The sequence below is a fragment of the Rhizobium sp. S96 genome (genome assembly GCF_030382195.1).
In the GTDB taxonomy this organism is placed as follows: domain Bacteria; phylum Pseudomonadota; class Alphaproteobacteria; order Rhizobiales; family Rhizobiaceae; genus Rhizobium.
The window spans coordinates 100,327-210,043 of the sequence record NZ_JAUDRY010000003.1 but is presented as its reverse complement, the minus strand read 5'-3'; the positions used below and the strand labels follow the sequence as shown (position 1 = coordinate 210,043).

Here is a 109,717-nt window from a genome sequence, read left to right as displayed (position 1 = left end):
GTTGGGTTGAAGCATGTTTGCGTTATGCCCCGGCGAAATTCGCCAACGGGAAAAAAGCTGCTGCGCACTCTGATGTCCGAAGCCGACGTTTTCCGAACAGACGCCAGTCAACCCGGCAGCCTTGGCCTGCGCCAATCTCTGGCGAAAGCCATCATGGTTCATGCTTCCATGAGCGGCCTGTTCGCGGCTGTGCTGTAGGGCGAGTGCTTTCACCGTGCGATTCTCGGCGAGGCGCGAAAGTCCGCGGCTTGTCCGATAGGAGTTGATCAGCTTTAGCGTCTCGGGGCCGAAGTCGCCCGACACGGCGGACTGCGCGGTCTCTGCATATCCCGAAATCATGACAGCAAGTGCGGTTGCCAGCAGTACTTTCATCATAGGATTTCCCCAGCGGTCTATGCTCTCTCTCCTACTACAACGAGCGACGATCTCACAGGATCAGGGTTCGCCTTTTCGTCTGCTGGCCGTGCTTTGCAGCCGACCGTTGCGGGGAAACTGCAGTCTCTTGGGGATAAAGGCGCGGGCAACGCGATTTTCGGTGCATCTCAACGGGCGCAAACGCTGCTGGCCGAGTGTCTTAAGTTTGCCTGGGGAGAAAACTGGTGCTGCCGAGTGGGATTGAACCACCGACCTCACCCTTACCAAGGGTTTGCTTGAGTCTGCGTAAGGTATAGGCCAGCCTAACAAATTCAGCATTCAGATTTTGTCCTGCACGGATTTTGCACATAATCGCGTTACGCCGTTCTAGCGGCGTTAGCGGCTTCTGCCTTCGTCATCAGAAGGCGTCGCGACCAGTAAAGTGGGTCGCTCCACCAGTGGAGATCACGCCACGCCTGGGGGACTGGCAGTGTGTTGATCGCGTCAATAAGAGGCTTCTGGGGAACATTGGTGTATCGACGGCTCATGTCGTCCGCAGCATGGCCAAGGATCTGATCTTTGACGTAGGGATGGATGCCGTTCACCACCAATTGCGTCGAGGCAGTGTGACGTCCCGTATATGCCGAGATGTCAGCGATCTCGATCTTCTTCTTTGCCAGGCGGCGACGCGCGCCGTTGATGGCCGTCGATATCTGGCCGCCAAACTCGTCGGACGGGGGGTAAGGCTCACCCTTGTATGACCGAAAGAGGGTGCCGCCGCGTGTCATGAGCGAGGTGAACAGCGGGACAAGGAATTCATGCATAGGCACGCCCCTCGGCTCTCCAGTTTTGGACGCATCAAGACTGATCCATCGTCCGGCGATATCTACCTGATGATCTTCGAGCGTGAATAACTCGATCGGACGCATGCCGGTGTAGAAAAGCACGGTCATGATCTGTGCTGCAGCTGGCGTCATCGCGGCAACGAACGTTGCTGCTCGATCATATGATGTCGGCCGCGTTCCCGCGCGCGGCCGCTTTAGCACGGTCACGTTTGTGCCCTTTGGCTTCCTCGGTCGGCGCCACTGCCGGGGCTCTGCCCACTGATTGACCACCGCGTGGTTCCAGACGGCGATGAATGGCGTGTAGCACTGGCGGTTGCGGGTGTCAGAGTTTGCCGTGGGATAGAGAATACGTCCGGCTGCATCTAGGTCGCTCTGCCCCAGATCCTTCAGAAGCTTGCCCCGGAAGTGAGCCGCGACGCCGGACACCTTTCCGTCCTTTGACACCTTGATCAGGTATTTCTCCGAGCCGCCCGACTCGAGATAGGAGTCGGCAGCTTCGTCGAAGGTAACCAGCGCACGCTTGCCATGGACGCTTTCGTCTAAGAGACGTGCCTCCGCTTTGATGCGGATTTCCTCTGCGATTTTTCGGTCGCTCGTGCCAGTAGATTCGAAAACGCTTTTTCCCCTGACCGTGCCACGGATGTAGAAGTTTTCGGAGCTGGGCCGCTGGATGAGTTTGAGGGGCATCTCATGAAATCCCAAATGGCTAATATATCGCTGTCAGTGAAAAGGAAGTCGCGGCCGGCCATGGTGCATAAACCTTCCGATCTGGCAACCTTGGCGACGGTACGCGTGGTCATCCGGAGGCGAGCTGCGGCCTCCTGAAGCGTATAGATATGGCCCAATGGCCCGATTGCTTCTTGGGTCATCTATCCTCCGTGGGCTGCAGCTGGTTGATCCTGAGCACGAGCATGGCCATGGCCTCCATGCCGGTTCGGTCCTCGGCCTCGGCGCGTCGGTCCATTGCCTCCAAAACGATCGAGGCGGCTTGATGGATGGCGTCGTCAAAACCTTTGCGATAGCGAGCCTTCCGACGCCTGTTCGAGCCTCCGGCGCTCATTCGCTACCCTCCGCTCTCTCGGCAGCAGGTGACGGTTGTTCGCCTTCGAAGCGCCAGTGCTGTCCTTTCTCGCGGATCGTCTGGGCTCGAATGCGAAGAAGGTCCGAGTAGTAGGATGCGACGTCGATGCATACGCGTTCCGATGTCGGAAGGGCGCAGATGCTCATATTGGCCAAGAGGCGAGCGACCGCCATGCGGGTGTTGGGGAAGCGGCTCATTGGCCGCCCTCCCTCGAAACGGGCGGTGGGAGAAGGCGATAAGCTTCGACCACGGCAAGGGCCTGCGCCTTGGCGTCATCCAGAGCGTCATGATGAGTGCCGTTAGGCTGGATCTTGACGCCAGTCAGATCGAACAAAGTCCGAGTGTCGCGATGCTGACGGAACGTCCACGGAATGCGAAGATCGGTCTTTCGATAGGCAGCATCCAATTGCACCAGGTCGAACGATGGGCTGTGCGCCCAGATCCGGGTTGGCTCCGCGTTCTCAATGAAGCATTGCAGGTCTATAAGCGCCATGTTGATATGCTGCCCGGTGGCGAACGTATTCGCCCGTGCCGCATCGCTCTGCTGCAGCCACCATTTGACGGTTGCTGCGTCCATCGTGAGACCCGCACGCTGCGCGCTCTCGATGTCGACGATCACATAAAGTTGGCGGCCGAATTCTCCGTTTGAAGCATCGAATTCAACGGCTCCGATGCTGGCGATCACGCTGCCTGGCGCAGTTCCAAGGGTCTCGATGTCGATCATGACGTCAAGCATCGGCGTTCTCCGTCTTTATGGGCGCTGGGGAAGCAGACGTCTCTAGCAGGCTTGTCGGCCGCGCCGCCGCCGCTACCTTACTCCACGTACTCACCGACTTAGGGGTCCTAAACCGATGAGAGAAAGCCTTGAAAAGACGGCGACCGTGCTCGTCAGCCCAATGCAGGCAAACACACGGCCACCAGCAAATGGCCACGACTTCCAGCTCGAACCGTATTCTGGACTTCGTATCTGCGCACGGTGCGGCAAGCCAAAAACGCACCGGGTCAAGGGCACGCCTTGCGATGGAGCACAGTTGGCTCACAGGCCGCCCGTAGCGGAAAGTGCTGGCCCGTGATATCATTCGAACATGTCCGAAGAAGAATTCTGTCAGCGGTTTACAGAGCGAGTTCGCCTTCGCTGGCGCGCGCGACGCCGACCTTTTGGACACGAGCCTGAAGCTTACGCGGCGGCAGTTGCGCCTGTTTGGTGGCGCGAGGTAAGAGAAGAGTGGCCGCCCGAGAAATGTGCTGATGAGGACTCTTACTTCTGGTGAACTCGCCGCCGCCATCTGAGCGGGCGGAACAAACTGGTCGCCAGACTGTTGAGGTATGGGCTCCTGCCTGTTTGAGCCTAGAGGCCCATCGCCAGCCCTGCGGTGGGCCTTTGATGCATCAGGCCCCAGCACATCGTTAATGAGTAGTACGAACTGACGGCGAACGTCCTCAGATGTTTCCCGATTTGGTCCCGGCATGTTCACCACTGCGGTACACTGAGCGAATATCCCGGACGCCGTGCTAACGACAGTCTGCGTTTGTTCTCGACTGACGTGGATCTGATATGGTCGTTCAGCCCCGTTCCGGAGGAAGGAAGCGCATGGAAAAGAAAAGCCCGCGCGAGTTAGCTGCTCGCGCTCTATGTCGATTGAGTGACCTTCCTGAAGACACCAGGATTGAGGGTGTGCCAGCGTGGCGGTTGTTTCTCCCTCACGTTGATGCAGTGCTTCAGGCTGCTCTAAGCCGCGAGGAATACTATCGACTACGGGAGGAGTAGACGCCACTACATTCTCTGCGGGCGGAGGGGTGGTTAATTCGCCGCAAGGGCGTACAGTGGAGGCCGACACAACTGGACAGAGCGCATGCGACGAAACTTCGTTTGGACGTGCGTACTCATATGTCTGGTCTGCTTCGGTATCGCCGGGGTGATTTATAATGTTGACCGCGACCCGTGCGCGCAAGAACTTCGTGCGCTTCGGACCGCCCAGGCTCAACCCGCGAAGCCAAGGCCGATTTGGTCTGCGATGGCTGAGGTTCTCGCCTGTCGAGCGGGATGATAGGCAGGCAGCCCGGCTGCAATGTTGGGGTGCCGCTCGCGTGTAAGTTTCCCGATCTGATCCCGGCCTGTTCTCTAGGTCGCCACCCTGAGCAGATTTGTCGGACGCTGTGCCAACCGCTGTCCGCTTTTGTCCAAGGGTGTTCTCATCCGCGAAGCTGGCTACACCGAGAGAGGAGGGGTGGAGTGCTTCTCGCTTACTCGGTGCATGGTTCTGGCGCGTGGCAATCGTGCTCATCCCTCAGAGCCCTCCACTGCGGAGAGAGCGGATCGGAGCATGGTCGCGAGGCCGTTCTTTTCGCTGGTGCTGTTGAATTTGGCGATGACAGCCGGCTCCAGATCGATGCCAGCGGTGATGGCGCAGAGAACGGCGCAGTGGATGACATCGCCAAGCTCTTCGGCAAGGTGCTCGACGGTATCGCGCGACCCGCGCCAGCCGTGCCGTTCGCGCTCAAGCTTCTTGATGACGTTCTGCGCCTCGCCGCATTCGCCACCGAGTTCGTTGCCACGGAAAGACAGGTCCGGCTTCTGATCCGGGCACCATTCCTCTTGCCGCTCGATGTGGGCACGCTGCAGTTCGGCGATCGAAAGCCCCATCACAAGCTTTGCGGGCGACATGGGTTCTGCTAAATCAGCGGGTGGCGACCCATAGCTCAGGGGAAGAGCGCCAGTCGTTGTGCTGGAGGCCTCCGGTCGAGACGGAGTGGGTTCGCCACCCATCACAAGTGGGATGGGCGCGGGGGTGCTTGCGCGCAGCCGTTCCGCCTCAAGGGCAGTGGCGATGGCGACGGCAAGGCGTTCCAAGTGCGCGCCGCCGTCTGGGGTATCCATGTCCATAGCGCCGGCGATGTGTTCTAGCGCGATCACTTCGGCTGTCGCTGCAATGTCTTTCGGCAACGTCAGTGACAGGGGAACAGCCGGAGCCGGGAATATGGTGATGTCGCCTGGGTCGCTGGCGTCCATGTGCGCGATGGCCTCCGCTTCCGGATAGCGCCCCGCTTCGTGAAGTGAAGCCGTATAGCCCTGAGCGTTGGGCCGGTAGTAGTACCCGCCCTTGCGGATGACGAAGAGCTTGTCGGTCATGCTACCTTCCTCTCGGCGATCATGTCATTGGCGGCGGCGAAAATGAGCGAGGGAGTGGATAGGTCACGAGAAAGAGCGCCACCGAATGGCAGATCGTCCTCCTCCATTTTGTCCCAATCCGTGAAGTGATCACGGACGATGGTGTCGAGCGCTTCCCAAGCAGTCTCTTCTTCCCACTCCGGTTCGTAGTATCCGGACGTACATCCGACCATCGGGGTCCCCTTGCGCGGATGATGGGGCGGGTTGACCACAACCCATCGTCCTTCCCTCGTAAGGAACTTCATCCCGCGTGCGCATTCGGCGCCGAAGCGGTTGAACGGCTCGTGGCTAGGATGGCACGGGCCGCGCTCCCAATGCTTGCGGTCGGTGATGAGAAGATGGGTGTAGTTGTCCCATGGCCGAGCAGCAAAGATTTCTCGATCCTCGCCTAGTTGCTGCAGCAATGGCATAGCTCGTTTCGAAAGCTTTTTGAGTATTCGAAGGTTCATCGATGGCGAGCCTCCGCGCGCTGGCGAGATTTCCACTTCGCGTACTCGATGAATGGCATGCAGCAGTCTTGTTCAAGCCAGTCCTGATAAGTCTGCTTGGCGCGAGACAGGATCGGCTTTTTTGGCGGTGCGGGGCTGTTCTCGACAACTGCGATCTTTCCGGCGTCGGTCACCCAGAATACGTGATCACCACCACTGAGCGGATGATCTTTCCGGACGCGCATGAAGCCAGCTTCAACCAGCGCAATGCAGTCATCGTGGTCTTTGCTGCCTTCGCCCGTCACAAAGTGGTTGCGGTAAAAAGTCCCTCGGGCGTACTGATCGAGGCCGAGTGTATGCTGCAGAATGTGGAGTTGCTTGCTGTCCATGGTCATCGCCCCTGTGTCAGCGCTTGGAATCGCGCGAGAAAAGCGGCCTTGGCCTGCCATGGCGAAAGACCGACGATGCGCACACCGAGCGGGGGCTCCGGCAAAATCCAATCCTTCGGCTTCGTGCCCATGATCTGAGCGGCTTCGTCGGCGAGGATCGCGTTGTCAGCTCGCTTCACGCTGGCCGGCTCTTCTTTGGGAAGACCAAATCGGATGCGGACCGCAGACATGATGCCCTCTTCCAGATCCTTGTATCCAGCGATGAACCGCTTGGCGGGCCGGACGATATCGGCGATGTAGGCCTCCGAAGCGTCGTGCAGCAGCGCCCATAGGGCGTCATCGGGCGGAACATTCTCGCTAACAAGTACGCTATGCTCGGCTACTGAGTAGAAGCGATCGCAGTGTCCGCCAAACCGGCACATCATTGACAGGGCGTGGGCGATGTCCTCGATGTCGATATCGTCGGCGCGCGGATCGAGTGGCCAGAACTGGCGGCCTGTTACCGTCTGCATCCAGTCGCCGCGACGGCACTGTGCATTCAGCATGGCGGCCAAAGGATCGTCGCCATAGCGATAGGTATCGACCTTGCCGCCGTCGATCTCCTCGCCGCTATCAAGATCGACTGTGGGTGACCCTTCAAGGCATGCCGCATGGCAGATGCCCATCTCGATATCGGTCGCACAGATGTCATCTGGGACAAGCGGCTCGGCGCAGATGGGGCAGGCGTCCGGCGCCGGCAACCGATTAACGGGTGATGGGGCGTCATCATCGATGACGGCGACCTGGCCAGCGCAGAAGGCGCGTAGCAGCTGGCCGCGCGACCACAATGGCTCTCCAGACGCACTAAGTGCATGGATCGGCTGGCGCGACAGGTACAGTTCGGCGACTTCGAGCGTCTTTTCCGCATGGGTCATTGCTAAACCCTCATCGGCATGACGACGCGGATGACATCCTTATCGTCGTCGGAAAGCGTGATGGGAGCATTGGCCTCCGTCATGCCGAAGTGGATCTCTCCCTGGCAGCTCCTGACCATTTCGGCCATGTAGCGACCATTGAAGCCAATCTCTGGCATTCCAGCGGGCCATGCCGCTGATGTGGCTACCTTGGCGCTGCCGGCGTCGGGATTTTTCGTCTCCACATGGAGGCGCCCTTCGACGCCTCGCAACCGCACAGCCGGGCCGCGAGATGGTCCTATCGCGGTTGCCTGGCGGATGGCGGTGAGCATCTCTTCCCGCGCGATATCGAGGCGATGATTTTCGTTGTTGGGAATGACCCGATCGAAATCAGGGAAAGTGCCATCGATAAGCTTGGTCCTGATCGAGACTGACGGCGCTTGGATATCCAGTATGGTCTCGACAACGGTATTGCCCTTGCCGATAGAGAATACCTCGATGTCGGCGCCGTCTAGGAAGGCCATCAGGATGCTGACCGTCTTGCGGGGAAGGATATAGGAGAAGGTCTCTCCGCTCTCGTTGCCATCATAGCGGCAGGATGCGAGGCGATGCCCATCAGTCGCGGTGAAGCGCTTCCCCTGCGGTTTTGCCGACCAGTTGATGCCGTTCAGATAGTAGCGTGTTTCCTCGGTCGAAATGCAGTGAGAGACTTTCCTGAGCATTGCTGCAAAGTGACCATTGGTGAACCGCTCGATGCGCTGCATGCGCTCGCCTAGCAGCTCTGGAAAATCTGCGGCATCCATGGCCGGAACGCTATATGCCGCATCGCCCGCCGTGATTTCGGCGGTTTTTCCCGTCCACTTATGGCTAGTGCTATCGTCGCGATAGCTGAATGATGGCTCGATGCGGAGCGGGACCGTTCCCGCAACCATGGAGACCTTTGCCAGATCTCGCGCTAACACACATATAGCCCACTCACCTGAGCCGTCGATCTCGTCCACCTCGATCGAGGCTTGCAGATCGAGATCGGTCGCGTCGATGGTCAAGCCCTTTGGGCAATAGCTCAACCGCACGGTATTTAGGATCGGAATTGTGTTCCGTGTCTCGACGATTGAGTTTGCAAATCTCAACGCCTTCGCCAAGACCTTTGCTTCGATGGTCACAAAATCGGTCATGAAACTCTCCATTGGTGAAACTCGGTGCGAAGCGAGCGCCATTCGGCTGCGGCTGCCTCGTCGGTGCGGATCTCGTCGCGGTTGCGGATGGCCAGGAGCTGGAGCACGGCGGCGACGGCCTTGTCGTCCGACAGGGGAAACTCGAAACCCTTGCGTTCGTGCAGAAACACCTTGAAGGGCGGCGCGCAGCAATCGAGCGCGAACTGTGCTGCTTCCTGCAGGTGTGCATACTGCTCCTGGCTGACCGGCATCAGTGCACTCCGACAAGCGCGCCGCGCTCCCGCAGGGCGTGGACGTGCATCGAATTGCGGGGCAGGGACATGCAGCGAAGAGAGGTCCCGCCGTTCTCTCCGGCGACCATTTCGCGGATGATCACGATGCGGTCTTTCTCCAGCATGATGCTTTCGCGGACTGCATGCCTGGTGATGCGGCGGGACGGCCCTTCGCTCTTTGCTGGCACCAGGTACGAGAGCTTGTACTTTTCGAGCGCCAACGTGACGGTGTCGCGGTGCACGCCGTAGCGCTCCGCAATCTGGTTCTTGTCCATGCCGGACAAGAGGTGTGCCTTGAGCACTGCGGTTCCGGGGAGCTTGGGGTTCATCAGCCGTTCTCCCGTTCTGCCTGGCGCTCCCGCAGGATCTGGCGCAAAGGTCTGTCGGTGGTGCTGCAGCCGCTCAAGAGCAGGAGGTCGAGCAGGGCGCCTTCGGCGGCCATCACGGCCAGATCAATGCCCTGTTCAAGGCTGCCGTTGCCAAAGGCTGCGTCCAGCGCGTGCTCTTCGGCGTGACGAAGGTGGGCAATCGCGCTGCGCAGCAGTCCCTGCGCGTGGGCGATAGTGAGTTCCGGTTCCGGACGTGATGGAACGACGGTCAGTCGCGGCGGGAGGTGGATAACGGTCATCACATGTCCCTCCACGGCGCGGTGTTCCATGTGTCGTCGATCCGCAGCTTGCGCAGGCGGCGCGTCTCGAAGAATTGGCGCACGCGGCGCGGCAGCTTGCAGAACAGGATTGCGACGGCATAAAAAATGCCAGCGCAGAAGGCCGCACCAAGGCCTAGAATGATCAAGGTCGGCGTGCTCATGGTGTCACCTGCAGGCCGCAGGCCATCGGCAAGGCGATCGCGAGGATGATGAGCAACGCGAACGCGTAAACGCCGTCGTGTTTGATCGGGAGTGGCGTTGTGCGCAGGATAAGGGAACCCGGCTCCGGCAGCTCTTTTGCTGCCGGACTGAATGTCCGAACTGTTTGCATGATGGAGCCCTTTCGCATCCGTTTCGGAGCCCGCTTGTCGCGAGGGGTGGCGCGACAAGCGGAAACCGAAACCGGATCGGATCAGGCTGCGACCGCCATTTCGGCGAGGCGAACCATCTCGGCCACGGCCGGGGCGTTGCGTGCCTGGCTTTCAAGGCTGATGCCGGCGCGAACAAGATCCATGTCCGTCATGGCGCCGCGTTCCTGGTAAAGGCGAAACATTGTGTCGCGGTCCTCACGATCCGCTGCGGTGACCTGCTCGTTGCTCTGCATGTCGTTCTCCATCTGCTCCCGATTTCGCCGCTGCTCGGGAGGAGGAGAGAGCAGCGGCGCGCCATCGCGGCGATCCGGTGCTTGGGAGGAGGAATGAACCGGACAATGCGGAAAATAATGCGGACAAATGACCGCTGTCAACAGACTGTGCGGCTGTTTAACCGCATTCGTTGTGATGTCGTTGAAAAATCGGGACAAAAAATAAGCGGGCGGCGAAGTGATTCGCGGCCCGCTTAGTGGATGCAACCGGTTTGTGGAGCGCTAGACGCCGTAGATTTCGTTGTTTGACAGCACTTTGTGAATCGCTGCGATCGTCGCCTTAGGTATGTCGATCTCGGCGGAAGGATTGTGTTTTCGAATGGTCACGGTGTCGGCGCTTCGTCTGCTCAAGATGCCGATCGTTGCCTCAAAGATGCCCTCCTGAAGCTGGCATTGTATGACGACGGCGTCCCCAAAGCGCGGTGGTTTGTCCGGGTGCACGTATATGAGGTCGCCTGGATTGTATTGCGGCTCCATCGAACTGCCTTCGACGTAGAGCGAATACACGTTTCTTGCTTTCATCAAAGTGATTGGGCGCCTTACATAGTCCACTGGTTCCGCTGACAGCTGGAACGCGCCGCGCAGGTGGGAGCCCGCTGCGGTGCCCATAACCGGAACGTCCTTGATCATTTCCATGGGTAGCGGCATCGTTGCCGATGCGGGGCGTACGTCTGTCGTGACTGCTGGTGGTGGGGTTGTCGTCTCCGAATCGTCAGCCTCGTTCAGGAGCTTTGACATGGGAATGCCCAGGCCATCGGAGATCTTTTTAAGGGTTTGGCCGCGTGGGGACGCGCCTCCGCGCTCGAAAAGCTTGCGGAAATAGCTCCGCTCCATATTGCTTTGGACGGACGCGGCTTCCCACGTAAGCCCCTTCGCAGCTATGATTTCCTTCAGGATTTCTGTCACTGGTTTCTCCATGTGCGGATTATCAGCCGCATAGCAACTATTGGAAAGCGGTTATTTAGTCTTGACAGATGCGGCCATTTGACCGCATTTTGCCGAGCATGATGCTCCGAGAACAAATTGTCGTTGTTGCAGACACCTTCGCCGCCGCCTCAGGCTACGGCCGAAAGCGCATGTCTACGATTGTCTTCAATCGCGGGGCAAAGCTGGATGGCATTGCGAACGGTGGCGATCTGGCAACCGGCACGTTCGAAAGGGCGATGCAATGGTTTTCCGACAATTGGCCTGATGATGTGGCTTGGCCCGATGACGTTTCCCGCCCGGCGCCACACAAGGAGGCCGCATGATGTCTCGTTGTTCCCCGCGCGGCTTTGTCCGCGCTGCCTCGCGCCGGACTGGCGGACCTCTACTGTCCGGCGCGCTTTCTTTTCTGTTTGTGCGGGCATGCGGTCCTCCGTGATCTGCTGACGGACTGACATTCACATTTCGAACCAATTCCCACTACGGGAAAAACCGCACGGAATTCCCGGCGCGGGAAAGGATTTGCCATGTCTTCGGAAGCTTGGTTTCACCGCGTCAAAGCTGCCCAGCGTGACCTCATCAAGATAGTCGGCGGCATCGACCGTGCGGCGGAGATTTCCTCGGTTTCGGCCAGCCACATCGGGCGCATGAACAACGCACGCGATACGGACTTGATGCCTTTGTCGGTCGTCTACGCTCTCGAAAGTGAGTGCGGCCTTCCCGTCGTGACCCAAGCGATGGCGGAACTGAGCGGGCGGCGGCTTTCCGACCCGGACGCAGAGCACAAGGCGAATGTCGACGTGCTGACGTCCTATTCAGAGTTGATGCAGAAGGCGGCTTCGCTGATGGCGGCTGGTGCGACCGCCATGGCGGACGGTGTTGTCACACCTGCGGAGGCTCATTCGATGGATCGTGAGGCCGCCTCGATCGAGCGCGGTATTTCTCGCTTCCGCCAGGCGTTGGCCGTGGTCAAGGCCACCGGTGGCGTCAAGGCTGGTTTGAAGGTGGTCGGCGAATGATGATCACTGATCCCGGTCTCAACTGCTACGGCACCCGCCTTCTGTACCGCGCGCGCCTGCACGCTCGGCAGAATGGTCGAGCCTATCCTCTAGCACTCGACATCGATCGGCGCGGCCTCGACGACACGCTCGCGGGTGGATACCTGGTGCAAGTCAACGACGATCCGCACCTCGTTTCGCTCACTGAGAAGGGCGAAGCCTTTCTCGACAAGCTGATGAGGGCGGAGTGATGGACTTCCCCAAGCTCGGGCCGGCGCAGGCCAGATTGATGCATGCGGCGCTCGATGAGGCCAATGGTTTCAGCGTCGTGACGGGCCCGCAGCGGGAGGTCATCGCGGCACGGGCGCTCAATGGCAAAGGGTTCCTGTCGCGGGACAAGGCCCGGTCGGACCTCTGGTTCGCGACGGAGAAGGCGAAGGCGGCATTCGCAGGCTGGTCGTATGAGCCTCAAGATGATGAGATCCGCGTTACCATTTCGGCAGGCAAGGTCTCCGCCGAAACGACGGTCGCGCAACTGCAGGCGGCGGCGAGCGGCGGATCGGATCTGATCGCCTCGCTGGAGTATTGCCGTGGGCTGCTCGACGATGGCGACTACGCCTCCGCGAAACTGCTGTCCAGCGGCCTTTATGAGCAGGCGAAAGCGGCGGTGACGTACGCGATCAGGGTCAAGGCCTCGCGTGAACTGGTCGAAAAGGCCAGACGAATGCAGGCAGAAGCTCTCAAAATCGAGAGCCTTTGCTACGTGGCCATGGCGGATGCGGTGGATGAGGCGCAAGCAAAGGGGGAGATCTCCAAAGGCGGCCGCCCGAAAACCGTTATCGCCGAAAACAGTTTTACTCTCGACGAGGTCGGAGTCGATCGGCAGCAGCTGCATGTCGCGCGGCAGCTACGAAACGCCGTGCGGGCTGAGCCGGAATTCATCGAACGTGTTGTCGAGGCGCGGCTCGCCGAAGGACTTGAGCCGAACCGGACGGTACTGAAAAAGGAAGCCGGACACGCGATCGGTACGAAATCCGCAACGAAGGAAGAGCGTGGCGATCAGTTGTACGAGACGCCAGCTGAAGCGACGCGAACGCTTCTCGCGCTCGAAAGCTTTTCCGCCACCGTCAAGGAGCCCGCTGTGGGGCGCGGGGCAATCCTCCGCGTCATGGAAAATGCGGGCTATGACGCGGTCATCTCAGACTTGCGCGATCGCGAGGTGTCAACGCGCCACGGCGAGTTGCAACAGGTCGGTGATTTCCTCCTGTCTGAGCCGGGTGACACGGTCGGAATGGATATCGTCACCAACCCGCCTTATGGCGATGTTGCGAATGCCTTTCTGGCGCACGCCTTGAGGGTTCACCGGCCGCGCAAGATGGCGGCGCTGCTGAACCTCAACTTCATGTGCGGCTTTGAAGATCCTGATCGTCTGTTCGTCATGCAGGAGAATCCGCCGAGCCGCGTTTACGTGTTCTCGCGACGCCTGCCGATGATGCACCGAGACGGGTGGGATGGACCAAAGGCGAGCAGCCAGATGAATACCGCCTGGTTTGTTTGGGAGCGGAACGAAGACTGGTCATACGGTCGCGGGAATGGCGCCTTTGAGGTGATCCGGGTCGATTGGCAACACTATCAGTCGGTCGATGTTCTGGCACCGGGTGCTGGCGGACATGTCGGCCCGATGATCTTCGCGGACGGCGGCGACGAGGACTGTGAACGCGTCACGCCGCGCAAGACGCTCGATGAGCGGATCGAAGAGGAGTTCACGCGCGGTATTCTCTGGATGAAGCATCTGGAGCCATTTGACGTGGTGAGGTTCCGGCAGGGCGTGGGGCTGCGGACGAGCGTTGCGGCTGCGCTGATCGATGCTTTTTGCTCTAACGGTTTGATCGAGCCCTCTGGTGATGGCACTTGGCTGCCGTCTGCCAAGGGATTGAACATGATCGCCACGGTTGGCGCCGTCGAAGGTGTCAAGGCGCTGCGGTCTGGGCAGGCACTCGACGAGGTGGCGGCGTGAGCGGGATGCTTCCTATCGTCGAAATCCTCGCGGACGCCCAATCGCACGCGGCGCGGGCGGACTGGCTTTTCGCATGCCCGCAAAACCTCGTTTATCGCGAGCACATGACGATCCGTCGCCTCCTGCAGAAGGCTGGGCTGCTGGCGGGTGTCGGTTATCTCGACGCGCTGCTTGCGAGAGGCGACGCACGACGACTGCCAGACGGCAGGTATCCACAGACAATCGAACTGACCGTCGAGCTGGCGGCGCAAGATCTACGAGCGGCGGTGCGTGCGGGCACCGAGGGGGCGGAATGAAGCCAATGAGGGTTCTGGTCGGCTGCGAAACGTCAGGGCGCGTGCGGCGTGCCTTTGCCGATCGCGGCCATGATGCGTGGTCATGCGACCTGCTTCCTGCCGATGATGGCAGCAACCGCCATATCGTCTGCGATGTTCGCGATCTGCTTGGAGACGGGTGGGACCTGTTGGCGGTCATGCATCCGCCATGCACCCGACTTTGCAACTCGGGTGTACGATGGCTGACAACGCCGCCGCCTGGTCGCACCAAGCAGGAAATGTGGAGTGATCTCGAAGACGGCGCATCGCTGTTCTCCGACTGCTGGAACGCGCCGATCGAGCGCGTGTGCGTCGAGAATCCGATCATGCACAAGTACGCCAAGGAGCTGATACGCGATTATCAACCTCCGGCGCAGACGGTGCAGCCATGGTGGTTCGGAGATCCTGCGTTCAAGGCGACGTCGCTCTATCTTCGCGGCTTGCCGTTGTTGGTGCCGACGAACAAGCTTGTGCCGCCTGCGAAAGGGACGGATGAGCACAAGCGATGGTCAAAGGTCCACCGCGCCTCTCCGGGGCCGGATCGGTGGAAAATGCGCTCTGAGACGTTTCAGGGGATTGCCGATGCCTTCGGCGATCAGTGGGGCGGCTTGGCCTCCGGGCAGGTGGCCGCATGAGCGAGCCACGCCTTTCCATCATTCCGGGGTGGATCGTTACAGACCCGCGCCTGAAAGGCAAGGATCTGCAGGTTCTCTGCATGCTCGGCCGCAATGCCAACACGCGCCACGGCTGGTGCCGGCGCAGCCAAGTGCAGCTTGCAAAGGCACTGGACTGCTCGCGCTCGACCGTCCAAGCGGCCATCAACCGGCTCGTCGATATCGGCGCGCTGGAGCGTCGCGAGGTCGTCAGTTCAAGTGGCCGCGACAGTGCGCATTGGTATCGGGTGATCTACGATTCCAAGGTCGAAAGCTCTGCGTTTGATGCATGGGACGCGGAGGATGAAAAGGAATTTGATCCTACTTCCGACTTCGGTTCCGATGCACCCCCTGCCGGTATACCGGCACCCCCTGCCGATCCAGAGTCGGCACCCCCTGCCGGTTCTGGACCGGCACCTATTAACGCCTCTACCTTAACGCCTCCTGATAAACGAGAAGAGAGAGAGCGCGAGCGCGGATCTGAAAATCAGGAAGAAGATCCTGCGGTGATCGAGCGTGGCTTCAAGCGGTTCTTCCACGGTTGGAAGACGGCGATCAGCGACAGCGAACCGGATGCACGGCGTGTCTGGCTGATGTTGTCGGCTGAGAAGCGGGCGAAGGCCGAAGCGAAGTCTGCGGACTATCAGGCGGCGGCATTGTCGACGGGCAGGAAGCACCTCTGCTCGGCTGCCACGTATCTCAGGGAGGAGCGTTGGGAAAAGCTGCAGGAAACGACTGCAGCAGCGGCTTCGGCCGCGCCGGAAGCCTACTCCGCCTATTCGAGAGCCGGTCGCGGCCTTCTTCTCGCTGAACTGATGAGGCCGGAACGATACCTGCAGCTGACGATCCTGGAAGAGGTGATTGTCCGTGATAAGCCGGAAAAGCGCGATCTGATCTGGCGTGACAAACGAGAAAAGCAGGGATGGCCTGAGGCTGTTCGCCTGATCGAGACGACCGTCCAGCGCCGCAAGTTCAACGTCCCGCAACGCATCGTCGATGCATCCCAAGGTTTCGACAAGGTGAAGGTCGGGGGCGAGGTGTGGGAGGCATGGAAGCGTCTACACCACGCTCGTTGCTGGCCATGGCTGCCCGCTCCTGACGGGTTGGAGTGGATGCAGTTCCCCAGGCTGTCACCTGATATCGAGGATATCGACGAGGCCTGCGAGCATGCGCTGAGCGACTTCAAGAATGCAATCGGTATGGAGCGGGACAATGACGATGCAGCCTAAAATCACCGGAAAGAAGATCAAGTACCGCCCAATGATGGAAGCCGAACTGTCGTTGATCGAGCGCGATCGCGCCTATCAGCGGTCGACGAGGGCAGACCGAATCGCACGAATCGCAGCAGCAAAGCTGCGGGCTGCATCCAAGGAATTGATCGAAAGGAAGCCGAAAATGGCGAAATGGTACTGCCTGAGGGTGGAGAGCGGTCGGGAATACGCTGTGGAAAAGTTCTTGCAGGATGCGAAAGTCGAAGTGTTCATGCCGGTGGAAACAGTCGTTCGGGTTCACAAAGGCAAGGGAATTGAGAGCCTGAGGCCACTATTCCCGTCCTACATCTTGGTGCGTTGCGTTCCGTCTCCAGAGGCATTCCATGGGCTGCGCAGCAGCAAATACGTGGTCGATATCGTCGGCGGATCGGACGGATACCACGTCATCAGAAACGAAGATGTTGAGCTTTTCAAATCACTTAGCGTCTCTGGTGACGTTCCACGCATCGCAACCGATAAGACGATGAAGGACGGTGATGTCGCTCATATAACGTTTGGCCCATTCGCTGGATTCACGTGCGTTGTCGTCGCGGTGAAGTGGTGCCGGCAGGCTCGTGCGAAGGTTGTCATTGATGTCATGGGGAAGGCCTTCGAGATCGAGAGCATGCCACTTGCGTTTCTGAAAAAGTCATGACAGCAATTGTCGCACTGGATGAGCCGGACAAGCTAACCCTCCGATCCCCGATACGCGATATCGGGCAGAGCAGGCGCCAAGCCTCAGGGATATAGCCCCGACCCCAGCCTTGACGGCCTCGCATACGAGGCACCGATTCAAGGCCAGTGCTACAGCTATGAGATTGATACTGAGGCGGCCGAAAGGTCGCCTTTATTGCATCTAGGGATATGGGCAAGCTCACTTCTCTTAAGCCGCGTCTCTCAGCCCTTGGCTCGCGGCTGTCACCGATAGCGCCAGCAACACGGCAGGAAGCCGAAGCGCAACGCCATCGCGATCGAGACCAGTCTCAGGCTTGGCGCCAATGGTACAAGACCGCGAGGTGGCAGAAGCTCCGACAAGCGGCGCTTGTGCGTGATCACTACACCTGCAAGCAGACAGGCGTTCTCTGCATCGGGACATATCCTGCGGACAACAGTCCAGTCGCCGACCACATCAAGCCGCACCACGGCGATGAGCAACTGTTTTGGGACATCAACAACCTGCAGACGGTGAGCAAGGCTTACCACGACAGTCAGAAGCAGAAAGAGGAGCGGGCTCAGGCTCGTTGGTGATTTGATGGCGGAAGTGAAGCTTGATTGTAACGAGTTGACGGAGAACCTTACGATCTCAATTCGCATGCCTCGTGCCTTTGGCATCCGCATGTGGATGGTAGGTCGTCTGATAGCTCTCGCAGGCATGATCAGTGCCGTGAAGATCGAGGCGAAGCTCATCGACGAAGGACGGCCCTGAGCCTCCCAAGGGGGGTGGGTCGAAAGTCTGAAAGGCCTCGATCGCCTAGACCCGCGTCCCTCTCATTTGGAGATTTTTTTCTCGTGCATCAGGAAATCGACCTCTTCGGCAACCCGGTTGTAGACGCCCGAAGAGGGGTCGGTCGACCGTCTCACGAGGTGACTCCGAAAACTCGCAATAGAGTCAAGATGTTAGTAGCTCTCGGATGGGCAAACCCACGGATCGCCAACGCCTTGGCGATCTCGTTGCCCACTTTGCGGAAGAATTATTTTCACGAGCTAAAAGCCCGTGATGCAGCTCGCGACCAGATGGACGCAAGGCGACTTGAGCTGGCGTGGGAACTTGCCGAGGGCGGCAATGTCGGCGCCTTCAAAGAATTCGGTCGACTGTTAGAGCGCAACGATCGGATGGAAGTTGAGCGGGAACTCGGTTCCGCGCCCAAGAAGGACGAAAAGCCGTCTCCATCAGAGCGGCTCGGCAAAAAGCAGCTCGACGAGATCCGCGCGCGGGATGCTGATGCGGATCTAATGGCGGAGCTGGAGCAGGAAGCTTCACAGAATGCACGACACTGAGGAGGATCTGCCTCGCTTCGCTTGCCCCGACTGGTGGGACAAGTTGCTCGCCGGCCAGACGCCAATGGCTGATGTGCCATATGATAAGATCAAAGCCGGAAAGGCGATCGCGTTCTTTAATCGGCTTCGCTTGCCGGATGTGCCCGGCAATCCTCCCCTGGTGGAGGCGTGCGGCGATTGGTTTCGCGACATGTTGGCGGTCTTCCTCGCCAGCGAAGACCCGGAAACGTTGCTCCCAACGGTCTGGGAGCTGCTTTGCATGGTCCCGAAGAAGAACTCGAAGACAACGTATGTTGCCGGTCTGGCACTCACGGCCTTGTACATCATCGAGGCGCCTAATCGCCAAATGCTGCTGGTTGGTCCCAGCCAAAACATTTCCGAGCGCTGTTTTGACCAGGCGCAGGGCATGATCCGCCTCGATCCTAAGCTTGAGACGATCTTCAAGGTTCAGGATCACACGAAGACGATCACTCGCTACAAGACGGGCACGTCTCTGGACGTCAAGACATTCGACACCTCGATCGTCACGGGAGAGATCCCGATCATGACGATTATCGACGAGGTGCACGAGCTCGGAAAAAAGGCCAAGGCTGCGGCGGTGATGCAGCAAATTCGAGGCGGCGGCATCACTAAGCAGCGAGGCCGGCTGTTGATGATAACCACGCAGTCGGACGAGCCGCCGGCAGGCATTTGGCGCACTGAGCTGGATAAAGCTCGCAAGATCCGCGATGGAAAGGGTGGCCGATCGCCGATCATGTTGCCGGTTCTCTATGAGTATCCCGTCGAAAAGCAGCTCGATCAAGAGTTTTGGCGCAACCCGAAAAACTGGGGCTTGATCCTTCCGAACATGGGTCGCTCGATCGACCCTCAGGCACTGATCGACGACTATGAAAACAACGGCAAGGTCTCGAAGGAGGCCGAGCAGATATGGGCCAGTCAGCATCTCAACATCGAAATCGGTGTCGGCCTTGGTGGTGATGGTTGGTCCGGCGCGCTGCATTGGCAGAGCTGCATTGATGCGAAACTGTCCAGCCTCGATGCCTTGCTGAAGCGCTCCGAGGTTTGCACCATCGGCATTGACTGGGGCGGAGCGGATGACTTGGCCGCTCTCTATGTCCTGGGGCGTGAGAAGTACACAAAACGTTGGCTCGGCTGGGGAAGAGCGTGGGCTCGGAAGACGGTTTTCGAGCAGCGCAAGAGCATTGCGCCTCGCCTGCGCGGCTTCGAAGAAGATGGCGATCTCGAAATCGCTCGCTCTGGCGAAGAGCAGGCTACATCTGCGGCGGAAATCTGTCTCCGCGTGTTCGAGAGCGGGCTATTGCCCGAGCAGAATGGGATTGGTCTGGACAGTGCTGGGATCGCATTGCTTCTCGACGCCCTCGAAGCCGTAGGCCTTGAGCAGCCCCTCGTTCAAGCCATTGGGCAGGGTTGGAAACTGCAGACCGCGATCTCGTCGGTTCCTCTGAAATTGGAGGATGGACGTTTCCTCCACGGTGACCAGCCGATGATGGCGTGGTCAGTCGGCAATGCCAAGCAAACGCTTCGCGGCAGCAACTATGTCGTGACGAAGGAAGTGTCGGGCGCGGCGAAGATAGACATGCTTATGGCTCTCTTCAATGCAGCGATGCTGATGTTCCAGAACCCCGAAGCGGTAGGCATCTCCGTCTACGAAGAACGCGGAATAAGGATGGTATGACGTGAAGGTCTGGGATCGGTTCCGCTCAAAGAAGACAGACACTGGCAGCGTTCGTGCTGATGCTGTGGGCGACAGTGTCCAGATTTACTCACTGGATGATCCTCGGCTCGTTGAGTTCCTGCGTTTCGGCTTCGAAAGTCATTCCGGTGTGGCTGTGTCCGTTGATACGGCGATGCGCAATACCTCGCTGTTTCGTGCTTTCAGCTTGATCTCGTATGCTATCGGGATGCTGCCTTTCCAGTTGATCGACAACGATACGAAGGAGAAGGCGGCCGACCATCCCATCTACCGGCTGATGCATCGCGAGCCGAATGGATGGCAAACCGCATTTGACTTTCGCTCTCTCATGCAGCTGCGGGCGCTCGCGAACGGTGATGGCTACGCACGGATCGTTCGCTCCTACAGTGTGCGCCTAGGGCGCCGCGTTGTCAGCCAGCTGATACCTCTCGACCCGACGATGGTCACGCCGGTCCAGAACGGCGACTGGTCCGTCACCTATAGGTATCAACCGAAAAACGGGCTGACCCAACTGCTGTCTAGCCGAGACGTCTTTCATCTTCGCGGCCTCTCTCTTGACGGGCTGCGCGGCATTTCGCTCGTCAAACAGGCGAGAGACGCAATCGGGATAGCGCTTTCGGCTGAACTTGCTGCCGGCCGGCTCTTCAAGAACGGCACCTTCATCGGCGGCGTTTTAAGGCACCCTGGAAAGCTTTCCGACCCGGCTTTCGAGCGTTTGAGAGCCAGTCTGGCCGAGAAAGAGGGCGCCGATAATGCGGGGAAAAACCTTATCCTTGAGGAAGGGATGGGCTTCGAAGTGCCCGGCGGTAACGCTCGTGATGCCCAGCTTACCGAGATCCGAAAACTTCAGGTGGAAGAAATTGCCCGCGTCACTGGTGTGCCGAGACCGCTGCTCATGGTCGACGAAACCAGCTGGGGATCTGGCATTGAGGCCCTCGGTCGTTTCTTCGTCCAGTACGCGCTCGGTCCTTGGTTTACAGCTTGGGAGCAGTCGGTGGAGCGATCTCTCCTCGACGATGATGAGAAGGATCGGTTCTCCGCAAAATACAATGCCGGCGCTCTGCTGCGCGGCTCTATGAAAGACCAGGCAGACTTTTTCTCCAAGGCTCTTGGAGCAGGCGGCGCCCCCGGTTGGATGTCGCAGAACGAAGTGCGCGATCTCGCCGATATGCCGGCCACGGATGGCGGCAATGAAGTCAGTAAGGGCGCAATGAGCGCTCAGGCAAGCACCCCGAAAGGAAATGGCAATGACGTCTGATCGTCGCTCGATCGTTTTCGCGAAGGCCCGTCACGGTGCGCTTCCTCTGCCCGCCAACCGCGACGTCTGCGCCCTGACGAAATCGTCGGTGCTAGACAAGTGGGCGGCCGATGCTTCCGGCATTCGCGCAATCGAGCAGGGTGACAACGTCATCACCATGTTTGACGTTATCGGCGAGGATTACTGGAGTGGTGGCGGGATAACGGCGAAGCGTATCGCCGCACAGCTCCGTGCGATTGGTGATCGGCCCGTCGAGGTGCAGATCAACAGCCCTGGCGGCGACATGTTCGAGGGGATCGCGATCTACAATGTCCTTCGCGAACATCCGCAGGACATCACCGTCAAGGTCATGGGTATGGCGGCCTCCGCTGCCTCGATCATCGCGATGGCTGGCGATCGCGTCGAGATCGGCGCCGCGTCATTCCTGATGATCCATAATTGCTGGGTCATTGCGATCGGAAACCGTCACGACATGGCGGAAACGTCTGATTGGTTGGCACCGTTCGACCAGGCGATGGTTGACCTCTACGCTGCTAAGACCGGCCGCGATGCAAAGGACGTCGCGAAATGGATGGATGCTGAAACATACATGTCGGGATCTCAGGCTATCGAGCGAGGTTTCGCCGATGCGCTGCTCGCGGCAGATACCATGAAGGTCGACGAGGAGGCAAAATCCCGCGACATCGACATCAATGAATTGCGCGCACTTGAGTTGTCGTTGGTATCGGCCGGCAGCTCGCGCTCGGACGCTCGTGCGCGCATCAACAAGATCAAAGGCACGCCCGGCGCTGCCTCTGAAGCCACGCCCGGCGCTGGCGAAGACTGGGCCGGTCTTACCGGTTTGCTTTCCACCCTTAAATCCTGAAACAGAAGGAAGCTTCAAATGAAGCACGTTTCTCCCAGCGCCGCCCTCATTGCTGCGACGGCGCTCTCTACACCTCGCGCTGTCACGGGCCTTGGCATTCGTGCCGACGCAAACGACCCGAAGGCAATGATTTCCGCTCTCCAGACGGCATTCGAGGAATTCAAGAAGGCTCACGATGATAAGCTGAGCGCGAAGGCCGACGTCGTTGTGAGCGAGAAGGTCGACCGCATCGACGCCGCAGTCGGCAACTTCCAGAAGGCAATCGACGACCTCAATGCCAAGGTAGCTGCCGCTAACCTCGGTGGTGCGGTCATCGGCGACCTCCAGGCCGACCCCGAATATGTAAATGCCTTCAAGGCTCACATGCGAAAGGGTGATGTCCAGGCCGCGATGACAAAGGGGACCGACGCCGATGGAGGCTACCTCGCTCCTGTGGAGTGGGATCGCACCATCACCAACAAGTTGAAGGAAATCTCGCCTATCCGCGCCAACGCCCGTGTGATCTCTATCACTGGCGCCGGCTTCAAGAAGCTGTTCAACGACCGGGCAATCGGCTCCGGCTGGGTTGGCGAAACGGCGTCTCGCCCTGCCACCTCAACCCCGCAGATCGGCACCTTGGATTTCGTTCCCGGCGAAATTTACGCCAATCCAGCGATTTCGCAGCAGCTTCTTGACGACGCGGCGATCAACCTCGAACAGTGGCTTGCCGACGAAGTCGATACCGAGTTTGCCCGCCAAGAGGGCATCGCCTTTATCTCCGGCGATGGCGCGAACAAGCCATTCGGCATCCTCACCTATGTGACCGGCGCCGCAAACGCGGCGAAGCATCCGTGGGGCGCAATCCAGGTGGTCAACAGCGGCGCGGCCGCCGCATTCACCTCGGATGGCTTCATTGACCTGTTCTACAGCCTGCCGGCTGCGTATCGGTCGAATGCCAAGCTTTATGCCAACCGCCTGGCTCAGTCGTCCATGCGCAAGCTGAAGGACGGTCAGAACAATTACCTGTGGCAGCCGTCCTATGCCGCTGGCCAGCCGGCCACCCTCGCAGGCGAGACGATCGTCGAGGTTCCCGATATGCCGGGCGTGGCGGCGAACAACATCGCAGCACTCTACGGCGACATGGATGCGACCTACCTCGTTGTCGATCGCGTCGGCATCCGTGTCCTTCGTGATCCCTTCACCAACAAGCCGTTCGTGCATTTCTATACGACCAAGCGCGTTGGCGGCGGCGTCCACAATCCGGAGCCTATGCGCGCCCTTAAAGTCGCAGTGAACCCCTAGTCGACCTGAAGCAATACGGGAGGCGGTTTTCGCCTCCCGCGTTCCAATCATCAACCAGGAGGCATCATCATGGTTACGAAGAAGGCTAAAACGGTCGAGACGATCGATCCTAACGCCCCAACGGGAAGTGTCGCGCCTGCCACGGAGTTTGATCCTTCGGGTGCGCCGATCCAGGCTGTTGCTGACGTCGATCCGTCACATCCGGCTGTTGATGCGGATCCCCGCGCCAACACCACCGAAGAGCAGAACCGGATCGATTTCAATGACCCATCTCTCTCCGGCTCTGAGGCCGCCGCCAAGGCACTCGGCTACAAGCCTGAAAACGGCGAAGATAAGTAAGGAAGTCCGCGCTATGGGAAACGTCGTCGTCCTCTCCACTGGCCCGCTCTACACGCTCGCTGAAGTGAAGGAGCATTTGCGCGTCGACACCGATGACGACGACGTGACTATACAAGCGTATATGAATGCTGCGGAATCCGCCGTTCTTCAGTATTGCAACATTTCGCTCGTGCCTGTTGGGACTGAACAAGTCTTCAAGGTTGCAGCGATGATGTACGTCGCCTCGCTTTACGAAGATAGAGGTGGTTTAGACGGATTACCTAGGTCGAGCCGGCTACTGATCGACCCCTACCGCTGGCTGAGGGTGTGAGGCAATGGCCGAGAAGCGCTCCGCAGGGAAACTGTATTTCGCAGTGGCGTTCGAAGAGAGGCAGGATCTCGATGATGGCGCTGGCAACGTGTCGTCTGGCTGGGTCGAGCGTTTTCAGTCTCGCGCTGGCTACATAGACATGCGTGGCGGTGAGGCGGTGATCGCCAGCCGTTTACAGGGGCAGCATACCCTTGTTGTGTTTGTCCGTGCATCGTCTCAGTCGAAATCGGTCACTTCCGACTGGCGCATCCGCGACAATCGCGACGGGCGGATCTTCAATATCAGGGATATCACCATCACCCCAGATCGGGCATGGATCGATTTCCTTTGCCAAAGCGGTGTTGCTGAAGGATGACCGTCACCGGGCTGGACCGGCTTCGACTGAAGCTGACGCGCCGCATTCCCGACACCGTTAAAAAGCGGGTGCGCGATGCGATGGAGCAAAGCGCGAACGAAGTCGTCGAAACGATGAAGAGCCTCGTAGCGGTCGATAGCGGCGAGCTGAGAGACAGCATCGCGTGGACCTGGGGCGATGCTCCGAAAGGAGCCTTGGTCCTCGCGCGCAGCTCGAAGCGATCCTCAGACTCGATGCGGATCACGATTTACGCGGGCGGTGGCGGCGCATTCTACGCTCGCTTCGTCGAGTTCGGCACCCAGCCGCACATCAATAAAGGCCTGTACGCAGGTTCGCATAATCCCGGCGCCCCCGCTCAGCCTTTCTTCTTCCCTGGTTGGCGCCTGGTTAAGCGCCGCGTGAAGGGACGCGTCACCCGCAACATCAGAAAAGCTATCAAAGAGGCGGTTGCATGAGCCCAGAGGAAGAACTGCAGAGGCTCCTCTATTCGTCGTTGACCGGCTTCTCACCTCTCATGGCCCTGATATCCGGCGTGTATGACAGGGTTCCTGAGAAACCTTTCGGGTCGAAAGAGGCCTACATCAGCTTTGGGCCGTCCGATGCGTCAGACGATAGCTCCGACTGCATCCTGAGCGGGGAGTACAACTTCCAGCTCGATTGCTGGAGCCGTAAGTCGGACCTCGATGTTTCCTGCAGACGGATCGTCGGTGCTGCTCGCAAGGCGCTGCGCGGAACCCACTCGCTAGCTCAGAACGCTCTGGTCAGCCTGTCAGTGCCGTTCACGCAGGTTTTCCGCGATCCAGACGGGCTCACGAGCCACGGCGTCGTTCGGGTGCGCGCCATTATCGAGGAGGCAGAGTGATGGCTTGGGCAATCTTTCACGTCGAAAGCAACTGGCGCCGGTCGAAAACGAGCATCTACTCCTTCAATGCCAAGGCATCCTCCGATCCACAGTGCCGCCCCAAGGATTTCATCGCGTACTGCGTTGGTAGGGGTTGGGCAACCGAGGTTCCCGCTCCTCGTCGAGACGTGGCGAAGCGCGCAAACAAGAAATCCTAACGTCAACCGGGCTGATGCCCATCACGCCCGTTTGGGCCTTTGCTTATGGAGAGCACAATGGTTAAGCCCGTCAGCGCGGAGTTTCAGGACTTCGTTCTCGAACTTGAGACTGCCACCCCTGGAACCTTTGCTAAGATCTGCGGCATCACTTCTCGCGGCATCAGCCGACAGACCAACCTACAAAGCAGCTCGACGCCGCGGGATTGCGAAGACGAGAGCCTGCCGCTCGAAGTGAAAAAGTCGGTTGAATCGTCGGAAGTGTCGATGACCGCTACCGGCACCTGGGCAAGCCAGAGCCACGAGATGATGCTCGACTGGTGGTATTCGGGCGCGAAGAAGAACGTCCGTCTTTATCATGCCAATGCGGCAGTTGGAGACACGGAATATGAGACCGGCGGAGCCTACCTCACCTCGCTCGGCAATGAGGTCGAGAAGGGCCAGGCTGTCACCGCCAGCATCGAAATCCAGTTTGACGGCGTTCCGACACGCACTGCCAAGGTGGAAGCGCCCTGATGCGAGGCACCGACATCACGTGGGAAGGCGGCGAGCACGCCTTCCTGCTTAACATAGCACTCCTTCGCGCCTTGCAGGTGAAGTGCGACGCTGGTCCGCAGCATATCCTGCAGCGTCTGTCCGATGGCCGGTGGATGGTCGATGACGTCATTGAGCCTATTCGCCTCGGTCTTGAGGGTGGCGGGATGTCGAAGGCTGACGCTCGCGTGTTGGTGCAGAAGCACGTCGAGGACCTTCCGCTTACGATGTCCGTCATGACGGCCCGGATGGTACTGATGGCATCTCTTTTCGGCGTGGATGACGATACGCCGGGGGAGCCGAAAGCGGGGGAGGAGAAGACCCAAACCCGCGACCGCGAGGAAAATGGCGCTTCTCATCGATCTACCAGTGGGCCGGAATCCTCCACCGCGACGTCGGAGAAATGACGCTCTGGGAGTTTTCCTGTGCATTGGAAGGCCTGAGGTTGGCAAATGGCGACAGCGCCGATGCCAGCGCACCGATGAATGGCGACCGCCTAGCTGAATTGGGCATCGTCGGGTTCTAAAACCTGAGCTACCGAGGTTCTCTTGGCTGACATCGAAAAACTTGTCGTCGCGCTGGAAGCCAGAACGAGGGCCTTTGAGAACGCGCTCAACCGCGCCAATGGCGTAGCGAACCGTCGGGCCAAGGATATTGAGACCCGCTTCACGAAGATGAACAAGGCGATCACCTCTCGCTTTGCGGCGACGGGGGGTGACATTGCCAAGGCTTTCGCCGTCATTGGCGGGGCAAAGGGTTTCCAATCGCTCTCCGATTCTGCGACGAACATCACAAACGCTCTCAAGGTCGCGGGGCTTTCGGGTGATGACCTGACGCGGACCTATGACCGCCTCTTTGCGTCAGCACAGAAGAATTCCGCTCCGATCGAGAGTCTGGTGCAGCTCTATAGCCGTGTATCTCTCGTTCAGAAGGAGCTGGGCGTCTCCAGTGATCAGCTCGTCGGCTTGACCGACAACGTCGGCAAGTCGCTTCGGTTGTCTGGCTCCAACGCGCAGGAGGCAAGTGGTGCCTTGATGCAGCTGGCCCAGGCGCTGGGCAGCAACAAGATTCAGGCTGAAGAGTGGAATTCGCTGATCGATGGCATGCCAGGCCTTCTTCAGGCAGCGGCTGCAGGGATCAAGCAGGCCGAAGGCTCCGTCTCCAAGCTCACGCAGTTGGTGAAGAGCGGCAAGATTTCGAACAAGGCGTTCTTCGACGGGATCGAGGCGGGCTCATACGTTCTCGACGATAAGCTGGCCGGAAGCACCAAGACAATCGAGCAACGCTTTACGGACCTGCGCAACGCGCTGATCAATGCGACATCCAAATTCAACGAGAATTCGAAGGCCGCAGAGACCGTAGGCAACGCTATCGGCGGCATTGCTAGCGAAATCGACAATGTCAACTTCGATCAGCTGATAACACAGATCGGCGCGGTTGTGGGCGCGTTGCAAGAGGCTCGGGCTTCCTCCGAGAACTTCCTTTCAAAGCTCTCGGAGATTAGTGGTTTCGACGGCATTGGGCGCAGCATCGTCAATATGCTGCCAGGTGTGACGGAAGGCGGTTCAAAGAGCTACTTCGGCGGTGCCCTGACTATTACCAGCACCGCAAATATCACTGATCGCATCAACGAAGCGTTTGAAAGTCAAATCCAGCAGGCTGGCGCCCTAACGTCTGAGGCGATCAAGAACAGCGTACTCGGCCAGAATGGAAACAAGAAGGGTCGCATAGCTCCCCTGCAAGGGCCCAACCTTCCGGCCGGCTACAAGAAGCCGACGGTGGATATCGACGATAGCAAGTACAAACCGTTGTCGACGGACGGGGCGGGCAAGACCAAGCGCGCCAGGCTCGACGAGTACGAGCGCAGCGTCAAGCAGATCACCGAGCGGACGGCCGCGCTCAATGCGGAAACCGCTGCGCAGTCCTCGCTCAACCCCTACATCAATGATTATGGGTTTGCGTCCGAGCGTGCAGCAACGGCGCAGGATCTTCTTTCAGCAGCCCAGGCGGCCGGGACCGCTGCGGGGAAGGAGCTTACCGACGTTCAGCAACTGCTGAGCGGCCAGTTCGATGGCCTTTCACCGAAGGCGAAAGCGCAAGCGGAGGCGATGTTGCTTCTCGCCAACAATTCCGCGCAAGCCGTGGTGAACTCGAACCAGCTGCATGAATCGCAGGATCGCCTGCGGCAAAGCATGGAAGAGTGGCGCGACCTTAGTAAGGATGCCACTAAGGGTTTCATCCAAGACTTGATCGAAGGTAAGTCCGCGATCGATGCGTTGAGTGGCGCGTTGCAGAAGCTTGGCGACAAGCTCCTCGACGGCGCTCTGGACAGCCTCTTTGGGGCGGGCGGTAGTAACAACTGGTTTTCCGGTCTGTTTTCCAGCCTTTCAGGCGGAACGGTGAAGGCTGCAAGCGGTGGGCACATACGCGGTCCCGGAACGGGAACGAGCGATAGCATTCCCGCCCGTCTGTCTGACGGCGAATACGTCGTCAATGCAGCCGCGACCAGAAAGCATCGGGATCTTCTCGATGCCATCAACAGTGGACGGATGCTGCGCCTAGCCAAGGGAGGCTTGGTGTCTGCCCCATCTCCTTCAACGGCGCCGGGAGGCGGTTTCAGTTTTAGCTTCGCGCCGGTGCTGAACGCCGATGGGGCGGATGCCTCTGAGCTTGCTGCCCTGCGAAAGGAGCTCGCTCGTATGAGAGCCGAGATCCCCGGAACGGTCGTGGATGCCGTGAAAAACGCTCAAAAGAGGCGCATACTCTGATGGCAATTGCATTCCCCCGTGAGTTGCCCGATGTGCGCTACGCGACAGCGGATCTCATACTGAATGACGCGACAAAAGCCTCGCCCTCAGGGGCACGGCTTATCAATTATACCCAGGTGGAAGATCCCGTCTGGGAAGCGAAAATGACTACTGGTCCGCTCCTGCCGTCCGAATATGCGGTAGTGGAAGCATGGTGGCTCTCGCTCCGAGGAGGACTGCGGACCGTTCTCTTTCGCCATCCGTGGGCTTGCTACCCGCTAAACCACGTCAATGCCCAGGCCCCTGCGAATGATGCTGGCAACCTGGTGTCTGTCTCTGGAGGCAACGTTCTCTCCATCAATAGCGTCGATGCGGCCTTGTCTCTGGTTATTGGGGATCGGATCGGCCTGGAACGCGCGGGTCGCTATTATGTCGGCCGTACGACTGAGATCGCCGGTTCAGGTGCGACACGGACGATCACGGTCGAACCTCCGCCCTTCGATACGGTGGCCCAGCCTGGTGCGGTTGTCCGCTTTGCAAAGCCTGCGCTGGTGATGCGTTCGGTTCCGGGTAGCTTCCAAGCTCCGCGTGACGGGCGGTTTTACACGGTTTCGTTCCAGCTGACGGAAAGCCAATGACCCTCTCGACGGAAGTCAAAGCTCTTTACGATGCGGGGCGCATCTCTACACGTCAGATGGTCCGCATCCAGCTCGGGTCTGGCCTCTACGGATTCATAGCCAGACGCGAGCCCCTGACCTATGCCGGCGTCACTTACCAGCCCTTCGGTTTGATTGAGGTTTCTGATATCGGCGGCGGGACCGGGACGGCGGCGGATGGCGGGTTTACGCTGACCCTCGCGGAGAGCAAGGATTTCGGTCTCACGCCGGCGATCCTCACCCAGATCGAAAGCGAGGACTATCGAGATCGGCCAGTCGTTGTCTACGATGCCCATTTCCATCCGGACACAATGGCACTGATCCAGGTCGAGGCAGTCGCTCGCGGCTACCTCGATGTGATCGAGCACAACGTCGACGAGACACGCGGCTATTTCCTGACCGCTCGGTGCGAGGGTCGGCAGCTTGACTACTCAAGGCAGAACGGCCGGAAGCGAACAGTCGCCGATCAGCAGCGCCGCGACCCCGGCGATAGGTTCTTCGAACATGCGGCAACCGCTGGCCGCGTTGATATCGCATGGGGCAAGGCGGTCGGCTCTGCCGTCAATACGGCGAAGAGTGCAGCCGCCGGCGCAGCGCGTGCCATAGGTTTTAAGGGACTGTAATCGACATGGTTAGACTTCCCGGCTGGGAGAAGCGCCTCAATGCGGTTGTGGCGAAGCATCAGGCGTTGCCATCAATCTATGGTACGTCAGACTGCTATCTGATCGCAGACGATGGGGTCGAGGCTGTCACGGGCGATCGAATGTACGCCGCCGCCATCGGCTACAGCACGGAAGCCGGCGCGGCGAAGAAGCTGCGCCAGCATGGCTTCGAGACGGTTCGCGATGCCTTCGCTGCCAAGTTTGCGGAAATCGCTCCCAGCATGGCGCAGCGCGGGGATATCGGCGTGGTTGATCGCGATGGTGTCCTTACTGGCGGCCTGTTCACCTCGATTGGCTTCATGACGCGCGGATCTGAGGCTGTTGAGTTCCTGCCAAACTCATCCGTCGCATATGCATTCAAGGTGACCTGATGCCCTTTCTCGCTCCAGTCGTCGGCGCCATTGGCGGCTTTTTCGGTTCTCTCGGTATTATCGGTAAAGCCATCATCGGGATTGGCCTCAATCTCATCGTCAGCAAGATTCAGCAGCGGCAGGCCAAGAAGAACCAGAAACAGATTGGCGGCGTCGAATTCGAGCGCGAATATGGTGAAAACGTTAGCCGGAAAGTCGCTTGCGGTCTCGTAGGCCTGGCTGGCCACGATTGCTATGTCAATACGTACGGCAGCTCGAATAAGTACCTAGAGCAGGTCTACGTGCTTTCCGATTTTCCATGCGACGGCCTCTCGAAGATCTGGGCCGGCGGGTCGCGGCTGGCGCTAGGCGTCGTTTCATCGGATTCGGTCAAGACCGTCTACAGTGTCACGAGTGGCGCCTATGCCGGCCTCATGCAATTCACATTCTACAGCGGGACACAAACTGCGGCGGATGCGGGCATGATTTCGCATTCGAACCCGGCGGGACGCTGGACCGCTGATCACATTGGGACTGGCATTTGTTGGGTGAAGGTTGCTCTGACTTACAGTCAAGACAAGCTTTCTCAGTTCCCCGACTTCTTCTTCGAGATCCGCGGTGCCCGTCTGTATGATATTCGCAAGGACTCCACCGTGGGTGGTTCCGGCTCGCACCGATGGGATGATTACTCGACCTATGAGTTCTCGGAAAACCCGATCGTGCAGGAATACAATTATCGTCGGGGCTTCTCCGTCAATAATGATCTGTTTTGCGGAATGGGAATGGAGGCGGCAGACCTTCCTTTCGATCGCTATGTCGCGGCTATGAACATCTGCGACGAGGATGCTGGCGGGGAGAAGCGTTACCGCTGCTCGATCTTGTTTGATGCAGATGCCCAGCACGGCGACAATATCGAAGCGGTCATGACCGCTTGCGGCGGGGCCGTCATCGACGACGTTGATGGGTCCTGGCCGTTGATCGGAACCGATCAGCCGATTGTCGAGACTTTTACCGATGATGACCTGGTGATCAGTGAGCCGGTTCGGTTCCAGCGCCGGCGGTCTATGTCGGATCTTGTCAATGCGGTTTCGGGCACATACCCAGAGCCGTCGAACATGTGGTCTCCGGCGGGATACGATACGCAAACCGACGCCTCTTATGTCGCGCTCGATCGCCGTACGCGTGATATCAACCTCGACTTCGCGCAGGTTCGTTACAAGGGTCAAGCCAATCAGCTGGCCTCGATCTACTTCAATGAGAACCGCTTTGAGGCTACCGCCGATATCGTCCTGCGTCCGCGTTTTCAGACGATCAAGGCGGGCGATTGGGTTCGCTGGGACTCGGCTCGTTATGGCGAGCGGGTCTATATGGTGCAGGCGCGTTCCATCAAGGCGCTGACCAGCGACGGTCCGCGCAACGTCTCATTATCGCTTCAGGAGCGGGACGGCTCGATCTACGACGCGGTGGGCGTGATCCCGCCGACGGTCCCAATCCCGAACGGGGAACCGATATATCTTAACGAGCTGCAGGACTTTGCGGTCATTCCGGTCATTGGTGTTGGTGCGGACGGCCGATCCTATCCGGCCTTCCGGATCTCGTGGGCGGCGGTCGAGGACGCAACGGTAACAGGCGTCACGATAGAGTGGTGGATCAAGACCGAGCCTACCAACAAGTTCACGCGAACAGTCGATACGTCGAGCACCATCGCCTTCATCCAAGAGGGTATTCTCAGTCTGACCGACTATCAGTTTCGCCATAAGCTGGTGGCTGCCGACCGTCCGACAAACTGGACGGACTCGGTCACAGTATCGTCGCTGGACGGTGGCAACGCGGATCTCGAAATCGGTCTCGGGAACCTGAAAGAAGACGTTCTTGCTGTCTTTCGTGATCTCTATGCCGGCCTTGGTCGTACGGAATCCCTGCTGGCTCAGATCCAACAGAATTACCAGATCACGAGCAGCGTATCGCAGTCGATCAGTCGAAAGCTCTCGGTGCAGGGGGCGAGCTTCAGCGAGGAAATCGTTGTGCTCAACTCCAGCATCGCAAATGTCGTGGCGCAGACCGAAGAGTTGATCGCGGCATTTGGGGAAAATCTTGCCGACGGCCTAGTGGCGTTTCAGGCGGTGGCTGCCCCTGAAGGTGTCAATGTTCGCTATGCGATCCTGTTGAAGGGCGCGATTGGTGACGATTGGAAAGAGAGCGGCTTCTTTATCGAGCTCTATACGGAAGGCGGCGTTCTGAAATCCCGCGCCGCCTTCGACGTCGATCAGTTCATGTTGTTGACCGGGGATGAGGCTGCGCTGCCGTTTGTCGTCGAGGCCGGAGAGCTGAAGCTCAACGTCGCTCGCATCGGAACGATCTACGGTGGCGCTTGGATTTCCGACAACAACAAGCTCCAGATCAACGGCATTGCGGGAACAATCGAGGTCTACAGCTGATGGTGCGTCTTCTGATCGGTGTTGACAGCACCAATGTTGGCTGCATCAAAATCATGAAGGACAACGCCGACAATCCCTACAGCACGTCCGATAGTGACTATGCGAAGTTCTATTTCAACAGCAAATGGGATGTGCAGATCCGATTCGTCGGCGCCAATCAGCTGAACTATGCAGACGGTACCGTGGCGCAATTCCTGCCATCCGGGACCAACAAGAACAGCTTCCAGCGCGCTCGCATCGGTTACGACACGGGAAATGTCTCTTGCTTCTGGAAGAAGGAGTACTGGGAGGCGCTGGGCGACCTCGATTATGATCTGCCGGTCTTCGACGTGAAGCGCGTTAATAGCTCTGGCGTGTATATCCACGGCAAGATCAGTAAGACCACCGGCGGTTCGGGCACGCTCTATTACACCGCGTCTTTGTCGGATGAAGGGTATGTACGCAACTTCATCCCCGGAGCCGGCAACGAAATCAACGTTGCAATCCCTTACGGCCTTGCGGCCTATTCGTCTTCCGGCAACAACCCGAAGGCTTTTGTCTGGAACCTTCCGGGTGACGAGACAGCCTTCGTGAATCCTCCGCTGGCTCCGGTCGCTGGACAAATGCAGGTGCAGATTACCAAGGACTACTGCCGAGTTTCGAAGCCGGGGTATGATGTTCGCACCGCGACGGCGTCCAAACTCGCCTTTGACAGCACCACCCGGCCGGCAAAGATCATCGCAGCAGCTGATATTGCGCTTCCAGCCGGAACGACAGTCTACGACTTTTCTTCGAAGCTCGCCGGTATCAACGTCAGTGGCGAGTTCATTGCCGACGTGATTCAGTACAAGGGTTCGACCATCACGTTTCCGGCCTCCCTTCCGAGTGACGACGACGACTATGGGGCGAACTACTATTTTTCCGGCACGACGCTTGTCTTCAGCAACAGCGGTTCGTCCTGTCGGGCTCGGTTCCTGATCATCGCTCAGGACAACACTGCGGCTTCAGCCGGATCGAACAAGGTGTTCCGGCAAGTCACGATTGGCGGGGTCGATGTCTTTCAGTTCCTTCGCCCTGGCGCTGCAAATCCACCGAACCTTGCCGATGTGATCATCGATAGCCGCTGGCCATGTCTGCAGATCATCAAGACCGGCGTATTTGACATCCCCACTGGGGGTGCACAGACGACCGATATCGCCTTCGACAGCGCCGGCCTCTTTCCGTTCGTGAAGTATTTCACGATCCACCCGGCCGGCGAGCCGAACGATACCCTTGTGGGCAGTACCGACCGTACCGCCACAGGAAAGCGCATCAGACAGCCGGTCGTTGCGGCGGGCTTCATCAACAACGTCGCGACCGGTGTGATCACTCGATACACTTCGGGAACGACGACATACTGCCAGTTCACGGCCAACCGGATCCGCTTCTTCACGTTTCGAGGTCTGCCGCATCGATACTACTGGGAAAGCGGCTCCAGCAGCAGCGGCACGACGACGACAGAGGCGGTGACCTGCGCCGCAACCAAGATCCGCTATTACATTTTCGGCATCCCAGCATAGGGGCTCACACTATGACGATTGCATATACGACAGGGCAGATTGCCCTGACGAATGGTTCTGCCGTGATTACGGGCATTGGTACTGGCTGGGAAGTGGCGCTGATTGGCGGCGGCTTCATTGCCGCCCAGGCCGACGGAAATATGCTCCCGATCGAGAGCGTCGATAGCGACACGCAAATTACCGCCGCGATCGCGTGGGCTGGGGCAACCGGGACCTATGACTATGCATTGGTTCGCGATACGGCGTGGCTCCAGCAACTGAATGCCAATAGCAATACGCTTGCGCGGGTAGTCACCGAACTCGAAGCCGGAACGATCTACAAATATGACGCCAGCGGTGATCTTGCAGGACGCGTGAATTACGACGATCGCGCTAAGGGATATTCGTATCTTGTCTCGGTGGGTGTCTCTGAGCCAGCCTTGTACGTCAAGGCCAGTTCCACGCCCGGCGATTGGGATGGTCCGTTTAGCTACGGCACTGGCCCAATCGGCCCTAAAGGTGATCAGGGCGACCCTGGTCCGCAAGGGATTCCGGGCGCCGCCGGTTCCGTCTATATTGCCCGTGGAACCTACGCGGCTGGTACGGCGTATGCCAAGGACGACACCGTTCTCTACAACGGTTCGACATACATCGCGCGTGTGTCAACAACCGGTAACGCTCCTCCCGATCTTCCGACGACATCGAATACTTATTGGCAGCTCGTAGCGCAGAAGGGAACGGACGGGACCGGCACAGGGGACGTCACAGGTCCATCGTCGTCGGTCGCGGGACGCATCGCTGCGTTCGGCGGCACTACGGGCAAAGCGATCGTTGACGGCGGAAAGCTGGTTTCCGATCTCGTCACCGGGCCGGCTTCCGTGACAGATAGCTATGCCGCACTATTCGACGGAACCACGGGGAAGCTGCTTAAGGCGTTGTCGCCGGCAAGCTTTCGCACTTGGCTACAGCAGACCGCCGCAAGTGTGTCATTCGACAACTCCGTTGCGAACCTTGCCGGATCCCCGGCAACCGTGCAAGCCGCGATCGAAAAGCTTGCATCGGGGGGTGGCGGGAAAAACGACGCAATCCTTGCGATCGAGATTGCCGACCTGAAAGGGCAAAGACTCGGCATGGTAGGCGGTGTGGCGGACTCGTTTGACGATGAAACGGGTGTTAACACTGGCGGATCGACAAACCAATCTTATGACGCAACGAACGACTGGTACAGACCGACGATCTCAACCGGTACGTTAATTGCTGCGGGGACCGGAACCGCGATCGGTGACACGACTGCCCTTGGCGGTCTTGCTGCCGCATTTGATGGTGTGACAACGCAAGCGCTAGCTAACTGCGCCCGAACCGTCAGCAACACTGCCACCAATGGCTATGTAGGCAAGAACTATACAGGTGCAGCTAAGGCCATCCAATCCGCGACCCTCATTGGCTCCAGCGATAACGGACTTGATGGGACGTTGTCGGCGTCAACGATCACGTTGGTGCTTCGCGGCAAGAACGGATCTGCACCCACCTCCCGAACTGACGGAACGTCTCTCGGCACTGCCAGCTTCTCAGATGCTGCGGGGGTCAGTCGAACTATCACGTCCACAGATCCAATGACAGCATGGGACTATGTTTGGTTTGATGCATCCACGACGGCGTCGTCGGGTATCTACGTCGCGGAAGCGCAGTTTTTCGCTCCTGTCTATGACAACATGACACTGGTCAGCACGTCGTACGCCGCCGCGAGCGTGCCATCCACGGGACGTATCGCGCTTCAAACTGTCGAAGTCGATGCGATCACCATCAACACTGACGTGTCCGCTGAAGTATCACGCGACGGTGGAACGACGTGGACGGCCATAACGCTTTCGCTGTCGACAAACCTTGGCAGCGCGAAGGTGTACGAAGGTTCCGGTTCACTCGGTGCCCAGCCGTCCGGAACTTCGATGCGTTGGCGCATCAAAACGCTGAACAACAAGAATGTAGATATCTCAGGGGTGGTACTGCAATGGTCGTAAAAACGTGGGGAAATGTCGTTACGACCGAGTATGTCCCGGAAGAGATCAGCCGACGTCAGTTCTTCCAGGTGCTTGCGAGCCGGGGGTTGATCACGAAGGCTGAAGCGCTTGATGCGGTGACCGTCGGAACGCTGCCGGCTGCGATTGAGGCGATTATCGCCTTGATACCGGATGAAGACATTCAGTGGTCCATCCGCATGTCGTTCAGCGCTCAAAACTTCCTTCGCTCCAACTGGTGCGTGGCAATGTTCGGCACCATGCAAGGCATGTCATCCGCAGCCATTGACCAGATTTGGCGCGACGGCGCGTTACTCGATTAGGTCGCGAAGCCGCGATCGCCATTTTAATCATTCAATCTGGAGAGTGCCAATGAACGTACCTGTTACGGCTCAGCAAATCCGCGCGTCTGCGCGTGGCCCGGTCAATGCAAGCAATTTGAATTCTGTTATCGTGGCGCTTGACCGCTACGGTAGCGATTTTGGGCTCGATCGCCCGCACCGTGTCGTCCAGTACCTCGCGCAGCTGATGCATGAAAGCGGCGACTTCCGCTACGATCGCGAGATCTGGGGACCGACGCCGGCGCAGGCTCGTTATGACACGCGCATCGATCTCGGCAATACATCGGCGCTCGACGGCGATGGCAAGAAGTATATGGGTCGCACCGGCATGCAGCTCACCGGCAAGGCCAACTATCAGGCGTTCTCCGACTGGTGCGAGGGCAAGGGCTATCACCCGCCTGACTTCGTTTCCAACCCGGACCTTGTCAATAGCGATCCTTGGGAAGGTCTTGTTCCGCTCTGGTATTGGGAAAGCCGCAGGCTCAATCGCTTTGCCGATCAGGGTGACATCGAGATGATTACAAAGGGCGTCAATGGCGGCCTTAATGGTTTTGCCGATCGCGTGGATCATTTCGTGCGCCTGGCGCTCGTGGTGCTTGGTTTGCGGCCTGATGCTGTGAGGGAGTTTCAGGCGGCAAAGGGGCTGGAGGTTGATGGTGACGCTGGCCCAAGGACGCGCGCTGCGTTGCATACCTCCTTGCTGGCGCTCTCTGGCGCCTCGACGAAGATGGCTGCTTTCGCCGCCGCTCCCGTCGTTGAGGAAAAGGAAGTTGTGCCGGCGGCCGTCGAGGCGGGCGTTAAGAAGAAGTTCAATCTGCTCGGCAAGATAGCGGCGATGTTCGGTGGCGGTGGATTCGGTATCGCTGCTTTTGCCGGCTTCGACTGGCGCGCTCTGTTGGTCATTATTGGCGCGGCAGTCACTCTCGCGATTGGCGGCCTTCTATTCCGGAACTGGCTGATCAAGGCCATCAAGGACGTCAAGGCGGCCGTGGAGGGCGACTGATGCTGTCCAAGCTCATTCCCGACAGCGTGAAGCTTCCTGCGGCGGCGTTGCTGGGCGCGTCGATAGCTGCGGGGGTGCTGGTCTTGATTGCGGAGATCTGGTGGCTTCCGGCCGCCCGAAACGAGGGGAGGGCTGCAGAGAGATCGGCGGCCCTTCAGAGGTCCATTGACTTGATCAAAGAGCGGGGCGTGACGAACGATGCGATTAGCAGGCTTAGTGACAGTGATTTGTGCCGCAAGCTTGGCGGTAAGTGGGTGCGTGACACGGGCTCCTGCGAATGATGGGGCCGGTTTCGAACGTCTCGCGCCTTCTCCGGCGACCCGGAAATTCATAATTGCCAACGATCGACCGTTTGCGGAGCAAGTCGTTGCCCATAATGAAACCTGCGATCAGCAGCCGGCGTGCAGGAAGTGAAATCCAATCGTGGCGACAGCGGCAGAGATATTGCGCTCACTTGGGCGCGTGGAAGAATCAATCGCAGGCATTCGCGAAAGCATCAGCTATCTACGAGAGGATTTCGGGGATGAAAAAGATCATGCCCACGATAGTAGAGCCGTCATTCACAAGAGACTTGATGAACAAACGGGCAAGATCGCTCACTTAGAAACGACTGTCGCAATCAGCGGCGAGGTGGACGCGCAGCTGCGTGATCAGATCGCAGAACTTCGGGCGACGGTCGAGAGCAATCAAAAGATGGTTGCGCCAGCAATCGACGAATGGAAGCGTATGAAGGCGCTCGGCGTCGGCATCTCTGGCCTGATCGCTCTGGCCGGCCTTACGATTGGCGGCATTGTCGCCTGGGCTAGCGACGGCGCGATTGCTGCGCTTCGGCACTGGCTTCGGATAAACTGAAGCCTGCCCCGTCTGTGTTGCAGCTTGCGATTTGTGGTTGCGTATGCGAGACAGCCTTATCATCGTTATGGCCACGGCAGCTGCTAAAAATGATCTTCAGTTCAGACGCCTTCATCTTTCTGTTCCTGCCAATCTGGCTGATCATTTTCTTCATGTTTTCGGTGGGTATGAGACGTTGGCTCAATGTCGTCATCCTTGCTGCATCCCTTTTATTCTACGCGTCTTGGGATGTCGGTTATCTGCCAATCTTGATTGGATCAATCGTCGTAAATTATGCTGCCGTCGTTGCTTTGAAGACGACAAAGAGGACAAAGCCGATAGTTGTCGCAGGTGTTGCCTTCAACCTGGCGCTTCTCGGTTGGTATAAATACTGGTGCTTCTTTGGCTCGATGTTCGGCATTCTCTCATGCAACCCTGCATCAGCTTCCGAACATCTGCCTTTGGCAATTTCGTTCTTCACCTTTCAGCAGATCGCATATCTGGTTGATATCTATCGACACCGTGAGGCGGGGCGGGATATTCCGCACCCCATCGACTACGCGGCGTTCGTCTCTTTCTTCCCGCACCTCATTGCAGGGCCTATCACGCGCTCAAACGAGCTCCTGAAGCCGATCGAGGAAAAGGCCTATCAGATAACCGCGAAGACGATGGAAGTCGGGCTCGCCGTTTTCCTTCTGGGATTTGCGAAGAAAGTTTTTCTTGCCGACCCATTGGGGCAAATCGCGGACCCCATATTTGGCGCTGCCGAGGCTGGGGCCTTGGATGGGCTTTCGGCGATCCTGGGCGTTGTTGCCTTCACGCTGCAGATCTACTTCGATTTTAGCGGCTATAGCGAGATGGCGGTCGGTCTCGGGTTAATGATCGGAATTCAACTGCCTTGGAATTTCGCTACGCCCTACGGCGCGACGTCAGTTGTCGATTTCTGGCGGCGTTGGCATATCACGCTGAGCACAATACTGCGCGATTACCTCTACATCGCCCTCGGTGGAAATCGCTGCGGCGAGGTACGGAAACACGTCAACTTGATGGCGACTATGGTTCTCGGCGGCCTTTGGCATGGGGCGAACTGGACGTTTGTCGTATGGGGAGCACTACACGGCATCTTCTTGATCGCTGTTCATCTGTATCGAGCTTCGAAGTTGCCAACGCTTCCCGTTTGGCTGGCGATTATCCTGACTAATGCTGTCGTAGCCTTCGCTTGGACTTTCTTCCGGGCGGCGACGTTCTCGGGTGCTTGGAATGTAGTCACGTCGCTGTGGTCGGCATGGGATGCTGATGCGGCAGCCGGCCATCTCGGTGCATTCTATGAACGGGCTATGTTCTCGCCGAGTTCAAGTGTTGAGGCAGTCCTGATTTGCTTCGCGGTTTTCACGACTGCGTACTTGGTCGCCGCCACCGTTCGCACGCAGGACATCCAGGCTCGATATGAGGTTTGGATCTCAGGGGGCTCTTTCGTTCGGCCGTGGGCGGCGCTCGTCGCTGCGGGCGCCATGAGCTACGGTCTTTTCATGCAGGCCGGCTTGGCCGCCAAATTCATCTATTTCGATTTTTGAGGGCGGCATGCGAACATCCCGGACAACAGTCTTCGTTTTCGTTCTCACCCTGATAGTGCTTAATGCATCGCTGTATGCAGGAGCGTACTCCGCCTTCGATAACTGGTTAGGCAACCGCGATCATCGGCTTCCTAACGTCCGCTTGCTTTCCGAGCAATGTCGTGCGCCAGCCGTCCGGCGCTTCATATCAATGCAGGATTGGTCACTGCCGTCGATGATCGTGCTGGGGGACAGCCAACCGTTCAATAGCGGGTTTCCCCTCGAAAGCACGTGGCCCTTCCTGATTAACCAGAAGGCAGGTATGGGGTTGCGGGTGGTCAATCTTGCTGTGATTGATGGCCGTCCAGAAGATACCGCTTTCATTGCCCGTCAGCTGCCTGCCGGATCGGCTCGCTTGGCGTTCGTAAATCTCAATCAAAGCCACTTTGTGGGCGATCATCTTCGATACGTGAGTCCGATCGAGCCGGCCCCACTTGAGTTCGAAAAGTGCGCATTTGAAATGCGAAGGTTGCTGTTGGCTGAAAAACTGCCTCTTCCTGATACGGTCAGGGGGCGCGAGACTTTTCGAAAGACGAAGCTTTCACCAGACCGATACAGGATCGATATCAACAGAGACACCATTACAACAATGATCTCTGCCGTCGCAGAAGCATCAGCGGTCACAACCGCTTTCGTGACGCCCAATAATGTAGATGCGTTTGATCTGTACGGATACGACGTTGATCGTTTCCAGGAGAAGAGCGAAGAGATGGAAGCTGCCTGCGCCAGTAGCGGCCTGGCGCGCTGCATCAATTTGTCTATGGCTTTGAGCATGAACAATTTCTACGACATTGTGCACCTTAACACTTCCGGCAATCGTGCGCTCGCAGATCTGTTGGCGACTAAGATACCTGTTGGACAGTGACCGGTTAGGCGGGTCTCACGCCTAGCTATCTTCTGGGGCCGCCGTTGATACGGTCACTCTGTATCTTTGTGCATGCAATCAACATGACCATACCGAGCGCCTCACTGAACTCTTCTGTCCCGGGACCGCTTGATGACACCCTCTGGATTAGCTCGCCGGTAACGGATCTCAACATGCCGCCGCCGCCCGATGTACGGTAGGCGGCGATTTCCCACCATCCATCGGTGAGGCGCCAGTGCACGACGGTGTGATTTAGAAGCCTGATTTCGTTGAAGGGGCCGGGATCGATCATGCGCGGAATATCGGTTCAGCGTCTGCCCTGGTCAATCACCCCGCAGCAACAAACCGTCGCGGTCGCCGTCTCGAATTCATTATCTTTTTAAGCTTTGCCTGATGTAATTATCTAATGGCAAAGTCTCCTCCTTCAAAGCCGCTCGTTGTTCCCGAGAAGCCGCTTCGCTCCAGAGCGCGCAAGCCGCGCGACCCGGCACAGCCGAACCTCCCCTTCGACCCAATGCCCGAGCGGATAGAGCCATGCTTGGCACTGCTCAAGCCCAAGCCGCCGACTGGGCCGGACTGGACGTACGAGGTCAAATGGGATGGATATCGTGTGGCCGTCCATATCGAGCCGAAGCGCGTGCGGGTCCTGACTCGGGGCGGCCATGACTGGACCCATCGCTTCCCGGCGATCGTCGATGCGGCGAAGCAGCTCGGCGTAGCTACGGCCATCCTCGACGGCGAGGCGGTCGTGCTCGATGAACAAGGCCGGTCTGATTTCAGCGCCCTGCAGCAATCGCTGGGTGGGCGTGGTGGCAAGCTGGTCACCAACGCCGCGATCCTCGTTGCCTTCGATCTTCTCTATTTCGATGGTCACGATATCAGGGGCATGGAACTGAGCAGTCGTCGCCACCTGCTGGAATCGCTTCTCGCCAACGAGAACGGCGCCATCCAGCTTTCGCAGGAGATCGATGGCGACGGCGGCGAGATCTTCAATGCGGCCTGTGAGCACGGCCTTGAAGGCATCATCGCCAAGGATCGAGAGAGCGCCTATCGCTCGGGTCGCCTTGGCGATTGGGTGAAGGTTAAGTGCGTTCAGAGCGACAGTTTTATGATCGTAGGCTACGAGCACTCGCTTTCCGCACGCGGCGGCATTGGAAGCTTGATGCTCGCGGCCCGCAAAGGCGACAACCTGATCTACGTCGGATCAGTTGGGACGGGGTTCAAAGAGCGCGACGCCCTGCAGCTGCGAAATCTGCTCGACCGCCTGAGGCGAAAGACGGCGCCTATCGCGTATTCCGGCCGTCGCAAAGATCTCGTGTGGTCTCAGCCTACATTGATTGCCGAGATTGAGTACCGCGCATGGACACATGACGGGAAGCTACGGCACGCCTCTTATAAGGGCTTGCGCGAGAAGCAGGATAACGCGGCTGTTTACGAGATCGAGTGAGAGGTTCGGTCTTGCATGGCTAAGTTGATCGCTTCCGAAAGAGTGACCGGGCAAAGCTCGCCCGCGAGCACCTTGTCGACGGCTGCGGCCATCGCAGCGCGACCCTCCTCTGACTCGATGTCCACGCAATGATCGCGACACCAATGTGCAACGATGTCCGTCAATATCTGGACTTCGTGATCGCTGAAGTTTGCGAAGCTGAGCAGAGACATGAGACACCTCTAATCCAGCCAACAAAGTGTTTACGCGTTCAGATTATGCTGAGATGAAGGGTTGTCAACCAGCCCCTCATCGAGACCGATCCGCAAAAAATGCCCCGCTAGACGCACGGGGCAAGTAAAGGCAACCGCGCCGGAGAAAGGAGACCCGACGCTATGCCGCTAAACGCACAGGGCGGCGTCTCGTTCCGTCAGCCTGGGGGCAAGTGTTCCAGCAGTATCGTGCTCAGCGCGAGTTGTCTGGCATTCATGTTGGCGTCAAACCAAAGCAGTTCGGCAATCTCGCTGTCGTCGTTCTGAAGGTGCAGCGCAATTACCAACATCGCTGGCGATCTGATGTGCTTGGTCCGCACTACATCACCAACCCTGATTGTTTCCATCGCTATCGCTTCTCCGACGCCGTTCTCAGATGTGAGACATTTCAACCGGAAAGCATAATCATTCAAGAGCGGGCGGTTTTGTCCCACCAATCGATAAGCATATGCGTTCCCTCAATTGCTGTACTCCGGCATGGAGTCACACCTTCTTGGCCCCAGCAATTCTGCTCACTTCCGCGATAACCTTCGCAAGTTGGGCGTAATAGGGATTATAAACTTCTTCGAAGCCTTCGTTCAGTGTGCTAGCTAACTCGTTGCGAGCACGTCTACTTGCAGCTTGATATATCCAGACCTTGTAGGCGCCAGAAGCAAGGTTCAAGTCGCTTATTGGCTTAGACAGAGACGGGAAATATATCGCCGCTAGAGCGGCGGCCTTTTGAACGGGTTGCGCTGCGGCTTGCTCTTCCCCTTTCCATATGTAGTTTCGGCGCTCAAGGTCTAGCCAGTGATCATGCTCGTAAACGGCATTCACAAGAGCCTCTAAGTGTTCGTTTCGCTTCTTGCGATTTTCGCTACCCACGTTTAGCCAGTGCGTAACGACGGGTGGAATCGCTCCCCCAAGCAGAGCAAGTACCCCGCCGATTATCACTGGCCAAAGCACAGCCCAATTACTTGCCGCCGCGTCTACTCCGGTCATAGGTCGCTCCAGTTTGTCGCAGCCTGTCATCGAGCACCACCGTCGCAAACGACGCCGATGGTGCTTTTTCTCAAAGCTTCTTCGTTACGTTGAAAAACGACTCGAGTGCGGCCGGGTGATCAATCTTCCCGAAATGTGCCATCGACATGTCCGATGGGTCGAAGATTACAAGCATGTCATCGTTCTTGCTCAGTGGAGCTGACGCTTTGGCCGCGATATTCCACGTGCTAAGCGGAGACTCCAGGCAGATAAACGATGTCGTTCCCTCCCAAAAACCATTGCCTTGAGAGTGCACCGCATTGATCATCGCCTCACGGCGTTCAGAGTAAGTCTTACCGTTGACGGTTTTGTCAGCGATTCTAAAAGACAGAAAATAGGTTGCCACTTGATGGCTCCACATTGGCTGCGAAGCTTGACGACTCACCGGATCGGTCTAGAGTGGTCGTGCCTACACAGTTAGGTTGACATAACGAGGCGGCGGCAGGGGTCGATTCTTCCGTCGCCTCAACCTCATCGTCCTATAAGAATCACTTAGTTGCAATGTCGCCGAGACGGTTGTTTTTGTTCTTGGTGCGTTCCGGTCCACAGAATTCGCACTTTCATGTCAAACTGATTGGTGTTGAACCTATCAGCGACGATCCTGCCCTGAAAAATGGGGCCCAAGCTCCGGCGTTTCAAAACCTCGCCGAGTAGTGCCCGGCGAGGTCCAGATCTAGTGAAACGCCGCATTGAAATTACTCACAGTTCTCGAAGCTTCCCAATCTGAAGACTGGCTTCGCTCCTGCGCGCGGCGTTGGGTTGGTTCATGTGACGATGGATCTGCCGGATCCCGGCAGGTGCTTGACGATCATGTTGCCGTAGATGTCGCTCTCCATCGCGTAGAAGGATGGCGGGTAGTCCGGCTGAAGCTGTGGCACCCAGATCTCGACGACATCCCACTGGCCTGTCTTCTCGGGATAGTCGAGCATCGCGACTGCTGCTGCGGCGGCGCGATGATAGAGACCGGTTCGGCAGACGATCTCCTGCTCGGGGCCGCCGTTTATTTTCACGGAAAAGGCTGATGGCTTCGTCATATCCGCTCCCCATGGAGGAACGGGACAAGAACATGCTGCACGGATTTTGCACGGATTATCTGTGCTATTCGCGGAATGTTCTGGTCTTTGAAGCTGTTTCGCGCAGCTAGGCTGTCTGACTGTCCGCAGTTTTCTCTTTGATTTCGTTGAGGAAAACTGGTGCTGCCGAGTGGGATTGAACCACCGACCTCACCCTTACCAAGGGTGTGCTCTACCACTGAGCTACGGCAGCGAGGACCAGACGCGCAACCGAACCGGCTGCATCGCGTGAACGGGGCGGCTATTGCCATAGGTTTGAGGTAAGCGCAAGCCGCAATTTCCATCTTTGTGCAGATTAACCTGGCCACTTTTGAATTGGTGCGAATTCGGGTAAGCCATGAAACATGAGTGAAGACACTGAAAACGTCCAGAAGGGCCGCAAAGCCGCGATCGAACAGCAGGCGAAATTGCGCCGTGATCGCGCAGCCGAAAAACTTCGGGAAAATCTTTCTCGCCGCAAACAACAGACGCGCGCGCGCCGATCAGGCCAGGCGGATGAGACAAATGGCCTGCCTGCCGCAAAAATGGACGAATCGTAATGTTCGCTCCGCGACGAATTGAAGCGTTCGCTAATTTCGTCTAAACACCCGCATCCTTTTAAAAGACAGCCTTTCAGAAAGGCGGGCATCGCCCGTAAGCGCCCATGGATCGTATTAGAATTGTCGGCGGTAATGAGCTTAACGGCATCATTCCGATTTCCGGCGCAAAGAATGCCGCCCTACCGCTGATGATTGCTTCGCTGCTGACCAGCGATACCCTGACGCTCGAAAACGTTCCGCATCTGGCCGATGTCGAGCTTCTGATGCGCATCCTCGGCAATCATGGCGTCGACGTTGCCGTCAACGGCCGCCGCGAGCGCCAGGAAGACGCCTACTCGCGCACCATCCACTTCACCTGCCGCACGATCGTCGACACGACCGCTCCCTATGAGCTGGTGTCGAAGATGCGCGCCTCCTTCTGGGTCATCGGCCCGCTCTTGGCGCGCGAAGGCCAGTGCCGCGTCTCCCTGCCGGGCGGCTGCGCCATCGGCACGCGTCCGGTCGATCTGTTCCTCGACGGCCTGACCGCGCTCGGTGCTAACCTTGAAATTGACAGTGGCTACATCAACGCGACGGCGCCGAAGGGTGGCCTGATCGGCGCGCGCTATACCTTCCCGAAGGTATCGGTCGGCGCGACGCACGTGATGATGATGGCGGCAACGCTTGCCCGCGGCACGACCGTCATCGGCAATGCCGCTCGCGAGCCTGAGGTCGTTGATCTCGCCAACTGCCTGATCGCCATGGGCGCAAAGATCACCGGCGCCGGCACCTCGACGATCACCATCGAGGGTGTCACCTCGCTCTCCGGCGCGCGCCACCGCGTGCTTCCTGATCGTATCGAAACCGGTACCTACGCGATGGCCGTTGCCATGGCCGGCGGCGACGTCGTCCTGGAAAACACTGATGTCGCTCTGCTCGATACCGCGCTTGAGACCCTGCGTCGCGCGGGTGCGGAGATCTCGCCGACCAACAACGGCATGCGCGTTCGCCGCAACGGTGCCGGCATTCGCCCGGTCGATATCGTCACCGATCCGTTCCCGGGCTTCCCGACCGATCTGCAGGCGCAGTTCATGGCGCTGATGACGCGCTCGACCGGCATTTCGCATGTCACCGAGACGATCTTTGAAAACCGCTTCATGCACGTGCAGGAACTGGCCCGTCTCGGCGCCAAGATCTCGCTGTCAGGCCAGACCGCGAAGATCGAAGGTGTGCCGCGTCTCAAGGGCGCGCCCGTGATGGCGACAGACCTTCGCGCTTCCGTCTCTCTCGTGATCGCAGGCCTCGCTGCCGAAGGCGAGACGATGGTGTCACGCGTCTATCACCTCGATCGCGGCTTCGAGCGGCTGGAAGAAAAGCTCACCCGCTGCGGCGCGATCGTCGAACGCGTCAGCGAATAAGGAAAGGGGCGATCATCGCCCCTTATCCCGCTTGCACCCCTTATGCCGGTTGCGCATTGCGTTGCCGCGTCTTATGTCCGTTGTCTGAGGCGCCGCCATTCTGGCGGCGTATTGGCGATGGGATATGCCTGTATGACCGACCTGAAGCTGCTTGCGCTTGACAACGAAGACTTGGCCGTCATCTCCGCGCATTTGCAGGATAGTGTCTTCAAGGTCGCCGATGTCGCGTGGTCCCCGCGCGAGGCTCAGTTTTCGATTGCCGCCAACCGCTTCGTCTGGGAAGACGCCGCGCGCAAGCGCAAGGGTTTCGAACGCCGCCGGGCCGCACTTGTCTTCAAGCGCGTGCTTGCCGTTCGCTCCGTCGGCGTCGATCGCAACAAGCGCGATGAGGTCCTGTCGCTGCTTGCCATTCGCTTCGAGCAGAAAGGCGAGGGGCCGGACGGATTGGTCGAGCTCGCTCTGGCCGGTGGCGCGACGATTGAGCTCGATGTCGAATGCATCGAAGTTCAGCTTGCGGATATCGGTGGGGCATGGGAAACCGCCTCAAAGCCGCGCCATCCGGGTGCGTGATCAAAGCCTCTGCGTTCATTGAATATCGAGAAGGAATATCGGCCTTGGCAATCTGGTTGGATCAGACATCGGGGGATTTCGAGCAGCGTTTCGCCGCTTTCCTGACGACCAAGCGCGAAGTATCGGAAGACGTCAACACGATCGTCCGCGCCATTATCGATGACGTGCGCGCCCGGGGCGACGTCGCACTTGCCGAATATTCGAAGAAGTTCGACGGGATCGACTACGCCATCACGCCGATGCGCGTATCCGAGGCCGAGATCGATGCCGCCGTGGCCGAGGTCCCGGCCGAAGTGCTGGGCGCGCTGAAGGTCGCAGCCGTGCGCATTGAATCACACCACCGCCGGCAGCTCCCGAAGGATGACATCTACGAGGACGACCTAGGCGTCGGGCTCGGATCACGCTGGACGGCGATCGAAGCCGTCGGCCTTTATGTGCCGGGCGGCACAGCGAGCTACCCGAGTTCGGTGCTGATGAATGCGGTCCCCGCCAAGGTCGCTGGCGTCGATCGCATCGTGATCGCGGTGCCGGCGACGGGTGGTGCGGTCAACCCGGCGGTGCTTGCTGCTGCAAAGATCGCTGGCGTGACGGAGATCTACCGTGTCGGCGGCGCCCAGGCCGTTGCCGCACTTGCCTATGGCACGGAGACGATCGCGCCGGTTGCCAAGATCACCGGCCCGGGCAATGCCTTCGTCGCAGCCGCCAAGCGTCATGTTTTCGGGACGGTCGGTATCGACATGATCGCGGGACCGTCGGAAGTGCTCGTGATTGCAGACAAGGACAACAATGCCGACTGGATCGCGGCTGATCTTCTGGCACAGGCGGAGCATGACGCAAGCGCTCAATCGATCCTGGTGACGGACGATGCCGAGTTCGGCAGGGCTGTTGAGGTTGCTGTCGAGCGCCAGCTGAAGACGCTCAACCGTTCCGAGACGGCTGCCGCCAGCTGGCGGGACTTCGGCGCCGTCATCCTCGTGAAGAACTTGCAGGATGCGATCCCGCTCGCAAACCGTATCGCCGCGGAGCACCTTGAGCTTGCCGTTGCCGATCCGGATGCGCTGCTCTCGGGCATCAGGAACGCCGGCGCTATCTTCATCGGCGCCCACACGCCGGAGGTTATCGGCGATTATGTCGGCGGATCGAACCACGTGCTGCCGACAGCACGCTCCGCGCGCTTTTCATCCGGTCTCGGCGTGCTCGACTTCGTCAAGCGGACGTCGATCCTGCGTCTCGGGCCAGAGCAGCTTCGCACCCTTGGCCCGGCGGCGATTGCGCTTGCCGTGTCCGAAGGTCTCGATGCCCATGCGCGGTCCGTGGCAATCCGCCTGAACCTGGAGAGGTGAGGGATGGCAAACGGCGCCTTCCGGCTTTGCGACGTCGTACTGGACGACACCATCGGCCGATCGACGCCCGATGTCGAGCATGAGCGCGCCGTTGCGATCTTCGATCTCATCGAGGAAAACAGCTTCACTCCGATCGGTCATGACGGAGGGCCCTATCGGCTGAATATCTCGTTGGTCGAGTCGAAGCTTGTGCTCGCCATCACCACGGATGGCGGCGATCCCGTCGCCACGCATATTCTGTCCCTCACGCCGTTTCGCCGGATCGTGAAGGACTACTTCCTGATCTGCGAAAGCTACTACGAGGCGATCCGTTCCGCGTCGCCCAGTCGTATCGAGGCGATCGACATGGGGCGCCGGGGCATCCACAACGAGGGCTCGCAAACACTGAAGGACCGGCTGAACGGCAAGATCGATGTGGATTTCGATACGGCGCGCCGGCTTTTCACGCTCGTCTGCGTTCTCTATTGGCGCGGATGATCGCCATGGAAACGGTGATCGGCCAGAACGAGGAACGGCAGCTGGGAGCCATCCTCTTCATGTGCGGGCTCAATGCCATCCGCTCGCCGATGGCCGAGGTCATTGCCCGCAGCATGCTGCCGGCGAATATCTATGTCAGGTCCGCCGGCGTTCGTGCGGGCGAGCGCGATCCTTTCGTGGATGCCGTGCTGGATGAGGTCGGCTTGTCTCTTGGCCGTCATCACCCGAAAACGCTTGAGGAACTGGAAGACGATTATTTCGACCTCATCATCACGCTTTCTCCGCAGGCCCATCACGCCGCGCTGGAGTTGACCCGTGCCAATGCCGTCGACGTCGTCTACTGGCCGACCATGGATCCGACGGTGGTTCAGGGAACGCGTGAGCAGATTCTCGATGCCTATCGAGGGGTGCGCAATCACCTCAGCGACATGATCGAGACCCGATTGGCGAGAAGAAGCGGCATTGCCGCGCAATCCGCATGAAACAAATGACAGAAACCCGATCAATTAGGTTCACAAACCTCCCTTGATTGTGTAGTTTCCGCCCAAATTTTGAGACGGCCGCTGCCGTCACATCAACCGACAGGAAGAAAACCCTTATATGCCTAAAGAAGAAGTCCTCGAATTTCCGGGAATCGTGACCGAACTTCTGCCGAATGCGACATTCCGCGTGAAGCTCGAGAACGAACACGAGATCATCGCCCACACGGCCGGCCGCATGCGCAAGAACCGCATCCGCGTCCTGGCGGGCGACAAGGTTCTCGTGGAAATGACGCCTTACGACCTGACCAAGGGCCGTATCACCTACCGCTTCAAGTAGGCTTGATCTGAAGCTCGAAAGGCTGTTGCTCCCGTCTTGCCGGTTGTCGAGGTTCCATGGCGCTGAAATATAAGCTCATTCTGGCTTCCGGCTCTCCCCGCCGCGTCGACCTCCTCAATCAGGCAGGTATCGAGCCGTCGCGCCTGATGCCGATGGACATCGACGAGGCGCCGAAGAAGTCCGAGCATCCGCGCTCGCTGGCGCGTCGACTTTCGACGGAAAAGGCCGAGGCGGCGCTTGCTGCCATCAAGGGCGACATGACCTGGAAGGGCAGCTACATCCTTGCTGCCGATACCGTTGTCGCCGTCGGCCGCCGTATCCTCGGCAAGGCCGAATTCGCCGACGAAGCGTCTGCCTCGCTTTACCTTCTCTCCGGCCGCAGTCATTGGGTCTATACGGGCGTCTGTCTCGTGACGCCCGACCGCAAGGTTCGCCAGAAGATCGTTGAAACGAAGGTGCGTTTCAAGCGTTTGTCCGGTTTCGAGATCGAAAACTACCTGGCCTCCGGCCAGTGGCGTGGCAAGGCCGGTGCTTATGGCATCCAGGGTCTGGCCGGCACCTTCGTACAGAAGATGGTCGGCTCCTACACCAACGTCGTCGGCCTGCCGCTTTATGAAACCATTCTGCTTCTGACCGGCGAGGGCTTTGACGTCCACAGCCGGTGGCCCGAAGGCTGAGCCGACGGGCACAAACCCGGAGGACCGATCATGTCTGAAGAAAAGAGCATCGGCGCCAAGATCGAGCCGCTACGCAAGGCGCGGCCGTGCCCCGAGTGCGGCAAGCCCTCGCATCGCGAACACTATCCCTTTTGCTCGAACCGCTGTCGCGAACTCGATCTCTCGCGCTGGCTCACGGGCTCCTACGCGATCCCCGTTGCCGACGATGAGACCAAGGCGGAATACCCCGACGAGGAATGAGTCGGTTTTCCACGACGGGAAGCCATTAAATTTGCTCATGAATTTGGAAAATTCACAGGCCTGTCAAAAAACTCGCATTTGACGCTTGCCATGGCCGAACAAGATGTTATAACCCCGCTCGCTTCCGGGGAAAACCAAGCCCCTGCAGATCTCGCCAGCGAGAAATGTATCGAAGCAGGTAAGCCCAGATAGCTCAGTTGGTAGAGCAGCGGATTGAAAATCCGCGTGTCCGTGGTTCAAATCCGCGTCTGGGCACCACTCTTTCCTCGTGAAATTCGAAACATTACCTCGACGCTGCACACCCCACAGCTTGAAGCCGTTTGCCGTGTCCTGTCTTATCTGCGAATCAGCTAAACTGAGTCAGGGAAAGACACGGGGAGGGGTATGATGAAGACTGGATTCAGGTTCGCATTCTCGATGGTTATCGCGGTCGGTCTTTCGACTGTCGCGTCCGGTGCAGCTCAGCTTCCATCCTATTGGCGCAAGAGCATGACGAATGACCCCGCGACCAACTATTTTGTCGCCCAATCGATGAAGCCGCTGGCCAGCGCTGATGCCCAGGCGTTGCGGGTCGTCAAGCTCGCCAGCATCGCCGGGGAGCAGTGCAAGAGCTCCGCCGTCAACAGGAAGGCTCTGCAAGCCTATAAGACCCAGGTGGGCTACGCTAAGATCAAGGGCAAGGCCTATGACGATCCGACCTTCCTTGCCGACGACAGCTTCAAATATTTCGACAACGGAGCGCTGGCGCATCTCTGTGCGGGAACCGATTACCTGTTCGGACCGGAAGGGCATCTCGCCCCCGGCGTGGTGAGGCCTGGCAAGGGGCTGCCGAAGGCTTCCTACGATCCGAAGAATTCCTATGTCCGCGTGTCGCCACTGGTGAAGAAGCCGCTTTGACACAGGCTGTGGCTTGATCCGCCATGGCAACGCCATCTGCTGACGCCGGTGGCGCAATCATGATATGCAGCGGTCCGGAGCGGGACGTTTCGATTCCGCATTCACGGTTGAGCAAGAAAAGCAAAGCAACATGGCCAAGAAAGAAAAACTCGAGCACTCCGAACTCGCGGGTGAGTTCACCGAAGACGATGTGACGGTCCTTGTCGATATCTTTCGGCCGGCTGGAACCAACGGTGACTGGAAGATGGAGGTCATCACCCAGGATGAGGACCTGATCGAGTGGGAAGAGACATTCCCGACCGATCGCGAGGCGTTCGACGAGTTTCTCGCCACAGTCGCACGCGATGGAATACGTACGTTCCTCGACGACACGGATCCGTCGGTCCATTGACAGCCTCTTTCGTATTTGCGCCATTCGGTCGCAAATAGGCCGTGAAATGTCGCCGCTGGGGCACCCAGAACATGAAATGAAACTAAAGTACGCGACTTCGAAAGAATAGCGCGCGTAAAACGCGCCGGGAACAGCGCATATGAAAGCGTCGGAGTACAGAGCCGCAGTCGCGGTCCTCGGACTGACTATGGCTGCCATAGAAGAACTCTTCGGAGTGGATCAGTTGACGAGTCGTCGATGGGCTTCAGGTGAGCAGGCGGTGCCGCGCGCCGTGGCGCTGTGCCTGTTGCTGATGGTATCGACCGCGACATCGATCAGTCAGGCGCGAATCCTTGCTGACGGCGTGGATACCGAACTCGCGAAATCAGCGTAGCGCCGGCGTCTTCAGCAGCCGTTTGTCTGAGGCTCTGCCTAAGCTGTTTTCAGCATCTTCTTCAGAACGTCGAGCAGGGCTGCGGAATCATCGTTGGCGACGCAGACCTGCAGGCGGTCTTCAGCAAGATACAGGATCGCCTCAAGACTTTCCCGCTCGCTCCAACCCGAGGCGACCGATGCCGTGACAAGATCCTGGAAAGCAAACTGCATAGCGTCCTGGCAACGAATATCCCGGTCGGGGTCGTCGGCGGTGACGAACGGTTTGTAGATGTCCCTCATTTCGCTTCTCCGCGAATATGCTGAACGATGAGGGTAGGTCACAGAGTTTAAGAAAGTGCTGATGAGCCACCCTGTTCTGTCCGGAGGCAATGACAGCCTTGGGCCTTGATCGGTCGCAAGGTTTGTCCGATATCGCTCCAGTATTCAGCCAGAAATGCGAGCGATGTTGTCTCTTCTAAATTAGCGGAGTCGGTGATAGTACTCCTCGGGGGAAATGGAGGGGAATATCGATGCCACGTGTTTCGCAGCTATACTTCAAGACCGCGGTAATTTTTCTGATCGTCGGTATCGGCATGGGGCTGAACATGGCGATCTCTCAGGATCACAGCGTCATTGGCGCTCATGCACACTGTAATCTCTTGGGGTGGGTGACGATGGCGCTCTTCGGCGGCTATCATGCGCTCAATCCCCGCAAGGCTGAGCGGCGCATCGCGATCATCCAGTACTGTGTCTATACCGCGGGCGTGACGCTCATGGTGCCGTCCCTGTATCTGATGCTGCTCGGCAATGCGGCCATGGAGCCGATCGTCGGCATTGCATCGGTGATCACCCTCGTGGGCGTTCTGCTCTTCGCCTTCATCATTTTCTCGAGCGAGGAAACGGTGGTCACGCCACGGGCGCAGCCCTATCGCTGAAATCTCACCTGAGCTACCGGTGCTCGTTTGGTCGAGCACCGCCGATCGGTGTCAGTGCACGATCTGAATGCGGATCTGTTCTCTCGTCGCGTAAGTGTGGCAGTCGCTTAGGGCGTCGCCGACAAAGATCACGTCACCGTCGGAATCGAACAGGCCCCAGCAGGGTTCATCGTCAACGTAGACTTCACGGACATAGCCGAACGGCTCTGCTTCAAGAAGGACGTTGGGTGCAACAGCAACAGCTTCAAGTGCTCGCATGGATGGCTCCAATGAGTCGGTTCTGTATTAGTGCAGACTCATATTGCCCTGCGAAGCTGGAGCAGGGCTATCCTGAGAAATAGGGATAGGGAACTGGGATTGACGATCCGCACCTAGGTCGGCGCGAATCGCTGTCGACGTGTATTTCTGTCGTCGGCACAACTTCATAGGCCGCCGCGACCTCGTTGCGTGTCGTGCGCGAAGTCCCTATCTAGAGTGGCCGTACTCATCAAAGGAATCGTCCATGGCCGATCTCAAGGCTCGTCCCCGTCCCGTTGGCTCCACTGCCGTTCTCGGCCGCACCGGTTTTCCGCATGTCACCACAGCCACCAAGGGTGAGCTCGATATCGTGACTGGCCCCTCTCAGCCCGGGTTCAATCCGCTGGACCTCCTCTATTCGTCCCTGTCCGCCTGCCTTGTCCTGAGTGCGCGCATGGCTGCAAGCCAGCTTGGTGTCCTCGACAAGATCACGCTGATCACTGCCGATGTGACCGGCGAGAAGGCCACGGAAGGGCTTTCGCGGGTGCAGAAGTTCAACATTGCCTTCTCCATTCAGGGTGAAATCGACGAGGAGACTCGTCTGAAGATCGCTCATGCGGCCGAAGACGAAATCTGCACCGTCAGCAACACGATCCGTGGCAACCCCGAGTTTTCCACCGTTATCTCCGGGTGATCGATGCTTTTTTGCCGCGACGACGCAGAAAACTGTAGGGCGCTATCGGTTTTGCCTGCGTTTGTCGCTCCTCGGCTATTCTCCCGCTGAGACATCTGCTAACCGGCTGCGAAATGCCGCCGGGTGCAACGGGAGCGGCGCGGAAAGCATCGGAAAACATGTCACAGGCCTCCAGCGTCGCCGTCCAGTCCTCGCCGTCAAACCGCTTTGCGCTTGCCGCCCTGATCTTGGGAGGGGCGGCGATCGGTGGCTCGCCCATCTTCGTGCGCCTGTCGGAAGTCGGCCCGATGGCAACGGCCTTCTGGCGCGTGGCCCTCGCGCTGATCCCGATCTTCGCGTTCTCGCTCGCCAAGCGTAAGGATGCGGGGCCAAAGCCCGAGAGGCTCTCCGACTATGGCCTTCTCATCCTGCCGGGCGTCATTCTGGCCATGGATCTCGCGGCCTGGCACTTGTCGATCACCATGACCTCCGTGGCCAATGCGACGCTGCTTGCCAATCTCGCTCCCGTCTTTGTCACCGTTATCGGCCTTCTGTTCTTTGGCGCGGCCGTTACACGCGTCTTCGTGCTTGGCCTCGCGCTCGCGCTTGCCGGCGTCGTCATCCTCAAGGGTGGACCTGCAGCGCTCGGCAACGGCGACCTCAAGGGAGACGGTGTGGCGGTGGTCGCGGCCATATTCTATGCGGGATACATTCTGGCGATCGGAAAGCTGCGCAGCCGCTTCGATACGACCCGCATTATGCTGTGGAGCACGGGCGCGGCGGCCGTCTGCGTCTTCCCGCTCGGCTTCTTCTTTGAAGATCACATGCTGCCGGCGACGGCCTATGGCTGGGCAATCGTTTTCGGGCTGGCCTTCGTCAGTCACGCCAGCGGGCAGGTGGCGATCGCCTATGCGCTTGCCTATCTGCCGGCGGCATTCTCGTCGCTCACGCTTTTGCTGCAGCCTGTCGTGGCGGCGATCCTGGCCTGGGTCGTGCTGAGCGAGCCGATCGGGCCGATGCAGGCTCTGGGCGGCATGGTGGTTCTCGCCGGGATCATGGTCGCCCGGCGAGGCTGACGGGATCAGGCGACGGCGGCCTGCTCGACCCGGCGTGCATCGAGAATGGTGAGCGCGTCGTCGACGGTCGAGGCGAGCGCTGCCTTGGCGCCATTGCATGTGCCCCAGGCCTCGATAAAGCCACTCGTCTTCCCATAGCTATTGTCGAGCACGCAGTGGTCGGCGCCGATGAGAACCGACATGATGTGCCCGTGCATGCGGTCGGTGATGACTTGCCGCGCGGAGCTCAGCAGCTCCACGCCACGATCGAAGCGCTGCTGCGCCCGCTCGCGATAGGCAAGTTCGGTCATCCGTGCCCGCCCGCCGATACGACCGGTCATCAGGCCCTTCAGGATCGCGGCGTGCTTCGTCTGCCGCTGGAAGTCAGCGGGATCGTCGGTCCAGTCGGACTTCACCGTGCCGGGACGCAGCGTTGCCGCTGTCAGATCCTGTGCACCGCCGACTTCGACGTCGTCGCGAAGGTTCAGCAGAAGTTCGTGCTGCGGCGTGCCGAGCTTTACCGGACCGATGCAGAACGCCATGTCAGGGCACATGCGGACTTCGCATTGGAACCACAGGCGCGCGAATTCGAAGCTCCGCTTGTCGCGGACGAGCAGCGTGAAGTTGCCGTGCTTTTCAATCGCGCGGGCCATGCTGTCGATGTTTTCCTGCGACCGGAACTGGATCGTCTGCGGCATCTGCACGATCGGACGGCCGCGATATTCGCTGAGCAGCCGTTCGCGGAACGGGCTGTAGTGTGGCCAGACATCGCCGAAATTGCCGCCACCGTTGATGAAGATGCGCCCGTGCCCGATCGCCGCGTTCATGCGATCGCCGTCGAAGGTCGACATTTCGCTGACATAGGATGGCCGCGTGCGATGTCGGTCGAAATAGGCGAGCGCGCCGAGCCAGATGGCGCTGTCGCCGATGTTCGTGTGGTTCGGGAAGTTGAGCAGCGCGAAGCGTTCAGAAGGATCGAAAAGGTCGGCGTGGCAGGCAGTGATCAGCCCCTGCAGGCGGTTGATCGTCGCATTGTTCGATTCAGGCACGGAAGGCTCCTTGTGTCGGTGACAAGAGGTCTGCATGGGACGCGCTCATGTGCTCTGCGCGTCGGCCTGTCGGCGGGACGGCAGCAGCGAGAGCGCGAGTGCGATGTAGGGGCGAATGGCCGAGCGGCCGAATGTCGGCAGAAAGGCACCGTAGATAATGGCGCCAAGGCCGATGCTGAGCGCCAGCGACAGCCAGCGGTTTGCAACGTGAGCGACGATGACAGGATGCGCAAACCAGACGCAGACCGCCATCAGGGCTGCACCGCAGAAGGGCACGGCAACAGCCTTAAAAGTGCTCTTCGCGTCGATGTTGGCATACTTGCTCAGAACATACTGCTGGTAAGGCATCGTCAGCCATGCGCGCAGCGTGTAGCCGGCGGCCACGGCGACGACACCGTAAGGCACGAGCAGCCAGGTGAGCACCAGCGTCGCGGCAAGCTGAAGCGCCGCGACCGAAAGGATCGATTCCGCCCGGTTGACCGCCGACAGAGCCGAAGATGCAAAGAAGTTCATCACGAACGGCACCGACATCAGAACCAGCACCGTCGCGATATCGCCGGCATTGCCCCACTTGTCGCCGAAGAGCAGCGCGATCATGTCGTTGGACAGCGCGCCAAAGCCGAGAAGCAGGGGAATCGTGCCGAGAGCAGCCGCGCCGACGATCTTGTTGTAGGCATTGCGGAAGGCCACGCGGTCATTCTGCAGCCGTGACAGTGTCACCAGGGCGACGCTTCCGATCGGTGCGAGGACGGCCTGTCCGATGAGTTCGATCAGCCTCCAGGCGATGCGATAACGGCCGACTTCGACCGGGCCGTACCAGCGCGAGATGAAGATGTCCTGGACGCGGGCGAGAAGCATCCACATCAGCTGCGTCACGACAAGGCTGATGCTGAAGAGGAATACCGAGCGAAACAGTGGAACGTTGAAGCGGAACTTCGGCATCCAGGGATACGAGACCCAGCCGAGCAGAACGGTAACGACGGCATTGACGGCCGTTTGCGCGACAAGCGCCCACACACCCCAGCCGAGCAAAGCACAGACAACAGCCGTTGCGCCGGAAAGCATGCTGGCGGCAATTGCCTGGCCTGCCAGGCTCTTGTGGCCGAACTCGCGCGCCAGGCGCGCATTGTGGATCACCGCGAGCGAGGAAACCGGCAGCAATGGTGCCAGCCAGCGCAGGATGCCCGCAACCGACGGATCGCGGACGAGGTCGCCATAGTAAGGCGCAAACACGAAGACAACGGCGGCGACGATGGCACTGAAGGCGATGGTCGCCCAGAATGCGGTGTCGGCCAGCTCCTCGTCGAGATCGAGCTGGCGCGTGATCGCGTCCCCGAGGCCGGCATAGGCAAGGACGCGACCGATCTCGACGAACAGGCTCGCCAATGCAAAAGTCCCGAAATCGCCGGGACCGAGAATGCGCGCAAGAACGACAAAGATCACGAAGGTCGCAACCGTACTCCAGGCAACGCGGATGACCGACCAGAGGACGGAGAGCGCGGTTTTCTTCTTCAGGTCGGCGTGGGCAATTGCCGTATCTGCCATTCATTGTCCAATCGAATAGGCGCGGAAAAGCGCGCATTGATCCCGTGGGAAACGGGGCCGATTAAGCGGGTCGCTGTGTCTTCTGGCCGCGCCAGTAGGCGAGCATGCCGGTGAGGTTGTCACGAAGCTGGCTGCGATAGGTCAATCCCAGCTCGTCGCTGAGCTTGCGCCGGCCCACGGCTTCAAGAACCGCTTGGCGGATATCCCAGCGCAACATGCCTCGCATGTTGGAGCGGCGATCGAAAAGATATTTGGCGTATAGCGCGCCGTTGCCGAACGCGTAGCCGCTCTGCAGCTTCTTCACGTCGCCAAGCTCGCGGCGGCCATGAAAGTGCTTCACGGCGAAATCCGGCAGATACTCGACGCGAATACCGGCGTTGAAGGCGCGATGCACATAGTCGGTGTCCTCGCCCGAACGAAATGGGGAGCCCGCACCGAACCGGGTATCGAAAAGCCCAACCTTGTCGATCAATGTACGAGGGAAGGCCATGTTCGCGCCGTGGATAAAGCCGCCGGCGTGAAGGTCGCTGGTGAGCGTCGCGGGCTCGAGTTCCGTTTTGATCGTCACCGGCAGGTCGCGCGCGTCGCCAAGCTCGATCCGGCCACCGCGCATGATTACCTTGCTGTCGCCGGCAAAGAGGGCGGCGACCGTGCTGAAATAATCAGGAAAGAGTTCGCAGTCGTCGTCGGTGAAGGCAAGGATACGACCCGCGGCGGCTTTCATTCCGGTGTTTCGCGCGACGGCAAGGCCAGGCGTCGCCTCATAGATGAGATTGGTCTTCAACGGCGCGTTTGCTGCCCATTGGCGCACGACATCGGAGGTTCCGTCACTGGAACCATTGTCAACGAAGACCAGTTCCAGCCTCAAATAGCTTGCCTGGCGAGCAGCAGCAGAAACGGCATCCAGGCAGTTCGTCAGTCCATATGCCCGATTTCTCGATGAGATGATCAGGCTGATATCCACGGGCTGAGGAGGCATTCAATTTCCCCTTCTGCGATCGATGTTGAAGCGAGGATAGGGCGCATATCCGGCTTCGGCAAGGCACATTTTGCGTTGCAACAAAACAGTACAGAGGGTTGAAAAACCAAAAGAATGTGGTCATTTCTTGTTTGAAGGATCTGACAAGAAAGTTCAATGATATATGATGTGAATAAATCTCATGATTGAATTCTGTTGTGTAGCATAATGTGATCACAAAGAATGGGTTAACTACTTTGAAAATAAAACTTTCGGATTGAGTTTGCGGAAAATACCGTAATTTCATTTAATGAGAGATCATAAAGTAATAAATTTCAGAATTTGTTCTTTGTTGATGGTTTGGCCGCGGCGAGGTTGCATGGGTTTGTCCGTTTGGCGTTTTGCTGCAAAGCAGCGCAGATCGTATTTCGCGACAGACACGCAATCGCCACCATCCGAATGGCCCGCCCACGGCTTCAATATTTGCCGATCCGCACCCAAATTCGCGCTGTCGTCATACTAGAATAGAGACGACGACTCGCCTCGCAGCGAGAACGTTAAAGGAGGTTTGACGTTTCACGGATACGCTCTTGGCCGAATCACATAGGGGTGTCTGCCTTGAGGACGTCGCTTCAGCCCATGCTTTCAATCGTCGCGCCCTGCCACAACGAAGAGGAAGGCCTGGCGGAATTCTGCCGTCGTGCCGTGTCAGCGGCTGATAGCGTCGCTGGCGGGGCCTTCGAGATCATCCTTGTCGATGATGGTTCGACGGACGGCACTTGGGACGTGATCGCCAGCTTGGCCAGAACGATACCTGAGATCGTGGGCGTGCGGCTTCTGCGCAACCATGGCCACCAGCTTGCGGCGACTGCCGGTCTATCCGCCTCGCGAGGCGAGCGGGTACTTCTCATCGACGCCGATCTTCAGGATCCTCCTGAATTGTTGCTGATGATGATGCCGATCATGGATCGCGGCGCGGATGTTGTTTACGCGCAGCGGACGCGGCGAGAGGGCGAGACCTGGTTCAAGCTGGCCACGGCATCGGTCTTCTATCGCCTTTTGTCGCGCCTCGCCTCGGTGACCATCCCGCGCGATACCGGGGATTTTCGCCTCATGAACCGTCGCGTGGTCGATATTCTCCTGTCCATGCCGGAGCGTGACCGGTTCATTCGCGGCATGGTCAGCTGGATTGGCGGGCGTCAGGTTGCCCTGCCTTACGAACGGGACGCGCGTTTTGCGGGTGGCAGCAAATATCCAGTGGGCAAGATGATCGGTCTCGCAATGGACGCCATCACCAGCTTTTCAACGACACCGCTTCGTATCAGCACTTGGCTAGGTATTGCCACTGCGGGCGTCGCGATGATGCTTTTTGCCTATACCCTCGTTCGGTGGGTCGCCGGAGAAACGATCGTCGGTTGGTCCAGTATCATGGCTGCGATCACGGCCTTTAGCGCCATCCAGCTGATCTGTATCGGCATCATTGGCGAATATCTGGGTCGCCTCGTCCAGGAGAGCAAGCGGCGGCCGATGTTCATGATCGAGACGATGGTACGTGGCGATGCATCTGCCGAGTTCGAGACAACCTTCGCCGACATGACGGCAAAGGAGAGGCGCGAAGCCCTGGCCGCGGCCTTCCCGGATCGGGCGTCGTCTGTGCTTGCGGCCGGCAAGCCCAGGTGATGGATCAGGTGGCGCACAAACCCGAGCCGGTCGCTAGCGACAACGCTCCTGTGGTCAGTCAGAACTCTACACCGTTCATCGTCGCCTATATCGCGTTTGTCGCGCTGCTTGTGGCGGCGTTCAAGTTTCCCCCGCTGCTCGATTACCCCAATCACTACGCGCGCATCTGGCTGCTTTCGGGAGGCATCTCGGAACAACCGTTCCCGCAGATCTACTCGATTGACTGGAACCGCACGTTCACCAACGTCGGCATCGATCTGCTGGCCTACTGGATCGGGCCGATCGTCGGCCCGTCGTTGCTTGCAAGGTCCTTGCTCTTCCTGGCAATCATATTGCCGCCGCTGGGCGCAATCACTTTGCACCGTCGTCTGTTCGGCCACGCCTTCTACTGGCAGATCGCCATCCTCTATCTGTCGTGGTGCTCGACGATAGTCGGAGGGTTTCTCAACTTTCAGATCGGCCTCGGCCTGGCGCTGTTCCTGGCGTGCGTTGATGAACGCCTGCAGGCCGGAAATCCATTCGTGCTCTTTGCGTGGCGAATGTTCGGGTCTCTGCTGCTGACCGTCACGCACATCTTCTCGCTCGGTTTCTACATCGCGCTTGTCTGTGGGCTGGAGTTTTCCTGGAGCTTTGCAATCCTGCGCTCGGGGAGGGCCCTGGCGCGGCTTGCGGTGCGTCTCGCGGCCGTTTTCACTGCCTGTGCGCTTCCGGCCGTCGCGCTCTTCTTGAACACGTCGAATTTGCCTGGCGTCGAAGGAGCCGGGCTTCAAGCGATCTGGAACGACAGCGTCCCGGCGTTGTTCATCAACATCATATCCGCCGTCTCGACCTATGTGCCGACAGTGGATCTGAGCTTCGTTACCGTCGCCACTATTGTGCTCGTTTTCGCTCGTGTCGGTGCTTCGCAGTCCGGAAAGCAGGGTGTCCATGCCGGCCTTTCCATAAGCGCTTCGGGACTATTCATCCTTGCCTGTCTCTCGCCGCTCCATGCACTCGGAACGGGATGGATCAGCTGGCGCTTCCCCATCATGGCGGCGCTAGTTGCAGCAGTCATGGTGTGTCCCTTCACAGTGCTAAATCGCCGACAGGCAATGTGGCTCTTGGTAGCGTTGGGAATCGTCGTTTTTGGCAGGACGGGATGGATCGGCTTCAACTGGTGGCATAGCCAGAAGGATGTTGCAGCCATCGAGGCTGTGCTGGTGTCCGCTCCGCCGGGCTCAGCGATCATGCCGCTGAAGCGTGAGCCCGATCCGGCGCATCTGCCGCGCAATTCGCGCTATTATTTCTGGCAGGAAGACACCTTCCGGCACCTGCCGACCCTGGCCGTGCCGCTGTCGCATGCTTTCGTTCCAACGGTCTTCACGGCCATCGGCAAGCAGCCACTACGAGTATTGCCCCCGTGGTCGGAGATCGCGGTGCCTGAGGGAAATCTGCTGTCGCTCAGTGTGTTGATCTGCCCTGCCGTGATGGCGCGCGATACGACCTATACGCCCTATCTCCGGGATTGGCGAAACCGCTTCGATTTCGTCCTCGTCGTCAACGCCGACACGCCCGACAGATATATTGGAGACGTGGTACCCGCCGGGCTGAAGCTGGTCAACGACGGCGGCTTTGCAAAACTCTACGCGATCGACAAAACTCTACCGGCCGGCGAGCCGGTGCCCGCCGGATGTCCGGCGAGCCTCACCGGCGCTGAATAATCAGCGCTCTTCTTCGGTCAGCCACTTGCGGATCACCGGGATATCGTCGTCCCCGAGATCGTGACCGGTCGGGATCACACTCGAATCGACTGTCGCGCCGGCGCTCTTGAGCCGGGCTTCGAGGTCGCCGGCATATCTTCCGTAGGCGTCCGTCTTGCCGCTGATAACGAGCAGGTCGGTTCCGGTGAGATCGGCATGCGGAAACGTGCTCAGCACCGGCATGGAGCGCAGAAGGACGGCTTTGTGAACGAGGTTCGGGTGAAGGTAGAGAAGTGAGTTCAGGAGGTTCGCGCCGTTGGAGTAACCGACATAGACGAGCTTCTTCGGGTCCAGCCCGTACGACTTCACGGCGCCGTCGATGAAGGCGGCAAATGCTTCGGCCTCGCTCTTGATGTCCTGCTGGTCGAAGGAGAAGGGCGTAATGCGCTTGTACCAGCGCGGGATGCCTTCTTCGGTTGCGCGTCCGCGCACACCGAGCAGGGTTGCGCGCGGCGCGACCTTATGCAGGAGCGGCATGAGCGTCGTTTCGTTCCCACCCGATCCGTGCAGCAGCACCAGCACGCTGCCGTCGGGGTCCGGCGGGGTATAGAAGCGATGGACGAACGGCAGGTCGCGATAGTTGACGCGCGGCTCGCCGGGCATCGAAAACTGCGGCAGGACGACCTTGAGATCCTTGAGATCGGTGATGGCATCCTTGGGGACGAAGAGCTTTGTGCCAAGCGTCGCTGTCGGCTCGTCGACGCTCATGCCGGGTTTGTCGGTGGCAAGCTCGATCAGGGTGCCACCCGGCTCGCGAACGTAGAGCGAGCGAAAGTACTTTCGATCATGAAGGTTGGCGGCCGGTGCGTCGGTGGTCTCCAGGGCCTCGTAAACCCCTAGCAGGGCCTCGTCGTCGGCTGCCCGAAAGGCGACATGGTCGAATGTGCCCGTGCCCGGCGCGCCGGACCAGAAGCCCTTGGCGTTGCGGACATCGATGACATCCCCGGCTTCGGAGACAAGGCGGTCGATGTTGCCGCGATTTGCCTGGAAGCGATAGCCGAAGTGGCTTTCCACGAAGCTCCGGCTTTCCTCGGGCTTTTCTGTCAGCATCGTCGCGCCGCGTATCCGTTGGACGGCATGTTCGATCGGCACGCCTGCGCCGTCCCAGACAGAAGGCGATCGCAGATCCCGGGTTCCGGCGAGCTTGACGATGATATTGTCAGGGTCCTTCAAGCGCAGCACCGGTTCGCCGAACTCATCCGCGGGGCCTTCGGCGCGAACACCGAAGCTCATCGACCGCGTCAGCCAATAGCCGATGCTGGCCGGATCGATGGCGAGGGAGAGCTCGTTGACCTGGCCGTAGCCGGCTCTGCCGGGAGATCCATCCTCCCAGACCAGAAAGGTCACCAATGAGCCCGGCGTGCCTTCCTTGTCGCCGTAGAACAGATGGAGCTGCGTCGCATCCTCGAACCCGGCGGTCTGCTTGACCAGCCTCATGCCGAGGAAGCCGGCATAGAAATCGACGTTTGCCTGAACCTTCCGGGTGATGAGAGTGATGTGATGAATGCCAGATACCATCGAATGCAGTCCGGATTGAAAGGGGGAAATAAAGAGCGCCAGAATGAGAGAAAAGGTCGGGATCATGCCGTTGTCGGTGATTCTTGCCTGAATTGTCCTGCACAAAGAACTAGGGCATCACCGCGCGGCTGCAAAGTCAGACTGCTCAAACCGTCGATCGCCATTGCCAGTTGGGCCAGCGTCGGTGGCTTCACCATGTAGGCGAGCGCTCCGAGGGCCTTGGCCTGGCGCATGTCGTCCTCGTCACTCGACGTGCTGAGAATGCAGACGGGAATCGTGTTCAATTGCTGGTCGTCTGACAGCGCACGTAGCACCTCGAAGCCATCCATGATCGGCATGTTGATGTCGAGCAGCATAAGATCTATCGCCGGCGCGCCGGTAGTTGAACGTTCCGCCAGCATCCGCATGGCGTCGCGGCCGTTGGATGCGACATGAAGGTTGAAGCTCACCTTCTCGCGTCTCATCAGCTTGATCTTCAGGATCTGTACGTCTGCCGGGCTGTCGTCTACCAACAGAACCTCCGCCACTCGTGCCGTGCCGTCGGTGCCCGGCTCAGGCGATGTGGCTTCCGCTCCGGCGGTCTTCTCGTCCGACGCGATTGCAGCGGTCGGTGCAAGCGGCAGCTCGATCACAAATCTGGCGCCGCCGTCCTCGCCGTCTTCGCACCATATGGCCCCGTCGTGCAGCTGAACGATGCGCTTGCTGATCGCGAGCCCCAGCCCGGTGCCATCGACGCTCCGATCGACCAGGCGCTTGAATGGTTGGAAAATGAGGTCGCGATGTTCAGGAGCGATGCCTGGCCCGTTATCCTCGACGACAAGGCGACAGATGCCACCGTCACGTTCAGCGGAGATCCGAACCTCGGGTACTGCGGCGTCACAATGGTGAACGGCATTCAGGATGAGATTTTGCATAAGCTGGACGAGCAATGTCGCGTCGCCCATGACCTCGGGCAGGGGGGAGCGGACAATACGCGCCTGGCGGCTGCTGATCAGTTCGCGCAGGTTGCTTTCCGCCTGCGCAAGCACGGTCTGCAAGGCCACGGGCTTTGCTTCGAACTCGCCAGAGGCCTCGAGCTTGGTGAAGCGCGAGACCTTGACGATCAGCTCCTCCATATGGTCGGCGGCATTGAGGACATAGGCCAGAAGCTCGTGATCCTCGGACCCGAGCGCTTTGGAGCCTTGCAGGAGTTTGCTGAAGGACTTGATCGTTCGCAGCGGTTCCTTGAGATCGTGTGCCATGGCACGCGTGAAAATCTCCAGGGATTGCCGCTTCTGTTCCAGCTGCGCTTCCAACTCGCCATGCATGATGGCGCTCTGGACACACCGATGCAGAGCCTCCGAAGACAGCATGTCCTTGGTAAGATAGTCGCGAGCGCCCCGCTTCATCACCTCGACCGCCACGGTCTCGCTGCCCTGACCGGTCAGCATGATGACGTTGGCCTTCGGATCGGTCGCAAGGATATCTTCGAGAACGCCGAGTCCATCGCGGCCCGGCAGGGAAAAGTCGAGAAGAATGCAGCTCGGCCGCTTTGCCGCGTTCAGAGCCAGACCATCGCTGCCGTTGTCGGCTTCGAAAACGGTGTAGCGCGCGCCGGTCGCGCGCGACAGCATGCGACGATAGACCTCCCGGTCGTCGATATTGTCGTCAATGATCAGTATCGAGCTTTCGTCGCTCACCGCGGCTATCCCTCTACCGGCAGGATGGCGATCTCGAACCAGTATTCCTTTAGGCGCTGGATGGCCGCAAACAGACCGTCGAGATCGACCGGCTTCTGCACATAGGTATTTGCCCCCAGCGCATAGCAACCTTCGATGTCGCGTTCGTCGTCCGACGTGGTGAGGATGACGACGGGGATCTTGCGCCAGTTGGCATTCGACTTGATTGCCTCAAGCGTCTTGCGCCCGTCGAGACCGGGCATGTTGAGATCGAGCAGGATAAGCCCGGGCCGGGTCGGTGTCTTCTCGAGGATATCCAGCGCTTCATGGCCGGAAGCCGCCCACTGCACCGGATTTTTCAGGTTGGCGCGCTTGAAGGCGCGAATGGTCGCCTCGAAATCGTCCTCGCTGTCCTCGACGATAAGGATCGGCTGTGTCTCACGCTGTGGCATGGTGGTCTCCGCGTTTGTGACCCAATGTAAAATAGAACGTCGTCCCCTGGCCGACTTCGGAATCAAGCCAGACGTCGCCGCGGTGTCGCGCGATGATCTTGCGAACGAATGTCAGACCGGCGCCCGTACCGTCGTCGGAATCGTCGGACTTTTCCAGCCGCTTGAAGATCCGGAAGATGTCTTCGTAAAACTCTTGCGAGATTCCCTTGCCGTTGTCGCGGACGAAAAACACGTTTCGGGTGATCTTGCCACTCTTGTCGGTGAACCGGTCGAGATGGCCGATTGTCACCAGCGGCTCGGCCTTGTCGTTGTACTTGACGCCGTTGGTGATCAGGTTCCGGTAGACCTCCGTCAGCCGCAGCGCATCGCAGGTGACTGCCGGCAAAGGTTCCTCGATCACGACGCTCGCCTTTCGTTCCTCAAGGTAGAGTTCCATCGTGGAAACCACATCCTTCACGATCGACGTGACGTCGGTGCGTTTGACCGCCAGCTGCTGTCGCCCGATCCTGGAGAAATAGAGCAGGTCATTGACCAGCTTCTCCATCCGCTGGCTGAGCCGAACGATACGGTTGAGACGCCTCACGCCATCCTCATCCAGCTGATCTTCGTAGTCTTCGAGCAGGAAGCGGGAATGATTGTGCATTCCGCGCAGCGGTTCCTTCAGATCGTGCGAAGCAATGTAGGCGAATTCGTCGAGATCGGCGTTGCTGCGTTCCAGATCGGCGGTATAGGCCTGGAGTTGACCGACCATCGTCTTCAGCTGTGCCTCATGAACCAGTCGAAGCGTGACATCACGCAGAATGGCGACGAACGTAATGGCGGAGCCCGTCGTGAACGTGCTGACGGACAGGTCGAGATGAAACAGCGATCCGTCCTTTCGCCTGCCGGAAACCGTCCGCGTCATCTCGATGACACGCTGCTTGCGCGTGCGACCAGACCGCCGGAGATACCTGTCGTAGGCGGAATGGTAGAGCTCGGGCATGAGCATTTTGACGTTCTGGCCAAGAGCCTCCGAGGCCGTAAAGCCGAACATTGCCTCTGCTGCAGGATTAAACAGCGACATCACGCCCCGTTCGTCGGTCGCGACCATCGCATTCGGGGTGTTTTGGGTGATGGCGTCGAAGCGGGTACGCTCCGCACTCAGATTGAGGCTGTTGCGGTGGAAATGGAAGACGAAGATGGCAATGAGCCACAAGGTCACGACCGTGATGGCCCGGCTTGATGCCTCGTCCCAATAGCTGCTACCCGGATGATTGCCGGCGAGAAAGCCGAGCAGGATCAAGGCGGAGCAGGCGAAGGCAAGGGAGAACGGCGCCGTCTGGGTCCCGAACCATAGCGAGGTCAGGATGAGTGGCAGATAGAGCATGCCGTTTGCCAGGCCGAATGGCGTATAAAGGTCGACCAGCAGGCCGGCAAGGCAGATCGCGGCCGGGACCCAGATGGGCATCTGGCCCTTGCTCTCCGGCTGCAGCCACCAGGAGCGCGCGACCATGGCCAGCCCAAGGAACACGACGCCGATTGCGGTATGAACTGCCATCCCGATACCGGAGCCCCACCGGTATCCCTGCTCGGTATGCGTGACATAGCCGGCAAGAGCAGTCAGCCCGAGCCCGACCACGAGATAACCCACCAGCTCCAGCATGAATTGCGGCTTGGCATCGTCTGCTGGTGGCGCAAGCGCCAGGGATATGGTGGCGACGAAAAAGATGATGGCTGTGTTCGATGCCATGCCGCCGCCAATTCGCGCGGCAAAGGTGGGATCGACGAACAGATCGGCAAGAAAATGCTCGGTAATCTGAACGTGGCCGCCGAGGAAGGCCACTTCGATCAGCCGCACCGCCGTTATGGCGGCGGCGAGGGAAAACACGAGGAACGTCGCTGTCCGGGCTTGTGAGCTTGCCAAAGTGGAGTAGATCAGCCCGGCGCCGGACAGCGTAAAGCAACACGCCGTGGTCAGCGCCATCGCCGATGTGCCGGGCACGAACGAAAGGATGGACGCGATCTGCCAGATCCAGGCGGCCATGTCGACCAGGCCAAGCAGGAGAAGCAGGAGACCGATGATCGCGACGGTGAGGCGATACCGCTCCTGGTGCCGAGGCACAACTCCAGTTCGGCCCCCTGTCGTCTCTGACACTGCTGGTTCTCCCGTCTCGCGGGCTCATCTATTTCCGGAACTGTAAAATATTCAATACGGATCGCCGAAGATAAACGACTTTTGCAGCCTTGCCGGAGGCGCCCAGAGCCGATTTTCCTGATACGACGGAGGTTGATGGCGCAATGCCTGCAATGGTGGGCTGGGAACAGGTACGATGCCGCTAGTATTCTATGTCGATGACAGCAGGGACGACCTGTTTTATGCCGACTACATCAGCAAGAAGCAGCGGACGAACATCGACCTGCAATGCTTTCCCGATACCCGCTCTGCCCTTCGAGCACTGGAAGACCTGCGAGCTGCCGCAGGCACGCTGCCGGACGCGCTTGTGGTCGATCTCTATATGCCGCTGGACAGCGGTCTGGAGCTGATTTCGCAATTGCGGGCCGACCAGCGATTTTCCGGGATCAGACTCGGTGTCTGCACGGGGTCCGACGCCGTGGAGGACCGCGAGCGCGCCATGGCGGCTGGAGCGGATTTCTATACCGGAAAGCCCATTGATCTGGGCGCGATCGTCAACGGTGCCCAATGATTGACAGGACATCGGCGTTCTCTAATTTGAGACTGAAAGAGGTGGTTTGGAAGGGTCGAGAGAGCCGATTGACCCACGTTTGCCGCCACAAACTTAGCCAACCCCTTGGCTGTGGATGCCGTCGGCTCTCTCCGATACCAGCTGGGGTACCGCTTTCCGCATGCAAGGGGTACTGAATGCGGAAAGTTGCAAGACCAGGTAGAGATTGACCTGCGACATCGACCCCGTCTGCGATGCGCGTTTCAACTCTTCCATCGTTAGTCTCGTCGGTGCTATTAACTGTCCCGGTTTGAAACGTGTATCCCCAGATCTTGGGATGGCATGGCCAAGTATCGCGAAGATTGATCAAGGAATCGGAATGAATAGCGCGATGGCAGTTCCTTTTCATGCAGGTCCGGAGTTGGCCCGCGCAATCAACCGGACCGATTTCTTTCGTCTCCTGAAGGCTGCCGCCCATCATTATCAGTTCGAAACCTTCGCGCTTGCCCGCATTTCCGAAACCTCGCCTCCGTTCGGTGCGCGCGAGATCGTCATCACCAATGTCGCGGAGCGGCGCCTCAGCCTGTTCGTCTTCGCGTTGGGCAGGGCGCTTGGACTCGTCAAGGCCAAGGCCGCGCAGTTTCTAGCGACGCCGCTTAGCGGCCGGGGAACGCCCGGCGGCAATGCCGAATATCCAACCGAACTCGTTCTCAACGAGTTCGACAGCAACACCTTCCTGTTGGTGCCTCTCTTCACACCGGAAGGCCGACGTTTTTGCGTGACCTTCAGCGGCGGACGTCACGAGCCGTCGCAAAGCGAGATCGCCGAGATCATGCTCGACACCATGCGGATCTTCGACCGGTTCTATGAGGAGATTCTCGCCCAGGAGATGTCAGGTCGCCTGACACAGCGCGAGGGCGAAGTCGTGAAATGGACGAGCGAGGGTAAGACCTCGGCAGAGATTGCGATCATTCTCGGGCTGTCCGAGCACACGATCAATTCTCACATCGCCGCCGCTGCGCGCAAACTCGACGCTGTGAACCGCGTGCACATGGTGGCGATCGCATTGCGCATGGGGCTTGTTTCGTGACTGAAGAGGATAGGATGGCAGTGGACGCTGGCAGAAAAAGTGTCGTCAAAGTTCTCTTCGTCGACGACGAATTCATCGAATTTCGATCCTTGAAGAAAACGGTCGCGGACCTGAGCGAGCCGCAGGTCGACATGGACTACGCACAGTCGATCGCCGACGCGTTGTCGAAGCTTGCCGATACGAGGTTCGACCTGATCCTGCTCGACAACCGCCTCCTGCCGAACGCGGATTTTCGCGAGACCGTGCCGAAGCTCCGCGGCAGCGGATACACGGGTCCGATCGGCGTCGTCTCGATGGACGTCTCGGACGAGTATTTCCAGCAGTTCCAGGACTACGGCGTGGATTTTCGGATCGGCAAGGACGAGATCGACGCGGATACCGTGCAATACATCATTCGCGAATATGTCGACTATCGGGTGCCTGACATCTGGAAGGACGACTACAACAGGTGAGGTCGCATCACGATGCCGGAAGCACGATGGTGAACCGGCTCCCGTCTTCGCCCGAGCGGCCGAGATAGATGCTGCCGCCGAGCGCGGCCAGGAGGTCGCGCGCTGCGGTCAGGCCGAGCCCCACGCCGGTTCGATTGTCTGCCTGCGGTGTTTTCCAGAAGGCGTCGAAGATGCTGGCCTGACAGCCGGGCTCGATCCCGGGGCCATCGTCGGTGACATGGATTTTCCAGGCGCCGGCATCTTGCTCGGCCTCGATCGTCACGTGGCGAACCGGGCTTTGGTTGTGCACCAGCGCGTTCGACACGATGCTCCGCAGCACCAGTCCGACGATCGTGGCATCGGTTCGGATCGTCGGCAGCGCATCTGCTTTGAGCGTCGCGCTATATCCCTCGGCTTCCGCGCTGAGTTCGGCCCAGATGTCCCGGACGATAGCGTCCAGGTCAACCTCGGTGATGGTTATCGCGGGCGAACCGGTGGCAAAGCCCATCAATGCCTTGGTCAGTCGCTGGGCTGTCTGCGCTTTATCGCGAATGGTCTTCAGACTCTGGAGGTGCTCGCCGTCGATCGTCTCGCCGAGATCTTCCAGCAGAATCTCCGCATACATTGAAATGTGGCGCAGGGGCGATTGCAGATCGTGGGACGCGATGGCGAGAAAGCGTCTGATGCGCGCTTCGTCCGCACCGTGTTCTGCCGGCAATTCGGATGACATGCTGTAGAATCTCCAACCCCAAGGCGGCGGAGAATAGAAAGCGGGCGCCGGCTCTGCAACCGGCGCCCGTATTAATTTCGTTTCGTCAACTTCCTATCAGCTGGCCGACTTGCGGGGCTCGCTGGCCTCGGGAGCAAGGATCTCCTGCTTGGCGTCGGAAGGTGCTGCCGCCTTGGCGTGGCGGCGGCGCCAGTCGCCGAGGAAGAGCAGGATCGGTGCTGCGATGAAGATCGACGACGCACCGGCGACGAGGATGCCGAATACCATCGGGATCGCGAAGCTCGAGACCGCGCTGCCGCCCCAGATTGCCATCGGCAACAGGGCGAGGAACGCCGTCGCGTTGGTATAGAGGCTTCGTGCCAGCGTCTCGTTGATCGACCGGTCGATGATCTCGCGCAGCGGCATCGACTTGTAGAGGCGCATGTTTTCACGCATGCGGTCATAGACGACGACCTTGTCGTTCACGGAGTAGCCGACCAGCGTCAGGATCGCAGCGATCGCCGTGAGGTTGAAGTCCAGTCCGGTCAACGCGAAGAAGCCGATAGCCTTGGTGACGTCGAGGATCAGCGTGACGATCGCGCCGACGGCGAACGGCCATTCGAAGCGTGCCCAGATGTAGGCAAGCATCGCCAAGCTTGCGATGACGACCGACAGGATGCCGGCCCAGGCAAGCTCACCACTGACCTTCGGGCCGATGACATCGGTGCCGGTCACGGTTGCCGACGGATCGATCTTGATGATCTCCGCCTTCAGCTTTTCGACTGCCGCCGTCTGGGCTTCTTCTCCACCTTCCTGGCGCTGCGCACGCACAGCCATGGTGTTGTTGTCGCCATAGGACTGCAGGGAGACTTCACCGAGACCAAGGCTGTTCAGGCCTTCACGGAAGTGGCCGAGATCGGCGGCCTCCTGGGTCTTCACCGACATCTGGATACCACCACGGAAGTCGACGCCGTAGTTGAGGCCCGGATGGATGAAGAGAATGACGGAGGCGATCGACAGAAGCGCGGAAACCGTCACACCGAAGAAACGAGCCTTCATGAACTGGATGTGGCGGCCGTAAGGGTTGAACATCATCGGGATGAGCGGCTTGATGTTCAGGACCTTGAGCTTACGACGACGGGTGATCTCGATCATCGTGACGCGAACGAAGGCAACCGATGTGAACATCGAGATGATCAGGCCGAGCGCCATGGTGACCGCGAAGCCGCGGACAGGGCCGGTGCCGAACCAGAACAGGATCGCCGCTGCGATCAGCGCCGTCATGTTGCCGTCGATAATCGTCGAATAGGCGCGGCGGAAGCCGGTGTCGATTGCAGCGAAGGCGCTCTTGCCCTTGCGCGTTTCTTCGCGGATGCGCTCGTTGATGAGAACGTTCGCGTCAACCGCAAGGCCGATACCGAGAACGACACCCGCGATACCTGGCAGCGTCAGCGTTGCGCCGACGAGCGTGAGTGCCGAGAAGGTCAGGATCGTGTGGATGAGCAGCGCGAAGTTCGCAAGGAAACCCCACTTGCCGTAAAGGATGAAGATGAAGGCAGCGACGAGCACGAAGCCGACGAGACCCGAGTAGATACCCATGCGGATGGCGTCCGCGCCGAGGTCGGCGCCAACGGTACGTTCTTCGATGACGGTCAGCTTGGCGGGCAGGGCGCCGGCGCGCAGCATGGCGGCAAGCGTCGTTGCACTATCAGCCGAGAAGCTGCCGGAGATCTGGCCGGAGCCACCGGTGATCGGTTCGCGGATGACGGGCGCGCTCAGCACCTTGTCGTCGAGAACGATGGCAAACGGATTGCCGACGTTCTGGCGGGTGATGTCGGCGAAGCGGGTTGCACCGGCGCTGTCGAAGCGGAAGCTGACGACAGGCTCATGCGTGTTCGGGTCGAAGCTGACGCGGGCATCCGAGAGGCGGTCGCCCGAGATCTCGACGCGATCGAGAACCGGATAGCTGTTGCCCTGCTCGTCCTTGAGCATCGTCACGCCCGGTCCCGGCTGGTTGTTCGGAGCGAGCATGTGGAAGGACATCTTCGCGGTCGAACCGAGAAGCTGGCGAAGGCGCGATGGATCCTGTGCGCCCGGAAGCTGCACGAGAACGCGGTTTCCGCCGATACGCTGAATGGTGGGTTCTGCAACGCCGACCTGGTCGACGCGCTGACGGATGACTTCAAGGCTCTGCTGAACGGCGGAGTCGACGTTGGCGGCGATACCGGCCGGCGAGAACGCGACAAGAATATTGCCGCCATTGGTCGTCACCGAGAGATCGGACTGGCCGGCGCTGAGGCCGGTGGCGATCGCATTGCCGAGGGTCTTGAGCTGCGTGACAGCTTCGTCGCTCTGGGCCGGATCGGTCAGGGTCACGACGATCTGGTTCTGGTTGCGGACGACAGACTTCGTCTGGATGTTCTTTTCACGAAGCACGCGGCGAGCATCCTGAAGGAGCGACTGCAGGCGCTCGCGGGTCAGGTCCGCTTCATCGACTTCGAGAACAAGGTGCGAGCCGCCACGCAGGTCGAGACCAAGCGAGACCTGGCTGTGCGGCAGCCACGAGGGCAGACGGTCGAGGGTGGATTGCGGCAGTGCATTCGGCAAAGCAATCAGAATGCCGAGGAGAATGATCACCGTATAGGTGAACACCAGCCATGGTGAATTGCGCATATTGTTGTTTATCCTTGATAACGCTTGTGCCGGCACTTTTCGCGCAGGCGGCGTGTCTTAAAAGCAATGGAGAGCGCATAAGGCGCGCTTTGTCAGGCCGCCGCTACAGGTGGTCCGTGCGAGTCGTAGGACTTGGCGTCGCGCGCATGCAGCGCTGCCTGGAAAGGCGCGGCCAGTAGCAGGCTGCCACTCCGCGCAAGCTCAAGGGGAGGGAGGGCAACAAAGGCCGCATCGCCGGAATCGTAAGCCGACGACTTCGACGCGATCTTGCGATCAGCCGTCAGGATTCCGCGCACAGCGTCGCGCGCGCTCATCTGCTGCGGCTGGTTGTCCTTGCTGGAGGACGAAAATGCGTTCGGTCCGCGGGTGGGGCCGATGACGAAGTTGCCGCCGAAGAGCAGGCCGAGATAGGCGAAGATCGCAACCGCAAGAGAAACGGCAACACGACCGGTCATGCGGCGCGCGGCGAGCCTCATCTCGTAATCGTCATGATTTTCGATCTCGAACCGGCTCAACGGCGCAAAATTCTCTCGTTCTTTTTCTGGAGAAGGCGTTTCCTCGCGCCGGATTGTACCAGCCTCGGCCTCGACTTCATAGGGTGCACTGTCATGATGCACTTGGGACAGGCGGTCAAGCGCGCCCGTCGCGATTTCCCGCTCGCCCATGGAAAACGGGCCCGGTGTCGGGGTGCATCCGCATCCGAACGGGTCGAAACGAAGCGATATGCCAGCTATCCGCCGGACTTAAGGCAGCTTGGTGGCACCTTGTAGGCGTAAATGGTCTTGCCGCGATAATAGCCGTCGCTCGGCTGCCAGGATTTGACAGCCACAGGCTCGGTCACGCATTTGAACGGGCGCGTTGTCACAAGCAGGACATCCTCGGCAATGTCAGCAGGCATTTCAAATGTCTGTTCGTAGTAATTGTCGGGAGCCCCTGCCTGCGGTCGCGCGTAGATGCGCAGCGGCTGGTCGCGCAGCGTGTGGAACATGTCGGCAAGCATGTCGCGGCTGTCGCTGACGATGATCGTCGTGCCGGATTGGCGTGCAAGGTCACCAGCCTCGCGGCTGATCTCGCTGCGCCCCAGGTAGCGTTTCATCACTTCCGCCCCATTGGGCAGCACGAGCTGATGAGCGAACACGGTTGCCAGCGGGAAAAGAATGCTGACGACGCCGTTGATGCCGAGCGAGATCCGCAATCCCTTCGGCCATTCGCGATTGAGCAGCCAGACAGCGAGGATCGTTCCGGCGACATAGGCCGTGACGGCCCAGTTGGCGTAGGCCTTGGCGATCAGCGCCTGGAACGTGATAAGAAGCACGACCGGCACCGAAAGCCAGATTAACTGCTTCTCGAACGCACTACTCTTGCCCCTGAGGCTCCGGTACACCGCCCAGAGGATGGCAAAGAACACGATCGGGCCGACGACACCGAACTGTGCCAGGAAGAACTCAACGCCGCCCCGGAAATCGATCGCCATCGTGCTCCAATGCGCGATGCTGGTCGTGTGCTTCACCGTCGTGGCGTCATGAGTGACGTTCCACCACAGGTTCGGAGACGCCACGACGATGGCTGCAACTGCCGAAATGAAGAAGTCTCGCCAGCCGATGCGCGCCGACGGCAGCAGCAAAAGCGCCACCAAGCCACCCGGGACCACGAATAGAATGGCGTATTTCGAAAGGAAGGCGCAACCGAAGGCGACGCCCATCGCAAGCGCCAGCGCGACCGAGCGTTGCCTAGTCAGGCCGAAATAGGCAAACAGCGCAACAGCAAGGAAGAACAGCAGCACGACGTCGGTCGAGAAGAATACCGAAGACAGCGCAACGCCGGGCAGGGTGATGTAGGTTGCGGCTGTCCAGCCTTCGACTTCCGGGCCGACGAACCGCTTTGCGATCTTCATCAGCACCAGCGCCGTTGCCATGTGGATCAGCGGACCACAGAGACGGATCCAGAAAATCGCGGACGATCCCGCCATTTCGGTCATCGCACGAATGACCCAGGCGATCATCGGCGGTTTTGAGTAATAGCCGAAGTCGAAATTCTGAGACCAGAGCCAGTATTGCGCTTCATCGACGAACAGATCGGTGGTGTCGAAGTGAAGCATCACGATGCGCCACAGGGTAAAACCGAAGACGATGAACAGACCTGTTCGCGCGGACATATTCTGGAATTCCGTTAAGCTGAGCGGGTCTTCATGAGGCTTTGCCACAGCTGCGACCCAAAGGGAGGGACTGTCGCTACAACTCTTTTATGACCGAAATTCAAAGGACGCGAAGGGACATGGCGCCGCGGGCGGCCTCGATACGATCGAGAAGAGTAACTGCCGCAAGCACTGCAACGGCAAGCAGGCAGGAGCCCAGTCCAAGAACAATCATTGCTCAATCCTTTTGACGTCATGTCGCGATTTGGCGGGGATATAGCACAAAGCTTGCTTCGAACTTGTAGCAGCCGTGCAACGCAAGCCCAGTAATTCATAGATGGTTATTCGCGTTGTCCCGAAAGCGCGTATTCATAAAATGTGCATTAACCTTCACGCAAGGAATTAACCATAAACATTGCACTACACGTCGGAATGGGAAGAGTAGCTCGTCCCCACCAGGCATGAAGCCGAACCGCCGTACCGGGTCGATCCGGTATCAATCTCTCAAGCAGTTTTGCACGAATGCACTGATCGGGAGGCTTCAGCCGCCGGCGATTGCCGGTTTTGCTGTCGCCCCGCAGCAAGCCTGTCGTGCAGACAAGAATTTCAGCCGGGCAGCCGCCCGGACCGTGGTTGGGGACAGGCGTTGGGGCAGGAATTGCCATCGGATCAGGCTCGAGGGGCACAGGCAGGCAGCCTGCGCGACCGCCTGCGTTTTGCCGGCCTCGATGCCGACCAGTGCGAGATGGTCCGACGCCACCGGCCAGAGCTCCAGGAACACCTGACGTCCGGCCTTCGCGATCTCTTCCAGCGCTTCCAGTCGTTCCCCGATGCCGCCCGCAACTTCGAGAGCGAACGGCAGGTCGAGCGCCTGCATGATCTGCAGACATCCCATTGGGATGTCCTGACGGATGCGCGCTTCGACAGCCTCTACGCCGAGCGCGTCAAGGTACTGTCGGATTCTGAAAGCAAGATGGGCCTCGACCCGCGCTGGCACGTTGCCGGCCACGGTGTCGTACTCGAGCATGTTATTGCCGGACTGGCGAGCGAGCTTGCAGGACGGCCGTTCCTGCCGAGCGCCAAACGCCGCTCTCGCGAAATCGCCGAGCTGATGACGGCGATCATCCGATTGGTCATGGTGGATGTCGAGATTGCAGTGTCGCTGCGCTTCAACGCGTTGCGCGCCTCGCAGCAGCGTCAGCTCGCCGACCAGCGCAGCAGCGACAAGGCTGAAGTCGCCCGTATGTTTGCCGACGTCATCCGTGGTCTTGCCGCGCGCGATCTGACCGTTCGTGCCGCGGTCGGGCAGGAGAGCGCACATCGCGACATCGGCGAAGCCCTGAACGGCGCTCTTGACGTTCTTCAGTCCGAATTCGTTGCCATCGGCGAACGCACGGCAACGGCGGAAACCTCCGTCCATACGCTGGGCGAGGAAAACCGCCGGTTTGCAGGCAACGCCTCCGAGCAGGCCGAACAGTTGCTGCATTCCGCCACCGCTCTCGCTGATCTCTCCGAGCGTGTCCGCCTCGGGGCAGCCGGAAGCCGTGCCGCCGAGCAGACCGCCGCCGCCACCCGTGCCGCCGCCGAGCAAAGCGGCGAAGTGGTTGGCCGTGCGATCACGGCGATGGCCGACATCGAAAAGTCCGCCGAACGCATCGGACAGATCATTGGCGCGATCGATGAGATCGCTTTCCAGACGAACCTGCTTGCCCTCAACGCCGGTATCGAGGCGGCACGTGCCGGCGATTCCGGTCGTGGCTTCGCCGTCGTCGCGCAGGAAGTCCGCGCGCTTGCTCAGCGCTCGGCCGACGCCGCGCGTGAAATCAAGACATTGGTGAGCACGACCAAATCGCAGGTGGACGCCGGCGTTCAGATGGTCGGTCGCACGCAGGATTCGATCGGCAGCATCGTCCGCCAGGTTACCGAAATCAACGCCGCCATCGCCACGGTCGCAAGCCAGGCAGGCGAGCACGCGACGGGTCTCGATGCCGTGACCGCGGACGTGAAAGGGCTGGGCGCGCAGGTCGCCGGGAGCGCGGCAGCCGCCATGCAGTCCGCTGCGGGTGCGGATCATCTGCACACCGTCATCGTCGAACTCGGCCAGACCATCAGGGAGTTCCGCATCGCCCGGCGGAACGCCGAGGAAGATCGTCGGCCGGCGCCAGCTTTCGCGACATCCTACTCCATTCAAGCCGCGCCCGCGCAGGCACCTGTCGATGAAGACGAGAGCGATTTCGGCTTCGGTCAGCCTCTGGCGAGCCTCGGAGGTGGGCGGAATGTTTACTAACCGCATGAGATATGACGGCGGCTCACATTCGCTGGACGCAAACGAGGGAACAAGGAAAAGCTGATGGCAGCAAAGAAAACCGGGAAGGCGCTGAGTTTGGCGGCCGTCCTCGATCTGAACGAGGCGACCGCTCTGCGCGACAAGCTTCTGGGGATGCGGGGCAGCGACGTTTCGATCGATGCCTCCGCTGTGGAACGGGTCGGCGCGCTCAGCGCACAGGTTCTGATGGCTGCCGCCAAGACCTGGGACCAGGACAAATTGGCGTTCACCTTCACCAAGGTTTCGGACGCGTTTCAGAAAACCATGCAGTTGATTGGTGTCGACATCCACCATCTGCTCGCCAAGGAGATCCGGCAATGAAGAAGAAAGTGCTTACCGTGGATGACTCACGGACGATTCGGAACATGCTTCTCGTGACCCTCAACAATGCGGGCTTCGAGACGATCCAGGCGGAAGACGGCATCGAGGGCCTTGAGGTTCTGGAAGAATCCAACCCCGACGTCATCGTCACCGACATCAACATGCCGCGTCTCGACGGTTTCGGCTTCATCGAAGGTGTTCGCCGCAACGACAAGTATCGCGCAATCCCGATCCTGGTCCTGACGACCGAAAGCGACGCGGAAAAGAAGAACCGCGCACGCCAGGCCGGCGCAACCGGCTGGATCGTCAAGCCTTTCGACCCTGCCAAGCTGATCGATGCCATTGAGCGCGTAACCGCTTAACCCCAGGATTTTTCCTTATGGATATGAACGAAATCAAAGAGATCTTTTTCCAGGAGTGCGAGGAGCAGCTCGCTGAACTGGAATCTGGTCTTCTGAAAATGAATGATGGCGATCGCGACCCGGAAACCGTCAACGCGGTGTTCCGTGCCGTCCACTCGATCAAGGGCGGCGCTGGCGCCTTCGGTCTGGACGATCTCGTTGCCTTCGCCCACGTCTTCGAGACCACACTTGATTGCGTTCGTTCCAACAAGCTTGAGCCGACGCAGGATGTCCTGAAGGTCATGCTGAAGTCGGCCGACGTGCTGGCGGATCTCACCAACGCTGCCCGAGATGGCGGCAGCGTCGATGAAAGCCGCAGCCGCGGTCTGGTCAAGGAGCTGGAAGCACTGGCAAACGGCGAGCTGCCGTCTGCTGTTGCGGAAGCTCCTGCCGCCAAGCCGGCACCTGTCGCCGCACCGGTGGCTGCTGCCCCGGCAGCAAAGCCGACGGATGAGAGCGGCTTCCAGCCGATTCCTTTCTCCTTCGACGATTTCGGCGACGAGGAAGCACCGGCTTCGGAAGCGCCGTCTTATAAGATCACCTTCAAGCCGCGCTCGGATCTCTACTCCAAGGGCAACGACGCCACCTTGCTGCTGCGCGATCTGAGCCGTCTTGGCGAAATGCGCGTCAACTGCAATGCCGATGCGTTGCCCGGGCTCGACGAAATCGATCCGGAAGCCGCCTACTTCCATTGGAACATCACGCTTACGACGGACAAGGGCGAAGACGCCATCCGTTCGGTTTTCGAATTTGCCGAATGGGATTGCGAACTGGAAGTCGCTGCCGCTGAGGCCGAAGCTGGCGCTTCTGCAGCCGAAGAGCTGCCGATGATCCCGGTTCCCTTCGACCTGTCGATCCTTGACGATAGCGCCGCTGAAGCCCCGGTCGAAGCGCCGAAGGCGGATGCCGCCGCAGCGGTTGCTGCCGCTGAAACCGCCTCGAACGTTGCGCAGATGGCTGCCGCCGCTGCCCGCGTCGAGAAGAAGGAAACCGCAGCAAGCGCTGCTGCCGCCGCCCAGAACAACGCGGCCGCCGCAGCCGCGAGTGCCGGCCAAACGATTCGTGTCGACCTCGATCGCGTCGATCGCCTGATCAACCTCGTTGGCGAGCTTGTCATCAACCAGGCGATGCTGTCGCAGAGCGTCATCGAGAACGACACGACCGGCACATCCTCGATCAACATGGGCCTCGAAGAGCTGCAGCAGCTCACTCGCGAGATCCAGGACTCGGTCATGGCGATCCGCGCGCAGCCGGTGAAGCCGGTCTTCCAGCGCATGTCGCGTATCGTCCGCGAAATTGCCGACATGACCGGCAAGTCGATCCGCCTGATCACGGAAGGTGAAAACACCGAAGTCGACAAGACGGTTATCGACAAGCTTGCCGAGCCGCTGACCCACATGATCCGCAATGCCGTCGACCACGGCATCGAGACCCCGGAAAAGCGCGCTGCCAACGGCAAGAACACCGAAGGCACCGTTCGCCTCACCGCGAAACATCGCTCGGGTCGCATCCTGATCGAGCTCGCCGACGACGGCGCCGGTATCAATCGCGAGAAGGTGAAGCAGAAGGCGATCGCCAACGAGCTGATCCCGGCCGATGCCAACCTGACGGATGAGGAAATCGACAACCTGATCTTCCTGCCGGGCTTCTCCACGGCCGACAAGATCTCCGACATCTCCGGACGCGGCGTCGGCATGGACGTCGTCAAGCGCTCGATCCAGGCGCTCGGCGGTCGTATCAACATCACCTCGCGGCCGGGGCAGGGCTCTGTCTTTACAATGAGCCTGCCGCTGACGCTCGCCGTTCTCGACGGCATGGTCGTCACCGTTGCCGGCCAGACCCTGGTCGTGCCGCTGACGGCAATCGTCGAAACGCTCCAGCCGGAAGCGTCCGCGATCCACTCCTTCGGCGCCAGCCATCGCCTGATTTCGATCCGCAACAGCTTCTGCCCGCTGGTCGATGTCGGTCGCATCCTGAACTTCCGTGCCACCCAGGCCAACCCGGTCGAAGGTGTCGCTCTCCTCGTCGAATCCGAAGGCGGCGGACAGCGCGCCCTCATGGTCGATGCGATCCAGGGCCAGCGCCAGGTCGTCATCAAGAGCCTTGAGGCGAACTACACCCACGTCCCGGGTATCGCTGCCGCGACCATCCTCGGCGATGGTCGAGTGGCGCTCATTCTTGACGTCGATGCCGTCGTGGGTGCGTCCCGCGGGCAGGCATTGAGGCAGGAAGTATCGTTGGCAGCAGTGGGATAAGATAATGTCGTATGCCGTGAAAAATCTGAACGAAAGGGATCGCGAATTGATCGCGTTCCGCGTCGGGGATCAGGAGTTTTGCGTGAATGTCATGTCGGTGCGCGAGATTCGCGGCTGGACGCCGGCAACGGCGATGCCGCACTCGCCCTCCTACATGAAGGGTGTCATCAACCTGCGCGGTGCAGTGTTGCCGATCATCGATCTGTCGGCGCGTCTCGGCATGAAGCCGGCTGTGACCACCCCGCGCCACGTCATTATCGTGGCGCAGGTGCACAGCAAGGTCGTCGGTCTGCTGGTCGATGCCGTGTCCGATATTCTGACCATCGCCGAAGACAGCATCCAGCCGACGCCGGAGATCGCATCTGAGCTACAGCGCCAGTTCGCTCGCGGTGTTCTGGCGATCGACAAGCGCATGATCTGCCTACTCGAACTCGAAGCCATCTTCCCTGAAACGGAAAGCGAAGCTGCATGAATGTCCTGAGTGCAAAAGACATGAGGCAGGGGAACCCCGATGAGGTTCTGGCGAACGGCGAATACCCGCTGACGCGCCGCGACCTCACGGAAATTGCCGCGATGATCTACTCGGATGCGGGGATCTTCCTGAACGAGACCAAGGCATCGCTGGTCTACTCGCGTCTTTCGAAGCACATCCGCAATCTCGGCCTCTCGGGCTTCCGGGAGTATTGCGCGCTGGTATCATCGCCGGCGGGGGCTGCTCCGCGCCGTGAGATGCTGTCGCATCTGACGACGAATTTCACGCGCTTCTTCCGCGAGAACCACCACTTCGAGCACCTGCGTGATCACGTGCTGCCGGAGTTGTTGCAGCGTGCCAAGATGGGCGGCCGCGTCCGTATCTGGTCAGCCGCCTCGTCCGACGGGCAGGAGCCTTATTCGATCGCGCTGACCGTGCTGGCAATGATGCCGAACATCGCCGACTACGACTTCAAGATCCTGGCGACCGATATCGACCCGAAGATCCTGGCCATCGCTCGCGCCGGTGCTTACGACGAAAACGCGCTGGAAACCGTATCCCCGGCGATGCGCAAGCAGTGGTTCAGCGAAGTCGAGGTGCAGGGGCGCCGCAAGTTCCAGGTCGATGACCGGGTCAAGCGTCTTATTACCTACAACGAGCTGAACCTGATGGCCCAGTGGCCGTTCAAGGGCAAGTTCGACGTCATCTTTTGTCGCAACGTCGTCATCTATTTCGACGAGCCGACCCAGATGAAGATCTGGTCGCGCTTTGCAGAGCTGCTGCCCGAGGGTGGTCATCTCTATATCGGTCACTCGGAGCGTGTCTCCGGTGATGCCAAGAATGTCTTCGACAACATTGGCATCACCACCTACCGCTACACGACCAAGGGCGTCGGGAGGAAGGCATGAGCGCGCCAGCCAGAGTTCTCGTCGTCGACGATTCGGCGACCATGCGCGGGCTGATCACCGCTGTGCTGAGCGCTGACCCCGAGGTCAGCGTCATCGGCCAGGCGGGCGATGCGCTCGAGGCACGCGAGGCGATCAAGAAGCTCAATCCCGATGTTGTGACGCTCGACATCGAGATGCCCAACATGAACGGCCTCGATTTTCTCGACAAGATCATGCGGCTGCGCCCCATGCCGGTCATCATGGTCTCGACGCTAACGCATCGCGGTGCTGATGCCTCGCTGGCGGCGCTCGAGATCGGCGCTTTCGACTGCGTCGGCAAGCCACTGCCCGGTGATGCGCGCCCCTTCGGCGATCTCGCCGAGAAGGTGAAGGCGGCCGCGCGTTCGCAGCGGCGCCAGTACACCCAGCCGGCTCCTGCCGCGCCGCCACCGGCCGTTGCCGATTTCCGTGTCGGTCGCAAGATCGTTGCCATCGGGTCGTCTACCGGCGGGGTCGAAGCATTGATCGCCGTACTGCAGAAGTTTCCGGCCAATTGCCCGCCGACGGTCATTACGCAGCATATGCCGCCGACCTTCACCAAGAGCTTCGCCGAGCGGCTCAATCGCCTTTGCGCACCGGTAGTGCAGGAAGCGACCGATGGCGCTCGCCTGGAGATCGGGAAGATCTATCTGGCACCCGGCGGTGAACGTCACCTGCAGGTCACGAACGCCTCGGCGCCAGCCTGCCGGCTGGTCGAGCGCGATCCGGTAAACGGCCACCGGCCGTCCGTCGACGTGCTGTTCGATTCGGTCGCCGAACTTGCCGGCCGCAATGCCGTCGGTGTCATCCTGACCGGAATGGGACGCGATGGCGCCGCCGGTCTTCTGAAAATGCGCCATGCCGGCGCACGCACTCTCGGACAGAACGAGAAGACCTGCGTGGTGTATGGCATGCCGCGCGTCGCCTACGAACTCGGAGCCGTGGAACATCAGCTGCCGCTGAACGCCATCGGCGAAGAAATCTTGAAAATGACTGCCGCCCGAAAGGAAGGAACTGACTAATGTCGATTGCAGAGAAAATTAAGGTCCTGATCGTTGACGATCAGGTGACGAGCCGGTTGCTGCTGAGCGACGCGCTGACCCAGCTCGGCTTCAAACAGATCACCTCGGCCGGCGACGGCGAGCAGGGCATGAAGATCATGGCCGCCCAGCCCCACCACCTGGTCATCTCGGACTTCAACATGCCGAAGATGGACGGCCTCGGCCTGCTCCAGGCTGTTCGCAGCAATCCGGCGACCAAGAAGGCGGCCTTCATCATCCTCACCGCCCAGGGCGACCGCGCCTTGGTGACGAAGGCTGCGGCATTGGGCGCCAACAACGTTCTCGCCAAGCCGTTCACCATCGAAAAGATGAAGGCGGCGATCGAAGCCGTATTTGGAGCATTGAAATGAATGTCGAGGTTGCGGCCCGCCGCGTTCACATCATCCAGGGCGAATGGAAGGTCCTGAATGATCCGAACGCGGTCTTGACGACCATACTTGGCTCGTGCGTGGCTGCATGTCTGAGGGATCCTGTGGCAGGCATCGGAGGAATGAATCACTTCCTGCTGCCCGGTACTGGAAATACGCCGATGACCGGTGGCGATGCCACCCGCTACGGCGTCCATCTGATGGAACTGCTGATCAACGGCCTCTTGAAGCAGGGCGCGCGCCGCGACCGCCTGGAGGCCAAGATCTTCGGCGGGGCAAAGACGATCTCGACATTCTCCAATGTCGGCGAGCAGAATGCCCAGTTTGCCGTGCAGTTCCTGAAGGACGAAGGCATCCCCGTCGTCGGTTCGAGCACCGGTGGCGACCACGGCCGCAAGCTTGAATTCTGGCCGGTTTCCGGGCGCGCACGGCAATACCCCCTGACTGGCGCGGAAACGCAGAGGACTGTCGCTCTGGAACAGCGGCCGGTTGCTCCGCAGAAGCCCGTCGAAACTAGCATTGAATTTTTCTGAGGCGAGGATTGTGAATGACCCTGACTACCGTTGTGGAGCCGTCGTCGCCGGTGGAAGCGCTGCCTGAAATTCTGACCCGTGTCGTCGCGGAACTGCATGACGTCGCCTACCTCATCGAGCGCATCGAGCCCCAGCTTCTCGAACTGGGCGGTGGCGCCACGCTTCTGAACTCGCCTGAAAGCATGAAGGTGATGCAGGGGATCGACCTCGCAGTGCAGAAAACCCGCGGCCTGGCCGAATTCATTGACAACATCACCAATGAAATCTCGCATGACTGGACCGTTGACGTGGCAACGGCACTCAGCCTCGTGAAGCTGAGTGAAATGCAGCGTGCGCTTCGCGGCAGCATACATCCGGCCCATTCCCAGCCTCTCGCCAAGGCCGCCGGCGACTTCGATTTTTTCTGACCGGCACCAATCTCGCACCTTCGTAGGAAACGCTCGCACAAGTTTCGGCTCGTATTGTCGAATGAGGCAATAAGCCTGCTATGTCTGTGACGATCGTGCGAGAACAGAATGAATCTGTTAAATCAATTACTTCAGGTTATTAAGAACTTTAGTTCGCTAGGGCGGAATCGCCTGTTGGCGTTAGCCGGTGTGGGTGTCGTTTCCATTGCTCTCGTGCTCGGCGCGGCGCTTATGGTCAATAAACCCGCGCAAGAATCGCTTTATGTCGGCCTTGATGCGCCCGATCTCAACCAGATTAGTATCGCTCTCGCCGAAGCAAACATCGCCTTTCAGGTCGGCACTGACGGAACCAGTATCACCGTTCCCGCCGGCATGACCGGAAAGGCACGCCTCCTGCTCGCCGAACGTGGCCTGCCGAACAGTGCCAACGCCGGCTACGAGCTTTTCGACAACGTCGGCTCGCTGGGCCTGACCTCGTTCATGCAGGAAGTCACCCGCGTTCGCGCACTTGAAGGTGAGATTGGCCGCACGATCCAGTCCATCTCAGGCATCAATGCAGCGCGCGTCCACATCGTCATGCCCGAAACCGGGAACTTCCGCCGTGCCGAGCAGAAGCCGACTGCCTCCGTCATGATCCGCGCGAGCGCCTCCACAGGCCGCAACGCCGCAACCTCCATCCGTCACCTTGTCGCCTCGGCAGTCCCCGGCCTTGATGTCGGCGACGTGACCATTCTCGATTCCGCCGGTCAGCTGCTCGCTTCGGGCGATGAGGCGGGCAACAGTTCGTTGAACCGCTCGCTCAGCATCGTCCAGAACGTTCAGGACGAGGTCGAATCCAACATCGACAAGGCTCTTGCCCCGTTCCTCGGCATGGACAACTTCCGTTCCAGCGTCACGGCGGACCTGAATACCGACAGTCAGCAGATTCAGGAGACGGTCTACGATCCTGAATCGAAGGTGGAACGCTCGGTTCGCACGACCAAGGAAGCGTCCCAGTCGCAGCAGAAGCAGTCCGATAACGCCACGACGGTCGAACAGAACATTCCTCAGGCAGCTCCTGATTCCGGCGGCAACAATGGTCCGGAATCGCAGGACAAGTCCGACAAGAAGGAAGAGCAGACCAACTACGAGATCAACAGCAAGACGACCGCTACCACCCGCAACAGCTACAAAGTCGACAAGCTGTCGGTTGCCGTTGTCGTCAACAAGGGTCGCATCGCCAAGATGGTCGGCGAGCCGGTCGACCAGGCGAAGATCGACGCCTATCTCGCGGAGATGCAGAAGATCGTTTCCTCGTCTGCCGGCATCAACACCGCCCGCGGTGACGTTGTTACCGTCACGGCGATGGAGTTCCTGGACAACCAGCTTCTCGAAGACACCGGCTCCGGCGTTCGCGTCATGGATATGCTGAGCAGAAACCTCGCCGGCATCATCAATTCGCTTGCCTTCGTTGCGGTCGCCTTCCTGGTGGTCTGGATGGGTCTCCGTCCGATGGTCCGCAGCATGACCGGTGGCGCAGCGATCGGTGGCGATACCTCGCCGGAAAGCGCCGGCCTGGAACTGCCGGACTTCGCACCGGCTGTCGGTGCTGGCGGCGGTGGCGCTCTGATGGAAGGCTTCGGATCCGATTTCGGCTTCGACAGCACCGAAGACCTGCTCAGCCTGGGCGACGACGACGGCAACTTCAATCGCCGCGTCAAGGAAGGCCCGGAACGCAAGCTGGCCCGAATGGTGGAAATCAACGAAGAACGCGCAGCAAAAATTCTTCGAAAATGGGCGGTCGAAAACGCCGCATAAAAGAAAGGCCGGGAAACCGGCCTTTTTCTTTTGTCGTGATTTTCTCCGGCCGATTGGCGCTATCTCGCGTTTGACGCGAATCGTATTGCCAGAAAGGCCAGAATCATCTTAATTTTAGCATTCATTGAAGATATGGAATCAGCGTGCGAATCGGCGCACGAAATGCGGATAATGTAAATCCCAAGAACTCGGAGGTGGTGAATTTCCTCCGTTGTCGTAATCTTGGATGATTCGCGGCTAGGGTGTATTTCTGTAGAAGACGCCGCGGATCTGTCGTAATTCCTCAGCCGCAGGATTTGTCAATGGACATGCACATATTGCAGGCGCTCAAGAGCGATACACACAAGGGAAACTTTGTGGGCATCGCCTCGGCAAACCTGTCATCGCGCGAGGAATTGATCAGCCAGCTTTGCGAGATTTCAAGCACGGGCAGGTTGCAGCCAGGGCTTCGCGCCCTGACGGACTACGTAGGAGCGTCGCACTATCTTCTTGCCCGCGCTGACCTGGTGCAGGAAGCTGGACTCGACTTCGTGGTGTCGTCGGACTGGCCGTTCGATCTGGTAACCAATCTGGCCGGCACCTTCGTCGGCGGCTTTGCGAGGGCCACCGAGCTCGAAAAATGCATGCAGCTCTTCCAGCCGCATTTCGCGCAACTGCCCGATAACGCTGACGTACCGGACGGTGCCAGCCGGCAATATTGTTCGCTGATGTTCAACCTTGGCCGCTCGCGCCTTGCCTTGATGTTCCTCTTCGACGACGGCTTCATCCTGTCTCAGGAACGGCTGAGAGATGTGGGCCTGCTGACGGCCTACTTTACCAGCTTCCTGAACTGTGGCGGCTCGAAGTCGGATCGTGATTTCGAACTCACCGACCGCGAACTCGAATGTCTCTTCTGGATTGCCGAAGGCAAGACCAGTGATGAAATTGCGATGATCCTCGGCATCTCCCGCAATACCATCAACAACTACATCACCAGCGTCATGCGCAAGACAGCAACCAAAACTCGTTCCGAAGCGATAGCGTTCGCGGTTCGAAACAATCTCGTTTAGAGGAACGGCGCAATGGCACATCCAACGGGCAGGTCGCTGGGAAATTCCGATACCGGGCGTCCGATGCGTACCAACAAGGTAAGCAGCCGATCGGATCTGTTTCCTCGCCTGGTTGCCATGCAGAAGCTGGCTGACGCGCAGAACTTCGCGGTTTACCGAATCAGCGGCGCCGGCCTGCCGGCGAAGCAGCGGCTCGTCTGCGAACTGGAAAACTGGGGCCCGTCGAATGCGGGTTTCAGCAAGGCCTTCGTGGACGCTCACGGCGAAGCGCTCCTGGATCATCTCGAGAAGTCGATGCTGCCGCTCGCCTGGGCTGGTGGGCACGATCGCGCGCTGCCTGGCCCCGCCGGGATCGTTCCGTTCATGGCGAAGCTGCAGGATGGCCTGGTGCCGTTTTCCGGCATGGCCTTTCCGGTGCGCCTGGGCGCGATTGGAAACGGCTTCGTTATCTTCACCGGCGACGATCTCGATCCGCCGGGTGATGTCATCGTCGAGCTCCACGGTCGTGCGTGCCATGTGCTGATCGATCTGTTGTCGCTCGATGAACGGCGTGTCGCCGCAGCTGAAGCGCTCAGCGAACGCGAAATCGCCTGCCTGCAGCTGGCCGGCGACGGTCGGATTAGTGACGAGATCGCGGAAAAACTCGGCCTGTCGGTCCACACCGTCAATGCCTATCTCGGCTCGGCCACGATCAAGCTGGATTCGGTCAACCGAATACAGGCCATCGCGAAGGCGATCCGCCTCGGCTACATCAGCTGAAGATTTGACAGCTTAGCTTGCCAGGGCCTGGAGCGGATCGACGTTGAACCGCGCCGCATGCAAGCTGCGCTCCAGGAAAGCGGTGTTTTCGTCGGGATCGTTTGAGGGGTTCTCAAAGGCGATGTGGTTGATCTCGATGCCGGCGTGCTCCGCTGCCAGTGTCAGCTGGGCATACACGGTGACGCCCTGTGGCTTGATTTCGAGATCGATCACCACTTCCGGCTTACCACCCCACTCCAGCGTATAGCTGCCGCCATGGCCGAAGTTGACCGTGCCGGGGTGGAAAAACATTTCGGCGGCCGAAGAGACGAGATCGGAAAGATTGCCGTAATACTCAAAGCGCAGGATCGAGATCAGGTCGGAAGCGTCCAGAAGTCGGAGCTCAGTGGCGACCGGGCTGATTGCTTCAGCTAGAATTTTTTCACGCTGGGCAGAGTATGGGCATTTTTTCATTCGGTTATCGTACCCGTTGGTTCTTGGCTTGCGTCGCATAAACCCGATGAATGAGTTCGGCGACGGCCTTGTAGAATGCTGACGGGATGACACTATCCACCGAGACTTGCGCAAACATGGAGCGCGCAAGCGGCGGATCTTCGAAAACGGGAATTCCGCTCGACTCCGCGATCTCTCTGATTTTCAAAGCAATTAGGTCCTGCCCCTTGGCAACGACGATAGGCGCATCGTTTTCTTCGCGGACGTAGCGCAGCGCGACGGCATAGTGGGTCGGGTTCGCAATGACCAGGGTGGCGCGCGGTACGTTGGCGATCATGCGGCGACGGGCGCGATCGCGCATGAGGGATCGCTGGCGGCTTTTGACGAAGGGGTCGCCCTGCGATTGCTTGTTTTCTTCCTTGATTTCATGCCGGGTCATCTTCAGTTCGCTGAAATAGTGATAGCGCGTCCAGAAGAAGTCGGCGATTGCCACCACCGCCGTCGCGATCAGCACCACGATGGTGATCTTCTGCATCGCGGACATCATGCGCGTAAAGATCGTCGCCGGGTCGGAGAACATGGCGTCGATGGCGCCGAAATATTCGCTCTTCAGGACGAAGAACATTACGATGCCGACAATCAGGATCTTTATCAGCGATTTGCCGAATTCGATCAGGCCGGGAAGGCTGAAGATGCGCGACCACCCCTTGGCTGGCGAAATTCGCGAAAATTGCGGACGGATGCGCTCGAGCACAGGTACCGGAAGGTTCTGCGCGATCGATGCTATGAGGCCGAATGTCATGAACAGGATCATTGCCGGCGCCAGCAACGCGGCCGCCACCCAGCCAAGATGGACGAACAGCGAGAGAACGTCGGGTCCCGTCTCGATCTTCCATTGATCGGGCTGCTCGAAAATGTCCTTGAGCGCATCGCCGACCCGACCGAGACCGCTCGGCAGAAAGAAGATCAGGTAGACGTAGGTCGCAAGGACCGTCGCAAAAAGCGGCAGCTCGCGAGAGAAGGGCAGGTTACCTTTTTCGGCAGCGTCGCTCTTCTTTTTCGCGGTAGGGGCTTCTGTTTTGCTGTCCTTGTCATCATCAGCCAAGGTCGCGGCCCTCCATCAAAAGGAAACGGCCGCACTGGAGCGCGGCCGTCTTCAAGGTTAGCTGTCGGGATTGCCGCGATCAATCGCTTCAATCGACCCCGGTCGATCTGTACACAGCTACGGCGCCTTAGGCTGCAGCTGCGCCGTCGCCTTCGGTCTCCTTGAGCTGGATCTGGCCGGAATTCGAAAGGCGAATCGCTTCCTGGGCAATCGCGCGGCGCGCAATCGCGATCTCGCGCGGGTTGATGCCGACGGTACCGCTCTGCAGGTCCGATTCGATCATGCGCCGCTGGCGAGGGCTGATCGACGCAAGAACCGCTTCGCGCATTTCGGCAGACGAGCCACGCAGGGCCATGGTGAGGATGTCCGCAGAGATGTCGTTCAGCAGCATGACGCGGCTGCGCTGCGGCATGAGCATGAGATCGTCGAAGAGGAAGATCTTCGGGCGGACCTTGTTGACCGATTCGCGGCTGATCGATTCGAGCGAGGTGAGCAGGGTATCGACCTGCGGCTTGTCCATCTCGTTCATCAGTTCCGCGACCTTCGTCGAGCCGACCGAGTTCTTCTCGGCATCGATCTCGGCGAGCAGGGTCATGACCTGCTTTTCGATGATCTGCGCAGCCTTCGGGCTGACAGACTTCAGGTTGACGGTACGGTTCATGATGTCCGCGCGTCGCCCGTCCGGGATCTGCATCAGCACCTTGGCGCCGAAGGAAGACGGCATCATGGACAGGATGTAGGCCACGGTCTGCGGATGTTCGCGCATGAGGAACTTGCCGATGAACGCCGGGTCGCCTTCGCCGAGTCGGTCCCAGATCGACGTCTCGTATGCCTGGAAGGTCGTGCGTCGGCCGAGCAGGCTGTCCACTTCGTCGGGGGTCAGGCCCTCTTCGAGGATGCTCTCGATCGCCTTGGCATTGTCCATCAGGCCGGCGCCTTCGGTGAACAGGTCCTCGAACTCGGCAACGAGTCCCAGCAGTTCATCCGGTGGAATGGCGCGCAGCGATTGTGCTGATCCGATGATCGTCTGCAGTTCGGCCTGCGTGAAATACTTCAGCAGGCGGCCAGCGACCCCTTTCCCCATCGCAAGGAGAACGGCAGCCGCTTTTTCAGCCTCGGTCAACGGTTTCCCGGCTAGAGCGCCGCCGAAATCGTCAAAGTCCATCATGGTCTAACCTCTCCGTCCCTGCAGCGGGATCAGGCTTTTTTAGTGCTCATTACTTCGATCAGCTTGACCCCAAAGCGGGTGTCGTCGTTTTCCAGTACGGTGATTTCGCCGCGCGCGATCTTGCGGCCGTTCACCATGATCTCGACGGGTTCGCCGATCTTCTTGTCGAGTGCGATCGTGGCGCCCTCGTTCAGGTTCATCAGGCCCGAAACCTGCATGCGGCTGCTGCCGAGCATGATCTGGACGTCGATCGGAATGTCCATGATCAGCTCGAGATTCGACTGCATGGCGCTGCCGAGCGGTGCCGGCTCGGAAGCCGTTGCGCCGAACGACGTGTCGCTGCCGAAGTCGCCACCGCCGAAATCGGAGGAGCCACCGAAGTCACCACCGCCGAAGGAGGTGTCGCTGTCCAGGTCGCCGCCGAATGCGGAGAGATCGGTGCCGGGAGCATCGCCGCCGAAGTCCGGCATGCCGCCATCTGCGTCGGTCTTCAGAACGCCGCGCAGGTCGTCGATAGCCTGATCGAGTTCAGCCTCGTTGCCCGGGAGCTCGAGGGAAAGATCGTCGGTTTGCTTTGTCTTCTTCGTCGCCATGAAATCACTATTCCAGTTGAAACTTGCCTCAACCTGCCGTGCGGCAGGGGACAGGAAATGCGCTAATTCATTAAGTGGCGGATGAGCTCGTCATCCGAATTGATCGTATCCTTGACCCGGACGGTATAATTCTCGCCCGAGCGCCCGAACTCGCACACATACAGTTCCTTGCTGTTGGCACTGACATCGACGCGGACGTCGCCGCTGTCATGGAACGGAATGACATCGCCTGCCGCCAGCTTGGAGATGGTCCGAAGCGTGAGGTCCTGCAGCCGGATCTTGGCCTCCAGGGTGACCTGCGAACGCCGGACCTGCTCGGAGAGCTGGTCGGTCCATTCGGAAGACTTCGGCGACTGATTCTTCGCGCGGGGCGCGGTAACAGTCGTCTTCAGCAGCGCGGCCTGCGGTACGATCAGGGCAAAGTCCGCAGTGATGCCGGACAGTGTGATCGACATGTTGATCGTGGCTGCAAACTCGTCGGGCTTGTCGTCCGCGGGCTTCGGCCGTGTCTCGATTGCGTGCGGCGGCTCAAGTGTCGGTTCGAAGCCGCCAGGTGCGTTGACCGCGGAGCGGAACACATCGGCAATCTTGTCGAAGACCGTAACGGCAAGTTCGAGCTCGATCGCGGAAAGCAGGCGGTCGGCGGGTTGCTCGACCGTCTCGGGCGAAGCGCCCAGCAGGTGCTCCATCAAGGTAATAATGAAGCCGTTGCCGCAGGCCATGGTCACATTCCGCGACCAGTTGCGCAGCTCTGCATTGACCAGGGTGACGCTTTCGCCGAGGTCGGCGACTAGGTCGTTCTTGTAGCCGCTGTGGCAGCCGAGATAGTCGACCTGAACCTCGAGGCCCGTCTCGCTCTTGATGACGTCAGGCAGGAATTCCCGATAGACATCGCCGAACGCGCTGCAGATCTTCTCGACGGTCGCCTTGTCGCCGAGCCTTCCGGTCAGCTTTGCAAGCAGACTGTCGTCCATGACTGGTTTCTGGAGTGGAGCATTCATGTGCTTTTACGCCGCCTTGTTCTCGCCGCCCGGGTTCATCATTTCCTGCTCGACGGCATCGATCGACGGACGCTCGTAGGCCGAGATCGTCTTGCGACCGTATTCCAGAGCGACCTGCGGTACCGAGCCGTTCATGTAGGCAAGCAGGGTCTGCTTGACGATGACATAGAGGCGGTGCTGCTTGGTGCGCACGATCTTGATCTGGGAGACGATCGGCGAGCAGACGCAGTAGGAAAGCAGAATGCCGAGGAAGGTACCGACGAGCGCTGAACCGATCAGGTGACCGAGAACCTCGGGAGAGTCGTTGATGTGCGCCATGGCCTTGATAACGCCGAGAACGGCGGCGACGATACCGATCGCCGGGAAGGCGTCGCCCATGGTCTGGATGGCGTGGTAAGGCTTCATCTTGTCGTGAAGGATCGTGTTGATCTCTTCGTCCATCAGCGCCTCGATCTCGTGCGAGCGGGCATTGCCGATGATGATCAGGCGGACGTAGTCGCAGATGAACGCGGTCAGCTCTTTGTTCTTGAGGATCGTCGGAGCGGACTGGAAGATCGAGGATTCGGCCGGATTATCGATATGCGCTTCGATTTCGTTGCGCGACTTCGTGCGCAGGTCGCGCATCAGCGAATAGAGAACGCCAAGCGTATCGAGGTAGTTGCGTTCCTTCGGAACCGAATGCTTGAACGCTTCGCCGAGCGCTTTGCCCGAGTCCTTCACCACCTTCATCGGGTTACCCATGATGAAGCTGCCCAGGCCGGCGCCGCCGATGATGACGAGCTCGAAGGGCTGCCAAAGTGCGTCGACGTGCCCGCCCATCGCCATGAAGCTGCCGACGATGCAGCCGCAGGTAATCACAAATCCGATAATGATGTTCATCGTCAGTCCAAACCTGATCGTTATTTTCAACGGAAGGGATAGGATTGCTGGCTTGCGTGAGGCTGATGGTTGCGCCTGCGGAACCAGCTTTTTCCATGCCAGCTTCGCGCAAGGATTTGATGTCAGGTTGTAGATGACGAATGGGCGTCCGCGCCCGTTTCTGAGATGCCGCCTCAGCGAAACCCGTGGTCGAACCGACTGCAAACACACGGCTTTCGTACCGTTCATCGCCAATGCCAGGAGCCTACCAAGATGCAATCCGGTCTTTATGTTTCGTTGTCTTCGCAAATGGCACTGGAGCGTCGTCTCGACACCATCGCGGACAACATGGCGAACGTGAACACCACCGGCTTCCGCGGCACTGAGGTGAAATTCAACCAGATGCTTGGCGACACCGGTAACAAGGTCAACGCAAAGATCGCTTACGTTTCCCAGGGCAACGACTATCTGTCGGGCGACAATGGCGAGCTGGAACACACCGGCAACATGCTCGACTTCGCGATCAAGGGCGACGCCTGGTTCTCGCTCGACACGCCAGCCGGCAAGATTCTGACCAAGGACGGCCGCTTCACGCTGAAGGATAGTGGTGAGCTGGTATCGGTTCGTGGCTACCCGGTTCTCGATGCGGGCGGTGCACCGATCCAGCTCAACAAGGCTGGCGGTGAGCCCAAGGTTGGCTCCGATGGCTTGATCTACCAGGATGGCAAGCAGGCCGGCTCGCTCGGCCTGTTCGAAGCCGACATCAGCAAGGGCTACCTGCGCTACGAGAACAGCGGCATCATGACCACGGAAACGCCACGGTCCGTGACTGACCGCTTCAACGTCGGCGTCCAGCAGGGCTATCTCGAAAATTCCAATGTGAACGCCATGCGGGAAATCACCCAGCTGATCGAAGTCAACCGCGCCTTCGAGAGCATGACGTCGCTCACCAAGGACAGCGAAGATTCCTTCAACGAAGCGATCAAGACGCTCGGTGGCAGCCGCTAAGCGGAAGGTTGACGCATGTCTCACGCACCGCTTGCCGCAGACGCACTTTCGCCGAAGCTCGCGCATCTTGCCGGCCTCGTCGAACGCTATTCCAATCCGGATTTTCTGGTCGCCCCGGGCGGCCATGTTCAGACCATCGCGGCCGGCCACTACACTGTGACCGGCCTGTCGCGGCATGTGCGGCTGGGCGAATTCGTTGCCCACAAATCACCGACCGGCGTTCATCTCGGGGAGGTCGTTCGCGTCGAACCGGAGCTGACCTATGTCTGCCCGATTGAGCCCGGCGAGCCGATCGGCATCCACGACACCGTGATCCGCAAGGGCGCATTCCGGATATCTCCTTCGGACAGCTGGTGCGGACGCACCATCAATTCCCTGTGTGAGCCGATCGATGGACTGGGGCCAGTCGTCGAGGGGCTTGGACGCCGCTCGATTTCCAATACCGCGCCGCCGTCGATGACGCGCCAGCGTGTCGAAAAGGGCTTCAAGACCGGCGTGCGCGCGATCGATATCTTCGCGCCGCTCTGCCTTGGGCAGCGCCTCGGCATCTTCGCGGGCTCGGGCGTCGGCAAATCGACATTGCTGTCGATGCTTGCGCGTGCCGAAGCCTTCGACAAGGTGGTGATTGCTCTCGTCGGCGAACGTGGTCGCGAAGTGCGTGAATTCATCGAAGACACGCTCGGCCCACACATGAAGAAGTCGATCGCCGTCGTGGCGACGAGCGATGAAAGCCCGATGCTGCGCAAGATGGCGCCGTTGACGGCGGTGACAATCGCCGAACACTTCCGCGACCAGGGCGACAACGTTCTGTTGATCATCGACAGCGTTACCCGCTTTGCCCACGCCATCCGCGAAGTTGCGACCGCGTCGGGCGAGCCGCCGATTGCGCGTGGCTACCCGGCGTCGGTCTTTACCGAACTGCCGCGGCTGCTGGAGCGCGCGGGGCCGGGGCCAGAGGGAACCGGAACGATCACCGCGATCATTTCCATCCTCGTCGATGGCGACAACCACAACGACCCGATCGCCGACTCCACGCGTGGCATTCTCGACGGCCATATTGTCCTGCAGCGCAGCCTTGCGGAGGAGGGGCGCTATCCGCCCATCGATCCCCTGGCATCGATCTCGCGTCTGGCAAGAAAGGCGTGGACGCCGGACCAGGAGAAGCTGGTCTCGCGCCTGAAGACGCTGGTGCATCGCTTCGAAGAGACGCGGGACTTGCGACTGATCGGCGGTTACCGCCCGGGCGCTGATCCGGACCTGGACATGGCGGTGAAGCAGGTACCAGTTATTTACGATGTTTTGAAACAGTCGCCGGGCGATACCGAATCACTGGACGCTTTCGCCGATCTGGCCGGCGCCTTGAAAGCCGCCGCCGGCAATCAGCCCGGCATTCGAAGATAGGAAGGCGCTAAGTGAACGATTTCGACGATGATGAGAAGATCGCGCCGCTGAAGCCGGAAGGACCGCGCAGAGCGACTCTTCTCGACCGTGGCATGACGATCACCGGCCTTGTGCTGGCCGGCGCTGCCGCGTTCTTCCCATGGTACGTCTTTTTCAACGAAGACAAGTTCGGCATCAACGTCGCGCAGGGGGATCGCACGCGCGAGCTGCCGGATTGGCCGGCGCGCAACGTCTTCAGCGTTTCTCCGCTGGCGATGGCCAACAAGAACCCGGTCGACAAGAAGCCGGAGCTGCCGGTGGATCCGTTGACGACGGCGACCGTCTCCAGCATCGGCAAGGAAGACGACAAGGGTTTGCCGGCAGAAGATCAGCCCTTCCCCGGCAAAGCGGGCTTCCGGCTTCTGCATGTCGCAAACGGTCGGGCCCTCATCGAAGACAGTTCCGGCATGTACGTCGTGCGCGTCGGTTCGATCTTGCCCGACGAAAGCCGTCTGGCGACGCTCGAGCAGCGCGATGGAAAATGGGTCATCGTGACATCCAAGGGCGAGGTCTACGCTCACAACTAGACGCATGCGCAATGAGTTTCGAAAGGCCCTTCCGGCAACGGTGGGGCCTTATTTGTTTGCGCTGACCTAAGTGCCGGACCCAACCCGGCAAGGACCGCATTCTCCGTAAGTCTGACGCAAGATTACCTCCGTAGGTTCGAGCCAATAAACACGGAGAGTTCCTATGCAACCGATTCAACTTTTCGACTTGGCCTCGCGGCAGGCGGAATGGCTGACGATTCGTCAGGAGGTTGTTGCCGGCAATATCGCGAACGCGAATACGCCGAAATATCGCGCCCAGGACATCACGCCCTTTCAGGCCGTTCTCGATAAGTCCGACGTGACGATGGTTCGCACCAATCCGGCGCACCTTACCGGCAACGATCTGAGCACCAAGAGCGACATCGACGTCAAAGACGCGGCACTCGATCAGGAGATCGGCATTCAGGAGTCCGGCAACTCTGTCGGTCTTGCTGAGGAACTGTCCAAGTCCGGCGAAATCAAGCGCCAGTACGAGCTGAACACATCGCTGGTCAGCTCCTTCAATCGGATGATGCTTATGACGGTGAAGAGCTAAGATCATGGATCCTTTGTCAGCAGCCATGAAAATCGCCGGATCCGGTCTTGAAGCGCAATCGACGCGCCTCCGTATCGTTTCCGAAAACATTGCCAACGCACGTTCCACCGGCGACACGCCCGGTGCGGACCCTTATCGCCGCAAGACGATCACCTTCGGTGAAGAGGTTGATCGCGCGACCGGCGTCAAGACCGTCAACGTCAAGAAGTACGGTGTCGACGAGTCGAAATTCACGACCGAATACGATCCGAGCAATCCCGCGGCGGACGAAAAGGGCGTCGTGAAGCTGCCGAACGTCAACATGCTGGTCGAGATGGCCGACATGCGCGAAGCGAACCGCTCCTATGACGCGAACCTGCAGACCATCAAGCAGTCCCGTGACCTGATCTCGTCAACGATCGACCTTCTGAAGAGCCAATAATGATCAACTCTGTAAACAATATCAGCTCCCTGTCGGTTACGCGCGATCTCGCCGGCGTCGATCTCGGAAAATCCACCAACTCCGCGGCGGAAAGCGCTGCGAGCGACGGTGGCTTTGCGGCCGTTCTGAACAACGTGGCGACCGGTGCGGTCAACAGCATCAAGAACGCCGAAAGCATGTCTTTCGCCGGCATCAAGGGCACAGCGACGACCCGCGAAGTTGTCGACGCCGTCATGCAGGCGCAGCAGACCCTACAAACGGCAATTGCCATTCGCGACAAGGTCGTTTCGGCCTTTCTCGAAGTCACCAAGATGCAGATGTAATTGATTTAAGGACGAAGCTATGAGAGCGCTAGCCATTGCTGCAACGGGCATGGATGCCCAGCAGACCAATCTTGAAGTCATCGCCAACAACATCGCGAACATCAACACGACCGGCTTCAAGCGCGCACGCGCTGAATTCACGGACCTTCTCTATCAGACCGAACGTGCCAAGGGCGTTTCCAACCGCGCCAACCAGGCGATCGTTCCGGAAGGCGCCAACATCGGTCTCGGTGTTCAGACATCGGCGGTTCGTAACCTGCACATCCAGGGTGAACTTGCGCAGACCGGTAACGACCTCGACGTCGCATTGGTCGGTCGCGGTTTCTTCCAGATCCAGGCGCCGGACGGCACGACCCTCTACACGCGCGCCGGTGCGTTCAACAAGAACGAGACCGGTCAGATCGTGACGGTCGACGGCTACACCGTCGCTCCCACCATCACCATTCCGACGGGCTCGACCGAACTGACGATCAACCGCTCCGGCGAGGTGACGGCGAAGCTTCCGGGCGCGACCACGGCTACCACGCTCGGTCAGCTGCAGATCGCCGATTTCGTCAACGAAGCCGGTCTACAGCCGCTTGGCGACAACCTCTACGCCGAAACGCCAGCCTCCGGTCAGCCGGTCGTCGGCACCCCGGATGAAGAAGGCTACGGCTATCTGAAGCAGAGCTACCTGGAATCCTCGAACGTGGACCCGGTAAAGGAAATCACCGAACTGATCTCGGCCCAGCGCGCTTACGAAATGAACTCCAAGGTCATCACCACTGCAGATGAGATGGCCTCCATCGTCAGCAAGAACCTGAAGTAACAGGGAAGGGTCGAAACATGACGTTTTGCCGGGTAGGAAAAAGTCTCGGATGGGCGAGAGCCGTTGCGATCGCAGCGATCGTTCTTTCGGCGCCGGCGGCGCTGGCCTCCGGAAGGGGCTACGCCGTCGTGCCGACGACGACCATCTACCCTGGCGAAACCGTTTCGGGAGATCAGCTGCAGGAGGTCGAGGTTACCAACCCCAACCTCCAGGGCGATTATGCAAAGTCCATCGGCCAGGTGGAAGGCATGATCTCCAAGCGCACGCTCCTGCCGGGTCGCACGATCTCCGTGTCCGCGCTCCGCGAGCCGTACACGGTGACGCGCGGCTCCTCGGCCCGCCTCATCTTCACGCTTGGCGCGATGACGATTTCCGCCGCCGGATCTCCGCTTGAGGACGGCATGACGGGTCAGATGATCCGTGTTCGCAATATGGACTCTGGTGTGATCGTCAGCGGCACGGTGCTCGCCGACGGCACCATACACGTGGCAGCAAAATGAAAATAATACTTCGTCTTTTCATCGCGCTTGCTTTCCTTGCGCCGAATTTTGCGGCTGTCTCGCCGGCGTCGGCGATGACGTCGCGCATCAAGGATATCGCCTCGCTGCAGGCCGGCCGCGACAACCAGTTGATCGGCTACGGTCTCATCGTCGGCCTTCAGGGCACCGGTGACGGATTCCGCGCCTCGCCGTTTACCGAACAGTCCATGCGCGCGATGCTGCAGAACCTCGGTATTTCCACGCAAGGTGGTCAGTCCAACGCCAAGAATACCGCGGCCGTCATGGTCACGGCAAATCTGCCGCCCTTTGCAAGTCCCGGTAGCCGCATCGACGTCAGCGTCAGCTCGCTGGGCGATGCCACGTCGCTGCGCGGCGGCACGCTTGTCATGACTTCGCTCTCGGGTGCCGACGGCCAGATCTATGCGGTCGCGCAGGGATCCGTCGTGGTTTCCGGCTTCACCGCGCAGGGCCAGGCGTCGAGCGTGACCGAAGGCGTTACGACCGCTGGCCGCGTGCCGGGCGGTGCGATCATCGAACGCGAATTGCCATCCCGCTTCAAGGATTCGGTCAATCTGGTGCTGCAGCTGCGCAACCCCGACTTCTCCACGGCGGTACGCATTGCCGATGTCGTCAACGGCTACGCCTCCGCGCGCTTCGGCGGCCCGGTCGCCGAAGCCAAGGACGCGCAGGAAGTCATCGTCCAGAAGCCGCGCTCGGCTGACCTCACCCGCTTGATGGCCGATCTCGAAAACCTGGTGGTTGAAACGGATACGCCTGCGAAGGTCGTCGTCAACGAGCGGACGGGAACGATCGTTATCGGTGCGGATGTTCGCGTGTCGCCGGTTGCCGTCAGCTATGGTACGCTGACCGTGCAGGTGACGGAGACGCCGCAGATCATCCAGCCAGAACCGTTCTCGCGCGGGGTGACAGCCGTACAGCCGCAGACGGATATCGCGGCACAAAAGACGGGCGGCAAAGTCGCGCTGCTCGACGGTCCTGATCTCAAGACGCTGGTGTCCGGCCTCAACAACATCGGCGTCAAGCCGGACGGCATCATCGCCATCCTGCAAGGCATCAAATCGGCCGGCGCGCTGCAAGCGGAGCTTGTCCTGCAATGATCAAGTTGAATGCCAGCATGACTGTTTCCGAATTGCTGCGGCGGCTGGCGCTGCCCGCCGCTGGCGTCGTCCTGCTGACGATCCCCGGCGCCTTCGCGCAGGAAGCGCGCACGCCTGTTGGCGCCGAGCTGACGTCCGAGGAAGAAATCAAGCAGTTCTGCACGAACATTGCCGATCCGGCGCGAGACCAGCGCTATCTCTTGCAGAAGCAGGAGCTGGACAAGCTGCGTGCCGATGTCGACAGCCGCATCGCCGAGATGCAGAAGCGGCGCGAGGAATACCAGGACTGGCTGAAACGCCGCGACGACTTCCTCAAGCAGGCCGAGGCCGGCTTGACCGACATTTACAAGAAGATGAAGCCGGACGCTGCTGCCTCGCAGCTTCAGGAGATGAGGGTTGAAGTCGCGGCGGCTGTCGTCATGCGGCTGAACCCCACGCAATCCAGCCTGATTCTGAACGAGATGGATCCGAAGAAGGCGGCGGTCATCGCCAACATCATCGCCAGCGCGTCCGATCCAAATACGTCGAAGGACCCCACATGAAGAAGCGTTTTCCGGTCGCGATTGCTGCCGTTGCCATCTTGGCGGGCTGCCAGTCCCCTCAGGCGATCAACGAGATCGGCCGCGCGCCTGCCATGAGTCCGATCGGCAGCGGTCTCGCCTACGGACAGACGCCACAAATGGCGATGTATCCCAAGCAGCCGCGCCAGGTTGCTCAGGGCTATTCGCTATGGAGCGACTCCCAGGCAGCCCTTTTCAAGGATGCGCGTGCATTGAATGTCGGCGACATTCTGACGGTCGATATCCAGATCAACGACAAGGCGAAGTTCGAGAACGACACCAGCCGCAGCCGCACCAACTCGAGCGGCCTCAACTGGGATGTCGCGGCCAACGTCATGGGCTGGAACCCGTCGTCGAAGACCGACGTGACCTATGGTTCCGACACCAGCACTGACGGCAAGGGCAAGATCGACCGGTCCGAAACCCTGAAGCTCATGGTCGCGGCCGTCGTCACCGGTATTCTCGAGAACGGCAACCTTGTGATCAGCGGCTCTCAGGAAGTGCGCGTCAACCAGGAAATCCGCATTCTCAACGTCGCTGGTATCGTGCGTCCGCAGGACGTGAACGCCGACAACCAGATTTCCTACGAGAAGATTGCTGAAGCGCGCATCTCCTACGGCGGTCGTGGCCGCCTGATGGAAGTGCAGCAGCCGCCGCGCGGCCAGCAGGCCGTCGATCTCTTCTCGCCGCTCTAAGGCAGGCTGAATACCATGGCAGACTCAGAGGCCCCCGAAGGCCAGTCGAAAAAGAAATCAGCCGCGATGATGACCGTGATTGGTCTCGCCGTCCTGACGCTGCTCGGCGGCGGCGGCGGCTGGGTCGTTGGCGGGATGGTCGCACCCAGCATCAAGGGTGCGGCGCAGGAGCAGGAGGCCGTGCAGGCCAAGGATGAGGCGGCCAAGAAGAAGGAAGCCGAAGCAGGTCTGCCCCACATCTCGACGGAAGCCAACAACGTCGTGCAGCTCGAGCCGATCACTTCGAACTTGGCTTATCCCTCGGAAAATTGGGTTCGACTGGAAGTGGCGCTGCTCTTCAACGGCCCGCCTGACGTAAAGATAGCCGAGGATATCCATCAGGATATCCTGGCCTATATCCGCACCGTTTCGCTCCAGCAGATCGAGGGTGCGCGCGGCTTCGAATATCTTCGGGATGACATCCAGGAACGTGTTGACCTTCGCGCGCAGGGACGCGTATCGAAGATCATGTTCAGGACCTTCGTCATCGAATGATTCGACTTATAGTGCTTTTCACTGCCATGATGGCGGTACCCGAGCTGGCGCATGCCCAGCAATTGCCGACGAACCTGTTGAACCTTCCGGTCGACGGCTCTGTCGCTGCTTGGATCATCCGGACCTTCGGTCTGCTCACCGTTCTGTCGGTTGCGCCGGGTATCCTGATCATGGTGACGAGCTTTCCGCGCTTCGTGATCGCCTTTTCGATCCTGCGTAGCGGCATGGGCCTGTCATCGACACCCTCCAACATGATCCTGCTGTCGCTCTCGCTGTTCATGACCTTCTATGTCATGCAGCCGACCTTCGATCAGGCCTGGCAGACGGGCGTTCAGCCGCTGCTGACCAACCAGATCAACGAGCAGCAGGCGGTCGAGCGGATCGCTGAGCCTTTCCGAACCTTCATGACCCACAACACGCGCGACAAGGATCTGGCGCTCTTCGTCGATCTCGCCCGTGAGCGTGGCCAGACGGTCGATACCGGCGAGAAGATCGATTACCGCGTGCTTGTTCCGGCCTTCATGATTTCGGAAATCCGCCGCGGCTTTGAAATCGGTTTCCTCGTCGTGCTTCCGTTCCTGGTCATCGACTTGATCGTAGCAACCATCACCATGGCAATGGGTATGATGATGCTGCCGCCGACATCCATCTCGCTGCCCTTCAAGATCCTGTTCTTCGTCCTGATCGATGGCTGGAACCTGCTCGTCGGCAGCTTGGTGCGCTCGTTCCACTGACCGCACCCGCAAGACAATAAAGTCAACGACAATCGAACATTAAAAACGCCAGCCGCGGGAACCGCAGGCTGGCGTGATGTTGTTTGGCTCGTGAACCGTCGTCAGACGGGCGAGTGCAGGAATGCCGGCATCGAAGCGCCCTCGGACTGCTTGGCCAGGAAGAGGCGGGCGGTATCGAGCGCCTCGCGGATCGTCACGTCCATGTCGAGATAGCGGTAGGTGCCAAGCCGTCCAACGAAGGTCACCGACGCTTCCTGCTCGGCCCGCGCAACGTATTCCGCGAGCTGGTCCTTGTCCTTGACCAGCCGGACCGGGTAGTAGGGGATGTCCTGCGGGCCGCACTCGCGGGAGAACTCTCTGTAGCAAACGGAGCCGGCATGCTCTTCCCAAGGGGAGAAGTGCTTGTGCTCGGTGATGCGGGTAAACGGCACGGCGACGTCGCCATAGTTCATGACGGCACAGCCCTGGTAATCGCCGTCATAGGTAAAGCGTTCGAAGTCGAGTGTGCGGTAGGCGAGGCGACCGAGCTCGAAATCGAAATAGCCGTCGAGCGGACCAGAATAGAAGACGTGACTGGACGCCGGCGCTTCGTCGCGGTGGAATTGAGTGCCGAGCGTTACCGTGATGTTCGGATGATCGAGGATCCGCTCGATCATGTCGGTGTAGCCGGTTTCCGGCATGCCCTGGTATTTGTGGAAGAAGTAATTGTCGTCGTAGTTGAAGCGCACAGGCAGGCGCTTCAGGATGGAGGCCGGCAAATCGGTCGGCGAGCAACCCCATTGCTTCTCCGTGTAGCCCTTGAAGAAGGCATCGTAGAGATCCTGGCCGACGAAGCGCAACGCCTGCTCTTCGAATGTCTGCGGATCAGCGATCGATTTGTCGGCCTTTTCCTCGATGAAGGTGCGGGCCTCATCCGGCCGGAAGTTCTTGCCGAAGAACTGGTTGATCGTGTGCAGATTGACCGGCAGCGAATAAACCTTCTCGCTGCTCGTCGTCTTGACACGGTTCTTGTACGGCATGAACGTCTGGAAGCTGTTCACATAGTCCCAGACTTCCTTGTCGTCGGTATGGAAGATATGCGGGCCGTAGACATGGACCATGACGCCGGTCTCGCTGTCACGTTCCGTATGGCAATTGCCGGCAACGTGGTCGCGGGCGTCGATGATCTCGACCTGATGGCCCGCCAGTGCAAGCTCCCGCCCAATGACCGCGCCCGAAAGCCCGGCACCGACAATGACAATTCTTTCGTCCGCGCTCATTGAAGATCAGTCCTATTCATACGTCGTCAGGCAGGCGGTGGTGGGAATGGCCCTGGTGGGCCATTCGAGAGCGATTTGGCCGAACGATACCGTTCGATCCCTCGTTCAGGCGGTCGGCTTCTGCCAGAGGCGACGGTCGTAGGCGATCGGCGAATAATCGTGCAGCTGGGCGAGCTTCTTCAGATAGCGCTCGCGGTAGCTCTGCTCGTCTTCGAACTCGATGTTCTCCAGCACAGCTTCCGCGCCGATTTCATAGTAGACATCGAGATTGCTGAGATCAGGAACGGGCGTCTCGCCGCGTTCGCATTCGCCCTGCATTTGCCAGAAGAGCTCTTCCAGCCGCCGAGCCAGTGCTGGGATATCGCGCAGAACGCTGGTCTCGCGCTGGCGGGCGATCGATTCTCTCACCGCAAGCAGGCTCTTGCGGTCGCGCTCGAAGCCGATGGCCCGGGCGACATAGTCTTCCGGCGAGGTGCAAAGCATCTCGGGGACACCGGCCGCGGCGACGATGCTGCCGCAGAAGCGGGCCGCAAAGGTCTTGCCCGGCATCGTGAGGACGGGTAGGCCGGAGGTGATCGCGTCCGCTGCCGTCGAATGCGCGCCATAGGGGAACGTGTCGAGGAACAAATCTGCGACGCCGATGCGAGCGATATGCTGCGGGTTCGTCGCCTTCGGCGCGAAAATGAGCCGGTCGGGCGAAACGCCGCTGCGCTCCGCAGTCTCACGCAGCCGCTGATTGACGTCTTCGTCGCCGGTGAGCAGCCAAAGCACGCTGCCTGGCGTTTCGGAGAGGATTGTTATCCAGCGCGCGAAGCAGTTGGCGGTGATCTTCTGCATGCCATTGAAGCTGGCGTAGACGAACGCATCTTCCGGCAGGCCGACGTCGGCACGGCTCGGGCGAGCGGCGATCGGTCGCTTGCGGTCGAGCGGCTGGTCGCATGCGATATACAGGACCTTTTCGGAGTAATAGATCTCGTTGCCGGGCGGGATCATCTGCTCGTCCGAGATCAGATACTGATGGAACGGGCTGCCCATCGAGCCGGGGTAGCCGCAGAAGCTGACAATCACCGGCGCCGGGCGGTAGGCGAAAATCTTGGTGCGGGCGTCCTTGGTGTAGCCGTTCACGTCGATCAGGATATCGATCTCGTCAGCAATGATCTGAGATGCGGCCGCAACGTCATCGAGGCCATGGAGATCACGCCAGCAGTGGACTGCGGCCTTGATCCGCTCCTGCGTGCTGTCGGTCTTGCGAACGTTACCGCAATAATAGGCGAAGACCTCGACGCTGTCCTTGTCATGCAATTCCAGAACCTCGCAAAGAGCGAAGCCCACGGCGTGGTCGCGCAGATCCGACGATACGTAGCCGACGCGCAGGCGCTGGCCCGTCCCCGACTTCTGCTTCGGCGCTCTGCGAGGAAACTGGCTGAGATCTGGCCGGGCGCCGATCAGCGTCTTGTTGTAGCGATATGCCTTCGCCAGCTGGAACATCGGATCGTCCGCGTAGCAGCTCAGCGTCAGAGACGACATTGCATCGACCATCTTGCGGGCAGGGGCATGGTTTGATGGTGCAAGCACCGGCCATTTGCATTGCCTCTGGCGTAGAGACGCCCAGTGCTGACCCGCTTCCGGCAGCTCGGGGCGCAACTCGAACGCCTGCAGCAAAGCGGCTTCCGCCTCGCCCAGCTTTCCTGCTCCTTCAAGGACGCGGCCGATGTTCTGCAGGATCATGTGCCGGTGCCCGATCGTCTCGGCGTCGACATGTTTCGTGGCCTCGGCATATTGCCACCATTGCTCCACTGCCTGGCCGATCAGGCCGGAGTCTTCGAGCGCACGACCGAGATTGATGTGGCCGGGGGCGAATTGCGGATTGATCTTCAAGCAGGCCCGTAACGCCTGCACTGCGCCCGCGCGGTCGCCCAACTGACTGAGCGTGACGGCGTAATTGAAGTAGGCGAGATGGACAGTGGGATTGCTGTCGTTGAACGCGACCCAGGTCTTGTAGAGGTCCGCGGCTGCAGCTTGCTGGCCGGCAGCGTTGAGCGCCTCAGCCACGCTGAGCAGGTCCATGAGGCTCAACCGCTGGTTCCGCGCGAGATCGAGTGCGCTGGGAGTAGCTGCGTCGTTTGAAGAAGAGGCTTGGTTGACGGTCATGACATCCTGCGGAAAGGCGACGAGTGGTCGACGGTAGAAACGGCGGACTTTGGGCCGTTCATTAGCTATCGAAGATAACTTGCCTGTAGCTGGATGTATTTCGGCTGCTTCTCCCGGCCAGTTTGGGACGGTCAAGAGCCGTCCAAATGCCTTGCGGCGCGGATTGCTCGGCGCGGCAAGACATACGTTCACAGCGATGTTGTAAGTCGCTGTCAGACGGCTCTCGGTTCAGGGGGACCTTAAGGGCACCCTATCTGTGAGAGTGCTTCATCCTGTAGGTTGCCAGCGCAATCGCCGGATTGATACGATAGACCCTGTCGAAGTCCTCGTCCGTGAAGTTCTGGTAGGAATGCGAGACGTATTCCCGGAAGATGGCACGGAGATCCTGTCGTATCTGCCGGTTTGCCCATTCCAGCAAGCCTGCCTTGAAGACAATGAAGATGGGATAGTATTTCGCCCTGAAGATCGGATTTTCTTCGAACAGCTTCTCGGCGTCTTTCAACGCAGTGAACATTTCGAGACGGCGTTCGTCGAAGGTGTTCGTGTGCTGTTCTCGACCCGGCACGAGGCGGTGTATCGACAGACTGGTGTTGATTGCGAGGAAGCGGCCGGCTTTCATATAGGCCGCCCAATGTGGCAGAATATCCTCGTTTATCCGGGCTGCCGAAAAGCGCCAGTTTGTCCGCCGGACGAACGACGTCCTGAGAATCTTGTTCCAAGGATAATTGATCGTCACGAGGAACTGTGCGGCGGCATCGAGTTCGATAACCGCTGTTTCCCGGTCGCCGAGGACGTCATCCCAGATGTTCTTGTCGATAGGCGGCATGTCGCCCGCAACGCCGTCCGCCTGCCTCAGTACCGAATACCTGAACGCCGCGACTTCGATGTCCGTATTGTCCATCAAGGCCAGAACAGTATCGATGGCTCCCTCGACCAGCAGGTCGTCGGCATCGTGAAAGAGGCAATATTCGCTGTCGATGGTTGCCAGCGCCCTGTTGCGGGCAACACCCGGGCCGGTGTTTGTCTCGCTGCGCATCAGCCGTATGTTAGCATGCTGCGCCGCGTACTGCTCGACGATCTCGCAGGTATTGTCCGCCGAGGCGTCGTCGACGACGACGATATCCATGTCGGTTTTGTTACGAAGAACGCTATCGAGAGTCTGGCCGATGAGATTGGCCATGTTGAAGGCCGGAATGATGATGGATATCTTTGCCATGATAGATGCTGATTGTCCTCTTGGAGCATCCTGCCTTCAAAATGCGTCCAGCTTACGGCGCGGCTGGCGCCGCGCCGTAAGCTGTCGATTTCCCTTTAGACGGCGTCGGATTTAGACCGCGTTGTAGGCGTTGATGACAGCTTCGACCTGGCCGGAGTCCATTGCCTGGATCTGCTGGGACGAGAGCGCATCGAGGTGGGCGCTGTCAAGATGGCCAAGAGCCTCGGAGGACAGACCGGCGATTGCCTTGACGCTGATCGCGGTGATTTCGTCCGTCGAGAAGAGCGCGAGTTCGTCGCTGCTCAGCGTCGCGACCTGTGCAGAGCTGAGGCCGGCGATCTGATCGGAGGTCAGGGCTTCGATCTGGTCGGTCGACATGGCAGCGAACTGCTCCGAGGAGAAGGCTGAGACCTGTACCTTGGTCAGGGCGGCGACGCCCTCGGTGCTCAGCTTGCTGACATCCAGGCCGGCGAGAGCCTTGGTGCTGATGGCGGCGATCTCGTCGGACGAGAAGGTGGCGAGGCTTTCAGAAGACAGCGCGTTGAGCTGTCCCGAAGACAGACCAGCGATCTGCGTCTTGGTAAGGGCCGTTGCATTGTCGGAGCTGAGGTTTGCAAGAGCGTCTGTGCCGAGGCCAGCGATTGCCTTGGCGCTGATGGCGGCGATCTCGTCCGTCGAGAAGAGTGCGAGTTCGTCGCTGCTCAGCGTCGCGACCTGTGCAGAGCTGAGGCCGGCGATCTGACCGGAGGTCAGGGCTTGGATCTGGTCGGTCGACAGGGCAGCAAACTGCTCCGAGGAGAGGGCTGCGACCTGCGTGTTGCTCAGGGCGGCGACCCCCTCGGTGTTCAGCTTGCTGACATCGAGGCCGGCGAGAGCCTTGGTGCTGATGGCCTTGATCTCGTCGGACGAGAAGGTAGCGAGGCTTTCAGAAGACAGCGAGTTGAGCTGTCCCGAAGACAGGCCAGCGATCTGCGTCTTGTTCAGGGCCGTTGCATTGTCGGAGCTGAGGTTTGCAAGAGCGTCTGTGCCAAGGCCAGCGATTGCCTTGGCACTGATGGCGGCGATCTCGTCCGTCGAGAAGAGCGCGAGCTCGTCGCTGCTCAGCGTCGCGACCTGTGTGGAGCTGAGACCGGCGACCTGATCCGAATTCAGCGCCTGGATCTGGTCGGTGGACAGGGCAGCAAACTGCTCCGAGGAGAGGGCTGCGACCTGCGTCCGCGACAGGGCGGCAACACCGTCAGTGCTCAGCTTGCTGACATCGAGGCCGGCAAGAGCCTTTGTGCTGATGGCCTTGATTTCGTCGGAAGAGAAGGTGGCGAGGCTTTCAGAAGACAGCGAGTTGACCTGCGTCGAAGACAGACCGGCGATCTGCGTCTTGGTCAGGGCCGTTGCATTGTCGGAGCTGAGGTTTGCAAGAGCGTCTGTGCCAAGACCGGCGATTGCCTTTGCGCTGATAGCTGCGATCTCGTCGGTGGAGAAGAGCGCAACCTCATCGCTGCTCAGCGTCGCGACCTGTGTGGAGCTGAGACCGGCGATCTGATCCGAATTCAGGGCCTGGATCTGGTCGGTCGACAGAGCAGCGAACTGGGTCGAAGAGAGCGCTGCGACCTGCGTCCGCGACAGGGCGGCAACACCGTCAGTGCTCAGCTTGCTGACGTCGAGGCCGGCGAGAGCCTTGGTGCTGATGGCCTTGATCTCGTCGGAAGAGAAGGTAGCGAGGCTTTCAGAAGACAGCGAGTTGACCTGCGTCGAGGACAGACCGGCGACCTGTGTCTTGGTCAGGGCCGTTGCGTTGTCGGAGCTGAGGTTTGCAAGAGCTTCGGTACCAAGACCGGCGATTGCCTTTGCGCTGATAGCTGCGATCTCGTCGGTGGAGAAGAGCGCAACCTCGTCGCTGCTCAGCGTCGCGACCTGTGCGGAGCTGAGGCCGGCGATCTGATCCGAATTCAGAGCCTGGATCTGGTCGGTGGACAGAGCAGCGAACTGGGTCGAAGAGAGGGCTGCGACCTGCGTCCGCGACAGGGCGGCAACACCGTCAGTGCTCAGCTTGCTGACATCGAGGCCAGCAAGAGCCTTTGTGCTGATGGCCTTGATTTCGTCAGAGGAGAAGGTGGCGAGGCTTTCAGAAGACAGCGAGTTGACCTGCGTCGAAGACAGACCTGCGATCTGCGTCTTCGTCAGAGCCGTTGCATTGTCGGAGCTGAGGTTTGCAAGGGCTTCGGTGCCGAGGCCTGCGATTGCCTTTGCGCTGATGGCTGCAAGTTCGTCCGTCGAGAAGAGCGCGAGTTCGTCGCTGCTCAGCGTTGCAACCTGTGCGGAGCTGAGGCCGGCGATCTGATCCGAATTCAGGGCCTGGATCTGGTCGGTGGACAGAGCAGCGAACTGGGTCGAGGAGAGGGCAGCGACCTGTGTCTTGCTCAGGGCGGCAACACCGTCAGTGCTCAGCTTGCTGACATCGAGGCCAGCAAGAGCCTTTGTGCTGATGGCCTTGATTTCGTCAGAGGAGAAGGTGGCGAGGCTTTCAGAAGACAGCGAGCTA

At 59.5% G+C, this 109,717-nt stretch carries 125 protein-coding genes and 2 tRNA genes (1 of these 127 cut by a window edge); 81 read left to right on the top strand and 46 right to left on the bottom strand.

Going from position 1 to position 109,717, the window contains the following annotated elements; all coding sequences use genetic code 11:
• From QTL94_RS02015 to QTL94_RS01935, 17 genes are all read right to left on the bottom strand, one after another.
• Window positions 1–375, bottom strand: the 5' portion of a protein-coding gene (locus QTL94_RS02015) for a CAP domain-containing protein (RefSeq protein WP_244499405.1). It extends 60 nt beyond the left edge of the window; the window shows 375 of its 435 coding nt (coding positions 1–375); it begins with the start codon at window positions 373–375; the stop codon falls past the left edge of the window.
• 356 nt (window positions 376–731) lie between these two features.
• Entirely contained in the window at window positions 732–1,886 is a 1,155-nt protein-coding gene (locus QTL94_RS02010; protein WP_289800421.1) for a site-specific integrase, read from the bottom strand.
• A 178-nt stretch (window positions 1,887–2,064) separates the two neighbouring features.
• Complete coding sequence (locus QTL94_RS02005) at window positions 2,065–2,259, bottom strand: hypothetical protein (protein ID WP_289800420.1); 195 nt, start codon at window positions 2,257–2,259, stop codon at window positions 2,065–2,067.
• Window positions 2,256–2,477, bottom strand: coding sequence for a hypothetical protein (locus tag QTL94_RS02000; RefSeq protein ID WP_289800419.1), 222 nt, complete (start codon window positions 2,475–2,477; stop codon window positions 2,256–2,258). The genes QTL94_RS02005 and QTL94_RS02000 overlap by 4 nt, the downstream gene beginning before the upstream one ends.
• The gene (locus QTL94_RS01995; protein WP_289800418.1) at window positions 2,474–3,004 is read right to left on the bottom strand and encodes a 3'-5' exonuclease; all 531 of its coding nucleotides are present in this window, start codon (window positions 3,002–3,004) and stop codon (window positions 2,474–2,476) included. The genes QTL94_RS02000 and QTL94_RS01995 overlap by 4 nt, the downstream gene beginning before the upstream one ends.
• A gap of 1,557 nt (window positions 3,005–4,561) precedes the next feature.
• Window positions 4,562–5,410: a nucleoside triphosphate pyrophosphohydrolase family protein gene (locus QTL94_RS01990; RefSeq protein ID WP_289800417.1), complete on the bottom strand. Its 849-nt coding sequence runs from the start codon at window positions 5,408–5,410 to the stop codon at window positions 4,562–4,564.
• Window positions 5,407–5,859 (bottom strand): hypothetical protein, encoded by a 453-nt coding sequence (locus tag QTL94_RS01985; protein WP_289800416.1) that lies wholly within the window; start codon window positions 5,857–5,859, stop codon window positions 5,407–5,409. Before QTL94_RS01985 ends, QTL94_RS01990 begins: the two co-directional genes overlap by 4 nt.
• 35 nt (window positions 5,860–5,894) lie before the next feature.
• Window positions 5,895–6,266 carry a hypothetical protein gene (locus QTL94_RS01980; RefSeq protein ID WP_289800415.1) on the bottom strand — a complete coding sequence of 124 codons (372 nt, stop codon included), beginning with the start codon at window positions 6,264–6,266 and terminating at the stop codon, window positions 5,895–5,897.
• Between the two features lie 2 nt (window positions 6,267–6,268).
• Window positions 6,269–7,180 carry a hypothetical protein gene (locus tag QTL94_RS01975; RefSeq protein ID WP_289800414.1) on the bottom strand — a complete coding sequence of 304 codons (912 nt, stop codon included), beginning with the start codon at window positions 7,178–7,180 and terminating at the stop codon, window positions 6,269–6,271.
• Window positions 7,181–7,182: 2 nt separating this feature from the next.
• A complete protein-coding gene (dnaN, locus tag QTL94_RS01970; protein ID WP_289800413.1) occupies window positions 7,183–8,334 on the bottom strand; it encodes a DNA polymerase III subunit beta in 1,152 nt (383 codons plus the stop codon).
• Window positions 8,331–8,585, bottom strand: coding sequence for a hypothetical protein (locus QTL94_RS01965; RefSeq protein ID WP_289800412.1), 255 nt, complete (start codon window positions 8,583–8,585; stop codon window positions 8,331–8,333). Before QTL94_RS01965 ends, dnaN begins: the two co-directional genes overlap by 4 nt.
• Window positions 8,585–8,935 (bottom strand): hypothetical protein, encoded by a 351-nt coding sequence (locus QTL94_RS01960; protein WP_289800411.1) that lies wholly within the window; start codon window positions 8,933–8,935, stop codon window positions 8,585–8,587. Before QTL94_RS01960 ends, QTL94_RS01965 begins: the two co-directional genes overlap by 1 nt.
• A complete protein-coding gene (locus QTL94_RS01955; RefSeq protein ID WP_289800410.1) occupies window positions 8,935–9,234 on the bottom strand; it encodes a hypothetical protein in 300 nt (99 codons plus the stop codon). The genes QTL94_RS01960 and QTL94_RS01955 overlap by 1 nt, the downstream gene beginning before the upstream one ends.
• Window positions 9,234–9,416 (bottom strand): hypothetical protein, encoded by a 183-nt coding sequence (locus QTL94_RS01950; RefSeq protein ID WP_289800409.1) that lies wholly within the window; start codon window positions 9,414–9,416, stop codon window positions 9,234–9,236. The genes QTL94_RS01955 and QTL94_RS01950 overlap by 1 nt, the downstream gene beginning before the upstream one ends.
• On the bottom strand, window positions 9,413–9,586 hold the full coding sequence (locus QTL94_RS01945) for a hypothetical protein (protein WP_289800408.1): 174 nt from the start codon (window positions 9,584–9,586) through the stop codon (window positions 9,413–9,415). Before QTL94_RS01945 ends, QTL94_RS01950 begins: the two co-directional genes overlap by 4 nt.
• 81 nt (window positions 9,587–9,667) lie before the next feature.
• Window positions 9,668–9,859: a hypothetical protein gene (locus QTL94_RS01940; RefSeq protein ID WP_289800407.1), complete on the bottom strand. Its 192-nt coding sequence runs from the start codon at window positions 9,857–9,859 to the stop codon at window positions 9,668–9,670.
• A 261-nt stretch (window positions 9,860–10,120) separates the two neighbouring features.
• Window positions 10,121–10,804: an XRE family transcriptional regulator gene (locus QTL94_RS01935; protein WP_289800406.1), complete on the bottom strand. Its 684-nt coding sequence runs from the start codon at window positions 10,802–10,804 to the stop codon at window positions 10,121–10,123.
• Window positions 10,805–10,974: 170 nt separating this feature from the next.
• Here QTL94_RS01935 and QTL94_RS01930 point away from each other — a divergent pair, with 170 nt between their 5' ends.
• The 8 genes from QTL94_RS01930 to nusG all read left to right on the top strand — a co-directional run bounded on the left by QTL94_RS01930 (window position 10,975) and on the right by nusG (window position 16,709).
• Window positions 10,975–11,148: a hypothetical protein gene (locus QTL94_RS01930; RefSeq protein ID WP_289800405.1), complete on the top strand. Its 174-nt coding sequence runs from the start codon at window positions 10,975–10,977 to the stop codon at window positions 11,146–11,148.
• 201 nt (window positions 11,149–11,349) lie between these two features.
• Entirely contained in the window at window positions 11,350–11,841 is a 492-nt protein-coding gene (locus QTL94_RS01925; RefSeq protein WP_289800404.1) for a phage regulatory CII family protein, read from the top strand.
• On the top strand, window positions 11,838–12,071 hold the full coding sequence (locus tag QTL94_RS01920; protein WP_289800403.1) for a hypothetical protein: 234 nt from the start codon (window positions 11,838–11,840) through the stop codon (window positions 12,069–12,071). Before QTL94_RS01925 ends, QTL94_RS01920 begins: the two co-directional genes overlap by 4 nt.
• Complete coding sequence (locus tag QTL94_RS01915; RefSeq protein WP_289800402.1) at window positions 12,071–13,837, top strand: ATP-binding cassette domain-containing protein; 1,767 nt, start codon at window positions 12,071–12,073, stop codon at window positions 13,835–13,837. The genes QTL94_RS01920 and QTL94_RS01915 overlap by 1 nt, the downstream gene beginning before the upstream one ends.
• Before the next feature lie 5 nt (window positions 13,838–13,842).
• Window positions 13,843–14,133: a hypothetical protein gene (locus QTL94_RS01910; RefSeq protein ID WP_289800761.1), complete on the top strand. Its 291-nt coding sequence runs from the start codon at window positions 13,843–13,845 to the stop codon at window positions 14,131–14,133.
• A gap of 5 nt (window positions 14,134–14,138) precedes the next feature.
• Entirely contained in the window at window positions 14,139–14,786 is a 648-nt protein-coding gene (locus tag QTL94_RS01905) for a hypothetical protein (RefSeq protein ID WP_502944100.1), read from the top strand.
• Window positions 14,783–16,033 carry a helix-turn-helix domain-containing protein gene (locus tag QTL94_RS01900; protein ID WP_289800400.1) on the top strand — a complete coding sequence of 417 codons (1,251 nt, stop codon included), beginning with the start codon at window positions 14,783–14,785 and terminating at the stop codon, window positions 16,031–16,033. Before QTL94_RS01905 ends, QTL94_RS01900 begins: the two co-directional genes overlap by 4 nt.
• Window positions 16,017–16,709, top strand: coding sequence for a transcription termination/antitermination protein NusG (nusG, locus tag QTL94_RS01895; RefSeq protein ID WP_289800399.1), 693 nt, complete (start codon window positions 16,017–16,019; stop codon window positions 16,707–16,709). The genes QTL94_RS01900 and nusG overlap by 17 nt, the downstream gene beginning before the upstream one ends.
• Before the next feature lie 263 nt (window positions 16,710–16,972).
• On the opposite strand, the gene QTL94_RS01890 is transcribed toward nusG, so the two are convergent.
• The gene (locus tag QTL94_RS01890) at window positions 16,973–17,368 is read right to left on the bottom strand and encodes a hypothetical protein (RefSeq protein ID WP_289800398.1); all 396 of its coding nucleotides are present in this window, start codon (window positions 17,366–17,368) and stop codon (window positions 16,973–16,975) included.
• A gap of 345 nt (window positions 17,369–17,713) precedes the next feature.
• On the opposite strand from QTL94_RS01890, the gene QTL94_RS01885 reads away from it, so the two are divergent.
• The 26 genes from QTL94_RS01885 (at window position 17,714) to ligD (ending at window position 42,249) form a co-directional block, all read left to right on the top strand.
• Window positions 17,714–18,052 (top strand): hypothetical protein, encoded by a 339-nt coding sequence (locus tag QTL94_RS01885; protein WP_289800397.1) that lies wholly within the window; start codon window positions 17,714–17,716, stop codon window positions 18,050–18,052.
• Window positions 18,053–18,095: 43 nt separating this feature from the next.
• Entirely contained in the window at window positions 18,096–19,748 is a 1,653-nt protein-coding gene (locus tag QTL94_RS01880; protein WP_289800396.1) for a terminase large subunit domain-containing protein, read from the top strand.
• Between the two features lies 1 nt (window position 19,749).
• A complete protein-coding gene (locus QTL94_RS01875; protein ID WP_289800395.1) occupies window positions 19,750–21,024 on the top strand; it encodes a phage portal protein in 1,275 nt (424 codons plus the stop codon).
• Window positions 21,014–21,889, top strand: a complete 876-nt coding sequence (locus tag QTL94_RS01870; protein WP_289800394.1) for a head maturation protease, ClpP-related — start codon at window positions 21,014–21,016, stop codon at window positions 21,887–21,889. The genes QTL94_RS01875 and QTL94_RS01870 overlap by 11 nt, the downstream gene beginning before the upstream one ends.
• Before the next feature lie 18 nt (window positions 21,890–21,907).
• The gene (locus QTL94_RS01865; RefSeq protein ID WP_289800393.1) at window positions 21,908–23,170 is read left to right on the top strand and encodes a phage major capsid protein; all 1,263 of its coding nucleotides are present in this window, start codon (window positions 21,908–21,910) and stop codon (window positions 23,168–23,170) included.
• A 69-nt stretch (window positions 23,171–23,239) separates the two neighbouring features.
• A complete protein-coding gene (locus tag QTL94_RS01860) occupies window positions 23,240–23,509 on the top strand; it encodes a hypothetical protein (protein WP_289800392.1) in 270 nt (89 codons plus the stop codon).
• 13 nt (window positions 23,510–23,522) lie between these two features.
• Window positions 23,523–23,819, top strand: coding sequence for a head-tail connector protein (locus tag QTL94_RS01855; protein ID WP_289800391.1), 297 nt, complete (start codon window positions 23,523–23,525; stop codon window positions 23,817–23,819).
• A 4-nt stretch (window positions 23,820–23,823) separates the two neighbouring features.
• Entirely contained in the window at window positions 23,824–24,174 is a 351-nt protein-coding gene (locus QTL94_RS01850; protein ID WP_289800390.1) for a phage head closure protein, read from the top strand.
• Window positions 24,171–24,629 (top strand): HK97-gp10 family putative phage morphogenesis protein, encoded by a 459-nt coding sequence (locus tag QTL94_RS01845; RefSeq protein ID WP_289800389.1) that lies wholly within the window; start codon window positions 24,171–24,173, stop codon window positions 24,627–24,629. Before QTL94_RS01850 ends, QTL94_RS01845 begins: the two co-directional genes overlap by 4 nt.
• Window positions 24,626–25,036 (top strand): DUF3168 domain-containing protein, encoded by a 411-nt coding sequence (locus QTL94_RS01840; protein WP_289800388.1) that lies wholly within the window; start codon window positions 24,626–24,628, stop codon window positions 25,034–25,036. Before QTL94_RS01845 ends, QTL94_RS01840 begins: the two co-directional genes overlap by 4 nt.
• A gap of 254 nt (window positions 25,037–25,290) precedes the next feature.
• Window positions 25,291–25,746: a phage tail tube protein gene (locus QTL94_RS01835; RefSeq protein WP_289800387.1), complete on the top strand. Its 456-nt coding sequence runs from the start codon at window positions 25,291–25,293 to the stop codon at window positions 25,744–25,746.
• Window positions 25,746–26,171: a gene transfer agent family protein gene (locus QTL94_RS01830; RefSeq protein ID WP_289800386.1), complete on the top strand. Its 426-nt coding sequence runs from the start codon at window positions 25,746–25,748 to the stop codon at window positions 26,169–26,171. Before QTL94_RS01835 ends, QTL94_RS01830 begins: the two co-directional genes overlap by 1 nt.
• A 141-nt stretch (window positions 26,172–26,312) precedes the next feature.
• Window positions 26,313–28,532: a tape measure protein gene (locus QTL94_RS01825; RefSeq protein WP_289800385.1), complete on the top strand. Its 2,220-nt coding sequence runs from the start codon at window positions 26,313–26,315 to the stop codon at window positions 28,530–28,532.
• Complete coding sequence (locus QTL94_RS01820; protein WP_289800384.1) at window positions 28,532–29,149, top strand: hypothetical protein; 618 nt, start codon at window positions 28,532–28,534, stop codon at window positions 29,147–29,149. Before QTL94_RS01825 ends, QTL94_RS01820 begins: the two co-directional genes overlap by 1 nt.
• Window positions 29,146–29,790, top strand: coding sequence for a DUF2163 domain-containing protein (locus QTL94_RS01815; protein WP_289800383.1), 645 nt, complete (start codon window positions 29,146–29,148; stop codon window positions 29,788–29,790). Before QTL94_RS01820 ends, QTL94_RS01815 begins: the two co-directional genes overlap by 4 nt.
• A gap of 5 nt (window positions 29,791–29,795) precedes the next feature.
• Window positions 29,796–30,200, top strand: a complete 405-nt coding sequence (locus tag QTL94_RS01810; RefSeq protein WP_289800382.1) for a DUF6950 family protein — start codon at window positions 29,796–29,798, stop codon at window positions 30,198–30,200.
• Window positions 30,200–32,617 carry a phage tail protein gene (locus QTL94_RS01805; RefSeq protein ID WP_289800381.1) on the top strand — a complete coding sequence of 806 codons (2,418 nt, stop codon included), beginning with the start codon at window positions 30,200–30,202 and terminating at the stop codon, window positions 32,615–32,617. The genes QTL94_RS01810 and QTL94_RS01805 overlap by 1 nt, the downstream gene beginning before the upstream one ends.
• Window positions 32,617–34,155, top strand: coding sequence for a hypothetical protein (locus QTL94_RS01800; RefSeq protein ID WP_289800380.1), 1,539 nt, complete (start codon window positions 32,617–32,619; stop codon window positions 34,153–34,155). Before QTL94_RS01805 ends, QTL94_RS01800 begins: the two co-directional genes overlap by 1 nt.
• An 11-nt stretch (window positions 34,156–34,166) precedes the next feature.
• Window positions 34,167–36,152 (top strand): hypothetical protein, encoded by a 1,986-nt coding sequence (locus QTL94_RS01795; protein WP_289800379.1) that lies wholly within the window; start codon window positions 34,167–34,169, stop codon window positions 36,150–36,152.
• Complete coding sequence (locus QTL94_RS01790; RefSeq protein WP_289800378.1) at window positions 36,143–36,472, top strand: hypothetical protein; 330 nt, start codon at window positions 36,143–36,145, stop codon at window positions 36,470–36,472. Before QTL94_RS01795 ends, QTL94_RS01790 begins: the two co-directional genes overlap by 10 nt.
• A gap of 49 nt (window positions 36,473–36,521) precedes the next feature.
• On the top strand, window positions 36,522–37,493 hold the full coding sequence (locus QTL94_RS01785; RefSeq protein ID WP_289800377.1) for a peptidoglycan-binding protein: 972 nt from the start codon (window positions 36,522–36,524) through the stop codon (window positions 37,491–37,493).
• Complete coding sequence (locus QTL94_RS01780; RefSeq protein WP_289800376.1) at window positions 37,493–37,774, top strand: hypothetical protein; 282 nt, start codon at window positions 37,493–37,495, stop codon at window positions 37,772–37,774. The genes QTL94_RS01785 and QTL94_RS01780 overlap by 1 nt, the downstream gene beginning before the upstream one ends.
• A gap of 142 nt (window positions 37,775–37,916) precedes the next feature.
• A complete protein-coding gene (locus tag QTL94_RS01775) occupies window positions 37,917–38,345 on the top strand; it encodes a DUF1515 domain-containing protein (RefSeq protein WP_289800375.1) in 429 nt (142 codons plus the stop codon).
• 89 nt (window positions 38,346–38,434) lie between these two features.
• Window positions 38,435–39,898: an MBOAT family O-acyltransferase gene (locus QTL94_RS01770; RefSeq protein ID WP_289800374.1), complete on the top strand. Its 1,464-nt coding sequence runs from the start codon at window positions 38,435–38,437 to the stop codon at window positions 39,896–39,898.
• 7 nt (window positions 39,899–39,905) lie between these two features.
• Window positions 39,906–40,802: a hypothetical protein gene (locus tag QTL94_RS01765; RefSeq protein ID WP_289800373.1), complete on the top strand. Its 897-nt coding sequence runs from the start codon at window positions 39,906–39,908 to the stop codon at window positions 40,800–40,802.
• Window positions 40,803–41,208: 406 nt separating this feature from the next.
• Entirely contained in the window at window positions 41,209–42,249 is a 1,041-nt protein-coding gene (gene ligD / locus QTL94_RS01760) for a non-homologous end-joining DNA ligase (RefSeq protein WP_289800372.1), read from the top strand.
• Between the two features lie 409 nt (window positions 42,250–42,658).
• On the opposite strand, the gene QTL94_RS01755 is transcribed toward ligD, so the two are convergent.
• The 5 genes from QTL94_RS01755 to QTL94_RS01735 all read right to left on the bottom strand — a co-directional run bounded on the left by QTL94_RS01755 (window position 42,659) and on the right by QTL94_RS01735 (window position 44,786).
• Window positions 42,659–42,847: a hypothetical protein gene (locus QTL94_RS01755; RefSeq protein ID WP_289800371.1), complete on the bottom strand. Its 189-nt coding sequence runs from the start codon at window positions 42,845–42,847 to the stop codon at window positions 42,659–42,661.
• A 136-nt stretch (window positions 42,848–42,983) separates the two neighbouring features.
• Entirely contained in the window at window positions 42,984–43,481 is a 498-nt protein-coding gene (locus tag QTL94_RS01750; RefSeq protein WP_289800370.1) for a hypothetical protein, read from the bottom strand.
• Window positions 43,482–43,551: 70 nt separating this feature from the next.
• Entirely contained in the window at window positions 43,552–43,866 is a 315-nt protein-coding gene (locus tag QTL94_RS01745) for a hypothetical protein (RefSeq protein WP_289800369.1), read from the bottom strand.
• Between the two features lie 418 nt (window positions 43,867–44,284).
• Window positions 44,285–44,554, bottom strand: a complete 270-nt coding sequence (locus QTL94_RS01740) for a hypothetical protein (RefSeq protein ID WP_289800368.1) — start codon at window positions 44,552–44,554, stop codon at window positions 44,285–44,287.
• Window positions 44,555–44,711: 157 nt separating this feature from the next.
• A tRNA-Thr gene (locus QTL94_RS01735) sits at window positions 44,712–44,786 on the bottom strand.
• A gap of 151 nt (window positions 44,787–44,937) precedes the next feature.
• Here QTL94_RS01735 and QTL94_RS01730 point away from each other — a divergent pair.
• The 13 genes from QTL94_RS01730 (at window position 44,938) to QTL94_RS01670 (ending at window position 52,316) form a co-directional block, all read left to right on the top strand.
• A complete protein-coding gene (locus QTL94_RS01730) occupies window positions 44,938–45,132 on the top strand; it encodes a hypothetical protein (RefSeq protein WP_289800367.1) in 195 nt (64 codons plus the stop codon).
• A gap of 104 nt (window positions 45,133–45,236) precedes the next feature.
• Window positions 45,237–46,529 carry a UDP-N-acetylglucosamine 1-carboxyvinyltransferase gene (gene murA / locus QTL94_RS01725; RefSeq protein WP_113520249.1) on the top strand — a complete coding sequence of 431 codons (1,293 nt, stop codon included), beginning with the start codon at window positions 45,237–45,239 and terminating at the stop codon, window positions 46,527–46,529.
• Between the two features lie 132 nt (window positions 46,530–46,661).
• Complete coding sequence (locus QTL94_RS01720) at window positions 46,662–47,099, top strand: DUF2948 family protein (RefSeq protein ID WP_289800366.1); 438 nt, start codon at window positions 46,662–46,664, stop codon at window positions 47,097–47,099.
• Window positions 47,100–47,143: 44 nt separating this feature from the next.
• On the top strand, window positions 47,144–48,442 hold the full coding sequence (gene hisD / locus QTL94_RS01715; protein WP_289800365.1) for a histidinol dehydrogenase: 1,299 nt from the start codon (window positions 47,144–47,146) through the stop codon (window positions 48,440–48,442).
• 3 nt (window positions 48,443–48,445) lie between these two features.
• On the top strand, window positions 48,446–48,919 hold the full coding sequence (locus tag QTL94_RS01710; protein WP_289800364.1) for a UPF0262 family protein: 474 nt from the start codon (window positions 48,446–48,448) through the stop codon (window positions 48,917–48,919).
• On the top strand, window positions 48,916–49,401 hold the full coding sequence (locus QTL94_RS01705) for an arsenate-mycothiol transferase ArsC (RefSeq protein ID WP_502944093.1): 486 nt from the start codon (window positions 48,916–48,918) through the stop codon (window positions 49,399–49,401). The genes QTL94_RS01710 and QTL94_RS01705 overlap by 4 nt, the downstream gene beginning before the upstream one ends.
• 118 nt (window positions 49,402–49,519) lie before the next feature.
• Complete coding sequence (gene infA / locus QTL94_RS01700) at window positions 49,520–49,738, top strand: translation initiation factor IF-1 (protein ID WP_003545338.1); 219 nt, start codon at window positions 49,520–49,522, stop codon at window positions 49,736–49,738.
• Window positions 49,739–49,794: 56 nt separating this feature from the next.
• A complete protein-coding gene (locus QTL94_RS01695) occupies window positions 49,795–50,415 on the top strand; it encodes a Maf-like protein (protein ID WP_065689452.1) in 621 nt (206 codons plus the stop codon).
• A gap of 30 nt (window positions 50,416–50,445) precedes the next feature.
• On the top strand, window positions 50,446–50,655 hold the full coding sequence (yacG, locus tag QTL94_RS01690; protein WP_065689453.1) for a DNA gyrase inhibitor YacG: 210 nt from the start codon (window positions 50,446–50,448) through the stop codon (window positions 50,653–50,655).
• A 182-nt stretch (window positions 50,656–50,837) separates the two neighbouring features.
• Window positions 50,838–50,913, top strand: a tRNA-Phe gene (locus tag QTL94_RS01685).
• Window positions 50,914–51,042: 129 nt separating this feature from the next.
• A complete protein-coding gene (locus QTL94_RS01680; protein WP_289800363.1) occupies window positions 51,043–51,552 on the top strand; it encodes a hypothetical protein in 510 nt (169 codons plus the stop codon).
• Between the two features lie 130 nt (window positions 51,553–51,682).
• Entirely contained in the window at window positions 51,683–51,943 is a 261-nt protein-coding gene (locus QTL94_RS01675; RefSeq protein ID WP_065690206.1) for a hypothetical protein, read from the top strand.
• 187 nt (window positions 51,944–52,130) lie between these two features.
• Window positions 52,131–52,316 (top strand): hypothetical protein, encoded by a 186-nt coding sequence (locus tag QTL94_RS01670; RefSeq protein WP_289800362.1) that lies wholly within the window; start codon window positions 52,131–52,133, stop codon window positions 52,314–52,316.
• Between the two features lie 38 nt (window positions 52,317–52,354).
• Here QTL94_RS01670 and QTL94_RS01665 read toward each other — a convergent pair whose 3' ends face one another.
• The gene (locus QTL94_RS01665; RefSeq protein ID WP_289800361.1) at window positions 52,355–52,597 is read right to left on the bottom strand and encodes a hypothetical protein; all 243 of its coding nucleotides are present in this window, start codon (window positions 52,595–52,597) and stop codon (window positions 52,355–52,357) included.
• A gap of 230 nt (window positions 52,598–52,827) precedes the next feature.
• Here QTL94_RS01665 and QTL94_RS01660 point away from each other — a divergent pair, with 230 nt between their 5' ends.
• On the top strand, window positions 52,828–53,232 hold the full coding sequence (locus QTL94_RS01660; RefSeq protein ID WP_065689456.1) for a hypothetical protein: 405 nt from the start codon (window positions 52,828–52,830) through the stop codon (window positions 53,230–53,232).
• Between the two features lie 51 nt (window positions 53,233–53,283).
• Here the strand turns inward: QTL94_RS01660 and QTL94_RS01655 are convergent, their stop codons facing one another.
• The gene (locus QTL94_RS01655) at window positions 53,284–53,490 is read right to left on the bottom strand and encodes a hypothetical protein (RefSeq protein WP_065689457.1); all 207 of its coding nucleotides are present in this window, start codon (window positions 53,488–53,490) and stop codon (window positions 53,284–53,286) included.
• A 244-nt stretch (window positions 53,491–53,734) separates the two neighbouring features.
• Between QTL94_RS01655 and QTL94_RS01650 the strand changes: the two genes are divergently transcribed.
• Together QTL94_RS01650 and QTL94_RS01645 are read left to right on the top strand one after the other, a co-directional pair.
• On the top strand, window positions 53,735–54,163 hold the full coding sequence (locus QTL94_RS01650) for an OsmC family protein (RefSeq protein WP_065689458.1): 429 nt from the start codon (window positions 53,735–53,737) through the stop codon (window positions 54,161–54,163).
• 158 nt (window positions 54,164–54,321) lie between these two features.
• Complete coding sequence (locus tag QTL94_RS01645) at window positions 54,322–55,218, top strand: DMT family transporter (RefSeq protein ID WP_065689459.1); 897 nt, start codon at window positions 54,322–54,324, stop codon at window positions 55,216–55,218.
• Between the two features lie 5 nt (window positions 55,219–55,223).
• Here the strand turns inward: QTL94_RS01645 and QTL94_RS01640 are convergent, their stop codons facing one another.
• The 3 genes from QTL94_RS01640 to QTL94_RS01630 form a co-directional block, all read right to left on the bottom strand.
• Complete coding sequence (locus QTL94_RS01640; protein WP_244499407.1) at window positions 55,224–56,246, bottom strand: polysaccharide pyruvyl transferase family protein; 1,023 nt, start codon at window positions 56,244–56,246, stop codon at window positions 55,224–55,226.
• Between the two features lie 45 nt (window positions 56,247–56,291).
• Complete coding sequence (locus tag QTL94_RS01635; protein WP_289800360.1) at window positions 56,292–57,791, bottom strand: lipopolysaccharide biosynthesis protein; 1,500 nt, start codon at window positions 57,789–57,791, stop codon at window positions 56,292–56,294.
• 61 nt (window positions 57,792–57,852) lie between these two features.
• Window positions 57,853–58,770, bottom strand: a complete 918-nt coding sequence (locus tag QTL94_RS01630; RefSeq protein ID WP_289800359.1) for a glycosyltransferase family 2 protein — start codon at window positions 58,768–58,770, stop codon at window positions 57,853–57,855.
• 618 nt (window positions 58,771–59,388) lie between these two features.
• On the opposite strand from QTL94_RS01630, the gene QTL94_RS01625 reads away from it, so the two are divergent.
• Together QTL94_RS01625 and QTL94_RS01620 are read left to right on the top strand one after the other, a co-directional pair.
• Window positions 59,389–60,429, top strand: a complete 1,041-nt coding sequence (locus tag QTL94_RS01625) for a glycosyltransferase family 2 protein (RefSeq protein ID WP_289800358.1) — start codon at window positions 59,389–59,391, stop codon at window positions 60,427–60,429.
• The gene (locus QTL94_RS01620; protein ID WP_289800760.1) at window positions 60,429–62,129 is read left to right on the top strand and encodes a hypothetical protein; all 1,701 of its coding nucleotides are present in this window, start codon (window positions 60,429–60,431) and stop codon (window positions 62,127–62,129) included. The genes QTL94_RS01625 and QTL94_RS01620 overlap by 1 nt, the downstream gene beginning before the upstream one ends.
• Here the strand turns inward: QTL94_RS01620 and QTL94_RS01615 are convergent, their stop codons facing one another.
• The 4 genes from QTL94_RS01615 to QTL94_RS01600 form a co-directional block, all read right to left on the bottom strand.
• Window positions 62,130–63,686 (bottom strand): VOC family protein, encoded by a 1,557-nt coding sequence (locus QTL94_RS01615; RefSeq protein WP_065690207.1) that lies wholly within the window; start codon window positions 63,684–63,686, stop codon window positions 62,130–62,132.
• A gap of 62 nt (window positions 63,687–63,748) precedes the next feature.
• Complete coding sequence (locus QTL94_RS01610; RefSeq protein ID WP_065689465.1) at window positions 63,749–65,365, bottom strand: response regulator; 1,617 nt, start codon at window positions 65,363–65,365, stop codon at window positions 63,749–63,751.
• A gap of 5 nt (window positions 65,366–65,370) precedes the next feature.
• Window positions 65,371–65,796, bottom strand: a complete 426-nt coding sequence (locus QTL94_RS01605) for a response regulator (protein ID WP_065689466.1) — start codon at window positions 65,794–65,796, stop codon at window positions 65,371–65,373.
• Window positions 65,783–67,930 (bottom strand): sensor histidine kinase, encoded by a 2,148-nt coding sequence (locus QTL94_RS01600; protein WP_502944092.1) that lies wholly within the window; start codon window positions 67,928–67,930, stop codon window positions 65,783–65,785. The genes QTL94_RS01605 and QTL94_RS01600 overlap by 14 nt, the downstream gene beginning before the upstream one ends.
• Window positions 67,931–68,105: 175 nt before the next feature.
• Here QTL94_RS01600 and QTL94_RS01595 point away from each other — a divergent pair, with 175 nt between their 5' ends.
• From QTL94_RS01595 to QTL94_RS01585, 3 genes are all read left to right on the top strand, one after another.
• On the top strand, window positions 68,106–68,480 hold the full coding sequence (locus QTL94_RS01595) for a response regulator (protein WP_289800357.1): 375 nt from the start codon (window positions 68,106–68,108) through the stop codon (window positions 68,478–68,480).
• A 358-nt stretch (window positions 68,481–68,838) separates the two neighbouring features.
• On the top strand, window positions 68,839–69,549 hold the full coding sequence (locus QTL94_RS01590; RefSeq protein ID WP_289800356.1) for a response regulator transcription factor: 711 nt from the start codon (window positions 68,839–68,841) through the stop codon (window positions 69,547–69,549).
• A gap of 14 nt (window positions 69,550–69,563) precedes the next feature.
• Window positions 69,564–70,001, top strand: a complete 438-nt coding sequence (locus tag QTL94_RS01585) for a response regulator (RefSeq protein ID WP_289800355.1) — start codon at window positions 69,564–69,566, stop codon at window positions 69,999–70,001.
• Window positions 70,002–70,008: 7 nt separating this feature from the next.
• Here the strand turns inward: QTL94_RS01585 and QTL94_RS01580 are convergent, their stop codons facing one another.
• The 4 genes from QTL94_RS01580 to QTL94_RS01565 all read right to left on the bottom strand — a co-directional run bounded on the left by QTL94_RS01580 (window position 70,009) and on the right by QTL94_RS01565 (window position 75,517).
• Window positions 70,009–70,710 carry a sensor histidine kinase gene (locus QTL94_RS01580; protein ID WP_289800354.1) on the bottom strand — a complete coding sequence of 234 codons (702 nt, stop codon included), beginning with the start codon at window positions 70,708–70,710 and terminating at the stop codon, window positions 70,009–70,011.
• A 96-nt stretch (window positions 70,711–70,806) separates the two neighbouring features.
• Entirely contained in the window at window positions 70,807–73,362 is a 2,556-nt protein-coding gene (secD, locus tag QTL94_RS01575; RefSeq protein WP_289800353.1) for a protein translocase subunit SecD, read from the bottom strand.
• A 92-nt stretch (window positions 73,363–73,454) separates the two neighbouring features.
• Window positions 73,455–74,027, bottom strand: coding sequence for a hypothetical protein (locus QTL94_RS01570; protein WP_354666050.1), 573 nt, complete (start codon window positions 74,025–74,027; stop codon window positions 73,455–73,457).
• Window positions 74,028–74,092: 65 nt separating this feature from the next.
• Complete coding sequence (locus tag QTL94_RS01565) at window positions 74,093–75,517, bottom strand: glycosyltransferase family 39 protein (RefSeq protein ID WP_289800352.1); 1,425 nt, start codon at window positions 75,515–75,517, stop codon at window positions 74,093–74,095.
• A gap of 625 nt (window positions 75,518–76,142) precedes the next feature.
• On the opposite strand from QTL94_RS01565, the gene QTL94_RS01560 reads away from it, so the two are divergent.
• The 13 genes from QTL94_RS01560 (at window position 76,143) to visR (ending at window position 88,171) form a co-directional block, all read left to right on the top strand.
• The gene (locus QTL94_RS01560; RefSeq protein WP_289800351.1) at window positions 76,143–77,783 is read left to right on the top strand and encodes a globin-coupled sensor protein; all 1,641 of its coding nucleotides are present in this window, start codon (window positions 76,143–76,145) and stop codon (window positions 77,781–77,783) included.
• A 63-nt stretch (window positions 77,784–77,846) separates the two neighbouring features.
• The gene (locus tag QTL94_RS01555; protein WP_289800350.1) at window positions 77,847–78,143 is read left to right on the top strand and encodes an STAS domain-containing protein; all 297 of its coding nucleotides are present in this window, start codon (window positions 77,847–77,849) and stop codon (window positions 78,141–78,143) included.
• Window positions 78,140–78,505, top strand: coding sequence for a chemotaxis response regulator CheY1 (gene cheY1 / locus QTL94_RS01550; protein ID WP_065689475.1), 366 nt, complete (start codon window positions 78,140–78,142; stop codon window positions 78,503–78,505). Before QTL94_RS01555 ends, cheY1 begins: the two co-directional genes overlap by 4 nt.
• Before the next feature lie 17 nt (window positions 78,506–78,522).
• Window positions 78,523–80,799 carry a chemotaxis protein CheA gene (locus QTL94_RS01545; RefSeq protein WP_289800349.1) on the top strand — a complete coding sequence of 759 codons (2,277 nt, stop codon included), beginning with the start codon at window positions 78,523–78,525 and terminating at the stop codon, window positions 80,797–80,799.
• 4 nt (window positions 80,800–80,803) lie between these two features.
• The gene (locus tag QTL94_RS01540) at window positions 80,804–81,271 is read left to right on the top strand and encodes a chemotaxis protein CheW (RefSeq protein WP_289800348.1); all 468 of its coding nucleotides are present in this window, start codon (window positions 80,804–80,806) and stop codon (window positions 81,269–81,271) included.
• Window positions 81,268–82,179 carry a protein-glutamate O-methyltransferase CheR gene (cheR, locus tag QTL94_RS01535; protein ID WP_113520229.1) on the top strand — a complete coding sequence of 304 codons (912 nt, stop codon included), beginning with the start codon at window positions 81,268–81,270 and terminating at the stop codon, window positions 82,177–82,179. Before QTL94_RS01540 ends, cheR begins: the two co-directional genes overlap by 4 nt.
• The gene (gene cheB, locus QTL94_RS01530; RefSeq protein WP_065689479.1) at window positions 82,176–83,219 is read left to right on the top strand and encodes a protein-glutamate O-methylesterase CheB; all 1,044 of its coding nucleotides are present in this window, start codon (window positions 82,176–82,178) and stop codon (window positions 83,217–83,219) included. The genes cheR and cheB overlap by 4 nt, the downstream gene beginning before the upstream one ends.
• Window positions 83,219–83,608 (top strand): response regulator, encoded by a 390-nt coding sequence (locus QTL94_RS01525; RefSeq protein WP_065689480.1) that lies wholly within the window; start codon window positions 83,219–83,221, stop codon window positions 83,606–83,608. Before cheB ends, QTL94_RS01525 begins: the two co-directional genes overlap by 1 nt.
• Window positions 83,605–84,159 (top strand): chemoreceptor glutamine deamidase CheD, encoded by a 555-nt coding sequence (gene cheD, locus QTL94_RS01520; RefSeq protein ID WP_065689481.1) that lies wholly within the window; start codon window positions 83,605–83,607, stop codon window positions 84,157–84,159. The genes QTL94_RS01525 and cheD overlap by 4 nt, the downstream gene beginning before the upstream one ends.
• Before the next feature lie 14 nt (window positions 84,160–84,173).
• Window positions 84,174–84,566 (top strand): DUF8776 family protein, encoded by a 393-nt coding sequence (locus QTL94_RS01515; RefSeq protein WP_289800347.1) that lies wholly within the window; start codon window positions 84,174–84,176, stop codon window positions 84,564–84,566.
• A gap of 108 nt (window positions 84,567–84,674) precedes the next feature.
• Complete coding sequence (gene fliF, locus QTL94_RS01510; RefSeq protein ID WP_065689483.1) at window positions 84,675–86,363, top strand: flagellar basal-body MS-ring/collar protein FliF; 1,689 nt, start codon at window positions 84,675–84,677, stop codon at window positions 86,361–86,363.
• Window positions 86,364–86,665: 302 nt separating this feature from the next.
• Window positions 86,666–87,412: a transcriptional regulator VisN gene (gene visN, locus QTL94_RS01505; RefSeq protein WP_065689484.1), complete on the top strand. Its 747-nt coding sequence runs from the start codon at window positions 86,666–86,668 to the stop codon at window positions 87,410–87,412.
• A 12-nt stretch (window positions 87,413–87,424) separates the two neighbouring features.
• Entirely contained in the window at window positions 87,425–88,171 is a 747-nt protein-coding gene (gene visR / locus QTL94_RS01500) for a transcriptional regulator VisR (protein ID WP_065689485.1), read from the top strand.
• A 12-nt stretch (window positions 88,172–88,183) separates the two neighbouring features.
• On the opposite strand, the gene QTL94_RS01495 is transcribed toward visR, so the two are convergent.
• The 6 genes from QTL94_RS01495 to motA form a co-directional block, all read right to left on the bottom strand.
• A complete protein-coding gene (locus tag QTL94_RS01495; protein WP_065689486.1) occupies window positions 88,184–88,624 on the bottom strand; it encodes a BspJ family T4SS effector nucleomodulin in 441 nt (146 codons plus the stop codon).
• A gap of 4 nt (window positions 88,625–88,628) precedes the next feature.
• On the bottom strand, window positions 88,629–89,708 hold the full coding sequence (flhB, locus tag QTL94_RS01490; protein WP_065689487.1) for a flagellar biosynthesis protein FlhB: 1,080 nt from the start codon (window positions 89,706–89,708) through the stop codon (window positions 88,629–88,631).
• Window positions 89,709–89,835: 127 nt separating this feature from the next.
• Complete coding sequence (gene fliG, locus QTL94_RS01485; RefSeq protein WP_065689488.1) at window positions 89,836–90,876, bottom strand: flagellar motor switch protein FliG; 1,041 nt, start codon at window positions 90,874–90,876, stop codon at window positions 89,836–89,838.
• Between the two features lie 29 nt (window positions 90,877–90,905).
• Window positions 90,906–91,469 carry a flagellar motor switch protein FliN gene (gene fliN / locus QTL94_RS01480; protein WP_065689489.1) on the bottom strand — a complete coding sequence of 188 codons (564 nt, stop codon included), beginning with the start codon at window positions 91,467–91,469 and terminating at the stop codon, window positions 90,906–90,908.
• 62 nt (window positions 91,470–91,531) lie between these two features.
• A complete protein-coding gene (locus tag QTL94_RS01475; protein WP_065689490.1) occupies window positions 91,532–92,470 on the bottom strand; it encodes a FliM/FliN family flagellar motor switch protein in 939 nt (312 codons plus the stop codon).
• Between the two features lie 6 nt (window positions 92,471–92,476).
• Complete coding sequence (gene motA / locus QTL94_RS01470; protein WP_065689491.1) at window positions 92,477–93,349, bottom strand: flagellar motor stator protein MotA; 873 nt, start codon at window positions 93,347–93,349, stop codon at window positions 92,477–92,479.
• Between the two features lie 252 nt (window positions 93,350–93,601).
• Between motA and flgF the strand changes: the two genes are divergently transcribed.
• The 13 genes from flgF to fliP all read left to right on the top strand — a co-directional run bounded on the left by flgF (window position 93,602) and on the right by fliP (window position 102,552).
• Window positions 93,602–94,336, top strand: a complete 735-nt coding sequence (flgF, locus tag QTL94_RS01465) for a flagellar basal-body rod protein FlgF (protein ID WP_289800346.1) — start codon at window positions 93,602–93,604, stop codon at window positions 94,334–94,336.
• Window positions 94,337–94,351: 15 nt separating this feature from the next.
• Entirely contained in the window at window positions 94,352–95,737 is a 1,386-nt protein-coding gene (gene fliI / locus QTL94_RS01460) for a flagellar protein export ATPase FliI (protein WP_065689493.1), read from the top strand.
• Window positions 95,738–95,748: 11 nt separating this feature from the next.
• The gene (locus tag QTL94_RS01455; protein WP_113520223.1) at window positions 95,749–96,303 is read left to right on the top strand and encodes a flagellar protein; all 555 of its coding nucleotides are present in this window, start codon (window positions 95,749–95,751) and stop codon (window positions 96,301–96,303) included.
• Window positions 96,304–96,466: 163 nt separating this feature from the next.
• The gene (gene flgB, locus QTL94_RS01450) at window positions 96,467–96,859 is read left to right on the top strand and encodes a flagellar basal body rod protein FlgB (protein WP_065689495.1); all 393 of its coding nucleotides are present in this window, start codon (window positions 96,467–96,469) and stop codon (window positions 96,857–96,859) included.
• Between the two features lie 4 nt (window positions 96,860–96,863).
• Window positions 96,864–97,280, top strand: coding sequence for a flagellar basal body rod protein FlgC (flgC, locus tag QTL94_RS01445; RefSeq protein ID WP_065689496.1), 417 nt, complete (start codon window positions 96,864–96,866; stop codon window positions 97,278–97,280).
• Window positions 97,280–97,603, top strand: coding sequence for a flagellar hook-basal body complex protein FliE (fliE, locus tag QTL94_RS01440; protein WP_289800345.1), 324 nt, complete (start codon window positions 97,280–97,282; stop codon window positions 97,601–97,603). Before flgC ends, fliE begins: the two co-directional genes overlap by 1 nt.
• Window positions 97,604–97,622: 19 nt before the next feature.
• Window positions 97,623–98,411, top strand: coding sequence for a flagellar basal-body rod protein FlgG (flgG, locus tag QTL94_RS01435; protein ID WP_289800344.1), 789 nt, complete (start codon window positions 97,623–97,625; stop codon window positions 98,409–98,411).
• Between the two features lie 17 nt (window positions 98,412–98,428).
• On the top strand, window positions 98,429–98,911 hold the full coding sequence (gene flgA, locus QTL94_RS01430; RefSeq protein ID WP_065689499.1) for a flagellar basal body P-ring formation chaperone FlgA: 483 nt from the start codon (window positions 98,429–98,431) through the stop codon (window positions 98,909–98,911).
• Complete coding sequence (locus QTL94_RS01425) at window positions 98,908–100,029, top strand: flagellar basal body P-ring protein FlgI (RefSeq protein WP_065689500.1); 1,122 nt, start codon at window positions 98,908–98,910, stop codon at window positions 100,027–100,029. The genes flgA and QTL94_RS01425 overlap by 4 nt, the downstream gene beginning before the upstream one ends.
• Window positions 100,026–100,571, top strand: coding sequence for a MotE family protein (locus tag QTL94_RS01420; RefSeq protein WP_289800343.1), 546 nt, complete (start codon window positions 100,026–100,028; stop codon window positions 100,569–100,571). The genes QTL94_RS01425 and QTL94_RS01420 overlap by 4 nt, the downstream gene beginning before the upstream one ends.
• Window positions 100,568–101,284: a flagellar basal body L-ring protein FlgH gene (gene flgH / locus QTL94_RS01415; protein ID WP_065689502.1), complete on the top strand. Its 717-nt coding sequence runs from the start codon at window positions 100,568–100,570 to the stop codon at window positions 101,282–101,284. The genes QTL94_RS01420 and flgH overlap by 4 nt, the downstream gene beginning before the upstream one ends.
• 15 nt (window positions 101,285–101,299) lie before the next feature.
• Window positions 101,300–101,818, top strand: a complete 519-nt coding sequence (locus QTL94_RS01410; protein ID WP_065689503.1) for a flagellar basal body-associated FliL family protein — start codon at window positions 101,300–101,302, stop codon at window positions 101,816–101,818.
• The gene (gene fliP, locus QTL94_RS01405) at window positions 101,815–102,552 is read left to right on the top strand and encodes a flagellar type III secretion system pore protein FliP (RefSeq protein WP_065689504.1); all 738 of its coding nucleotides are present in this window, start codon (window positions 101,815–101,817) and stop codon (window positions 102,550–102,552) included. The genes QTL94_RS01410 and fliP overlap by 4 nt, the downstream gene beginning before the upstream one ends.
• Before the next feature lie 101 nt (window positions 102,553–102,653).
• Here fliP and glf read toward each other — a convergent pair whose 3' ends face one another.
• The 4 genes from glf to QTL94_RS01385 all read right to left on the bottom strand — a co-directional run.
• A complete protein-coding gene (gene glf, locus QTL94_RS01400) occupies window positions 102,654–103,811 on the bottom strand; it encodes a UDP-galactopyranose mutase (protein WP_289800342.1) in 1,158 nt (385 codons plus the stop codon).
• Between the two features lie 105 nt (window positions 103,812–103,916).
• A complete protein-coding gene (locus QTL94_RS01395) occupies window positions 103,917–105,962 on the bottom strand; it encodes an O-linked N-acetylglucosamine transferase, SPINDLY family protein (RefSeq protein ID WP_289800341.1) in 2,046 nt (681 codons plus the stop codon).
• A 250-nt stretch (window positions 105,963–106,212) separates the two neighbouring features.
• On the bottom strand, window positions 106,213–107,178 hold the full coding sequence (locus tag QTL94_RS01390) for a glycosyltransferase family 2 protein (protein WP_289800340.1): 966 nt from the start codon (window positions 107,176–107,178) through the stop codon (window positions 106,213–106,215).
• A gap of 111 nt (window positions 107,179–107,289) precedes the next feature.
• Window positions 107,290–109,717, bottom strand: a 2,428-nt coding sequence (locus QTL94_RS01385) for an ice nucleation-like protein (protein WP_289800339.1), incomplete at its 5' end; no start/stop codon positions are given.

Excerpts from the sequence above, each read along its gene's own strand:
- cheD (WP_065689481.1), top strand. The coding sequence starts at position 83,605 with ATGAATGTCGAGGTTGCGGCCCGCCGCGTTCACATCATCCAGGGCGAA.
- QTL94_RS01695 (WP_065689452.1), top strand. The coding sequence starts at position 49,795 with ATGGCGCTGAAATATAAGCTCATTCTGGCTTCCGGCTCTCCCCGCCGC.
- QTL94_RS01410 (WP_065689503.1), top strand. The coding sequence starts at position 101,300 with ATGGCAGACTCAGAGGCCCCCGAAGGCCAGTCGAAAAAGAAATCAGCC.
- QTL94_RS01475 (WP_065689490.1), bottom strand. The coding sequence starts at position 92,470 with ATGAATGCTCCACTCCAGAAACCAGTCATGGACGACAGTCTGCTTGCA.
- QTL94_RS01795 (WP_289800379.1), top strand. The coding sequence starts at position 34,167 with ATGACGATTGCATATACGACAGGGCAGATTGCCCTGACGAATGGTTCT.
- flgF (WP_289800346.1), top strand. The coding sequence starts at position 93,602 with ATGCAATCCGGTCTTTATGTTTCGTTGTCTTCGCAAATGGCACTGGAG.
- QTL94_RS01660 (WP_065689456.1), top strand. The coding sequence starts at position 52,828 with ATGCCACGTGTTTCGCAGCTATACTTCAAGACCGCGGTAATTTTTCTG.
- QTL94_RS02005 (WP_289800420.1), bottom strand. The coding sequence starts at position 2,259 with ATGAGCGCCGGAGGCTCGAACAGGCGTCGGAAGGCTCGCTATCGCAAA.
- QTL94_RS01855 (WP_289800391.1), top strand. The coding sequence starts at position 23,523 with ATGGGAAACGTCGTCGTCCTCTCCACTGGCCCGCTCTACACGCTCGCT.
- QTL94_RS01990 (WP_289800417.1), bottom strand. The coding sequence starts at position 5,410 with ATGACCGACAAGCTCTTCGTCATCCGCAAGGGCGGGTACTACTACCGG.
- QTL94_RS01755 (WP_289800371.1), bottom strand. The coding sequence starts at position 42,847 with ATGGAAACAATCAGGGTTGGTGATGTAGTGCGGACCAAGCACATCAGA.
- QTL94_RS01650 (WP_065689458.1), top strand. The coding sequence starts at position 53,735 with ATGGCCGATCTCAAGGCTCGTCCCCGTCCCGTTGGCTCCACTGCCGTT.
- QTL94_RS01890 (WP_289800398.1), bottom strand. The coding sequence starts at position 17,368 with ATGCGAATTGAGATCGTAAGGTTCTCCGTCAACTCGTTACAATCAAGC.
- QTL94_RS01915 (WP_289800402.1), top strand. The coding sequence starts at position 12,071 with ATGGACTTCCCCAAGCTCGGGCCGGCGCAGGCCAGATTGATGCATGCG.
- cheY1 (WP_065689475.1), top strand. The coding sequence starts at position 78,140 with ATGAAGAAGAAAGTGCTTACCGTGGATGACTCACGGACGATTCGGAAC.
- visN (WP_065689484.1), top strand. The coding sequence starts at position 86,666 with ATGGACATGCACATATTGCAGGCGCTCAAGAGCGATACACACAAGGGA.
- QTL94_RS01815 (WP_289800383.1), top strand. The coding sequence starts at position 29,146 with ATGACCCTCTCGACGGAAGTCAAAGCTCTTTACGATGCGGGGCGCATC.
- fliF (WP_065689483.1), top strand. The coding sequence starts at position 84,675 with ATGAATCTGTTAAATCAATTACTTCAGGTTATTAAGAACTTTAGTTCG.
- QTL94_RS01545 (WP_289800349.1), top strand. The coding sequence starts at position 78,523 with ATGGATATGAACGAAATCAAAGAGATCTTTTTCCAGGAGTGCGAGGAG.
- QTL94_RS01960 (WP_289800411.1), bottom strand. The coding sequence starts at position 8,935 with ATGAACCCCAAGCTCCCCGGAACCGCAGTGCTCAAGGCACACCTCTTG.
- secD (WP_289800353.1), bottom strand. The coding sequence starts at position 73,362 with ATGCGCAATTCACCATGGCTGGTGTTCACCTATACGGTGATCATTCTC.
- flgB (WP_065689495.1), top strand. The coding sequence starts at position 96,467 with ATGCAACCGATTCAACTTTTCGACTTGGCCTCGCGGCAGGCGGAATGG.
- QTL94_RS01625 (WP_289800358.1), top strand. The coding sequence starts at position 59,389 with ATGCTTTCAATCGTCGCGCCCTGCCACAACGAAGAGGAAGGCCTGGCG.
- fliN (WP_065689489.1), bottom strand. The coding sequence starts at position 91,469 with ATGGCGACGAAGAAGACAAAGCAAACCGACGATCTTTCCCTCGAGCTC.
- QTL94_RS01670 (WP_289800362.1), top strand. The coding sequence starts at position 52,131 with ATGGCTGCCATAGAAGAACTCTTCGGAGTGGATCAGTTGACGAGTCGT.
- QTL94_RS01860 (WP_289800392.1), top strand. The coding sequence starts at position 23,240 with ATGGTTACGAAGAAGGCTAAAACGGTCGAGACGATCGATCCTAACGCC.
- fliG (WP_065689488.1), bottom strand. The coding sequence starts at position 90,876 with ATGATGGACTTTGACGATTTCGGCGGCGCTCTAGCCGGGAAACCGTTG.
- QTL94_RS01590 (WP_289800356.1), top strand. The coding sequence starts at position 68,839 with ATGAATAGCGCGATGGCAGTTCCTTTTCATGCAGGTCCGGAGTTGGCC.
- QTL94_RS01515 (WP_289800347.1), top strand. The coding sequence starts at position 84,174 with ATGACCCTGACTACCGTTGTGGAGCCGTCGTCGCCGGTGGAAGCGCTG.
- QTL94_RS01805 (WP_289800381.1), top strand. The coding sequence starts at position 30,200 with ATGCCCTTTCTCGCTCCAGTCGTCGGCGCCATTGGCGGCTTTTTCGGT.
- QTL94_RS01845 (WP_289800389.1), top strand. The coding sequence starts at position 24,171 with ATGACCGTCACCGGGCTGGACCGGCTTCGACTGAAGCTGACGCGCCGC.
- QTL94_RS01920 (WP_289800403.1), top strand. The coding sequence starts at position 11,838 with ATGATGATCACTGATCCCGGTCTCAACTGCTACGGCACCCGCCTTCTG.
- QTL94_RS01720 (WP_289800366.1), top strand. The coding sequence starts at position 46,662 with ATGACCGACCTGAAGCTGCTTGCGCTTGACAACGAAGACTTGGCCGTC.
- QTL94_RS01525 (WP_065689480.1), top strand. The coding sequence starts at position 83,219 with ATGTCGATTGCAGAGAAAATTAAGGTCCTGATCGTTGACGATCAGGTG.
- QTL94_RS01840 (WP_289800388.1), top strand. The coding sequence starts at position 24,626 with ATGAGCCCAGAGGAAGAACTGCAGAGGCTCCTCTATTCGTCGTTGACC.
- dnaN (WP_289800413.1), bottom strand. The coding sequence starts at position 8,334 with ATGACCGATTTTGTGACCATCGAAGCAAAGGTCTTGGCGAAGGCGTTG.
- QTL94_RS01770 (WP_289800374.1), top strand. The coding sequence starts at position 38,435 with ATGATCTTCAGTTCAGACGCCTTCATCTTTCTGTTCCTGCCAATCTGG.
- cheB (WP_065689479.1), top strand. The coding sequence starts at position 82,176 with ATGAGCGCGCCAGCCAGAGTTCTCGTCGTCGACGATTCGGCGACCATG.
- QTL94_RS01595 (WP_289800357.1), top strand. The coding sequence starts at position 68,106 with ATGCCGCTAGTATTCTATGTCGATGACAGCAGGGACGACCTGTTTTAT.
- ligD (WP_289800372.1), top strand. The coding sequence starts at position 41,209 with ATGGCAAAGTCTCCTCCTTCAAAGCCGCTCGTTGTTCCCGAGAAGCCG.
- QTL94_RS01905 (WP_502944100.1), top strand. The coding sequence starts at position 14,139 with ATGAGGGTTCTGGTCGGCTGCGAAACGTCAGGGCGCGTGCGGCGTGCC.
- cheR (WP_113520229.1), top strand. The coding sequence starts at position 81,268 with ATGAATGTCCTGAGTGCAAAAGACATGAGGCAGGGGAACCCCGATGAG.
- QTL94_RS01850 (WP_289800390.1), top strand. The coding sequence starts at position 23,824 with ATGGCCGAGAAGCGCTCCGCAGGGAAACTGTATTTCGCAGTGGCGTTC.
- flgH (WP_065689502.1), top strand. The coding sequence starts at position 100,568 with ATGAAGAAGCGTTTTCCGGTCGCGATTGCTGCCGTTGCCATCTTGGCG.
- QTL94_RS01420 (WP_289800343.1), top strand. The coding sequence starts at position 100,026 with ATGATCAAGTTGAATGCCAGCATGACTGTTTCCGAATTGCTGCGGCGG.
- QTL94_RS01945 (WP_289800408.1), bottom strand. The coding sequence starts at position 9,586 with ATGCAAACAGTTCGGACATTCAGTCCGGCAGCAAAAGAGCTGCCGGAG.
- QTL94_RS01540 (WP_289800348.1), top strand. The coding sequence starts at position 80,804 with ATGTCGTATGCCGTGAAAAATCTGAACGAAAGGGATCGCGAATTGATC.
- QTL94_RS01675 (WP_065690206.1), top strand. The coding sequence starts at position 51,683 with ATGGCCAAGAAAGAAAAACTCGAGCACTCCGAACTCGCGGGTGAGTTC.
- QTL94_RS01975 (WP_289800414.1), bottom strand. The coding sequence starts at position 7,180 with ATGACCCATGCGGAAAAGACGCTCGAAGTCGCCGAACTGTACCTGTCG.
- QTL94_RS01985 (WP_289800416.1), bottom strand. The coding sequence starts at position 5,859 with ATGCCATTGCTGCAGCAACTAGGCGAGGATCGAGAAATCTTTGCTGCT.
- visR (WP_065689485.1), top strand. The coding sequence starts at position 87,425 with ATGGCACATCCAACGGGCAGGTCGCTGGGAAATTCCGATACCGGGCGT.
- QTL94_RS01910 (WP_289800761.1), top strand. The coding sequence starts at position 13,843 with ATGCTTCCTATCGTCGAAATCCTCGCGGACGCCCAATCGCACGCGGCG.
- QTL94_RS01900 (WP_289800400.1), top strand. The coding sequence starts at position 14,783 with ATGAGCGAGCCACGCCTTTCCATCATTCCGGGGTGGATCGTTACAGAC.
- QTL94_RS01630 (WP_289800359.1), bottom strand. The coding sequence starts at position 58,770 with ATGCCTCCTCAGCCCGTGGATATCAGCCTGATCATCTCATCGAGAAAT.
- QTL94_RS02000 (WP_289800419.1), bottom strand. The coding sequence starts at position 2,477 with ATGAGCCGCTTCCCCAACACCCGCATGGCGGTCGCTCGCCTCTTGGCC.
- QTL94_RS01615 (WP_065690207.1), bottom strand. The coding sequence starts at position 63,686 with ATGGTATCTGGCATTCATCACATCACTCTCATCACCCGGAAGGTTCAG.
- fliP (WP_065689504.1), top strand. The coding sequence starts at position 101,815 with ATGATTCGACTTATAGTGCTTTTCACTGCCATGATGGCGGTACCCGAG.
- QTL94_RS01710 (WP_289800364.1), top strand. The coding sequence starts at position 48,446 with ATGGCAAACGGCGCCTTCCGGCTTTGCGACGTCGTACTGGACGACACC.
- nusG (WP_289800399.1), top strand. The coding sequence starts at position 16,017 with ATGACGATGCAGCCTAAAATCACCGGAAAGAAGATCAAGTACCGCCCA.
- QTL94_RS01820 (WP_289800384.1), top strand. The coding sequence starts at position 28,532 with ATGGCAATTGCATTCCCCCGTGAGTTGCCCGATGTGCGCTACGCGACA.
- QTL94_RS01585 (WP_289800355.1), top strand. The coding sequence starts at position 69,564 with ATGGCAGTGGACGCTGGCAGAAAAAGTGTCGTCAAAGTTCTCTTCGTC.
- flgA (WP_065689499.1), top strand. The coding sequence starts at position 98,429 with ATGACGTTTTGCCGGGTAGGAAAAAGTCTCGGATGGGCGAGAGCCGTT.
- QTL94_RS01395 (WP_289800341.1), bottom strand. The coding sequence starts at position 105,962 with ATGACCGTCAACCAAGCCTCTTCTTCAAACGACGCAGCTACTCCCAGC.
- QTL94_RS01785 (WP_289800377.1), top strand. The coding sequence starts at position 36,522 with ATGAACGTACCTGTTACGGCTCAGCAAATCCGCGCGTCTGCGCGTGGC.
- QTL94_RS01665 (WP_289800361.1), bottom strand. The coding sequence starts at position 52,597 with ATGAGGGACATCTACAAACCGTTCGTCACCGCCGACGACCCCGACCGG.
- QTL94_RS01390 (WP_289800340.1), bottom strand. The coding sequence starts at position 107,178 with ATGGCAAAGATATCCATCATCATTCCGGCCTTCAACATGGCCAATCTC.
- QTL94_RS02010 (WP_289800421.1), bottom strand. The coding sequence starts at position 1,886 with ATGCCCCTCAAACTCATCCAGCGGCCCAGCTCCGAAAACTTCTACATC.
- QTL94_RS01750 (WP_289800370.1), bottom strand. The coding sequence starts at position 43,481 with ATGACCGGAGTAGACGCGGCGGCAAGTAATTGGGCTGTGCTTTGGCCA.
- infA (WP_003545338.1), top strand. The coding sequence starts at position 49,520 with ATGCCTAAAGAAGAAGTCCTCGAATTTCCGGGAATCGTGACCGAACTT.
- QTL94_RS01865 (WP_289800393.1), top strand. The coding sequence starts at position 21,908 with ATGAAGCACGTTTCTCCCAGCGCCGCCCTCATTGCTGCGACGGCGCTC.
- QTL94_RS01580 (WP_289800354.1), bottom strand. The coding sequence starts at position 70,710 with ATGTCATCCGAATTGCCGGCAGAACACGGTGCGGACGAAGCGCGCATC.
- QTL94_RS01835 (WP_289800387.1), top strand. The coding sequence starts at position 25,291 with ATGGTTAAGCCCGTCAGCGCGGAGTTTCAGGACTTCGTTCTCGAACTT.
- QTL94_RS01635 (WP_289800360.1), bottom strand. The coding sequence starts at position 57,791 with ATGGCAGATACGGCAATTGCCCACGCCGACCTGAAGAAGAAAACCGCG.
- QTL94_RS01425 (WP_065689500.1), top strand. The coding sequence starts at position 98,908 with ATGAAAATAATACTTCGTCTTTTCATCGCGCTTGCTTTCCTTGCGCCG.
- QTL94_RS01765 (WP_289800373.1), top strand. The coding sequence starts at position 39,906 with ATGCGAACATCCCGGACAACAGTCTTCGTTTTCGTTCTCACCCTGATA.
- QTL94_RS01930 (WP_289800405.1), top strand. The coding sequence starts at position 10,975 with ATGTCTACGATTGTCTTCAATCGCGGGGCAAAGCTGGATGGCATTGCG.
- QTL94_RS01680 (WP_289800363.1), top strand. The coding sequence starts at position 51,043 with ATGAAGACTGGATTCAGGTTCGCATTCTCGATGGTTATCGCGGTCGGT.
- QTL94_RS01565 (WP_289800352.1), bottom strand. The coding sequence starts at position 75,517 with ATGTCCGCGCGAACAGGTCTGTTCATCGTCTTCGGTTTTACCCTGTGG.
- QTL94_RS01955 (WP_289800410.1), bottom strand. The coding sequence starts at position 9,234 with ATGACCGTTATCCACCTCCCGCCGCGACTGACCGTCGTTCCATCACGT.
- QTL94_RS01620 (WP_289800760.1), top strand. The coding sequence starts at position 60,429 with ATGGATCAGGTGGCGCACAAACCCGAGCCGGTCGCTAGCGACAACGCT.
- glf (WP_289800342.1), bottom strand. The coding sequence starts at position 103,811 with ATGAGCGCGGACGAAAGAATTGTCATTGTCGGTGCCGGGCTTTCGGGC.
- fliI (WP_065689493.1), top strand. The coding sequence starts at position 94,352 with ATGTCTCACGCACCGCTTGCCGCAGACGCACTTTCGCCGAAGCTCGCG.
- QTL94_RS01965 (WP_289800412.1), bottom strand. The coding sequence starts at position 8,585 with ATGCCGGTCAGCCAGGAGCAGTATGCACACCTGCAGGAAGCAGCACAG.
- QTL94_RS01995 (WP_289800418.1), bottom strand. The coding sequence starts at position 3,004 with ATGATCGACATCGAGACCCTTGGAACTGCGCCAGGCAGCGTGATCGCC.
- QTL94_RS01780 (WP_289800376.1), top strand. The coding sequence starts at position 37,493 with ATGCTGTCCAAGCTCATTCCCGACAGCGTGAAGCTTCCTGCGGCGGCG.
- QTL94_RS01570 (WP_354666050.1), bottom strand. The coding sequence starts at position 74,027 with ATGGGCGAGCGGGAAATCGCGACGGGCGCGCTTGACCGCCTGTCCCAA.
- QTL94_RS01980 (WP_289800415.1), bottom strand. The coding sequence starts at position 6,266 with ATGGACAGCAAGCAACTCCACATTCTGCAGCATACACTCGGCCTCGAT.
- motA (WP_065689491.1), bottom strand. The coding sequence starts at position 93,349 with ATGAACATCATTATCGGATTTGTGATTACCTGCGGCTGCATCGTCGGC.
- QTL94_RS01740 (WP_289800368.1), bottom strand. The coding sequence starts at position 44,554 with ATGACGAAGCCATCAGCCTTTTCCGTGAAAATAAACGGCGGCCCCGAG.
- QTL94_RS01870 (WP_289800394.1), top strand. The coding sequence starts at position 21,014 with ATGACGTCTGATCGTCGCTCGATCGTTTTCGCGAAGGCCCGTCACGGT.
- QTL94_RS01925 (WP_289800404.1), top strand. The coding sequence starts at position 11,350 with ATGTCTTCGGAAGCTTGGTTTCACCGCGTCAAAGCTGCCCAGCGTGAC.
- murA (WP_113520249.1), top strand. The coding sequence starts at position 45,237 with ATGGATCGTATTAGAATTGTCGGCGGTAATGAGCTTAACGGCATCATT.
- flgG (WP_289800344.1), top strand. The coding sequence starts at position 97,623 with ATGAGAGCGCTAGCCATTGCTGCAACGGGCATGGATGCCCAGCAGACC.
- QTL94_RS01605 (WP_065689466.1), bottom strand. The coding sequence starts at position 65,796 with ATGCCACAGCGTGAGACACAGCCGATCCTTATCGTCGAGGACAGCGAG.
- QTL94_RS01705 (WP_502944093.1), top strand. The coding sequence starts at position 48,916 with ATGATCGCCATGGAAACGGTGATCGGCCAGAACGAGGAACGGCAGCTG.
- fliE (WP_289800345.1), top strand. The coding sequence starts at position 97,280 with ATGATCAACTCTGTAAACAATATCAGCTCCCTGTCGGTTACGCGCGAT.
- QTL94_RS01800 (WP_289800380.1), top strand. The coding sequence starts at position 32,617 with ATGGTGCGTCTTCTGATCGGTGTTGACAGCACCAATGTTGGCTGCATC.
- QTL94_RS01655 (WP_065689457.1), bottom strand. The coding sequence starts at position 53,490 with ATGCGAGCACTTGAAGCTGTTGCTGTTGCACCCAACGTCCTTCTTGAA.
- QTL94_RS01950 (WP_289800409.1), bottom strand. The coding sequence starts at position 9,416 with ATGAGCACGCCGACCTTGATCATTCTAGGCCTTGGTGCGGCCTTCTGC.
- QTL94_RS01940 (WP_289800407.1), bottom strand. The coding sequence starts at position 9,859 with ATGCAGAGCAACGAGCAGGTCACCGCAGCGGATCGTGAGGACCGCGAC.
- QTL94_RS01495 (WP_065689486.1), bottom strand. The coding sequence starts at position 88,624 with ATGAAAAAATGCCCATACTCTGCCCAGCGTGAAAAAATTCTAGCTGAA.
- QTL94_RS01790 (WP_289800378.1), top strand. The coding sequence starts at position 36,143 with ATGGTCGTAAAAACGTGGGGAAATGTCGTTACGACCGAGTATGTCCCG.
- QTL94_RS01810 (WP_289800382.1), top strand. The coding sequence starts at position 29,796 with ATGGTTAGACTTCCCGGCTGGGAGAAGCGCCTCAATGCGGTTGTGGCG.
- flgC (WP_065689496.1), top strand. The coding sequence starts at position 96,864 with ATGGATCCTTTGTCAGCAGCCATGAAAATCGCCGGATCCGGTCTTGAA.
- QTL94_RS01730 (WP_289800367.1), top strand. The coding sequence starts at position 44,938 with ATGAGTGAAGACACTGAAAACGTCCAGAAGGGCCGCAAAGCCGCGATC.
- QTL94_RS01645 (WP_065689459.1), top strand. The coding sequence starts at position 54,322 with ATGTCACAGGCCTCCAGCGTCGCCGTCCAGTCCTCGCCGTCAAACCGC.
- QTL94_RS01555 (WP_289800350.1), top strand. The coding sequence starts at position 77,847 with ATGGCAGCAAAGAAAACCGGGAAGGCGCTGAGTTTGGCGGCCGTCCTC.
- QTL94_RS01830 (WP_289800386.1), top strand. The coding sequence starts at position 25,746 with ATGCGAGGCACCGACATCACGTGGGAAGGCGGCGAGCACGCCTTCCTG.
- yacG (WP_065689453.1), top strand. The coding sequence starts at position 50,446 with ATGTCTGAAGAAAAGAGCATCGGCGCCAAGATCGAGCCGCTACGCAAG.